This is a genomic window from Candidatus Pelagibacter sp. uisw_138 (genome assembly GCF_059512485.2).
This window is the reverse complement of sequence record NZ_CM183453.2, coordinates 1,257,401-1,370,629: the sequence shown is the minus strand read 5'-3', so window position 1 is coordinate 1,370,629 and position 113,229 is coordinate 1,257,401. Positions and strand designations below refer to the sequence as shown.

At 30.0% G+C, this 113,229-nt stretch carries 125 protein-coding genes and 1 tRNA gene (2 of these 126 only partly in view); 82 read left to right on the top strand and 44 right to left on the bottom strand.

Going from position 1 to position 113,229, the window contains the following annotated elements:
* A protein-coding gene (locus AC5YGC_RS07360; RefSeq protein ID WP_496139576.1) for a L,D-transpeptidase family protein crosses the window boundary here: on the top strand, positions 1-313 show its 3' portion. It extends 176 nt beyond the left edge of the window; the window shows 313 of its 489 coding nt (coding positions 177-489); its start codon lies off the left edge, out of view; its stop codon occupies positions 311-313.
* On the opposite strand, the gene AC5YGC_RS07355 is transcribed toward AC5YGC_RS07360, so the two are convergent.
* Positions 310-960 (bottom strand): YggS family pyridoxal phosphate-dependent enzyme, encoded by a 651-nt coding sequence (locus tag AC5YGC_RS07355; RefSeq protein WP_496139575.1) that lies wholly within the window; start codon positions 958-960, stop codon positions 310-312. The genes AC5YGC_RS07360 and AC5YGC_RS07355 overlap by 4 nt on opposite strands.
* On the opposite strand from AC5YGC_RS07355, the gene AC5YGC_RS07350 reads away from it, so the two are divergent.
* Positions 955-1,497, top strand: a complete 543-nt coding sequence (locus AC5YGC_RS07350; RefSeq protein WP_496139574.1) for a thiamine phosphate synthase — start codon at positions 955-957, stop codon at positions 1,495-1,497. The genes AC5YGC_RS07355 and AC5YGC_RS07350 overlap by 6 nt on opposite strands.
* Before the next feature lie 36 nt (positions 1,498-1,533).
* Here AC5YGC_RS07350 and AC5YGC_RS07345 read toward each other — a convergent pair whose 3' ends face one another.
* Positions 1,534-2,502, bottom strand: a complete 969-nt coding sequence (locus AC5YGC_RS07345) for a porin (RefSeq protein WP_496139573.1) — start codon at positions 2,500-2,502, stop codon at positions 1,534-1,536.
* A 217-nt stretch (positions 2,503-2,719) separates the two neighbouring features.
* Here AC5YGC_RS07345 and AC5YGC_RS07340 point away from each other — a divergent pair, with 217 nt between their 5' ends.
* The 4 genes from AC5YGC_RS07340 to holA are packed head-to-tail and all read left to right on the top strand — an operon-like array spanning position 2,720 to position 7,302.
* Positions 2,720-3,250 carry a DUF3576 domain-containing protein gene (locus AC5YGC_RS07340; RefSeq protein WP_496139572.1) on the top strand — a complete coding sequence of 177 codons (531 nt, stop codon included), beginning with the start codon at positions 2,720-2,722 and terminating at the stop codon, positions 3,248-3,250.
* Between the two features lie 58 nt (positions 3,251-3,308).
* Positions 3,309-5,843 carry a leucine--tRNA ligase gene (gene leuS, locus AC5YGC_RS07335; protein WP_496139571.1) on the top strand — a complete coding sequence of 845 codons (2,535 nt, stop codon included), beginning with the start codon at positions 3,309-3,311 and terminating at the stop codon, positions 5,841-5,843.
* A 2-nt stretch (positions 5,844-5,845) separates the two neighbouring features.
* On the top strand, positions 5,846-6,310 hold the full coding sequence (locus AC5YGC_RS07330) for a hypothetical protein (protein WP_496139570.1): 465 nt from the start codon (positions 5,846-5,848) through the stop codon (positions 6,308-6,310).
* On the top strand, positions 6,307-7,302 hold the full coding sequence (gene holA, locus AC5YGC_RS07325) for a DNA polymerase III subunit delta (RefSeq protein WP_496139569.1): 996 nt from the start codon (positions 6,307-6,309) through the stop codon (positions 7,300-7,302). Before AC5YGC_RS07330 ends, holA begins: the two co-directional genes overlap by 4 nt.
* Here the strand turns inward: holA and AC5YGC_RS07320 are convergent.
* From AC5YGC_RS07320 to hemE, 9 genes are all read right to left on the bottom strand, one after another.
* A complete protein-coding gene (locus tag AC5YGC_RS07320) occupies positions 7,292-8,140 on the bottom strand; it encodes a ParB/RepB/Spo0J family partition protein (protein WP_496139568.1) in 849 nt (282 codons plus the stop codon). The genes holA and AC5YGC_RS07320 overlap by 11 nt on opposite strands.
* The gene (locus AC5YGC_RS07315) at positions 8,140-8,934 is read right to left on the bottom strand and encodes an AAA family ATPase (protein WP_496139567.1); all 795 of its coding nucleotides are present in this window, start codon (positions 8,932-8,934) and stop codon (positions 8,140-8,142) included. Before AC5YGC_RS07315 ends, AC5YGC_RS07320 begins: the two co-directional genes overlap by 1 nt.
* Entirely contained in the window at positions 8,935-9,585 is a 651-nt protein-coding gene (locus AC5YGC_RS07310) for an RsmG family class I SAM-dependent methyltransferase (RefSeq protein WP_496139566.1), read from the bottom strand.
* Entirely contained in the window at positions 9,585-11,456 is a 1,872-nt protein-coding gene (mnmG, locus tag AC5YGC_RS07305) for a tRNA uridine-5-carboxymethylaminomethyl(34) synthesis enzyme MnmG (protein ID WP_496139565.1), read from the bottom strand. Before mnmG ends, AC5YGC_RS07310 begins: the two co-directional genes overlap by 1 nt.
* Positions 11,457-11,706: 250 nt before the next feature.
* On the bottom strand, positions 11,707-13,038 hold the full coding sequence (gene mnmE, locus AC5YGC_RS07300; RefSeq protein ID WP_496139564.1) for a tRNA uridine-5-carboxymethylaminomethyl(34) synthesis GTPase MnmE: 1,332 nt from the start codon (positions 13,036-13,038) through the stop codon (positions 11,707-11,709).
* A gap of 65 nt (positions 13,039-13,103) precedes the next feature.
* Positions 13,104-14,372, bottom strand: a complete 1,269-nt coding sequence (gene rho, locus AC5YGC_RS07295; RefSeq protein WP_496139563.1) for a transcription termination factor Rho — start codon at positions 14,370-14,372, stop codon at positions 13,104-13,106.
* A gap of 68 nt (positions 14,373-14,440) precedes the next feature.
* The gene (gene hemJ / locus AC5YGC_RS07290) at positions 14,441-14,875 is read right to left on the bottom strand and encodes a protoporphyrinogen oxidase HemJ (protein ID WP_496139562.1); all 435 of its coding nucleotides are present in this window, start codon (positions 14,873-14,875) and stop codon (positions 14,441-14,443) included.
* Positions 14,868-15,902: a ferrochelatase gene (gene hemH / locus AC5YGC_RS07285; RefSeq protein WP_496139561.1), complete on the bottom strand. Its 1,035-nt coding sequence runs from the start codon at positions 15,900-15,902 to the stop codon at positions 14,868-14,870. The genes hemJ and hemH overlap by 8 nt, the downstream gene beginning before the upstream one ends.
* Complete coding sequence (gene hemE / locus AC5YGC_RS07280) at positions 15,903-16,904, bottom strand: uroporphyrinogen decarboxylase (RefSeq protein WP_496139560.1); 1,002 nt, start codon at positions 16,902-16,904, stop codon at positions 15,903-15,905. It lies immediately after the preceding gene.
* A gap of 284 nt (positions 16,905-17,188) precedes the next feature.
* Between hemE and AC5YGC_RS07275 the strand changes: the two genes are divergently transcribed.
* The 5 genes from AC5YGC_RS07275 to dnaQ are packed head-to-tail and all read left to right on the top strand — an operon-like array spanning position 17,189 to position 20,626.
* Positions 17,189-18,013, top strand: a complete 825-nt coding sequence (locus tag AC5YGC_RS07275; RefSeq protein ID WP_496139559.1) for a pyruvate, phosphate dikinase/phosphoenolpyruvate synthase regulator — start codon at positions 17,189-17,191, stop codon at positions 18,011-18,013.
* A complete protein-coding gene (locus AC5YGC_RS07270; protein ID WP_496139558.1) occupies positions 18,006-18,593 on the top strand; it encodes a Maf family nucleotide pyrophosphatase in 588 nt (195 codons plus the stop codon). The genes AC5YGC_RS07275 and AC5YGC_RS07270 overlap by 8 nt, the downstream gene beginning before the upstream one ends.
* A complete protein-coding gene (aroE, locus tag AC5YGC_RS07265) occupies positions 18,590-19,387 on the top strand; it encodes a shikimate dehydrogenase (protein ID WP_496139557.1) in 798 nt (265 codons plus the stop codon). Before AC5YGC_RS07270 ends, aroE begins: the two co-directional genes overlap by 4 nt.
* Positions 19,384-19,953 (top strand): dephospho-CoA kinase, encoded by a 570-nt coding sequence (gene coaE, locus AC5YGC_RS07260; protein WP_502314016.1) that lies wholly within the window; start codon positions 19,384-19,386, stop codon positions 19,951-19,953. The genes aroE and coaE overlap by 4 nt, the downstream gene beginning before the upstream one ends.
* Position 19,954: 1 nt before the next feature.
* Positions 19,955-20,626, top strand: coding sequence for a DNA polymerase III subunit epsilon (gene dnaQ, locus AC5YGC_RS07255; RefSeq protein WP_496139555.1), 672 nt, complete (start codon positions 19,955-19,957; stop codon positions 20,624-20,626).
* Here dnaQ and AC5YGC_RS07250 read toward each other — a convergent pair.
* Together AC5YGC_RS07250 and AC5YGC_RS07245 are read right to left on the bottom strand one after the other, a co-directional pair.
* Entirely contained in the window at positions 20,619-21,041 is a 423-nt protein-coding gene (locus AC5YGC_RS07250; RefSeq protein ID WP_496139554.1) for a protein-export chaperone SecB, read from the bottom strand. The two genes, dnaQ and AC5YGC_RS07250, sit on opposite strands and share 8 nt — an antisense overlap.
* Positions 21,025-21,447 (bottom strand): FxsA family protein, encoded by a 423-nt coding sequence (locus AC5YGC_RS07245; RefSeq protein WP_496139553.1) that lies wholly within the window; start codon positions 21,445-21,447, stop codon positions 21,025-21,027. Before AC5YGC_RS07245 ends, AC5YGC_RS07250 begins: the two co-directional genes overlap by 17 nt.
* 58 nt (positions 21,448-21,505) lie before the next feature.
* Between AC5YGC_RS07245 and AC5YGC_RS07240 the strand changes: the two genes are divergently transcribed.
* Positions 21,506-22,099, top strand: a complete 594-nt coding sequence (locus AC5YGC_RS07240; protein WP_496139552.1) for a Tim44/TimA family putative adaptor protein — start codon at positions 21,506-21,508, stop codon at positions 22,097-22,099.
* Positions 22,100-22,621 carry a Smr/MutS family protein gene (locus tag AC5YGC_RS07235; protein WP_496139551.1) on the top strand — a complete coding sequence of 174 codons (522 nt, stop codon included), beginning with the start codon at positions 22,100-22,102 and terminating at the stop codon, positions 22,619-22,621.
* Here the strand turns inward: AC5YGC_RS07235 and hslU are convergent.
* Positions 22,611-23,978: an ATP-dependent protease ATPase subunit HslU gene (gene hslU / locus AC5YGC_RS07230; RefSeq protein ID WP_496139550.1), complete on the bottom strand. Its 1,368-nt coding sequence runs from the start codon at positions 23,976-23,978 to the stop codon at positions 22,611-22,613. The two genes, AC5YGC_RS07235 and hslU, sit on opposite strands and share 11 nt — an antisense overlap.
* Positions 23,978-24,493 carry an ATP-dependent protease subunit HslV gene (gene hslV / locus AC5YGC_RS07225; protein ID WP_011281633.1) on the bottom strand — a complete coding sequence of 172 codons (516 nt, stop codon included), beginning with the start codon at positions 24,491-24,493 and terminating at the stop codon, positions 23,978-23,980. Before hslV ends, hslU begins: the two co-directional genes overlap by 1 nt.
* A 91-nt stretch (positions 24,494-24,584) precedes the next feature.
* On the opposite strand from hslV, the gene hisB reads away from it, so the two are divergent.
* From hisB to AC5YGC_RS07190, 7 genes are read left to right on the top strand one after another with little or no spacing between them, the layout of a single operon-like run.
* Positions 24,585-25,175: an imidazoleglycerol-phosphate dehydratase HisB gene (gene hisB / locus AC5YGC_RS07220; protein WP_271520795.1), complete on the top strand. Its 591-nt coding sequence runs from the start codon at positions 24,585-24,587 to the stop codon at positions 25,173-25,175.
* A gap of 5 nt (positions 25,176-25,180) precedes the next feature.
* A complete protein-coding gene (gene hisH, locus AC5YGC_RS07215; RefSeq protein ID WP_496139549.1) occupies positions 25,181-25,807 on the top strand; it encodes an imidazole glycerol phosphate synthase subunit HisH in 627 nt (208 codons plus the stop codon).
* Positions 25,808-25,809: 2 nt separating this feature from the next.
* A complete protein-coding gene (gene hisA, locus AC5YGC_RS07210; RefSeq protein ID WP_496139548.1) occupies positions 25,810-26,529 on the top strand; it encodes a 1-(5-phosphoribosyl)-5-[(5-phosphoribosylamino)methylideneamino]imidazole-4-carboxamide isomerase in 720 nt (239 codons plus the stop codon).
* Entirely contained in the window at positions 26,522-27,277 is a 756-nt protein-coding gene (gene hisF / locus AC5YGC_RS07205; RefSeq protein WP_496139546.1) for an imidazole glycerol phosphate synthase subunit HisF, read from the top strand. The genes hisA and hisF overlap by 8 nt, the downstream gene beginning before the upstream one ends.
* Before the next feature lie 2 nt (positions 27,278-27,279).
* Positions 27,280-27,585, top strand: a complete 306-nt coding sequence (gene hisE / locus AC5YGC_RS07200) for a phosphoribosyl-ATP diphosphatase (protein ID WP_496139545.1) — start codon at positions 27,280-27,282, stop codon at positions 27,583-27,585.
* The gene (locus AC5YGC_RS07195) at positions 27,585-27,950 is read left to right on the top strand and encodes an HIT domain-containing protein (RefSeq protein WP_496139544.1); all 366 of its coding nucleotides are present in this window, start codon (positions 27,585-27,587) and stop codon (positions 27,948-27,950) included. Before hisE ends, AC5YGC_RS07195 begins: the two co-directional genes overlap by 1 nt.
* Positions 27,947-28,450 (top strand): GNAT family N-acetyltransferase, encoded by a 504-nt coding sequence (locus tag AC5YGC_RS07190; protein ID WP_496139543.1) that lies wholly within the window; start codon positions 27,947-27,949, stop codon positions 28,448-28,450. Before AC5YGC_RS07195 ends, AC5YGC_RS07190 begins: the two co-directional genes overlap by 4 nt.
* Here AC5YGC_RS07190 and AC5YGC_RS07185 read toward each other — a convergent pair whose 3' ends face one another.
* Both AC5YGC_RS07185 and AC5YGC_RS07180 read right to left on the bottom strand, forming a co-directional pair.
* A complete protein-coding gene (locus AC5YGC_RS07185) occupies positions 28,451-29,005 on the bottom strand; it encodes an outer-membrane lipoprotein carrier protein LolA (RefSeq protein WP_496139541.1) in 555 nt (184 codons plus the stop codon).
* Positions 29,005-31,095 (bottom strand): DNA translocase FtsK 4TM domain-containing protein, encoded by a 2,091-nt coding sequence (locus AC5YGC_RS07180; RefSeq protein WP_496139540.1) that lies wholly within the window; start codon positions 31,093-31,095, stop codon positions 29,005-29,007. The genes AC5YGC_RS07185 and AC5YGC_RS07180 overlap by 1 nt, the downstream gene beginning before the upstream one ends.
* Positions 31,096-31,159: 64 nt before the next feature.
* Here AC5YGC_RS07180 and AC5YGC_RS07175 point away from each other — a divergent pair, with 64 nt between their 5' ends.
* Positions 31,160-32,254 (top strand): FAD-dependent monooxygenase, encoded by a 1,095-nt coding sequence (locus AC5YGC_RS07175; RefSeq protein WP_496139539.1) that lies wholly within the window; start codon positions 31,160-31,162, stop codon positions 32,252-32,254.
* A 2-nt stretch (positions 32,255-32,256) separates the two neighbouring features.
* Here the strand turns inward: AC5YGC_RS07175 and AC5YGC_RS07170 are convergent, their stop codons facing one another.
* A complete protein-coding gene (locus tag AC5YGC_RS07170; protein ID WP_496139538.1) occupies positions 32,257-32,898 on the bottom strand; it encodes an LON peptidase substrate-binding domain-containing protein in 642 nt (213 codons plus the stop codon).
* 97 nt (positions 32,899-32,995) lie between these two features.
* On the opposite strand from AC5YGC_RS07170, the gene AC5YGC_RS07165 reads away from it, so the two are divergent.
* Positions 32,996-33,070 (top strand) — tRNA-Gly (locus tag AC5YGC_RS07165).
* A gap of 22 nt (positions 33,071-33,092) precedes the next feature.
* Complete coding sequence (locus AC5YGC_RS07160; protein ID WP_496139537.1) at positions 33,093-33,437, top strand: 4a-hydroxytetrahydrobiopterin dehydratase; 345 nt, start codon at positions 33,093-33,095, stop codon at positions 33,435-33,437.
* Here the strand turns inward: AC5YGC_RS07160 and purH are convergent.
* The 6 genes from purH to AC5YGC_RS07130 all read right to left on the bottom strand — a co-directional run bounded on the left by purH (position 33,427) and on the right by AC5YGC_RS07130 (position 39,778).
* Positions 33,427-34,983: a bifunctional phosphoribosylaminoimidazolecarboxamide formyltransferase/IMP cyclohydrolase gene (purH, locus tag AC5YGC_RS07155; RefSeq protein ID WP_496139536.1), complete on the bottom strand. Its 1,557-nt coding sequence runs from the start codon at positions 34,981-34,983 to the stop codon at positions 33,427-33,429. The two genes, AC5YGC_RS07160 and purH, sit on opposite strands and share 11 nt — an antisense overlap.
* The gene (locus tag AC5YGC_RS07150; protein ID WP_496139535.1) at positions 34,962-36,572 is read right to left on the bottom strand and encodes a heparinase II/III domain-containing protein; all 1,611 of its coding nucleotides are present in this window, start codon (positions 36,570-36,572) and stop codon (positions 34,962-34,964) included. Before AC5YGC_RS07150 ends, purH begins: the two co-directional genes overlap by 22 nt.
* A gap of 4 nt (positions 36,573-36,576) precedes the next feature.
* Positions 36,577-37,236, bottom strand: a complete 660-nt coding sequence (gene rpe, locus AC5YGC_RS07145) for a ribulose-phosphate 3-epimerase (protein WP_496139534.1) — start codon at positions 37,234-37,236, stop codon at positions 36,577-36,579.
* A gap of 47 nt (positions 37,237-37,283) precedes the next feature.
* Positions 37,284-37,628 carry a hypothetical protein gene (locus AC5YGC_RS07140; protein ID WP_496139533.1) on the bottom strand — a complete coding sequence of 115 codons (345 nt, stop codon included), beginning with the start codon at positions 37,626-37,628 and terminating at the stop codon, positions 37,284-37,286.
* A 72-nt stretch (positions 37,629-37,700) separates the two neighbouring features.
* Complete coding sequence (locus AC5YGC_RS07135) at positions 37,701-39,515, bottom strand: VC_2705 family sodium/solute symporter (RefSeq protein ID WP_496139532.1); 1,815 nt, start codon at positions 39,513-39,515, stop codon at positions 37,701-37,703.
* Positions 39,515-39,778 carry a DUF4212 domain-containing protein gene (locus AC5YGC_RS07130; RefSeq protein ID WP_415286385.1) on the bottom strand — a complete coding sequence of 88 codons (264 nt, stop codon included), beginning with the start codon at positions 39,776-39,778 and terminating at the stop codon, positions 39,515-39,517. The genes AC5YGC_RS07135 and AC5YGC_RS07130 overlap by 1 nt, the downstream gene beginning before the upstream one ends.
* 121 nt (positions 39,779-39,899) lie before the next feature.
* On the opposite strand from AC5YGC_RS07130, the gene AC5YGC_RS07125 reads away from it, so the two are divergent.
* Positions 39,900-40,523 carry an esterase gene (locus tag AC5YGC_RS07125; protein WP_496139531.1) on the top strand — a complete coding sequence of 208 codons (624 nt, stop codon included), beginning with the start codon at positions 39,900-39,902 and terminating at the stop codon, positions 40,521-40,523.
* Here AC5YGC_RS07125 and acs read toward each other — a convergent pair.
* Positions 40,520-42,565 carry an acetate--CoA ligase gene (acs, locus tag AC5YGC_RS07120; RefSeq protein WP_496139530.1) on the bottom strand — a complete coding sequence of 682 codons (2,046 nt, stop codon included), beginning with the start codon at positions 42,563-42,565 and terminating at the stop codon, positions 40,520-40,522. The genes AC5YGC_RS07125 and acs overlap by 4 nt on opposite strands.
* 11 nt (positions 42,566-42,576) lie before the next feature.
* A complete protein-coding gene (locus tag AC5YGC_RS07115; protein WP_496139529.1) occupies positions 42,577-42,990 on the bottom strand; it encodes an EVE domain-containing protein in 414 nt (137 codons plus the stop codon).
* Between the two features lie 256 nt (positions 42,991-43,246).
* Between AC5YGC_RS07115 and AC5YGC_RS07110 the strand changes: the two genes are divergently transcribed.
* Positions 43,247-43,858, top strand: coding sequence for an FkbM family methyltransferase (locus tag AC5YGC_RS07110; protein WP_496139528.1), 612 nt, complete (start codon positions 43,247-43,249; stop codon positions 43,856-43,858).
* A gap of 22 nt (positions 43,859-43,880) precedes the next feature.
* On the opposite strand, the gene tsaD is transcribed toward AC5YGC_RS07110, so the two are convergent.
* The gene (gene tsaD / locus AC5YGC_RS07105; protein ID WP_502314015.1) at positions 43,881-44,954 is read right to left on the bottom strand and encodes a tRNA (adenosine(37)-N6)-threonylcarbamoyltransferase complex transferase subunit TsaD; all 1,074 of its coding nucleotides are present in this window, start codon (positions 44,952-44,954) and stop codon (positions 43,881-43,883) included.
* Positions 44,955-45,013: 59 nt separating this feature from the next.
* Here tsaD and hemC point away from each other — a divergent pair, with 59 nt between their 5' ends.
* The 6 genes from hemC (at position 45,014) to AC5YGC_RS07075 (ending at position 50,138) form a co-directional block, all read left to right on the top strand.
* Positions 45,014-45,937: a hydroxymethylbilane synthase gene (hemC, locus tag AC5YGC_RS07100; RefSeq protein ID WP_496139527.1), complete on the top strand. Its 924-nt coding sequence runs from the start codon at positions 45,014-45,016 to the stop codon at positions 45,935-45,937.
* 1 nt (position 45,938) lies between these two features.
* On the top strand, positions 45,939-46,637 hold the full coding sequence (locus AC5YGC_RS07095) for a uroporphyrinogen-III synthase (RefSeq protein WP_415302925.1): 699 nt from the start codon (positions 45,939-45,941) through the stop codon (positions 46,635-46,637).
* Between the two features lie 2 nt (positions 46,638-46,639).
* The gene (locus tag AC5YGC_RS07090) at positions 46,640-47,725 is read left to right on the top strand and encodes a mechanosensitive ion channel domain-containing protein (RefSeq protein WP_496139526.1); all 1,086 of its coding nucleotides are present in this window, start codon (positions 46,640-46,642) and stop codon (positions 47,723-47,725) included.
* Entirely contained in the window at positions 47,722-48,012 is a 291-nt protein-coding gene (locus AC5YGC_RS07085) for a YggT family protein (protein WP_415278218.1), read from the top strand. Before AC5YGC_RS07090 ends, AC5YGC_RS07085 begins: the two co-directional genes overlap by 4 nt.
* Before the next feature lie 8 nt (positions 48,013-48,020).
* Positions 48,021-48,866, top strand: coding sequence for a tetrahydrofolate dehydrogenase/cyclohydrolase catalytic domain-containing protein (locus tag AC5YGC_RS07080; RefSeq protein WP_496139525.1), 846 nt, complete (start codon positions 48,021-48,023; stop codon positions 48,864-48,866).
* A 219-nt stretch (positions 48,867-49,085) separates the two neighbouring features.
* Positions 49,086-50,138, top strand: coding sequence for an MBL fold metallo-hydrolase (locus AC5YGC_RS07075; protein WP_496139524.1), 1,053 nt, complete (start codon positions 49,086-49,088; stop codon positions 50,136-50,138).
* 2 nt (positions 50,139-50,140) lie between these two features.
* Here the strand turns inward: AC5YGC_RS07075 and AC5YGC_RS07070 are convergent, their stop codons facing one another.
* Genes AC5YGC_RS07070 through AC5YGC_RS07055 form a run of 4 tightly spaced genes read right to left on the bottom strand, consistent with a single transcriptional unit; the run spans position 50,141 to position 52,807 of the window.
* Complete coding sequence (locus AC5YGC_RS07070) at positions 50,141-51,205, bottom strand: PQQ-dependent sugar dehydrogenase (protein ID WP_496140321.1); 1,065 nt, start codon at positions 51,203-51,205, stop codon at positions 50,141-50,143.
* 4 nt (positions 51,206-51,209) lie between these two features.
* On the bottom strand, positions 51,210-51,920 hold the full coding sequence (locus AC5YGC_RS07065) for an AMP-binding protein (protein WP_496139523.1): 711 nt from the start codon (positions 51,918-51,920) through the stop codon (positions 51,210-51,212).
* Complete coding sequence (locus AC5YGC_RS07060) at positions 51,874-52,095, bottom strand: DUF6356 family protein (RefSeq protein WP_496139522.1); 222 nt, start codon at positions 52,093-52,095, stop codon at positions 51,874-51,876. Before AC5YGC_RS07060 ends, AC5YGC_RS07065 begins: the two co-directional genes overlap by 47 nt.
* Before the next feature lies 1 nt (position 52,096).
* Complete coding sequence (locus AC5YGC_RS07055; RefSeq protein ID WP_496139521.1) at positions 52,097-52,807, bottom strand: SDR family oxidoreductase; 711 nt, start codon at positions 52,805-52,807, stop codon at positions 52,097-52,099.
* 27 nt (positions 52,808-52,834) lie between these two features.
* On the opposite strand from AC5YGC_RS07055, the gene AC5YGC_RS07050 reads away from it, so the two are divergent.
* From AC5YGC_RS07050 to AC5YGC_RS07000, 11 genes are all read left to right on the top strand, one after another.
* The gene (locus tag AC5YGC_RS07050; protein ID WP_496139520.1) at positions 52,835-54,325 is read left to right on the top strand and encodes a cryptochrome/photolyase family protein; all 1,491 of its coding nucleotides are present in this window, start codon (positions 52,835-52,837) and stop codon (positions 54,323-54,325) included.
* Position 54,326: 1 nt separating this feature from the next.
* Positions 54,327-55,730: an FAD-binding protein gene (locus AC5YGC_RS07045; protein ID WP_496139519.1), complete on the top strand. Its 1,404-nt coding sequence runs from the start codon at positions 54,327-54,329 to the stop codon at positions 55,728-55,730.
* Between the two features lie 101 nt (positions 55,731-55,831).
* Positions 55,832-56,161, top strand: coding sequence for a hypothetical protein (locus AC5YGC_RS07040; protein WP_496139518.1), 330 nt, complete (start codon positions 55,832-55,834; stop codon positions 56,159-56,161).
* Position 56,162: 1 nt separating this feature from the next.
* Positions 56,163-56,285, top strand: a complete 123-nt coding sequence (locus tag AC5YGC_RS07035; RefSeq protein WP_496139517.1) for a DUF2256 domain-containing protein — start codon at positions 56,163-56,165, stop codon at positions 56,283-56,285.
* Entirely contained in the window at positions 56,282-56,698 is a 417-nt protein-coding gene (locus tag AC5YGC_RS07030; RefSeq protein WP_496140320.1) for a VTT domain-containing protein, read from the top strand. The genes AC5YGC_RS07035 and AC5YGC_RS07030 overlap by 4 nt, the downstream gene beginning before the upstream one ends.
* A gap of 27 nt (positions 56,699-56,725) precedes the next feature.
* Positions 56,726-57,334 (top strand): MarC family protein, encoded by a 609-nt coding sequence (locus tag AC5YGC_RS07025; RefSeq protein WP_496139516.1) that lies wholly within the window; start codon positions 56,726-56,728, stop codon positions 57,332-57,334.
* A gap of 42 nt (positions 57,335-57,376) precedes the next feature.
* Positions 57,377-58,105 carry a glutamine amidotransferase-related protein gene (locus AC5YGC_RS07020; RefSeq protein ID WP_496139515.1) on the top strand — a complete coding sequence of 243 codons (729 nt, stop codon included), beginning with the start codon at positions 57,377-57,379 and terminating at the stop codon, positions 58,103-58,105.
* A 73-nt stretch (positions 58,106-58,178) separates the two neighbouring features.
* Positions 58,179-59,189: a DctP family TRAP transporter solute-binding subunit gene (locus AC5YGC_RS07015; protein WP_496139514.1), complete on the top strand. Its 1,011-nt coding sequence runs from the start codon at positions 58,179-58,181 to the stop codon at positions 59,187-59,189.
* Between the two features lie 83 nt (positions 59,190-59,272).
* Entirely contained in the window at positions 59,273-59,755 is a 483-nt protein-coding gene (locus AC5YGC_RS07010; protein WP_496139513.1) for a TRAP transporter small permease subunit, read from the top strand.
* Positions 59,755-61,056: a TRAP transporter large permease subunit gene (locus AC5YGC_RS07005; RefSeq protein ID WP_496139512.1), complete on the top strand. Its 1,302-nt coding sequence runs from the start codon at positions 59,755-59,757 to the stop codon at positions 61,054-61,056. The genes AC5YGC_RS07010 and AC5YGC_RS07005 overlap by 1 nt, the downstream gene beginning before the upstream one ends.
* Positions 61,053-63,173, top strand: coding sequence for a N,N-dimethylformamidase beta subunit family domain-containing protein (locus AC5YGC_RS07000; RefSeq protein ID WP_496139511.1), 2,121 nt, complete (start codon positions 61,053-61,055; stop codon positions 63,171-63,173). The genes AC5YGC_RS07005 and AC5YGC_RS07000 overlap by 4 nt, the downstream gene beginning before the upstream one ends.
* Before the next feature lie 36 nt (positions 63,174-63,209).
* Here the strand turns inward: AC5YGC_RS07000 and AC5YGC_RS06995 are convergent, their stop codons facing one another.
* Genes AC5YGC_RS06995 through AC5YGC_RS06965 form a run of 7 tightly spaced genes read right to left on the bottom strand, consistent with a single transcriptional unit; the run spans position 63,210 to position 68,602 of the window.
* Positions 63,210-64,352, bottom strand: a complete 1,143-nt coding sequence (locus AC5YGC_RS06995) for an FAD-binding domain-containing protein (protein WP_496139510.1) — start codon at positions 64,350-64,352, stop codon at positions 63,210-63,212.
* Positions 64,353-64,358: 6 nt separating this feature from the next.
* Entirely contained in the window at positions 64,359-64,739 is a 381-nt protein-coding gene (locus AC5YGC_RS06990) for a phosphate-starvation-inducible PsiE family protein (RefSeq protein ID WP_496139509.1), read from the bottom strand.
* Positions 64,739-65,197 carry a hypothetical protein gene (locus tag AC5YGC_RS06985; protein WP_496139508.1) on the bottom strand — a complete coding sequence of 153 codons (459 nt, stop codon included), beginning with the start codon at positions 65,195-65,197 and terminating at the stop codon, positions 64,739-64,741. The genes AC5YGC_RS06990 and AC5YGC_RS06985 overlap by 1 nt, the downstream gene beginning before the upstream one ends.
* Positions 65,198-65,253: 56 nt before the next feature.
* On the bottom strand, positions 65,254-65,871 hold the full coding sequence (locus AC5YGC_RS06980) for a DsbA family protein (protein ID WP_496139507.1): 618 nt from the start codon (positions 65,869-65,871) through the stop codon (positions 65,254-65,256).
* Positions 65,872-65,875: 4 nt separating this feature from the next.
* Entirely contained in the window at positions 65,876-67,063 is a 1,188-nt protein-coding gene (locus tag AC5YGC_RS06975; protein ID WP_496139506.1) for an argininosuccinate synthase, read from the bottom strand.
* Positions 67,064-67,067: 4 nt separating this feature from the next.
* Positions 67,068-67,574, bottom strand: coding sequence for an invasion associated locus B family protein (locus AC5YGC_RS06970; RefSeq protein WP_496139504.1), 507 nt, complete (start codon positions 67,572-67,574; stop codon positions 67,068-67,070).
* Positions 67,565-68,602: an aldo/keto reductase gene (locus AC5YGC_RS06965; protein WP_496139502.1), complete on the bottom strand. Its 1,038-nt coding sequence runs from the start codon at positions 68,600-68,602 to the stop codon at positions 67,565-67,567. The genes AC5YGC_RS06970 and AC5YGC_RS06965 overlap by 10 nt, the downstream gene beginning before the upstream one ends.
* 60 nt (positions 68,603-68,662) lie before the next feature.
* Between AC5YGC_RS06965 and AC5YGC_RS06960 the strand changes: the two genes are divergently transcribed.
* Both AC5YGC_RS06960 and AC5YGC_RS06955 read left to right on the top strand, forming a co-directional pair.
* Entirely contained in the window at positions 68,663-69,424 is a 762-nt protein-coding gene (locus AC5YGC_RS06960) for a Bax inhibitor-1 family protein (RefSeq protein WP_496139500.1), read from the top strand.
* A 132-nt stretch (positions 69,425-69,556) separates the two neighbouring features.
* Positions 69,557-70,288 (top strand): FkbM family methyltransferase, encoded by a 732-nt coding sequence (locus AC5YGC_RS06955; protein WP_496140319.1) that lies wholly within the window; start codon positions 69,557-69,559, stop codon positions 70,286-70,288.
* 18 nt (positions 70,289-70,306) lie between these two features.
* Here AC5YGC_RS06955 and AC5YGC_RS06950 read toward each other — a convergent pair whose 3' ends face one another.
* Both AC5YGC_RS06950 and AC5YGC_RS06945 read right to left on the bottom strand, forming a co-directional pair.
* Entirely contained in the window at positions 70,307-70,645 is a 339-nt protein-coding gene (locus AC5YGC_RS06950; protein ID WP_496139499.1) for a DUF2794 domain-containing protein, read from the bottom strand.
* Complete coding sequence (locus tag AC5YGC_RS06945; RefSeq protein ID WP_496139497.1) at positions 70,638-71,189, bottom strand: septation protein A; 552 nt, start codon at positions 71,187-71,189, stop codon at positions 70,638-70,640. Before AC5YGC_RS06945 ends, AC5YGC_RS06950 begins: the two co-directional genes overlap by 8 nt.
* A gap of 78 nt (positions 71,190-71,267) precedes the next feature.
* Here AC5YGC_RS06945 and hspQ point away from each other — a divergent pair, with 78 nt between their 5' ends.
* The 15 genes from hspQ to AC5YGC_RS06870 all read left to right on the top strand — a co-directional run bounded on the left by hspQ (position 71,268) and on the right by AC5YGC_RS06870 (position 85,041).
* Entirely contained in the window at positions 71,268-71,588 is a 321-nt protein-coding gene (hspQ, locus tag AC5YGC_RS06940; RefSeq protein WP_006997624.1) for a heat shock protein HspQ, read from the top strand.
* A gap of 181 nt (positions 71,589-71,769) precedes the next feature.
* Positions 71,770-72,480 (top strand): heme ABC transporter permease CcmC, encoded by a 711-nt coding sequence (gene ccmC / locus AC5YGC_RS06935; RefSeq protein WP_415278194.1) that lies wholly within the window; start codon positions 71,770-71,772, stop codon positions 72,478-72,480.
* Complete coding sequence (locus tag AC5YGC_RS06930; RefSeq protein ID WP_496139494.1) at positions 72,477-72,704, top strand: heme exporter protein CcmD; 228 nt, start codon at positions 72,477-72,479, stop codon at positions 72,702-72,704. Before ccmC ends, AC5YGC_RS06930 begins: the two co-directional genes overlap by 4 nt.
* 10 nt (positions 72,705-72,714) lie before the next feature.
* Positions 72,715-73,134, top strand: coding sequence for a cytochrome c maturation protein CcmE (ccmE, locus tag AC5YGC_RS06925; RefSeq protein WP_496139492.1), 420 nt, complete (start codon positions 72,715-72,717; stop codon positions 73,132-73,134).
* A 1-nt stretch (position 73,135) separates the two neighbouring features.
* Positions 73,136-75,013 (top strand): cytochrome c biogenesis protein CcsA, encoded by a 1,878-nt coding sequence (locus AC5YGC_RS06920; RefSeq protein ID WP_496139491.1) that lies wholly within the window; start codon positions 73,136-73,138, stop codon positions 75,011-75,013.
* Positions 75,010-75,531: a DsbE family thiol:disulfide interchange protein gene (locus AC5YGC_RS06915; RefSeq protein WP_496139489.1), complete on the top strand. Its 522-nt coding sequence runs from the start codon at positions 75,010-75,012 to the stop codon at positions 75,529-75,531. Before AC5YGC_RS06920 ends, AC5YGC_RS06915 begins: the two co-directional genes overlap by 4 nt.
* A complete protein-coding gene (locus tag AC5YGC_RS06910; protein ID WP_496139488.1) occupies positions 75,528-75,899 on the top strand; it encodes a cytochrome c-type biogenesis protein CcmH in 372 nt (123 codons plus the stop codon). Before AC5YGC_RS06915 ends, AC5YGC_RS06910 begins: the two co-directional genes overlap by 4 nt.
* Positions 75,900-75,909: 10 nt before the next feature.
* Positions 75,910-76,419 carry an acyloxyacyl hydrolase gene (locus tag AC5YGC_RS06905; protein WP_496139486.1) on the top strand — a complete coding sequence of 170 codons (510 nt, stop codon included), beginning with the start codon at positions 75,910-75,912 and terminating at the stop codon, positions 76,417-76,419.
* Between the two features lie 8 nt (positions 76,420-76,427).
* Entirely contained in the window at positions 76,428-77,579 is a 1,152-nt protein-coding gene (locus tag AC5YGC_RS06900; RefSeq protein WP_496139484.1) for an alpha-hydroxy-acid oxidizing protein, read from the top strand.
* A gap of 73 nt (positions 77,580-77,652) precedes the next feature.
* Positions 77,653-78,816 carry an aminotransferase class I/II-fold pyridoxal phosphate-dependent enzyme gene (locus AC5YGC_RS06895; RefSeq protein ID WP_496139482.1) on the top strand — a complete coding sequence of 388 codons (1,164 nt, stop codon included), beginning with the start codon at positions 77,653-77,655 and terminating at the stop codon, positions 78,814-78,816.
* Between the two features lie 5 nt (positions 78,817-78,821).
* Entirely contained in the window at positions 78,822-80,318 is a 1,497-nt protein-coding gene (locus AC5YGC_RS06890; protein WP_496139480.1) for an FAD-linked oxidase C-terminal domain-containing protein, read from the top strand.
* Complete coding sequence (locus AC5YGC_RS06885; RefSeq protein WP_496139478.1) at positions 80,284-81,552, top strand: FAD-binding protein; 1,269 nt, start codon at positions 80,284-80,286, stop codon at positions 81,550-81,552. The genes AC5YGC_RS06890 and AC5YGC_RS06885 overlap by 35 nt, the downstream gene beginning before the upstream one ends.
* Positions 81,552-82,847: a glycolate oxidase subunit GlcF gene (glcF, locus tag AC5YGC_RS06880; protein WP_496139477.1), complete on the top strand. Its 1,296-nt coding sequence runs from the start codon at positions 81,552-81,554 to the stop codon at positions 82,845-82,847. The genes AC5YGC_RS06885 and glcF overlap by 1 nt, the downstream gene beginning before the upstream one ends.
* Before the next feature lie 2 nt (positions 82,848-82,849).
* Positions 82,850-83,803 (top strand): NAD(P)-dependent oxidoreductase, encoded by a 954-nt coding sequence (locus AC5YGC_RS06875; protein WP_496139475.1) that lies wholly within the window; start codon positions 82,850-82,852, stop codon positions 83,801-83,803.
* Between the two features lie 20 nt (positions 83,804-83,823).
* The gene (locus tag AC5YGC_RS06870) at positions 83,824-85,041 is read left to right on the top strand and encodes an MFS transporter (protein WP_496139474.1); all 1,218 of its coding nucleotides are present in this window, start codon (positions 83,824-83,826) and stop codon (positions 85,039-85,041) included.
* A 2-nt stretch (positions 85,042-85,043) separates the two neighbouring features.
* Here the strand turns inward: AC5YGC_RS06870 and AC5YGC_RS06865 are convergent, their stop codons facing one another.
* The gene (locus tag AC5YGC_RS06865) at positions 85,044-86,126 is read right to left on the bottom strand and encodes a GAF domain-containing protein (protein ID WP_496139472.1); all 1,083 of its coding nucleotides are present in this window, start codon (positions 86,124-86,126) and stop codon (positions 85,044-85,046) included.
* 159 nt (positions 86,127-86,285) lie between these two features.
* Between AC5YGC_RS06865 and AC5YGC_RS06860 the strand changes: the two genes are divergently transcribed.
* The 6 genes from AC5YGC_RS06860 to AC5YGC_RS06835 all read left to right on the top strand — a co-directional run bounded on the left by AC5YGC_RS06860 (position 86,286) and on the right by AC5YGC_RS06835 (position 92,825).
* Positions 86,286-87,347: an alcohol dehydrogenase catalytic domain-containing protein gene (locus AC5YGC_RS06860; protein ID WP_496139471.1), complete on the top strand. Its 1,062-nt coding sequence runs from the start codon at positions 86,286-86,288 to the stop codon at positions 87,345-87,347.
* 22 nt (positions 87,348-87,369) lie between these two features.
* On the top strand, positions 87,370-88,905 hold the full coding sequence (locus tag AC5YGC_RS06855) for a type 2 periplasmic-binding domain-containing protein (protein ID WP_496139470.1): 1,536 nt from the start codon (positions 87,370-87,372) through the stop codon (positions 88,903-88,905).
* A gap of 63 nt (positions 88,906-88,968) precedes the next feature.
* A complete protein-coding gene (locus AC5YGC_RS06850) occupies positions 88,969-89,829 on the top strand; it encodes a carbohydrate ABC transporter permease (protein WP_415290426.1) in 861 nt (286 codons plus the stop codon).
* A 2-nt stretch (positions 89,830-89,831) separates the two neighbouring features.
* Positions 89,832-90,680 carry a carbohydrate ABC transporter permease gene (locus AC5YGC_RS06845; RefSeq protein WP_415290424.1) on the top strand — a complete coding sequence of 283 codons (849 nt, stop codon included), beginning with the start codon at positions 89,832-89,834 and terminating at the stop codon, positions 90,678-90,680.
* Complete coding sequence (locus AC5YGC_RS06840; RefSeq protein ID WP_496139469.1) at positions 90,680-91,759, top strand: ATP-binding cassette domain-containing protein; 1,080 nt, start codon at positions 90,680-90,682, stop codon at positions 91,757-91,759. Before AC5YGC_RS06845 ends, AC5YGC_RS06840 begins: the two co-directional genes overlap by 1 nt.
* A complete protein-coding gene (locus AC5YGC_RS06835; protein ID WP_496139468.1) occupies positions 91,752-92,825 on the top strand; it encodes an ABC transporter ATP-binding protein in 1,074 nt (357 codons plus the stop codon). The genes AC5YGC_RS06840 and AC5YGC_RS06835 overlap by 8 nt, the downstream gene beginning before the upstream one ends.
* 1 nt (position 92,826) lies before the next feature.
* Here AC5YGC_RS06835 and AC5YGC_RS06830 read toward each other — a convergent pair whose 3' ends face one another.
* Positions 92,827-93,945 (bottom strand): HupE/UreJ family protein, encoded by a 1,119-nt coding sequence (locus tag AC5YGC_RS06830; protein WP_496139467.1) that lies wholly within the window; start codon positions 93,943-93,945, stop codon positions 92,827-92,829.
* Between AC5YGC_RS06830 and AC5YGC_RS06825 the strand changes: the two genes are divergently transcribed.
* From AC5YGC_RS06825 to AC5YGC_RS06790, 8 genes are all read left to right on the top strand, one after another.
* Positions 93,908-94,747, top strand: a complete 840-nt coding sequence (locus AC5YGC_RS06825; protein ID WP_496139466.1) for a DUF4198 domain-containing protein — start codon at positions 93,908-93,910, stop codon at positions 94,745-94,747. The two genes, AC5YGC_RS06830 and AC5YGC_RS06825, sit on opposite strands and share 38 nt — an antisense overlap.
* Before the next feature lie 150 nt (positions 94,748-94,897).
* Positions 94,898-95,401, top strand: coding sequence for a hypothetical protein (locus tag AC5YGC_RS06820; protein ID WP_496139465.1), 504 nt, complete (start codon positions 94,898-94,900; stop codon positions 95,399-95,401).
* 252 nt (positions 95,402-95,653) lie between these two features.
* The gene (locus tag AC5YGC_RS06815) at positions 95,654-96,814 is read left to right on the top strand and encodes a TRAP transporter substrate-binding protein (protein ID WP_415294915.1); all 1,161 of its coding nucleotides are present in this window, start codon (positions 95,654-95,656) and stop codon (positions 96,812-96,814) included.
* Positions 96,815-96,907: 93 nt separating this feature from the next.
* The gene (locus tag AC5YGC_RS06810) at positions 96,908-97,492 is read left to right on the top strand and encodes a TRAP transporter small permease subunit (protein WP_415279175.1); all 585 of its coding nucleotides are present in this window, start codon (positions 96,908-96,910) and stop codon (positions 97,490-97,492) included.
* A complete protein-coding gene (locus AC5YGC_RS06805; protein ID WP_415294914.1) occupies positions 97,482-98,843 on the top strand; it encodes a TRAP transporter large permease in 1,362 nt (453 codons plus the stop codon). The genes AC5YGC_RS06810 and AC5YGC_RS06805 overlap by 11 nt, the downstream gene beginning before the upstream one ends.
* Before the next feature lie 10 nt (positions 98,844-98,853).
* The gene (locus AC5YGC_RS06800) at positions 98,854-100,191 is read left to right on the top strand and encodes an amidase family protein (protein ID WP_496140318.1); all 1,338 of its coding nucleotides are present in this window, start codon (positions 98,854-98,856) and stop codon (positions 100,189-100,191) included.
* A gap of 182 nt (positions 100,192-100,373) precedes the next feature.
* Positions 100,374-101,267 (top strand): EamA family transporter, encoded by an 894-nt coding sequence (locus AC5YGC_RS06795; RefSeq protein ID WP_496139464.1) that lies wholly within the window; start codon positions 100,374-100,376, stop codon positions 101,265-101,267.
* 54 nt (positions 101,268-101,321) lie between these two features.
* Entirely contained in the window at positions 101,322-101,885 is a 564-nt protein-coding gene (locus tag AC5YGC_RS06790; RefSeq protein ID WP_496139463.1) for a hypothetical protein, read from the top strand.
* Here the strand turns inward: AC5YGC_RS06790 and ftsY are convergent.
* Both ftsY and dapF read right to left on the bottom strand, forming a co-directional pair.
* Positions 101,878-102,795, bottom strand: coding sequence for a signal recognition particle-docking protein FtsY (ftsY, locus tag AC5YGC_RS06785; RefSeq protein ID WP_496139462.1), 918 nt, complete (start codon positions 102,793-102,795; stop codon positions 101,878-101,880). The two genes, AC5YGC_RS06790 and ftsY, sit on opposite strands and share 8 nt — an antisense overlap.
* The gene (gene dapF / locus AC5YGC_RS06780) at positions 102,795-103,619 is read right to left on the bottom strand and encodes a diaminopimelate epimerase (RefSeq protein ID WP_496139461.1); all 825 of its coding nucleotides are present in this window, start codon (positions 103,617-103,619) and stop codon (positions 102,795-102,797) included. Before dapF ends, ftsY begins: the two co-directional genes overlap by 1 nt.
* A 159-nt stretch (positions 103,620-103,778) precedes the next feature.
* Between dapF and ffh the strand changes: the two genes are divergently transcribed.
* The 9 genes in view from ffh to AC5YGC_RS06735 are tightly spaced (at most 26 nt apart) and all read left to right on the top strand, a layout consistent with a single transcriptional unit that may run on beyond the window.
* On the top strand, positions 103,779-105,137 hold the full coding sequence (ffh, locus tag AC5YGC_RS06775; protein WP_496139460.1) for a signal recognition particle protein: 1,359 nt from the start codon (positions 103,779-103,781) through the stop codon (positions 105,135-105,137).
* 14 nt (positions 105,138-105,151) lie between these two features.
* Positions 105,152-105,859 (top strand): 30S ribosomal protein S16, encoded by a 708-nt coding sequence (gene rpsP, locus AC5YGC_RS06770; RefSeq protein ID WP_496139459.1) that lies wholly within the window; start codon positions 105,152-105,154, stop codon positions 105,857-105,859.
* An 8-nt stretch (positions 105,860-105,867) separates the two neighbouring features.
* Positions 105,868-106,554, top strand: coding sequence for a tRNA (guanosine(37)-N1)-methyltransferase TrmD (gene trmD, locus AC5YGC_RS06765; RefSeq protein ID WP_496139458.1), 687 nt, complete (start codon positions 105,868-105,870; stop codon positions 106,552-106,554).
* Between the two features lie 16 nt (positions 106,555-106,570).
* Positions 106,571-107,095, top strand: coding sequence for a 50S ribosomal protein L19 (gene rplS / locus AC5YGC_RS06760; protein ID WP_496139457.1), 525 nt, complete (start codon positions 106,571-106,573; stop codon positions 107,093-107,095).
* Positions 107,096-107,106: 11 nt separating this feature from the next.
* A complete protein-coding gene (gene leuC, locus AC5YGC_RS06755; protein ID WP_496139456.1) occupies positions 107,107-108,510 on the top strand; it encodes a 3-isopropylmalate dehydratase large subunit in 1,404 nt (467 codons plus the stop codon).
* A 1-nt stretch (position 108,511) separates the two neighbouring features.
* A complete protein-coding gene (gene leuD / locus AC5YGC_RS06750; RefSeq protein ID WP_496139455.1) occupies positions 108,512-109,123 on the top strand; it encodes a 3-isopropylmalate dehydratase small subunit in 612 nt (203 codons plus the stop codon).
* Entirely contained in the window at positions 109,110-110,216 is a 1,107-nt protein-coding gene (gene leuB, locus AC5YGC_RS06745) for a 3-isopropylmalate dehydrogenase (protein WP_496139454.1), read from the top strand. Before leuD ends, leuB begins: the two co-directional genes overlap by 14 nt.
* A 26-nt stretch (positions 110,217-110,242) precedes the next feature.
* A complete protein-coding gene (locus tag AC5YGC_RS06740) occupies positions 110,243-112,006 on the top strand; it encodes an acyl-CoA dehydrogenase C-terminal domain-containing protein (protein ID WP_496139453.1) in 1,764 nt (587 codons plus the stop codon).
* 1 nt (position 112,007) lies between these two features.
* Positions 112,008-113,229, top strand: partial view of a long-chain-fatty-acid--CoA ligase gene (locus tag AC5YGC_RS06735; protein ID WP_496139451.1) — the 5' portion only. 407 nt of this gene lie beyond the right edge of the window; only the first 1,222 of its 1,629 coding nucleotides appear in the window; it begins with the start codon at positions 112,008-112,010; its stop codon lies off the right edge, out of view.

The following is a 113,229-nucleotide window of genomic DNA, read 5'->3' as shown; positions in this document are numbered from 1 at the left end:
ATGCAAAATCAATAAAAAGATCATTGAACGAGACATGGCTTGGTGTGATGACCCAAAACATAAAAAATATAATGAAGAAATCAAAACGAACAATAAAAATCTTAAAGAAAATCTACACAGAAAAGATCATAAATATGATTATATAATTTCAATTAGTCACAATGAAAAAAAAACACCCGGTAATGGGAGTGCAGTATTTATTCATTTAGCAGATAATTATAAACCAACCGCAGGATGTGTTGCTTTAAAAAAGAAAGATTTTGAAATATTATTAAAATTAATAGATAAAAAAACTAAGATTAAAATTGGTTAGGCTCTAATACCAAATATTTTTGACCCCACTCTAACATATGTTGCATTATATCTAATTGCTTCTAGATAATCTCCGGACATGCCCATACTTAATTCTTTAAAATTTAATTCTTTATTTATGTCATTCATCTCAGAAAAATATTTTTCTGTATTACCATCATTTGGAGGAATACACATTGTTCCAATAATGTCTAAATTCAATTTTTTACAAAATTTATAAAAATCATTCAAATTTCTTTTATCTATTCCAGATTTCTGGTCTTCATTTCCCACATTTACCTGTATGAAAATTTTTGGTTTTTTTTTGTGTTTTTCCTGTTCGTGAGAAATTTTATTAGCTAATTTTTCACTATCTAACGAATGAATATAATCAAATATTTTTAAAGCAAATTTAACTTTATTAGTCTGAAGTCTGCCAATTAAATGAAGTTGAATGTTATGATTTTCATTTTTTATATCACTCCACTTTTCTAAGGCTTCCTGAACCTTATTTTCTCCATAATGAAGGTGACCATGCTCTATTAGGGGTAAAATGTTTTCAATAGGAAAAGTTTTTGATACCGCTATAATTTTAGTTAATTCATCATGATTTGCTTTTGATTTGATAAGCTCTTCTATATAAATTAAATTTTTAACAGTGTTATGCATAATAAAACTTTGAACAGATATTACTTTATAAAAAAATTTGACCAAAGTCACATAGATAAACAGAGCAAAAAAACGATCATAATATTTAGAAATTATAATCAAGTCATTAATGAAAAATTAATTTTAACAATAAAAAATTATTGTAAGAAAAGAGGGAATAAATTCTTAATTTCTAATAATATGAAATTGGCTATAAAACTTAATTTAGACGGTGCTTATATTCCTTCATTTAATAAAGATAAAAAACACCTCGCTTATTCAGTAAAAAAAAAATTTATTATATTGGGTTCGGCTCATAATGTTTATGAAATAAGGATCAAAGAATTACAGAGTGTTAATGCTATATTTTTATCTTCCATATTTAAAAGAAATAAAAATTATTTAGGCATAAATAAATTTAAATCCCTTTCTCTTTTAAGTAATAAGCCTTTCATAGCTCTTGGTGGAATATCAGTTAACAATTTAAAAAAATTAGCTCTTACAAGCTGCCATGGTTTTGCCGGTATTTCTTTTTTTGAACAAAAAAAAGGCCCCTAAAAAGGGGCCCTTTATTAATTTGTGTTCTAAATTAAATTAGAATGCAAATGATAGACCTAATTCCCAAGCTTCTTCTTTAGTGTTTTCAACAAAGCCTTGGTTTTTAATATCAATCATAGCACCTGAAATAGTCATTCCACCCATAGTGTATGATGCAACAAGACCTGTAACTTCTTCAGGTTTGTTTGTTGAGCTAGAAGCTACTGAGTTTTGAGTATTCTCAGATACACCATAGTGTACAGATACATTGTCACTTACAGTGTAAGCTACAGAATATGCTGTAAACTCTCTATCAGAAGCATCTGCTTTTGAAGCAAACTCAGTTTCAGTATATGCTACTGTAACTGGACCATATGCATATTTAGCATAAAAAGTATCAACATCACCAACTGTAGCTTCTGTTGTATTTTTTTCACCTATTGCATATCCAGCAGTTAAACCTTCAACACCAGTGTAAGCTATCGCAAAATCAGTTGCGCTTGACCATTGTGCAGCTGAAGTACCTTTTGGTACGTATGAAGCTTTCACAGAAATACCATCAACCATAGATGGAAGAGTGTAAACCATAATATTGTTTCCTTGAGAAGAATCAATGTTACCTTGGTTAGTACCTTGATAATCCCAAGTTTGACCAGTAGTATCAGAAACTGCACCTTGAGCAGAAGCTCCACCATGACCATGGAAAGTAAATGATCCTAAAGCGTCAGAAGAAACAGTTACTGAATGGTTATCCCAAACTGAAGTACTAGCTGATGCACCATTAGATCCATCATCAAGTTCAAAATTAACAGCAACGTTTAATCCGTTGTCTAATTCTCCACTACCTTTAAAGTAGATATTATTTCCCATAGTAAATGATTTACCAGTATTAGCACCAGTAGCAGTTGTTACGTGAGCTGCTTTCATTGACGCTGAACCAGTCACTGCTAATTCACCAGCAAATACTGATGTAGAAACAAGTGAAGCTGCTAAAGCAGTCAAACCTATTTTTTTTAAGTTATTCATATTTTTCCTTTATTTGTTGTTATTGTTTTTATTATTAATAATAAACAATGAATGTTTATCAATTTGAACAATATTTTTTATGAAAAAAGCCTTTTTTGAGAAAAATTATTAATAGTGTTGTATTTTTACATCACTTTAAAATGGCTATTTTCTTATACTTTTGCAATTTTTTTAATATATATTGTATAAAGCTATTAAATTAACGACTAATTTTATTATGAATTTTCTTAAAAATATAAAAATAATTTTTACTATATTACTATCTATTATTCTTTTGAATTCGTGTTCTGGTGGAAAACTTCCAGGAGGAGACGCAAGAAAATATGATCCTGACCCTAAAAAAAGAGTTGCAAAAAATCTCGAAGAAGGGAGAGGGTTTCGACTAAATGATATTACTAAAGGTGGAAGTGGAACATTCGAATTTGCTAGCTCTAATGAGCTATGGAGAGCGTCTCTTGATACAATTGATTTTATGCCATTGGCTTCTGTTAATTATAGTGGAGGAATAATTATTACTGACTGGTATTCAACTGATCAGACCTCAAATGAAAGTATTAAAATTTCGATTAGATTTTTAACAAACGAAATAAGATCGGATGCTTTAGATATTAAGGTTTTTAATAGAAAATGCTTAGCTCTTAATAACTGTACCATATCTGAAACGGCAGGAAATTTAATTCCAGAATTAAAAACAAAAATTTTAAGAACGGCAGCAATTTATAAAGAAGAAGCTAAAAATAAAAAATAAAATTTAAGCTCCATAAGCAATTTGATAATAATAAAATATTCAGTAAACTTTAATTTTTATGGACAGATATAATTTTAAAATTGTAGAAGAGAAGTGGCAAAAACTTTGGGACCAAAATAAAAGTTTTTCTACTAAGGTAGATAAGAGAAAAAAAAAATTTTATTGTTTAGAAATGTTTCCCTACCCATCTGGGAAAATTCATATGGGTCATGTAAGAAATTATACAATCGGTGACGTGTTGGCTCGATTTAAAGCTTTACAAGGATACAACGTTCTTCATCCGATGGGCTGGGACTCGTTTGGTATGCCAGCAGAGAATGCAGCAAGACAAAATAACCTAGATCCTAAAACTTGGACTGAGTCAAACATCAAGACCATGAGATCTCAATTAAAAAAGCTTGGTTTATCGATTGACTGGGATAAAGAAATTTCAACTTGTTCTGAGGATTATTATAAGCACCAACAAGAATTTTTTTTAGATTTATATGACAAGGGACTAGTTTACAGAAAAGAAAATTATGTTAACTGGGATCCTGTTGACGAAACTGTTCTTGCTAATGAGCAAGTAGTAAACGGTAAAGGTTGGAGGTCAGGAGCTATAGTTGAAAGAAAGAAGTTAAATCAATGGTTTTTTAATATCTCAAGATTTTCTGAGAATTTATTGCAAGGACTAGATGCATTAGAAAATTGGCCCAACAAAGTAAAGTTGATGCAAAAGAATTGGATAGGTAAATCATTTGGTTGCGAAGTTGAATTTAAAATTGAAAGTGAAAAACCAGTTGATAATATTAAGTGTTATACAACAAGGCCTGACACTTTATTTGGTTTTTCTTTTTTAGCTCTTTCAATTGACCACCCTTTAGCTAAATATTACGAGGAAGACAAAGGGTTTCAAAAATTTAGAGAAGAATGTTCTAAAACTGGTACTACTGAAGAATCTATTGCTTCCGCAGAAAAACTTGGTTTCAAAACTGATATGATTGCAATAAATCCACTGGATAGAAATATTAAGGCTCCAGTTTATTTTGCAAACTTTGTATTGATGGATTATGGCCTAGGTGCAGTTTTTGGTTGTCCAGCACATGACCAGAGAGATTTGGAATTTGCAAAAAAATATAATTTACAAATTACACCCGTTGTTAAGCCTGAAAAGGATAAAGACTTTAAAATAAATATTGAAGCTTATACGGGTGAAGGATATCTTTATAATTCAAAATTTCTTGATGGCTTAAAGGCTCCAGGCGAATCCATTATTAAAACAATAAAATTTCTTGAAGAAAATAATTTAGGAAAGAAAAAAACTAATTATCGATTAAAAGATTGGGGTATATCAAGACAGAGATATTGGGGTTGTCCCATCCCAATTGCTTATGATGAGAATGATCAACCCATTAAAATCCCAAAGAATATGCTACCTGTTAAACTTCCAAAGATTGACAAATTAAGTAACACAGGTAACCCTCTAGATTCTGAAGATGACTGGAAATACTTTGTTTTAGATAAAAAAAAATATAGAAGAGAAACTGATACATTGGATACATTTGTAGATTCTTCGTGGTATTTTCTACGTTTTTGTTCTCCTCAGAATGTCAACCATGGTTTTACACAAGAAGAAGTGGATTACTGGATGCCCGTTGACCAATACATTGGGGGAGTTGAGCATGCCATTTTACATTTATTATATTCAAGGTTTTTTATGCAAGCTCTTTCATTTGAGAGTGCTAACTTTAAATTAAAAGAACCATTCGATGGATTATTTACACAGGGAATGGTCTGTCACGAAACATATAAAGATCAAAAAAATATTTGGCTAAACCCTGATGATGTTTTTTCCAAAGATGGAAAAGAATTTTTTAAAAAAAATAAACCTACAGAAAAAGTAATTGTTGGACCAACAGAATCCATGTCGAAATCAAAAAAAAATACCATAGACCCTGAAAATATAATCAAAAATTATGGTGCAGATTCTGTTAGATTATTCATTTTATCAGATAGCCCTCCAGAAAAAGATGTTCAATGGTCTGATCAGGGTATGATGGCCTCATTCAAGTTTATCCAAAAATTATGGATATTAAATTCTAAAATTTTAGAAAAGATTCAAAACAATGGTAAAGGAAATGAAAGTGAAAATTTAACTAAATTTACCAATCAGCTAATTTATAAAGTAACTCAAAACCTAGAAAAATTTCACTACAACGTCATAATTGCGAACCTTTATGAGATGTATAATTTTTTAATTAAAGAAATTGAAAAACCTATAAAAAAAGAAACTTTACTTGAAAGCTATAAAAAAATTTTAATATTAATGAGTCCTTTTATTCCTCACTTTAGTGCTGAGTGCCTAAACAGTATTAATGGAAAAGAATTAAAATGGCCAATAGTATCAAAAGAAGAAGTTATGGAAGATGAAATTAATTTTGTTGTGCAAATAAATGGCAAAAAAAGGGCTCTTTTAAAGGTTAAAAGAGATCTAGGTGAAATTGAAATTTTGAAAAAAATTAAATCAAATACTGAAACAGAAAAAATTTTGCAAAATCAAAAAATACTAAAAACAATTTTTGTGTCAAATAGGCTTATAAATATTATACTGTAAGAATGAAAAAAAATTTTTTTATTTTAATTCTATTTTTACTTGTATCTTCTTGTGGGTATGAAGCTATACATTCTAAAAAAAATTCTTCTACTTATGACTTCTCTATAGATAAAATAAGCTTTATTGGGGATAGAGATATTAATTTAAAAATAAAAAGATTACTCAACAATTATACTTTAACCAAAAGAAATAAAAAATTCACCCTAAAGATACTGACTAAAACTGAAAAAACAGAACTTGCGAAAGATATTAAAGGGAATTCTACAAGTTTTAAAAAAACTATAACAGTTAATGTTGAAGTTTTTGTAGAAAATCAATTAAAAAATAATCTACAAATACTTGAAAGTTTTACTTATAAAAATAATAATAATAAATTTGAATTAAAAGGCTATGAAAAAGAAATTACAAATAATTTAGCTGAGACTGTTTCAGAAAAATTAGTTTTTAAATTATCCAATATTCAATGATACTAAAATCATTTGAACTAAAAAAATTAAAGTTAAATAATTATAATTTTTTTCTTTTTTATGGAAACAATGAAGGTTTAAAAGAAGAAACTATAGAGAATTTATTTGAAAAAAAATATCTAAATAAAATTCATAGATACGAAGAAAGAGAAGTCCTGGATAATACCAATAATTTTTTTGATAGCGTTCTCACGCAATCTTTTTTTGATAATGAAAAACTCATAATCATTAATAGAGCTACTGACAAAATTAGAGAAATTTTAGAAGAATTAATAGAGAAAAATCCTGAAGATATAAAAATAATTTTAAATTCAAAAAATCTTGAAAAAAAATCTGCTTTAAGAAAATTTTTTGAAAAAGAAAAATCAATTATATGTGTTCCATTTTATGAAGATAATAACCAAACATTAAATTCAATAATTAGTCTTTTTTTTAGAAATAAAAAAATACCAATTTCTCAACAATTAATAAACATCTTGGTAGAACGAAGTAGAGGTGATAGAAAAAATTTAAATAATGAATTAAAAAAAATTTTGGCCTATTCATTGAATAAAAAAAGCTTAAATCTTAACGAAATAATAAAGTTAACTAACCTAGCTGACAACTATAGTGCTTCGGAACTAGTGGACCACTCACTTGCTAAAAACATGAGGAAAACAGTCACTATTTTGAATGAAAACAATTATTCAGATGAAGATAATATTATAATTGTTAGAACATTATTAGCTAAGCTCAAAAGGCTAGTTAAAATTCAAGAATTAGTTGATGAAAAAAAAAACATTGAACAAGCAATTTCTGCTTGTAAACCACCAATTTTTTGGAAGGACAAGCCTCTTGTTAATCAACAAATACGGTCTTGGAATAAAAATCTTTTAACAAATTTAATTTATAAAACTAATGAAATTGAGCTTTTAATTAAAAAAAATTCTACCATGGCTAAAAATATATTGTCAGATTTTATAATTAACAATTCAAAAAAAACTAATAATTAGATTTAATAATCTCAATTATTTTATTTAACTGATCTAGATTTTTATATTCTAATAATAAAGATCCTGAATTATTTTTTTTATTTTTAATCAGAACATTAAGACCAATTTTTTCTCTAATTGAAGTCTCTAAAGCTTGTAAATTTGTATCTCTAAAAGACTTAAGAGAGTGTTTTTTAGTCTTAAAAATTTTAACAAAATTTTCTGATTGTCGAACAGAAAGGTTTTTTTCAATTATTTTATTTGCAGCAAACTCTGCATTATCTAGACCTACCAAAATTTTTGCATGTCCTGCTGATAATTTTTGAGTTTCAATTAACTTTAAAACTGCTTCTGGAAGGTTGAGTAGCCTTAAAAAGTTAGAAATATGGCTTCTACTTTTTCCAATAAATTGTGCTACTTTTTCTTGATCATACGAAAACTCTTCAATAAGACGTTTATAGCCACGTGCTTCTTCGATTGCATTTAAGTCATTTCTTTGAACATTTTCAATAATTGCAAATTCTAAAGATTTTAAATCATCTACATCTGTAATAACCACTGGAACTTCGTGTAGCCCTGCTTTTTGTGCTGATAACCACCTTCTCTCTCCGGCAATTATCTCATACTTTGAACTATCGTTACTAGACTTTCTAACAATAATTGGTTGAATGATACCTCTTTCTTTTATTGAGTTTGTTAAATCTTGTAAACTTTCCTCATCAAATGTTTTCCTTGGTTGAAATTTATTGCTTACAAGATCAGATATCGAAACTTTATTAATATTTATTTCTACTTTTGTTTCACCTATTAAAGATGACAAACCTCTACCTAGACCTTTTTTTATTTTGTTTGTATCCATTATGCAGCACTCCCTATTTTTTGTTCTTGATTAATAAATTCATCTGTAAAATTAAAATATGATTTACTACCAGGACAAGATTTATCATACATTAAGACTGGCATGCCGTGTGATGGGGCCTCTGAAAGCCTGACGTTTCTTGGGATCACTGTTAGATAAACTTTTTCATTGAAATAGTCCCTTGCTTCTTTTTCAACTTGTGTGGATAGCTTATTTCTTTTATCAAACATTGTTAAAAGTATGCCTCTAATTTTTAATTCAGGATTTAAATTAACTTTTATTCGTTCTATGGTTTTCATTAGCTGGGTTAAACCCTCTAAAGCAAAAAATTCAGTCTGCAGTGGAACTAATAGTGAGTGAGAAGACACTAGCGCCATGACTGTAAGCAAGCTTAGTGATGGTGGACAGTCTATAAGTACATAATCATAGGTTGCTCTAGAATCATTTAAATAAGCGGTTAATTCGCGTTTTAAAATGAAGGCTCTCATGCTGTCATCAGCTGTCTCGACCTCAAGCCCAGATAAATCTACATTCGAAGTGATAATATCTAAATTTTTGAACACAGTTTTTCTAATCACATCAGAAATGGCCTTTGTACCATTCAATACTCCATAAATAGTGTCTGTTGAACTCTCTAAATTGGATAAACCAAGTCCTGTAGTAGCGTTCCCTTGTGGATCAAGATCAATAACTAAAACTTTTTTTTCTTGTTGGGCTAAACCTGCTGCAAGATTAATTACTGTTGTTGTTTTTCCGACCCCACCCTTTTGATTTATTACAGAAATAATTTGCATTTAGTTTTTTAATTTTTTTTTTTTAATATTTTTTATATTTAATAAAAATGAATCTTCACTTGTAATGCTTTTTTTCTTTTCAAAATCAAAATTCCAATTTATTAAAGTTTCTTCTAAAACTTTTTCTCCATTTTTTCCCATGAAGACAATTAAATTTTTGTAACTGCTAAAATTTTTATAAACTAAATCTAAAATTATTGGTAAAGGTTTAAAGGCTCTTGCCATTATTGTACCCGAGTCTAAATTTTGTGCCTCAAAAATATTTTCTTGCATGACTTCGGTATTTAATTTTAAATCTCTAGATACTTTTCTTAAAAAAGAGCTTTTATGGTGACTTTTTTCATATAAGTGAACTTTGATCAAATTTTTCTGATTTTTAATCATAATTGATATAATTATGCCTGGCATACCTCCACCTGAACCTATATCCGTTATAATACTACTATTTAAATCAACAAATTCAATAATTTGTGCTGAATCAATTATATGACGTTCCCTAATAACCTCATTTTTGGCTGTTTCTTTACTTATTATATTAATTTCATCATTCCTCTGCTGTAGCATGGATATAAATAGCTCAAACTCAATTAATGTTTCACGTGGAACATTTTGGTTTTTTAGTAGTGGATATTTTTTAAAAATTTCTTCCATTAAGCTATAAGCTTAATAGACTTTCTTTTTACATGTGACAACAAAATATATACAGCAGCTGGAGTAATTCCATCGATTCGCAGTGCTTGTCCCATAGTTTTTGGTTTTATTTGTTTAAATTTGGCTTTTACCTCATTTGACAGCCCAGAAAGATCATCATAATTAACTTTTTCAGGTATGACTAAATTTTCATCTCTTTTAAATGCTAATATATCTGCTTTTTGTTTTTTAAGATAGCCTCTATAATGAGCATTTATTTCAATTTGCTCATCTATTTTTTTATCAAAAAATGGAATTTCAGGCCAAATTTCTCTTATTTTTTTCATATCAACACCTTTTTGGGTTAATATTTCATTAGATTTCCTTATAATACCGTCTTTTGCAATTTTAATATCAAAGTTTTTAATTTTTGTTGGAGATATTGATGATTCAGACATTATTTTAGATATTATTCCTAATTTATGTTCTTTATCTCTAAAAATATCTTCTCTTTCTTTTAATATTAATCCAATTTCAATTCCTTTATTTGTTAACCTTTGGTCGGCATTATCTGCTCTCAAACTAAGTCTATATTCTGCTCTTGAGGTGAACATTCTATAAGGCTCTGCAACACCCTTTGTTACCAAATCATCTATCATAACTCCAATGTATGCATCTGATCTATCCAAAATGAATGGTTCTTCTTTCTTAAAAGATAACGCAGCATTAATTCCAGCGATTAATCCTTGGGCTGCAGCTTCTTCATATCCTGTTGTTCCATTTATTTGCCCAGCAAGGTATAAATTTTGAATTTTTTTAGTCTCAAGAGTTAAAAATAGTTCTCTAGGGTCAATATAGTCATATTCTATGGCATAACCTGGTCTAATTATCTTAACATTTTCCAAACCACTGATATTGTTACATATTTCTTGTTGAACATCCTCAGGTAGTGAGGTAGATATTCCATTTGGGTATATTGTGTGATCATTTAGTCCTTCAGGCTCTAAATATATCTGGTGACGGTCCTTATCTGCAAACTTTACTATTTTATCCTCTATTGAAGGACAATATCTTGGGCCAACCCCCTGTATGCTTCCTGAGTACATGGCACTTCTTTTTAGATTTTTTTGAATTATCTTATGAACCTTTTCGTTCGTATAAGTCATCCGACATGAAACTTGTTTGTTTAAATTTTTTTTAGTTAAGAAAGAAAAAAAATAAGGATCGTCGTCTGCAAACTGTTCTTCTAAATCATCATACTTAATTGTTCGGGCATCGAGTCTTGGTGGTGTTCCTGTCTTAAGTCTTCCTATTTTAAAATCATACTTTTCAAGTTGTTCACTTAATCCTGTTGAGGGCTTTTCATCAAACCTTCCTGCTGGTGTTCTCTTGTCACCTATATGAATCAAACCATTCAAAAAAGTGCCTGTTGTTAAGATTAGCTTACCACATAAAATTTTTTTGCCTGACTTTGTTTCAAAGCCACTTATAGTGTTTTTATTAAAAATAAACCTTATTACAGGATCAGAAAAAATGTTTAAATTACAGTAGTTTAGTAATTTTTCTTGCATATATTTACGATATAATGATCTGTCTGATTGAGTTCTGGGTCCTTGAACTGCAGGCCCTCTACTTCTATTTAATAATCTAAATTGTATACCTGATTTATCTGCAACCTCTCCCATCACACCGTCTAAGGCATCTATCTCTCTAACAAGGTGACCTTTACCAAGACCTCCTATTGCGGGGTTACAAGACATCTCACCTATTGTTTCAATTTTGTGAGTGAATAGGGCAGTGTTAACTCCAAGACGTGCAGACGCTGCAGCAGCTTCACAACCAGCATGTCCTCCTCCAATAACAACTACTTCAAATGACAGATCATTTTTCATAATTTAAATTTATAACTGATCAAATTTTTTACAAGATGAGAGTCGAAACTAATTAAATTATTTTAAATATGTTTTCGATCTTAAAAATTACTAAAAAGGTCTATAAATTTCTTAAATAAGCTATGTTTATCAACAATAAGTGACCAAAATGATTCAAAAACTCAGGTAAAAAGCAAGTTTTAAGTAAAAATGAGATGTGTTGATAGTATTAGTTTATTTGAGAAAAAAACAGTTTTAATATTGGTATTATTTATTTTCCAATACAAAAATCATTGAAGATACTGCCTAATATTTCTTCAACATCTACTTTTCCAACTATCATTCCTAAATGCCGAGTTGCTAAACGAAGATCTTCTGCAGCTTTATCAAAATCTTCTGCTTCATTTTTTTCTTCAAAGTTTTTCAAATAATTTAAGCTTTGTTCAAGATGTTGCCTATGTCTTTCACGAGTAATTAAAATATCCTCACTTGTGATGAATTTATTTTTTAATTTATTTTTAATTTTTAAAATTAAATCTTCTACGTTGAGATTGTTTTTTACTGAAATTAAAATATGTTCAAAAATTTTTATTTCAGGACTTAAATCTTCTTTTAAAAGATCTGATTTATTAACTACAAGTATTGCATTTTCATCCATCAATTCCTTAAGAATTCCTTTAAAATCAATGCTTTTAGCGTCTATAACGATCAACTTTAGATCTGCATTTTCAGCCTTATCAAGTGCTAATTTTATTCCTTTTTTTTCTATTTCATCTTTAGAATCTCTGATTCCTGCAGTGTCAGAAACAACAACTGGATAACCATCAATATTTAAATGTGTCTCGATTACATCTCTTGTTGTTCCAGCTGTTTCTGAAACGATTGCTGCATCTCGATTTGAAAGGTGATTTAGTAAACTAGATTTTCCAGCGTTGGTCGGTCCTATGATTGCAATCTTAAAACCTTCTCTAATTCTTTCACCAACTTTCTGGTCATCTAAAATTTTTTTTACATTTAAAATTACTTCATTGGAAATTTTTTTAATATTTTTCAAAATATCTTCAGGCAGGTCTTCGTCTGGAAAATCTATTTTTGCTTCAACGTGTGATAAAATTTTTAAAAGTTTTTCTCTTATGTTGTTAAATTTATCTGCAGATTTTCCATTCATAATTTTTATTGCTTGTTGTCTTTGGATTTCAGTTTCTGCCGAAATTAAATCAGCAATACTTTCTGCTTTCAGCAAATTTATTTTTCCATTTTGGAATGCAAGTTTTGTAAATTCACCTGCTTCGGCTAGACGACAATTTTCAATTTTTGAAACAGAGGAGTGAAGGGCATCAATTACTGCTTTGCTTCCGTGTATGTGGAATTCAGCCATATCTTCACCTGTGTAGCTCTCAGGGCCAGGAAACCACAATATTATCCCCTCATCAATAAGCTCGGAAGTGTTGATTTTGTTGATCTTTCTTAATGTAGCAACTCTTGGCTCTGGAAGCGCCGCATTGGTTAATAATTTTATTACTTTTTTAGTATCTTCTCCCGAAACCCTAACAATAGCTATTCCAGAAATTCCTGGGCCAGTGGAAAGAGCATAAATTGTCATGCGAATATTATAGCTTCAATTTTGTAGTTCTGTAAAACTTTAAATTAATTGGTAGGAGATTTGTACTAAGCTGGTTTATTCATTGAGCTAAAGAAATCTGCATTACTTTTTGTTTCTTTAAGTTTTGAATTAATAAATTCAATAGCATCCATTGTTCCCATTGGACTAATGATTCTTCTTAGTACGTTCATCTTTGAAAGGTCGTCTTTATCAAAAAGTAATTCTTCTCTTCTTGTTCCAGATTTAGTTATATCGATTGCTGGATAAATTCTTCTTTCAGCAATTTTTCTATCCAGAACTGTTTCACTATTTCCGGTTCCTTTAAATTCTTCAAAAATAACTTCATCCATTCTTGATCCTGTATCAATCAAAGCTGTTGAGATGATTGTTAAAGATCCACCTTCTTCAATATTTCTAGCAGCACCAAAAAATCTTTTTGGTTTTTGAAGTGCGTTCGCGTCAACACCACCTGTTAAAACTTTTCCAGAACTTGGGATCACTGCATTATAAGCTCTACCCAATCTTGTGATCGAGTCTAATAAAATTACTACATCTTTTTTATGCTCTGTTAATCTTTTTGCTTTTTCAATTACCATTTCAGCTACAGCAACGTGTCTTGAAGCAGGCTCATCAAAAGTAGAGCTGATAACCTCACCCTTAACTGTTCTTTTCATATCGGTTACTTCTTCTGGTCTTTCATCAATCAATAAAACCATCAAGTAACTTTCTGGATAGTTTTTAGCAATCGAATTTGCAATGCTTTGTAAAATCATTGTCTTACCAGCTTTGGGGGGTGAGATAATTATTGATCTTTGACCTTTTCCAATTGGACTTACAAGATCAATTAATCTTGGAGTTAAATCTGGTTTTTTTTCAATCTTGGTTGTCTCAACTTCCATCACCATTTGTTTATTTGGGTAGAGTGGAGTTAAATTATCAAACGCAATTTTGTGGCGAGCTTTTTCTGGTTCTTCAAAATTTATTTTTTCTACTTGTAATAATGCAAAATATCTTTCTCCTTCTTTGGGTGCTCTAACGGGACCCTCGACTGTATCTCCTGTTCTTAAACCAAATTTTCTAATCTGACTTGGGCTAACATAGATATCATCTGGTCCAGCTAAATAATTTGATTCCATTGCTCTTAAAAAACCAAATCCATCTTGTAATAATTGTAAAACTCCAGCTCCAGTTATCTCCTCTTTTTCTGCAACTTTTTTTAATATAGCAAATAAAATTTCTTGTTTTCTAAGTGTGCTAGCATTTTCAATGCCTAGCTTTTCTGCTTGTGCTATTAATTGTTCAGATGATTTTAATTTAAGTTCTTGTATATTCATGAGTGGGGGAGGGGGTTAAAATTTTTGTAAGTGAGATAAATATATATACTCTTTAAACTATTACAAGCTTAGATGGGCTTAAAAACAACAATAAAAACTATTAAAATAAGCAATATTGTTGGTACTTCATTGATTATTCTAAAAAACTTAGAGGATTTAGTATTTTGATCCAAATTAAAATCACTAAAAAGTTTGGATAAATAGAAATGATATAAGGTTAATAAAATCACTAACGATAATTTTAGTTTAATCCAAGTTGCAGAAAAAACTTCGAAGCCTAAAGAGGAAATTAAAATTAATCCAAACACCCAAGTTAAAATCATTGCTGGTGTCATGATGTAAAAATATAATTTTTTTTCCATTGTTTTAAATACTGAAGAAGTGTTTTTATCTTTTAAATTTTCTACGTGGTATACGAAAATTCTGGGTAAATATAAAAGTCCTGCCATCCATGAGATTACTGCTATTAAATGTAGGCTCTTAAATAATAAATAACTATTCATAATTTAAACAGGGGCATTTTTTAAAATTAGATGGACATTGTATCTTTGGTGGATAAAGATCCTCACTAATTTTATATTCATTTTTTTTAATTATTAATTCTGACATTGCTTTAATAAAATCCTCATTAATTCCAAGTGCTGGAACTCTTGTATAATTTTTACATCCATTAGCATCTGCTATTTCTTTATATTCTATATCAAGCTCAACGAGAGTTTCTGAGTGTTCGGAAACAAACGCGATAGGGACCAAAACGATATGCTTACCAATCTTGGAATTTTCAATAATTATAGTTTCTGTAGATGGTCCTATCCATTTTAGTGGACCAACTCGACTTTGATAACTTAATATCCAATCAAGGTTCTCATCATTTAAACTCTCAACTATTTTTTTAACCGATTGTTCCACTTGCCATTGATAGGGGTCTCCTTTTTTAATATTTTTTTCTGGTAGGCCGTGCGCAGAAAATATTAATTTAAAGTTTTTAAGATCTTTAATTTTTTTTATTATCTCTTTCGTATGAGCGTTAATAAAATTCTTGTCTGTTGGGTAACAGCATATTGTGCTTGTTTTTACATGGTAGTTATTTTTTTTACAAACGTCTTTCCATTCTTTAATTGAAGACCCCGATGTTGCAGCAGAGTATTGGGGATACAGGGGCATTAAAACAACTTCGTCTGGGCCATATAATTGAACATCTTTAATCACATCTTTAGCTCTTGGATTCCAGCATCTCATTATGATGAAGCATTTGTATTCGTCTTCCTCTTGCGTTTGATTTAGTTTTATTTCTAGAGCATCAGACTGTTCTTTGGTTAATTTTAATATGGGTGATGAGCCACCTAATTCTGCATAAATTTTCTTAGCAACAGGTGCTCTTCTATTAGAGATTAGTTTTGCTAATGGGTATCTTAAAAAGGTTGGTAAATTTAAAATCGCTGGGTCATTAAATAAATTAAATAAAAAGGGTTCAACATTTTCTAATTTATCTGGGCCCCCAAGATTAAATAAAATAATTGCTTTTTTCATTTAATAATCTTTTACCATCTTCACCAAATAATCCACCATATTAGGATCTGTTTGAGGCAATACGCCATGCCCTAAATTAAAAATATATGGGTGATCTTTGAATATATCTAAATATCTTCTTGTTTCTTTTTTTAAATTTTCTTTATCCGTTAATAATATCTTTGGATCAAGTCCTCCTTGGACAGGTATATTAATTTCTTTGCATATAGATATTGGGTTTACATCATAGTCGATATTGACAGCATCGGGTTTAACAATATCACAATAATTTTTATAATTTTTTATTCCTCTTGGAAAACAAATTACTGGTACGTTCAGTGATTTTACATAATCAACTAAATTTAGTGTTGGAATATAAATATAGTTTGGTAAATCTTTTTCTCCTAACAAACCAGCCCAGCTATCAAAAATCTGAATCACGCTTGCACCATTTTTTATTTGTTGGTCGATATGCAGCTTTAAAAATTTTTCTAAGATTATTAAAATTCTATTTATTAGAAATTCATCTTTAAAAAAATCTTTTATTAATTCTTTTTTTGGTGAATGTTTATTAATCATATAAACTAACAATGTCCATGGTGCTCCGACAAAGCCTATTACGTTTTTGTTTTTAATTAAGTTATTTTCGCTTACTTTTTTAATTGATTTATAAACCGGATATAATTTTTCTATAAAATCGATTTCATCAACCTTAGACATTTGATCTAAATTTAAAGAACCTAATTGTGGGCCAAAATCTTTTTTGAATTCTACCTTTTGATTTAACCCATACGGTAACATTAAAATATCTGAAAAAATTATTGCTGCATCTAATTCAAATCTTTTTAAAGGTTGTAGAGTAATCTCTGATGATAAATTTTCATTCAAACACAAATTGATAAAATCCGGATTTGATTTTCTAATTTCCCTAAACTCTGGAAGATACCTACCTGCTTGTCTCATTAACCATATTGGAGAATTAGTTGTTTTTTTGTTCATTATGGTTTCTTGGATGGGTGTCATAATAATAAGTAAATATTTAATTATAGTATTAGTTATATAGTATGTGAATATTGGTAATTAATTGTTTTACACATTTTATACATGATTTATTAACAATTAATAATTTATAGAAGGGAATTATATTTTACAAATCAGGCCTTTATTTAATTTTATTAGATAAAATGTATATTAATAGTTCACATGTTTATTAATGTTAATAAAAACGAGTTTTTACAGTGAAAAATAAAAAACATCATTATTTTAAAAAATGATAAAAATAATACTTAAATATCAACTTTTAATACATGAGTAATACATATCAAATATACCTTATTTCTGACTCCACTGGAGAGACTCTAGATAGAGTGTTTTTAGCAATTAAAGCTCAATTTAAAAACATAAAATATGATGTTAAATCTTACTTTTTTACAAGGACAGAAAATCAAGTTTCTAAAATAATGGAAGAAGCAAAAAAAAATGATAATGCAATAATTTTATATACAATTGTTGACACTTCTCTTGCAAAGTTTTTAGCAAACAAAGGAGATGAAAAAAAAATTCCATGCTTCAGCGTTTTAGGAAATTTAATAACGAATTTTTCTAAACTATTAAATCAAAAGGCATCCCACGTTCCAAGCGGACAACATGCCTTGAACAAAGAATATTATGAAAGAATCGAAGCTATCCAGTTTACCATGGCTCACGACGACGGAAACCTTGTTGAAGATATAGATAAAGCAGACTTGATATTGTTAGGAGTAAGCAGAACAAGTAAAACACCAACATCAATTTATTTAGCCAACAAAGGTTATAAAACCCTAAATATTCCTCTGGTAAACGAACAATCAATACCAGAAAACTTAAAAAAGAATCCTAAACTTTCTTGTGTAGTTGGCTTAACAACAGAACCTCAGCGACTAGTTGATATTAGAAAAAATAGGATGAGTGCTCTTAAAGAAAAAGAAAATACAAGCTATACAAATATTAGTAAAATAGAAAAAGAAATTAACGAAGCCAAAAAAACATTTACCAAGTATAAATGGCCAACAATTGATGTTACCAGAAAATCAGTAGAAGAAACTGCAGCATCAATAATTAAGATTTATGAAATAAATAAAAATAATGGTTAAAGAAATTATACTTGCATCAAAAAGTGGTGTGAGAAAAAAAATTTTAGAGGCAAATAATATTAAGTGTAAAATAGAGCCATCTAACGTGGACGAGGATAGTGTTAAAGAAAGTTTATTGAAAGAAAAGGCAACTCCAACAATTATTTCAAAAAATTTAGCAGAATTAAAGGCCAACAAAATAAGCCAAAAGTTTACAGAGGAAATGGTGCTTGGAGCAGATAGCGTAATAGATTTAGAGGGTGAAATAATATCAAAACCAAACGATAGAGCTAAGGCACTAGAAATATTAAAAAAAATGAATGGAAAAACTCATCAACTGATAAGTTCTGTTTGTATTTCAAGGGGTGGATCAATGATATGGAATTACACAGATAAAGCCTCATTAACCATGAAAAATATGACTTTTTTGGAACTAGAGAATTACTTGGAAAAGATTTCTAATGAGGATCTCTATGCTTATAATGTTTATCAAATTGAAGGAGAAGGAAGAAGTTTATTTTCAAAAATAGAAGGGGATGAAGATACGATCATGGGCCTTCCAGTCAAAAAAATTAAAGAATATCTTAATATTATAAAATGAAAAAAAAATTTTTAGTTATAGGAAATCCAATTGATCATAGCTTGTCACCAAAATTACATAATTATTGGATAGAAAAATATAAAATTGATGCAGCTTATGAAAAAAAGCTTTTAAGTTATAATGAGATAGAAAGTTTAATTTTTAATATTAGGCAAGAAAAAATTCATGGGTTAAATGTAACAGTACCATTTAAAAAGATGGTTATACCTTTTTTAGATGAGTTAAGTGAGGAAGCAGAAATTTCTCAATCAGTAAACACAATTTATAAAAATGGTAATAAAATTATAGGTGATAATACTGATATAGAGGGTTTTAAACTTGGTTTAGAAGAAACAGGGCCAGAAACTAAAAATAAAAAAGTTCTAATACTTGGGGCGGGTGGGGTTGTTCCTTCAATTATTATTGCGCTTAAGAAAATGCAAATCGAAAAAATTTATTTAAGTAATCGAACAGAATTAAAAGCAATTGAGCTAAAGAAAAACTTTCCAGAAATTGAAATTATTAAATGGGGAGAAATTTTAGATTTTGATATAATCATAAACGCAACAAGTATTGGATTAAAAGAGGAAGATGAAATTAATATTAATTATCAACAAATTAGCAAAGACAAATTTTTTTATGATCTAATTTATAATCCACCAGAAACAAACTTTTTAAAAAATGCAAAAAAGTATGGTGGAATAACAAAGAATGGTAAAATGATGTTTATTTATCAGGCTCAAAAAGCCTTTTTTATCTGGCATAAAGTTGTTCCAGAAGTAGATAATGAAACAATAAATCTTTTAAATATATGATTAAAATTGCAGTGGTAGGAGATATTGGTTCTGGAAAAAGTCATATCTCTAAACTCTTTGGTTACCCAGTTTTTAATGCCGATCAAGAGGTGGCAAGCATATATAAAAAAAACAAAAATTGTTTTAAAAAATTAAAAAAAAATTTACCTAAATATTTTTCAGTATTTCCAATAAATAAAATACAAATTATAAAAGCTATAGAGGATAGTGAAAAAAATTTAAAAAAAATTACTAAAATTATTCATCCAGAAGTTAAAAAAAAATTATCTACTTTTTTAAAAAAAAATAAAAAAAGAAAAGCCATAATTTTAGACATCCCTCTTTTATTAGAAAATAAACTAAACCAGAAAAGTGATATAATAGTTTTTATTCAATCAAAAAAAAAAGAGATTATAAAAAGACTAAAAAAAAGAGATAATTTTAATTTTAACTTATATAACCAATTTAAAAAAATACAGTTACCACTTAGTTATAAAAAGAAAAAATCTAACTATATTATTAAAAATAATTTTACCAATAAACTTGTTAAGATAAGTGTAAAAAAAATTTTAAAGAGAATTATATAAAATGAAAGAAGTAATACTAGATACTGAAACAACAGGACTATCTGTTAGAGATGGACATAGAATTGTAGAAATTGGATGTATTGAATTGGAAAATTTGATACCAACAAAAAATAGATTTCACTGTTATCTTAATCCTGAAAGAAAAGTTTCTGAAAAAGCCCTAGAAGTTCATGGTTATACGGATGAATTTTTATCTACTCACAAGAAGTTTGGAGAAATAGTGGATGAATTTTTGGACTTCATACAAAATAAGAGACTTGTAATACACAACGCTGAATTTGATTTATCTCACTTAAACAACGAATTAGCATTACTAGGCAAGAAAAAACTAAACAGCGAAAATGTTATAGACACACTTGCTTTAGCTAGGGATAAATTCCCAGGCTCCCCTATAAGTCTTGATGCATTGTGTAAAAGATACAGAGTAGATTATTCAAAAAGAACACAACATACAGCTCTTATTGACTGTGATCTTTTAGCTAAAGTTTATATTAATCTTCTTGATCAAAAAGAACCAACCTTAAATTTTAAAAATGAAGATAATGAAAAAATAATAATTAATTCAAATGATACAAATCAGTATTATAAAAAAATAGTCAAACCATCAGAGACAGAACTTAAGCTTCATAAGAAATATTTAAAAAACAATTTAAAGAAAAATTTTTTTAATTAGCTCTTTGTTTATACAATTCAGTAAAATCAACTTTTTTTTCAAATTTTATTCCAGGATACCCAGAGTCAGTTAATAAATTTAAAAATATTCTCTCTAGGTCGGGGTAAATTTTATTAGGCACATCACATAGAATAATTTTTTCCATTTCTTTTTTATCAGAAACTTTTTCATCCACTTTAACTATAGATGTGTAAGTTATTTCAAAATATGCTTTTTTTAAAATTTCAGGTTGGTCTGAAAATTTTATGATTGTATTGACTTCAATAATTCCATCTTTTACTGCCTTTGAATTAATATCAATATTTAATTTATATTTAGAAATTTTATCTCTTACGAATATGTATGTTGGTGTATCGGGTGTTTCACTTGACATATCTTTAATAAAGCTTCCAATAATTTTATAATTTTCTGTCATTTTCATCCTCTATATCTTCAAATTCACCATTAATAAAATCTTGTTTTTTATTTACAGGCTTTTTTTTAATTGATACTTTTTTAAATATCAATTTTCTTGTTGGTGGAAATATTATTAATATACCCAGAAAGTCTGTAGCAAAACCAGGTAAAATTAAAAGTAATGCTGCAAATGCTAAAGCTGCACCTGAAATAATTTCATAAACTGGAAGTTCATTTTTTACCATTTGAGACATTCCTGATTTTAGAGTGTTAAAACCTTCATATCTGGCGTAGATAATACCAAAAAAAGCTGTAATAAAGATGAGTAAAATCGTGTTAAAGGCTCCAATTTGAGAACCCAACTTGATAAACAAGTAAATCTCGATAATAGGAATGCCAGTTAGTAATAATAAAAATGTGTTCATTTGTCTTTAGTCTAAATTGCTAGTTGTAATTAATCAACATAGTAAATATTATTAAATTATGAGTTATAGTTTTGAATACATAGATATTATTCTTTTAGCAATGATTGCTGGTTTCATCTTTCTTCGTTTAAGAGGAATACTTGGTAAAAAAACTGGTTTTGAAGGAAAAATTTCACCAAAATTTGAAAAGCAATTTCAAAAAATAAATATAGCCCCAAAACCAATTAGTGAAAATTTTGATGAAGTGTCACAAAAAGAATTTTTAAAGGGTGCAAAAATTGCTTATGAAACAATTATTACAGATTTTAGTGATAGTGATAACAAGCTGATAGCAAGCAAACCCCTTTTGGGTAAAAAAATTTATGATCAGTTTAAAGAGGCGCTTGAAGATAGAGCTAATAAAGGCCATTATGCTGAAATAACTTTTATAGGGATTAAGTCAGCTGTAATTAAAACTCATAAAAAAATTGAGGATAGTTTAGAAGTTACAGTGGATTTTGTTAGTGAAATTATTACATGCATAAAAGACAAAGATAAAAAGATTGTGTCAGGAGATAGTGAGAAAATAAAAACTGTTTATGATACTTGGGTTTTCTCAAAAGACATAAAATCATCAAATCCAAACTGGCTATTAATTGATACTATTACCTAATTGATTAAGAAGATAACAGACAAAGATAAAGAAGATTGGGAAAATTTCCTAAATAACAAAAAAAAAAATCTTAATAAAAATCCTGTAAAAAAAAAAGATATAAAAAATCCAGATAAAGACAAACAGGACTGGGAAAACTTTTTAAATAATAAAGAGAAAATTCCTAATAAAGATACCGTTCATAAAAAAAATATAAGATATGAGAAGATAAAGAAAATAGATCTTCATGGTTACACTATTGAAGAAGCAAATAAGGCTATAGAACAATTTATTCAAAAGTGTTTTGAGGAAAGTGTTACTAAAATAATTGTGATTACAGGCAAAGGATTAAGGTCTAAAAATGTTGAAAATCCTTACCTTTCAAAGGACTTGAGCATACTAAAATATTCTGTTCCAGAATTTATTGAAAAAAATAAAAGTTTAACACAACTTATTATTGAAACTACAGACTCTAAGATTGAAGATGGTGGTAGTGGAGCTTTTTATATCTATCTTAAAAACAAGAATAAATTTAAAGAATAAATTTAGATAAATCTGTATCCTTAACAAGCTCATCTAGATTTTGTTTTACATATCCAGAATCTATTATAATTTTTTCACCGGCTCTATCTGTTGCTGTAAAACTAATATCATCTAAAATTCTTTCGATGATAGTGTGTAATCTTCTAGCACCAATATTTTCTACAGTATTGTTAACCTCTGAAGCCATATTTGCAATCGCATCAATACCGTCATCAGAAAATTCTAGTTCAACGTTTTCTGTTTTTAAAAGAGCAACGTACTGTTTAATTAAACTATAGTCTGGCTCTTTAAGAATTCTTTTAAAATCATCACTAGTTAAAGCTTCAAGCTCAACTCTTATTGGTAATCTACCTTGTAATTCTGGAAGTAAGTCCGAAGGTTTGGCCAGCTGGAATGCTCCAGATGCAATAAATAAAATATGATCAGTTTTAATTGTACCATACTTTGTACTAACTGTTGTTCCTTCAATTAGAGGAAGTAGATCTCTTTGCACACCTTCTCTAGAAACATCTCCACCAGATCTGTCTGTCCTTCCTGAAATTTTATCTATCTCGTCTAAAAAAACTATTCCATTATTTTCTGTTGAATCTTTTGCTGATTTTATAATTTTATCTTCCTCTATTAACTTGTCAGCTTCATCGTTAATTAAAATTTCATGAGACTCTTTAACGGTCATTTTCTTCTTTTTTTGTTTATTCCCAACAGATTTTCCAATCATCTCCCCAATATTTATCATTCCAATATTTGCTCCTGGCATTCCAGGAATTTCAAACGCAGCTTGAGAGCTACTATCATTTACTGCTATTTCAATTTCATTATTATCTAAATCACCATCTCTTAATCTTTTTCTAAAACTTTCTCTAGTAGCAAGGCTTGCTTTATTTCCAACTAGAGCATCTAAAACTTTTTCTTCTGCTAATTTTTGAGCCTTTGAATGAACTTCTTTTCTTTTCTTTACTTTCTCCATTGCAATTGCAATTTCAAGCAGATCTCTTATAATTTGTTCAACATCCCTTCCAACATATCCAACCTCAGTAAATCTTGTAGCCTCCACCTTCACAAAAGGAGCTTCAGCCAATTTAGATAGTCTTCTAGAAATTTCTGTTTTACCAACTCCAGTTGGCCCAATCATTAAAATATTTTTAGGTAAAACTTCGTCTTTCATTTCACCTTTTAAAGCTTGTCTTCTCCATCTATTTCTTAGAGCAATAGCGACTGCTTTTTTAGCTTTATTTTGTCCAACAACGTATCTATCTAATTCGGAAACTATTTCCCGTGGAGACAAAGAGCTAACTAAAGAGTTATCTCTCTTTTCATTTTTTTCTTTTGGAAAAGGTGTAACGTTTGTATCTTTCATTAAATTTTTTCAATTTTAATATTATTATTAGTAAATACACAAATTTCAGATGCAACTTGAATTGCTTTTCTTGCAACTTCTTCAGCACTCAAATCTGTATCCAATAAAACTTTAGCAGCAGCCAAAGCATAATTTCCGCCTGATCCTATACCTATGGCATCACCCTCTGGCTCTAATACATCACCAGTTCCTGAAATTATAAAGCTATTTTCTTTATCGCCAATAGCCATTAAAGCTTCTAGCCTTCTTAAATATTTGTCAGTTCGCCAATCTTTTGCTAACTCGACAGCTGCTCTTGGAAGGTTACCAGCATGTTTTTCAAGTTTTGCTTCTAGTCTTTCAAATAAAGTTAATGCATCTGCAGTTGATCCAGCAAACCCAGCTATTACATTTCTTTTTTCAATTTTTCTAACTTTTGCAGCAGTGCTTTTTATAACAGTATTGCCCATACTAACCTGGCCATCACCTGCAACCACCACTTCATTGTTTTTTCTAATAAGTACTATTGTAGTCATAGATTATAAATGGATATTAATTTTTATTCTTCAAGTAGTAGATTGCAAATATTGATATAGGCAATTAATCCCTATATACATATTATATATTATGAGCAGAATAGGAAAAGTCTCTAGAAAAACAAAAGAAACCAGCATCAGTGTTGAAGTTAATATTGATGGTAAAGGTCAATATAAAATTGATACTGGAATAGGTTTTTTAGATCACATGCTTGAACAATTATCAAAGCATTCATTGATTGATTTAAAAGTTAAAGCAAAAGGTGATACTCATATAGACCTTCATCACACAACAGAAGATACTGGAATTGCTATAGGTGAAGCTTTAAAAAAAGCACTGAAAGATTTTAAAGGAATTAAAAGATATGCTCATGCAATGATTCCAATGGACGAAACATTAACAAGAGTTGCAATTGATGTTTCAAATAGGCCTTATTTAATATGGAAAGTTAAATTAAAAGTAGAAAGACTTGGAGAGATGGACACAGAACTTTTTAAAGAATGGTTTCAAGCATTTTCTCAATCAGCAGGAATAACTCTGCACATGGAAAATATTTATGGAGATAATAGTCATCATATAATCGAGTCTTGTTTTAAGGCTTTAGCAAGGTCATTAAGAACAGCTTTAGAGATAGATCCTAGAAATAAAAAAAGTATCCCATCAACTAAAGGCTCATTATAAGTTTAATGAATGTCACAATTGTTGATTATAATTCAGGAAATATCAGCTCTGTAATAAATTCTTTTAAAGAAGTTGCTAAAGACAAAGTTAATATCGAAGTAACTTCGGATCTAAATAAGATTAAATCAAGTGATAAAGTAGTTTTACCGGGGCAGGGATCGTTTAAGAGCTGCGTTGATGCATTAAATAGCATAAATGGTCTAGTAGAGACACTCAATGAGTTTGCAATAACTAATAAAAAACCTCTTCTAGGAATTTGTGTTGGTTTACAGATGTTTGCAGATCTTGGTTATGAAGAAACTGAAACAAAAGGACTTGGTTGGATTTCAGGAAAAGTTTTAAAGATCAATAATCAAAATAATAAATTCAAACTTCCGCACATTGGTTGGAACGAAATTAGTATTATTAAAGAAAGCAAAATTTTTAAGGATATAGAAAATAAATCACACATGTATTTTGTACATAGCTATGAATTTATTCCAGATGACAAAAGTGTAATTTCAGCAACAACAGACTATTCATCAAACATTGCCTGTTCTGTTGAAAAAGAAAATATTTTTGGAACTCAATTTCACCCTGAAAAGAGTGATAAAATAGGACTTAAGATTATAGAAAATTTTTTAAATTTATAAATATGAAAATATTTCCAGCTATAGATATTAAAGACAAAAAATGTGTGAGATTAATTAAAGGGGACTTTAATAATAAAACTGAATATGAAACATCACCAGTTGATCAAGCTGGTAAATACAAAGATCATGGCTTTAAAAATTTACACATTGTTGATTTAGATGGTGCTTTAACAGGAGAGACAGTTAACCTGGATATTATTAAAGAAATAATTCATAAATTTGATTTAAAAATTGAAGTAGGTGGAGGCATTAGAACTATTGATAGTATTCAAAAATATACAGATATAGGAGTTGAAAAAGTTATTTTAGGAAGTGCAGCTATAAAAGATAAGAAGTTCTTAAAAGAAGCTTGTCAAAAATTTCCAAATAAAATTGCCTTAGGTCTAGATGCTAAAGATGGATACTTGTCTGTTTCAGGATGGCAGGAAAACTCTAATCAATTGACTTTAGATTTTTTAAAAGAAGTAAATGATTATGGTGCTAGCAGATTAATCTATACAGACATAGATAGAGATGGCACCAAACAAAGTCCTAATTTTGAAGAAACAACTAATGTTGCAAATATATCTAATTGCCCAGTAATTATTTCAGGAGGAGTGTCTTCAATTGATGACATTAAAAAAGCAAAAGGTTTAAAAAATATTGAAGGAATAATAGTTGGTAAAGCTATATATGATGGTGATATTAAATTAGACGAATTAGTGAGAGAATTAGATGCTTAAAAATAGAATTATCCCATGTCTTGATGTTAAAAATGGCAGAGTTGTTAAGGGAATTAATTTTGTAGATTTAAAAGATGCTGGCGATCCAGTTGAGCAAGCAAAAATTTACAGTGATGGTGGCGCTGATGAAATTTGTTTTTTAGATATTACTGCTTCCAATGAAAATAGAGACACAATTTATGATGTGGTTGAAAGAACATCTAAAAAATGTTTTGTACCCTTAACGGTTGGTGGTGGGGTTAGGGGAGTTGAAGATATTAATAAATTATTAAATTGTGGAGCAGATAAAGTTTCAATCAATACTGCAGCAGTTCAAAATCCTGAAATGATAATCAAAAGTTCAAAAAAATTTGGATCACAATGTATTGTTGTTGCAATAGATGCTAAAAAAAATGGCAATAAATGGGAGGTTTTTACCCATGGTGGGAGAAATAACACAAATATAGATGCAATAGAATTTGCGAAAAAAATGGAAGATAATGGAGCAGGAGAATTACTAGTTACCTCTATGGATAGAGATGGTACTCAAATTGGTTATGATAATGACTTAATGTTTAAAATATCTTCGATAGTTAACATACCCATAATTGCTTCGGGTGGAGTAGGTAACTTGGATCACCTAGTTGATGGTATAAGGCTTGGCAATGCTAGCGCTGTACTAGCAGCTTCAATTTTTCATTACGGAACACACTCAATTAATGAAGCCAAACAATATTTGAATTCAAAAGGAATTCCCGTTAGGATTTAGACATGTCAGAAAATCTATTAAATTTAGTAAATACAATTAGAGACAGAAAAAATAAGGACGAAGATAAATCTTATACTTCATCATTATTATCAGGTGGTCTGTCTAAATGTATAGATAAAATGGAAGAAGAATTTAGTGAACTTAAAGGGGCCCTAAATGATAAATCTAATATAGTTCATGAAGCAGCAGATACAATTTATCATATATTAGTTACACTTGAGGCAGCTGATATTAAGTTTGAAGATGTCCTAAAAGAGTTGGAAGACAGAAAAAAACAATCAGGTATTGAAGAAAAGAAAAATAGATAATGAGCTACGACAAAAATAATATTTTTGCAAAAATCTTGAGAAAAGAAATTTCTTGTAAAAAAATATTTGAAAATGATCATATTCTTTCCTTTCATGATATTAATCCTCAAAAAAAAATACACGCATTAGTTATTCCAAAAGGTGAGTACATTGATTTAGATGATTTTAACAATAGAGCCTCAGACCAAGAGATAGTCGCATTAAGCAAAGCTATTACAGAAGTTTCGAAAATGTTAGGTATCTCAACAGATACAGGTAAAGGCTATAGAGCTTTAACAAATTTGAGTGAAGATGGAGGTCAAGAGGTTCCACATTTACACTTCCATTTATTTGGAGGAGAAAAAATTGGAAAAATGGTTGAGTGACAGACAAAATTTATCGAAATTATTTAGAGATAAGATCTCTAGGTGAATTAAAAGAAGTTAAGAAGCCTGCAGAGAATTACTCTGTAGAGCTTGCTGACCCAAAGGATTTTCAATTAAATAGATTTTTTTACAAAACTATTGGTAAGAATTGTCAATGGATTGATAGACTTATTTGGACAGATTTAAATTGGACAGATTATATTTCTAATGATCAGCTATTTACATACATTCTTAAAGATAAAAGTGAAATAGCTGGTTATTTTGAACTGTTATTTAACAAACAAAGCAAAGAAGCTGAAATTGCTTATTTTGGAATTTTGGAAGAATATTATGGAAAAAAATTAGGAGGATATTTATTAAGTGAAGCAATTAAGAGTTCATTTAATATGGGATGTGAAAGAGTTTGGGTTCACACTTGTTCCCTAGATCATAAAAATGCTTTAAAAAATTATTTGGCTAGAGGTATGAAAAATTTTAAGTCTGAAACCTTAATCAGATGATCAATTATTTTCAGGTAATTTAAAAATCTTACTATCTATCTCTTGGTTTTTTTTAACAGAAGAAATAAACGTTATTGATAAATTTTGATAAATATCTTCAGTTTGCCATCCAATTAAATTTAAATCTTTCTTATCAAAAAAAATATTAATTTCAGTATTATTCTCAAAAATTTTAAAATTTAAGTATTTGTTCTCTATATCTCTTGGCTCCAGCTCCTCTATTTTAGAAATTAGATATTCTTTATCTAGTAAAAATTCTAAAGGAGTTCTGTTAAGTGGATAACGATAATAACTTCCTTTGTTACTGGTTTTGATAACTAAAGATTTTCCATTAGATACTAATTTTTTTTTACTAGGATTGCTATATTCACAAAAGATTTTTTTAGAATATTCAATGATACATTTTCCATCTTCACTTTTATCATTAATTGTTTGTAAAAAATTGAAACTTAAATTATTTGTAATTTTCATTTGAGAAATTATCTTATCTTTTGGCAATGAGTTGGCTGGAAGGTAAAAACTGAAAAACAATAAAATAATTATTATTCTATGCATTAAAGAACATCTCTTTTACCAACATGATTAGCTTTACTCACAACTCCGTCAGCTTCCATCATGTCAATAATTCTTGCAGCTCTATTATACCCTATTTGTAATTTTCTTTGTAAAAACGAAGTAGATGCCTTGCCCTCTGATCTAATAATATCAAGTGCCGCTTGGTACAATTCATCTTTATCACCTGAGCTAGATGCTTCTCCACTCAATTCTTTTTCATCTACAAAATTTAAGATTTCATTTATATAATTTGGCTCTGCTTGACTTCTTAAATAATTGTTAACTTTTTCAATCTCACTTTCTGATACAAATGGAGCATGAATTCTAACAATCTTATTTGCAGAAGACATATAAAGCATATCTCCTTTACCAAGTAGTTGTTCCGCACCTTGTTCACCTAAAATTGTTCTACTATCAATTTTTGAGGTTACTTGAAAAGATATTCTTGTTGGAAAATTTGCTTTAATGGTTCCTGTAATAACATCAACACTTGGTCTTTGTGTGGCCATTATAATATGAATTCCAGCAGCTCTTGCCATTTGTGATAATTTCTGAATATAATTTTCTATCTCTTTTCCAGCAACAAGCATTAGGTCAGACATTTCATCTACCACAACAACAATATAGGGCATAGCCAAAGTGTGCTTAGCATTATAGCCATCAATATTACGCACCCCTTCTTTAGTCATAAGTCGGTATCTATTTTCCATCTCTTTAACAACCCAACCTAAGACAGAGGCAGCTTTTTTTGCCTCAGTGATCACAGGACACAATAAGTGAGGTATGCCTTCATAGGTTGATAGTTCAAGCATTTTTGGATCAATTAGTATGAACTTACATTTGTCTGGCGTGTGTCTATAAAGTAGGGATAAGATAATAGTATTTATGCAAACAGATTTACCCGATCCAGTAGTTCCAGCAATTAATAAGTGAGGCATAGAAGCTAAATCTCCAACAACAGGAATACCAGAAATATTCTTACCTAACGCAATCGGTAATCTGATATCTTTTTTATTAAAATCAGAGTTAGAGAGTATTTCACTTAAATAAACATTCTCACGACTAGAATTTGGAAGTTCTATACCAATAGTGCTACGTCCTGGTATAGTAGCGATTCTAGCAGATTCAGAGCTAGTGTTTCGAGCAATATCATCTGAGAGATTAATAATTTTTGATACTTTAACACCAGCTGCTGGCTCAAATTCATTTAGTGTTACCACGGGGCCATGACTAACTTTCTTAATATCTCCACTAACTCCAAAATCTAATAAGATTTTTTCTAAAAATTCACTATCAATATAATCTTCATCTTTTAATTTTTCTCTATCTTTGTGTGTGGGGATTTTAAGCAAATCAATTGTAGGTAGTTGGAAGCGAATTTTTTTGCTAAGAGATTTATTTTCACTTTTTATAAAGGGCAAATCTTCTTGAATTAAATTTGTAATTTCTTCTTGCGGTATAAACTCACTAATTATCTCATTTTCATTAGTGTAGCTCTTTTCTTTTCTTACAAAGATTAACCTAAAAAGTTTTTTTATCATTTTATAAAAAGAACTAATTTTAAAATGGATACTAATTAAAAATAAAATTAAAATAATTAAAATTAACAAGTAATAAGAAATTTGAGAATTAACACTAATTAAAGAAGTTAAAAAAGTTGTTTCTAAATATTTTCCAATAAAACCACCATTTCCATTAATATAAAGATTGAAAGCAGCAGGGTAAAAAAAGGAAAAAAATAGAGAGCCAAAAAAAGAATAAAGAACAGAATAAAAAATACTTTCAAATATTAAAAAAATTTTTTTATTTAGAACTATATTTATGCCAGAAAATATAAGTGTAAATGGAATTAATAAAGCAATTAGCCCAAAAGTTTGAAAAAAAAGATCAGCTGTGTAACTACCGTTAAAACCAAGTAAGTTTTTAATCTCAGTATTATCTGGAAAAATAAAATTAGGATCGTCAGGAGAAAAGGTTGCAAGAGAAACGAGTAAAAGAAGGCCAATTACAACAAGAGCAATACCAGCAGCTTCGATAATTCTATTTATGCCAAAATTAATTGTATTGTTGGCTAATTTTTTAAATTCCATAAATAAATGAGTCTAATTAATCACTTTGTATCATCTAATTTTTATTGTTAAAATTAAAATTATTATGAAAGTTTGTATTATTGGTGAAGGTCTAACTGCTCTATCTTTAGCTAAAAGCCTTATAAATAAAAAAATAAATGTTCATTATTATCACAAAATTGGAAATGATAATTTTTCTTCCAATAGAACAATAGGAATATCCAAAAGTAATTTTCAATTTTTTAAAGAAAAAATTTTTCAAATTTCCAAAACTAATTATTGGAAAATAAATAAAATAGAAATTTATACAGATAAAATTGATACAGAAAATTTATTAAAATTTGAGAATGATAAAAATGATCTATTTTATATGATAAAAAATGATGAACTTTTAAAGTCATTAAAAAGTAACCTTATTAAAAGTAAGTTTTTTAAAAAAATAATATTAAAAAAAGATATTAATGAAGAGTTTTTAAATAAAAAAGAATATGATTTAATAATTAATTGTGATGCAAATAATTTTTTAGCAAAAAAATATTTCACAAAAAAAATTATTAAAAATTATCATAATCTTGCTTATACCACCATTTTAAAACATAAAAAAATAGAGAATAATACAGCAACTCAAATTTTTACAAAGCAAGGTCCAATTGCATTTTTACCAATCTCAAACATTGAAACATCTGTAGTATACTCAATAGATATTAAGAATCAAAAATTTGATAACAGCGATGTAATAGATTTAATTAATAAAAATAACCCTAAATATAAAATTAATAAAATTGATAAATTAAATAGTTTTGAACTGAGTTCTTCAAATTTAAGAAACTATCATCATAAAAATATTTTAGCTTTTGGAGATATGCTTCACAGAGTGCACCCATTAGCAGGACAAGGATTTAACATGACAATACGGGATCTTAAAATTCTAACTAAAATTATTGAAGACAAAATTGAATTGGGTATGCAATTAGATTCACTGATATTAGACGAGTTTGAAAAAAAAACGAAAGATAAAAATTTTGTTTTTTCTAAAGCCATAGATATGATTTATGAGTTCTTTAACTTAGATAAAAAAGTTCAAAATAAAAGCTTTAGTAAAATTCTCAAAAGTATTGGAAAAAATAAGAATCTAAACAATTATTTTATTAAACTAGCTGACACAGGGATAAATTTGTAAGCTTACTGAATAGTTGTATTATGAAAATCATCAAAACTATAAGTGCTTAATATTTCTGAAATTTTATCTTTTCGTGCTTTTAAATTTTTACTTTCTAATAAAATTTGTTTCTCTTCTAGCGAAAAAGGAGAAGCCATTGCTAGGGCATTTATTGTTTCGTTCAAATCTTGTTTTTCTAAAGATTTCCAATTTATGATATATCCTTTTTTTTCAAATAATAATTTTAAATCTTTAAAGATGGATTCAAGATCGGAAAATTTTAATTTCTTTTTTTCAGGAGTTAAGTCAAGTTCAAAATTATCATAATTGGTTTCACAAATACGGTAAGGTTTTGTACTTTTAATTTCTTTAGTTATTTCAAACCGCGTTATTCCATTTAGATCAATCATATATCTACCATCTGACGTATCTTTAAAATTAGTTATTTTACCTAAACAGCCAATCTTATGAAGCCCAGAGATAGAACTATCATCACTATTTTTTGGTTGAATCAAACCAATCATCTTGTTTGTTTTCATACTATCATTAATCATTTCAATATATCTTGGTTCAAATATATTTAATGGGACTGTTGTATATGGAAATATAATAAAGTTACTTAATGGAAAGACAGGTATAGTTTTTGGTAAATCTTGTTTTTTCATTCTTTCTTTTAGCAAATTTTTGAAGATCTATATACTAATCAAAAACTTTATTATTGATTGAACTTAAAAAACCATCTATTTATATTGTCTTTTATAAGCGGGTCTAGCTCATTGGTAGAGCGAATCGTTGCCAACGATTAGGTAGAGGGTTCGATTCCCTTGACCCGCTCCAAAATTTTAAAACATACTAATCAATGAGCGAACTACTTAATAAAAAATGTGTACCATGTGAGGGTGGAATTTTACCTTTCGATATCAGTGAAATTCACAAATATCAAAAAAAAGTTGATGGTTGGGGTGTTAAAAAAAATGCAAAAGAAATATATTTTTTAGAGAAAAATTTTATTTTTAAGAATTTTATTAATAGTCAAAATTTTATAAATAAAGTTGGTGAAATATCGGAAAATGAAAATCATCATCCAGATATCTCATTTGGTTGGGGATATGCTAAAATTATAATTACTACTCACGCTATTGAAGGACTGTCAGAAAATGATTTTATTTTAGCAGCTAAAATTGATCAAATTTTTAATGTCTAAAATGTCTTGTTTTAGAAAAAACTAAAATTGTACCAGTTTGGTTTGCAAATTTTATTATCTCTTTATCTCTAATTGATCCAGAAGGCTGTATTACAGCTGAAACTCCTGATTGTACTAATTTTTCAATACCATCTACAAATGGAAAAAATGCATCAGAGGCTGCCACAACATCTTCTTTTAAGTTTTGAAATTTATTCATTTTATCTATAGCAATTTGACAGCTATCGAGTCTACTGGGTTGCCCAGAACCAATACCAACGGTTGCTTCTTGACTGGCAAGCACTATTGCATTCGATTTTACGTATCTACAAACATTAAATGCAAAAATTAAATTTTTCAATTGGGATTTATTTGGTTTTTGTTTTGAAACGATTTTAAAATCTTTAAGTTTAAATACTTTTAAATCTTCAGATTGTGTTAAAATAGATTCATTCACAGAGCCAAATTTAATTAAATCTTTCATCGTAAATTCTGATGCATCAATAATTCTTATATTTTTTTTCTTTTTCAATATTTTTAAAGCATCAGTTTCAAAACCATTGGCAATGACAACCTCTAAGAAAATTTTATTAAGCTCTAATGCTAGAGTTTTATTTATTTTGAAATTACATGAAACTATTCCACCAAAAGCACTAACTGGATCAGAAGCAAGAGCTAATTTATAACTTTTTAAACTATCTTTATTGATCGAAACACCACAAGGATTGGCGTGTTTTACTATAACTGTTCCAGAGTTTTTAGGTAAAGACTTTGATATTGTTAATGCAGAAAAAATATCATTATAATTATTATAGCTTAACTGCTTACCATGAATTTGTTTAATATTAAGATTTTGAGTTTTAGAATAAATTGCAGCTTCTTGATGTGGGTTTTCTCCATATCTTAATTTTTCAATTAAATTTCCATAAATAATTTTTTTTTTGGGGAAATTGTTTTTTTTGATTTTATTAAAATAGTTAGAAATTACAGCATCATAATAAGCCGTTTCAGAGAAGGCCTCTAAAGACATCTCTTCTCTAAACTCAATAGATGTTGATCCTTTATTATTTTCTAATTCATTAATTAGAGCCTCATATTGATTTGAAGATGTAATAACCGTAACGTCGTTATAGTTTTTTGCTGCTGCCCTAACCATAGTGGGACCTCCAACATCAATATTCTCTATTATTTTTGAATGATTGGTTGTTTGCTCTAAAGTTTTTTCAAAAGGATAAAAGTTAACAATAACAAGGTCAATTTCATCATATTGATTAGCTTTTAGTTCCTTAGTGTGAGATTTGTCGTTCCTTTTACTTAATATACCGGCATGAATTTTTGGATGTAGTGTTTTAACTCTTCCACCAAGAATTTCTGGTGAACCGGTATACTCAGAAACTTCTTGGCATTTAAATTTAAGCTTCTTTATTTCTTTATAAGTGCCTCCAGAGCTAATTAACTCAATTCTGTATTTAGCTAAAACTTTTAAAAGGCTGCCTAAATTTTTTTTATCAGATATTGAAATAAGAGCTTTTTTTATTTTTTTCATTATAATTTTGTGATTTCCCATCTTATAGTTTGATTTTCCTCATTAGTCATTCCTGAAATAAATATATTTTGATTATCTGTGAAATAATTTTTTTCACCAAAATATAACCCTTTATCAATATTCATTATTGAGTTGTCTGAGCTAAACTTCCAGCCCTCTCCATCAAGATCTATAAATATTGACTTTTCATCTTTTGTTTTCATTATTTTAACGTTTGGTTCTAAGTGAAATCTAATTTCAAATTTTAAATTCTTAATACCCTTATTAGAAATAATTTTGTCGTGTCCAATAAATTTTAATTGTTCTGGGTAGAATTCTATTTCTCGATCATGAACAATACCATGTAGTTTTAAATAACCATCATGAGAAGCATTAACTTTCCAATAATTTTTTTCAAACACTATTTTTTTTTTTAATATTTTTAATCCTTGATTAATTTTAGATTTTTTACCTCTTACTTTGTTAAAATTACAAGAGGATCTGTCATTTACAATTAGTGTGCTATGAACTGCGCTTGATTTAGATATTTCATTTAGTTGATGATCAACTTTTTGAAAATAACCACAATTACTAATTAATTTTTTACCATTTGATACGATCTCAAAAGATAAAGCTCCAGCTTGATAATTTGAAGATAGTTTTGTATTTGGGCTTGATCCAACATCCATTATTAGAGAATTTTTTTTACTATTAAGGATTACATAGCCACCCAATTCATTATTTTGGTTTTTAAAGTTATAGCCAAGTCTTTTTAAATAAAGGTCAAAATTATGATTATTTGTTTTATGATTGCCATTAAAGAGAAAATCAACTTTATTGTTTTGCCAAATAAAAGCGTAAGCCCGACCTGAATAATATATATTTTCATTTATAAAATCAGGTATTTCATTTTGAGATTCTTTGAACCACTCTCTAATTAATATAAAATATTTTAAATAAAGATTTAACTGCCTAATATTTCTTGATTTTGGAAAGCCATCATTATCCAATGAATATTTTACTAATTTTTTTAGTAAACTTAACCCAGTATTTAAATAGTTATTATTTTGAGGGTAGGATAGGCCAGTTAAAATGATAGCTGAACATCCTATAATCTTATCATTGATTAATTCATAGGTTTCAATCTCATTAATAAGGTGATTGATCTGCTTCTTTATAGCGTTATTAAATTTTTTCTTATATTCAATACTTCCATCTTCATAGGTAAGCCTAGAATTTGAAATCCAAGCTATTATTCTTTTTCCAATTATATCAATTTTCCAATTTTTAGAGTTGTATCTGTCATTTGTATTAATCCATTGATAAAGGACATTTTGGGTATCTTTTTTTGAAGATCTAAGATCCAAGCTAAATAACCAAAAAAAACTGTTTAAATTCTGTTGGTCTTTTTCTTTTAAATGTGGATTATCCCAAATTTTATTTAATGAATAATTTTCTATATTAATTTTTTTTTTGTCATATTTTATAAGACCATCTAGCAAGCTAGGACCTGGTTGATATTCCATTAATCCAATAGAGGAGGGTGTAATTTTTTTATTATAGAGATTAGAATTTAAATAAAAATGACGAATTTTTTTTTTGATAAGCTTAAGTGAGTTATTTAAAATCATTATTCTAACTTGATTTTAAAAGGTCTATATTTTTTTTTATATCTCCATTATTATTTTTAAATATAGTTGTTCCAGATACTAAAATGTTTGCACCGGCTTCTATTGCTAGTTTATTATTATCAAAATTGATCCCACCATCAATCTCGATATCAAAATCTAGATTCTTTTGATCTCTTATCTTTTTCAATTCTTTTATTTTTTCTAGAACTTCTGGCATAAACTTTTGCCCTCCAAACCCTGGATTTACACTCATAATTAGAACTAAATCGATCTCATTTAATAAGTCAGTTATTAAATTAATTTTAGTTTCTGGGTTTAGAGAAACACCTACTTTTTTATTTAAACTCTTTATATGTTTTATTGAACTTTTTAAATCTTCAGTAGCCTCTGGATGTATGGTGATTATATCTGCTCCCGCATCAGCATAATCTTTAATATATTTATGCACAGGAGAAATCATTAAATGAACGTCAAATGGTAGCTTTGTGTATTGTCTTAAAGCTTTAATAATTGGAGGTCCCATTGTCAAATTTGGAACAAAATGACCATCCATTACATCCACATGGATCATATCTGCACCACCTTCTTCAAGTCTTTTTATTTCATTTCCTAACTGACTAAAATCAGCAGATAAAATTGAAGGTGATATTTTTATTTTTTTCATTGAGTACTAATATTAGTAGTATCAATTTTATTTTTAATTTGAATTAATTATTTGCCAAAAATACGATAAATTTCTGTAGCAATTTCACTTTCTAAAGGAAAAGATAACATTCCCATGACAGAATATCCCATCAGATAGGGCATAAGGTAAAATCTAATCATATAAAAGAACCAGGCCACATAAAGTGGAACAAGAGGATCTATAATAAATGAAGGAGTAATAGGTTTAAATAAACGAATTAGTGGATTTGTTAACTTTACAAAAGCCTTCATAAAAAAAAATTCTGAGTTTTCTCTTTGAAAGATATTCATCGCAACTCTTCCAATCAAAGTCCACATGACAACTCCCAAAATATAATCAATTATAAGAATAAAAGGATGAATCTCTGGCATAAATATAAAAAGGAATTTTGTTTAAAACTTTACTAAGGGGCAAAATAAATTGCCCCTTAGTAATAAATTTAATTAGTGTTGTTTTCCAAGAATTGTTTTACCACTTGGAATACGAAGCTCGTCAATCATATCTTGAGTAGCTTTGTCTGGTGCTTTTGTTAGTAAACTAACAACTACCATAGAAACTAAACTAACCAACGATCCAAAGATACCGAATGTAAGTTGAGTAATACCCCAGAATCCAGCTCCACCAGTACGTACCCAAACTAGATACCAAGTACCAGCTGCTAATCCTAGAAGCATTCCTGCAACAGCACCAGGACCATTCGCTCTTTTCCACCATACACCTAGTACAAGTGGGAAGAACAAACCTGACATCGCAAAGTCAAAAGCCCAGATTACTGAACCTAAGATACCTTGGATACCCATTGCGGCAATAGTTGCTCCAGCAAAACCAATGATTACAAGTAATACCCTTGCAACAATTAATCTTTTCGCAGCTTCTGCTTTTGGATCAATGATCTTGTAGTACAAGTCATGAGACAAAGCATTTGCGATTGCTAAGATCAAACCATCAGCAGTAGACATGGCAGCAGCCATACCTCCAGCAGCAACTAGACCTGAGATTACATAAGGTAATCCAGCAATTTCTGGAGTAGCTAATACAACAGCTTTACCACCCATGAAAAACTCATTTAATTCAAGAGTTCCATTTCCGTTAAAGTCGCTGACAAACATCAGGTTAGCTTGGTTCCAGTTTTGGTACCAATCTATCGCTTGAACCTCAGCTATTGATTTACCAATAATCCCTGTTGAAAGTGTAGGATCAATCAGTGATAGTTTTGATAATGTAGCTAACATCGGCGCAGTTGAGTATAAAATGAAGATGAAAAGTAGCGACCATGCTACAGATCTTCTAGCTGATTTTACACTTGGAGTAGTAAAGTATCTCATCATAACGTGAGGCAAAGAAGCTGTTCCTGCCATCATACAAATTGCTAGAGAAATGAATCCCCAGTTTGTTCCGTTAACCGATGAGTGTGCTTTAGTTATTCCAGCTAAACCTTTTGGTACTGTAGCTAAGTCTGCAGCTGAGTTTTTCACAAACCCAAACTGACCTTCTAGTTCAGCAATTCTAGCTACCTCATCTCCCAACATTAAATGTGGAAAGAATCCAGCACCCATTTTACTACTGATCCAGAATACAGGAAGTAAGTAAGCAATAATTAAAACTATATATTGCGCAACTTGCGTCCATGTAACCGCTCTCATTCCACCAAGCATTGAACACATCAATATACTTGCTAATCCGACGTACACAGCAATTTCAAAAGGAATATCTAATGCTACTGAAGCAATAGTTCCTGTTGCATTGATTTGTGCAGTCACATATGTGAATGAAGCTACTGTTAATACTAGTACTGCAGAAAGTCTTGCTGCATTACCACCATATCGTGTACCAACAAAATCTGGAACTGTGTAACAGCCAAATTTTCTTAAGTAAGGTGCTAGTAAAGTAGATACAAGTATATAACCACCTGTCCATCCAACTAGTAGTGCCATATATCCATAGCCCTTAAAGTAAATACCACCTGCCATCGCAACGAATGATGCACCAGACATCCAGTCTGCTGCAGTAGCCATTCCGTTAAATACAGTAGGTACTTCTCTGCCTGCTACGTAGTACGCGTCCATCTGAAGTGTACGTGATAACCAACCGATTATCGCATAGATAGCAATGGTGAATATAACAAAAGAAATTCCTATTGCTTTTGCAGACATTCCCATTTGTTCAGCAATCGCCATCAATATTATGAACCCTATAAAACCACCTGTATAGATTCCATAAACTTTTGGTAGATTGTCTATAAATTTACCTTTTATCATTAGCTATCCTCTCTTTCAGTGAAACCAAACTCTTCATCTATCTTTTCTTGTCTACCCGCAAACCAGAAATTCAAAATTACAAACGCTAATAATGAACCCTGACAAGTCATATAATATGACAGTGGATAACCAAAAGGTTTAAAGCTAGATGCTTCCATTTCAGTTCCGAAAAAAAAGATGCCAATCGAGAATACAAACCAGATTGCTAAAGTAACGAACAGTAGCCCCCTAGTTTTTTCCCAGTGTTTTGCTTTATTTGACATTTTTACTCTCCCTATATAGTTAAGAGAGAAACCATAACCATAATGAGATAGATTGAAAGCCCTTAAATAGGTCGAATTGGGGCCATTTTTGTAATACAAAGCATACAGAAGGTAGATAAAATTGCTCAAATATAAACTTAAAATAAAAGACATAAAACTTGAAGATTTTAGAGTCTATTTATTTGCTTTGTTTAAAGCAGTTCTTCCAAAGAAAAAAATTAAGAATATGGAAGACCTTACACTGTTTATTCAAACAAAATCAGCCTGGGTGTCACAGGTAACTTTATACAACTATTTAAAAACAAGAATGGGAACTAAGTGGGTATTACACTTTGATGATGAAGTGTTTTTAGCATCCATTAACAAAGCCAAATGGAATGTTTATTCTATAGCACTTCAGGATCTTACTTTTTATAGCCTATCGTATTTGAATGTTTTTTGTAATTATAAGGACATGAGTAAAGCCAATGAAATTTATGATGAAATTTTGACCAAAGAAAAAAAAAATGAAATGCCAGAAGAAATTATTTCACAAGGAAGAAAAAAATTCAAAGAAAGATCAGAAAAGATTGATTGGAATACATATTATAAATCTTGGCCATTCAATGAAAGCGCTCTAGCTTTATATAAGTGGGCGCCAGTGGCTGAAGAATTAAAAACTTTAGACAGAAAGATTGTGTTAAATTCTATGATCTTAAAATGGGAAAATATTGAAAAAGAATTTAAAGAATTAATTAAAATTTAAATATTTTTTCTATTATCAACTAAGCTTTGAACGACGCTTGGATCAGCTAAAGTAGATGTGTCACCCAATTGATTGTGTTCATTAGCAGCAATTTTTCTTAAAATTCTTCTCATAATTTTTCCAGATCTTGTTTTTGGAAGACCAGGAGAAAAATGAATAATATCAGGTGTTGCAAGCGCTCCAATTTGCTTTCTTACCCAAAGTTTTAAATCTCTTTCAAGATCTAAATCTGACCTTTCCCCAACATTTAGAGTTACATAGCAATATAGACCGTTACCCTTAATATCATGTGGATATCCAACTACAGCAGCCTCAGCAACTTTTGGATGAGCAACAAAAGCACTTTCTATTTCAGCAGTGCCGAGGTTATGACCAGAGACAATAATTACATCATCTACACGGCCAGTTATCCAGTAGTAACCATCTTTATCTCTTTTAGCTCCATCGCCTGTAAAGTATTTTCCATCAAACTGAGAAAAATAAGTATCAATAAATCTTTGATGATCACCGTAAACAGTTCTCATTTGTCCAGGCCAAGACTGAGAAATGCACAATCTTCCTTCACCAACTCCTTTAATTTCTTTTCCATTTTTATCAACTATAGAAGGCCTAATTCCATAAAAAGGTTTACTTGCAGAACCAGGTTTTAAATTCATAGCTCCTGTCTGAGGGCTAATTAAAATTCCACCTGTCTCTGTCTGCCACCATGTATCAACAATAGGACATTTAGAATTTCCAACAGTTTTGTAATACCACATCCAAGCCTCAGGATTAATAGGCTCTCCAACAGTTCCTAATAATTTTAAAGATTTTCTTGAAGTTTTCTTAACAGGTTTATCACCCTCTCTCATTAAAGCTCTAATAGCAGTGGGTGCTGTATAAAAAATATTAACTTTGTATTTATCAATAATTTGCCACCATCGTGAACTGTCAGGGTAGGTTGGAATTCCTTCAAACATTATTGTTGTTGCACCATTAGCAAGTGGTCCATAAATAATATAACTATGGCCTGTTACCCAACCAATATCAGCCGTACACCAATAAATATCTTTTGGTTTATAGTTAAAAATATATTGATGTGTCATAGATGCGTAAACCATATAACCACCTGTTGTATGCAAAACTCCTTTTGGTTTTCCAGTAGAGCCAGATGTGTAGAGAATAAATAAAGGGTCTTCCGCATTCATTTCTTCAGGTTCACATTTATTTGACACATCTTTAACTAAATCGTCATACCAAATATCTCTTCCCTTAACCCAACTAACTTTATTTCCAGTTCGTTTTACAACAATACATTTTTTAACATCTGGACATTTTTTTAATGCTTCATCAGTGATTGCTTTAAGAGGGATAGTTTTTCCACCTCTAACTCCCTCATCTGCAGTAATGATGTACTGTGACTTGCAGTCATTAACCCTACCAGAAATAGAATCTGCTGAAAACCCCCCAAAAATAATTGAGTGAACCGCACCAATTCTAGCACAAGCCAGCATTGTTACTGCCAGTTCTGGGATCATAGTTAAATAAATCGTAACTCGATCACCTTTTTTAATTCCTAGTTTTCTTAAGCCATTTGCAGCTTTAGAAACTTCATTATGTAATTGTTTGTACGAAATTTTTTTAGTATCTTTTGGATCATCACCCACCCAAATAATGGCTGTTTTATCCTTTTTATTTTTAAGGTGACGGTCTATACAATTGGCAGAAGCATTTAATGTTCCATCTTCATACCATTTAATTTTAACCTCTTTTTTGCTGTACTTTATGTCTTTAATTTTTTTGTATGGCTTAATCCAGGTAATTCTTTTCCCCTCAATCTTCCAAAAGTCATCATTTTTTTTAATCGAGTCAGAGTATTTTTTTTGGTATTTTGCTTTATTTACTAGAGCACTTTTTACCCACTCAGGTTTAGTCCTTATGATTAATTCTTTTTCTTCAATTTTTTTTAAAACTTTTTTCTTAATAGGCTTTATCTTTTTTTTAACCTTAGCTATTTTAGGAACTTTTTTTTTAACTTTTGATATTGATTTTTTTTTAGGCATGAATTTTTTTTTCAAATACTACTCATCTTATTTAAAATTTTCCAGCTTTTTGAGTCTATCGGCATAATAGATAATCTACTTTGTTTAATAAGCGATAAATGGCTAAGAGACTTGGTTTTTTTAACCTCTTCAAGAGTTACACTTTTCTTTAATTTTTCTTTAAACTTTACTTGAACAGCTACAAATCGTCCATCTTTGTCAGTTTTGTCTAAGAACGCTTCTTTAATAACTTCAACTATACCTACAATTTCTTTGCCTATATTTGAGTGATAAAAAAAACAAAGGTCACCTTTTTTCATTCCTCTTAAATTTTTAGCTGCTTGGTAATTTCTAACTCCGTCCCAGGGAGCACCTTTGGCACCAGCCTTTTTTTGCTGATCAATTGACCAAACGTCAGGTTCAGATTTCATTAACCAGTACTGCATCTAATTGTTCTTCCAATATTTACCTATCTTTTTGAGCATAGCACTTTAATTTAACAGTGCTTTTTAAAAACACTTATCACATATTTACTACATAATTTTATAAAACATGTGCAGTAAAATGTACAACAAATTTAAGTTAATTTTTAATCACTTTAATAAAAACAATCTATATTTTTTCCTAAAAATGTTTTAAATCTTTCTCAATATGTTTCTAATTTATTTAAAAAAATATTTAAAGTCATTTAAGTATATTAGAATGTTGAACTATAAACTAAATAAACAATATACTAATTTTGATAAATTAAATCTCAAAAAAAATTCTATTGTAATAGATATAGGAGCTAATACAGGATTAATTACTCAACTAATTGAAGATAAGTATGATTGTCATATTGATTGCTATGAGCCAAATCAATATGCCTTTGATGAATTGCAAAGTAAATTTAAAAATAATAAAAAAATTAATTGTTATAACGAAGCAGTTACTGAAAAAGATAGTGAAGAAAAAATATATTATCACAAAAATTCAGAAATAAACAGATTGAAGTGGTCAACAGGCACCTCTTTGTTGAAAGACAAGTCTAATGTTGATCCTTTAAATTTCAAAATAATTAAAACTAAAGCAATATCGAACATAATAAAAAAATTTGAAGTAATTGATTTAATTAAAATTGATATAGAGGGTTATGAATATAAAATTATTCCTGAATTAATTAAAAATAAAAATAAAATTAAAAAAGTAATTTGTGAATTACATGGCAATCCAATCACCAACAAAAGCAAATTTTTAAATAAAGATCATCGGGAATTGATAATAAAATTAAAAGAACAGAACCTCTATAATAATTGGTTTATAGAGCATTTTTAATTTTTTTTTTATTGTCTCTAAACTAAAACTTAACTCCAGCACCCTTGAGAAAAGCAGCATTTTCATCTAATTGCCACCTTGGTTTTGTAGGATGGTCTAAATTATTAAACTGTTTTAATTTGAATTTTTCTAGCCCAACAACTGCTATCATCGCAGCATTATCCCCACATAGCTCAATGGGAGGAAACATATTTGTGTAATTTTTTTCATTACATAAATTAATCAACATAGATCTAATTTTTTTGTTTGCAGCAACTCCACCGGCAACCACAAATATTTTTTTTTTTAAATTATTTTTTTTTTCAAACTCAGTAAATGCAATTTTAGTTTTTTTATACAAAATTTCTTCAATTGTTTTTTGAAAAGATGCTGCAAGGTCATATTTTTCTTGATCAGTTTTTATTTTTTTTGATATTTTTAAAACAGCAGTCTTTAAACCTGCAAATGATAAATTACAGCCGCCTTTATAAAAAATTGGTTTGGGTAGTTCATATTTATCAGGATTACCTTTTTTTGCATATATTTCAATTTGTGGCCCACCAGGAAACTCTATTCCTAATAATTTTGCTGTTTTATCAAATGCCTCACCCACAGCATCATCAATAGTTGTACCTAATCTCTTATAATTTCCTAAACTTTGCACACTTAAAAATTGAGTATGACCTCCTGAAATTAAAAGCAATAAGTAAGGATAGTTTAATTTAGAATTTATTTTTGGGCTTAATGCATGTCCTTCTAAATGATTAACAGCTATAAAAGGTTTATTGAGAGAAGAGGCCATTGCTTTTCCAAAACTTAAACCAACTGAAAGACAGACCATAAGACCAGGTCCTGCAGTTGCTGCTATAGCATCCACGTCTTCCATTTTTATTCCACTTTCATCAAGTGCTTTTTTTGTGATTAAATCTATTTTTTCCATATGGGACCTTGCAGCAAGTTCAGGCACAACGCCACCAAATTTTTTATGAACATCTACCTGACTTGAAACAATACTTGATAAAATTAATGGCATACCTTGCTCATTTTCAGTTATGATAGAGGCAGCTGTTTCATCACAGCTTGATTCAATTCCTAAGATTATGGGTTTTTTATTCATTAAATTAGTTTTTATTAATAATATATTCTCAATATAAGTATGAAGTATAAAGCAATTAAATGAAAAATAGAAAAATTATTATAGGCTCTAGAGGTAGCAAATTAGCACTAATCTATGCAGAAAAGGCTAAAGAAAAAATTTTCAAACATTCAAAAGATTTTGGAATTGAAGAAGTAATCATTAAAGAAATCGTAACCAAGGGTGATCAAGTTCAAGACAAAAGATTATCTGAAGTAGGTGGTAAGGGACTTTTCTCAAAAACAATAGAGATTGAATTATTAGAAAAAAAAATAGATATAGCTGTGCATGCGTTAAAAGATATGCCGACTGAAGAAACTAAAGGACTGTTAACAGATTGTTTTTTAGAAAGAAATGATCCAAGGGAAATTTTAATTAGCAAAGATAATAAACATCTAAAAGATTTAGCTCCAAATTCAATTATTGGAACATCTTCTTTTAGAAGAGAATTTCAGATTAAAAAAATAAGAAATGATCTTGATTGTAAATTAATTAGAGGAAATGTTGATACAAGAATAAGAAAACTTAACGAAAATTTATATGATGCAATTATCTTATCTTATGCTGGAATTGATTCTTTAGGATTAAATCAAAATATCTCTCAAACTTTTTCTACTTCAGAAATTATACCTTGTGCAGGACAAGGAGTTATTGCTTTGCAATGTAGAAATAGTGATGAAGAGTTAATTGAGCTATTAAAACATGTTGATCATCAATCAACACATAGTACAATAAAAGCTGAAAGAATTATTTTAAAGGTTTTAGAAGGGGACTGTGAAACAGCAGTAGGAGCATTTGCTAGTATTGAGGGCAATAAAATTACTCTCGAAGTAGAGCTTTTTTCACTAGATGGCAGTAAAAGATTTCATTTAAAATCATCTGAAAGTATAAACAAAGCAGAAGAATTGGGAATAGAAATGGGAGAAACCCTAAAAAAGATGTCTAATAATTCTTACAAAAAATAATATGCATATTTTATTCACACGACCCTTAGAAGATTGTCATGAAATGATATTAAAATTTCAATCATTGGGTCATGAAATATCTCATTTACCTTTAATTAATATTGAAGGTCTAAAACATGAAGTTCCAAACTATCCTGAGTTTAAAGGAATTATTTTTACCAGTACTAATGCTATTAAATTTTTGGATATAAAGAACATTGATAAAAAATTAAAATGCTTTTGTGTTGGAAACGCTACAGAAAAAAAAGCTAGAAGTGTTGGTTTCCAAAATGTTTTTGCAGCTGAGGGAAATGTTAATAACCTTAAGGAATTAATCTTACAAAATTTCAAATCTTCTGAAGGAAAGTTAATTTATATAAGTGGAGAAATAATCTCTAGCGATTTAGATAAGGAACTTATTTCGAGTGGGTACACAATAGAACGATTAATTAATTATAGAGCCAACGCGATCGAAAAATATGATGAAGGCTTTATCGAAAAACTGAAATTGAAAATGCCTGAAATCACTTACATTTATTCGCAAAATAGTGCTATTAATTTTTTAAAAGTAATTAAAAATTATCAGCTAGAAACCTTATGGATGAATACTAATTTGATGTGCATTGGAGAAAAAACCTCTTCAATTCTTAATGAAATTAAATGGAAAAAAATTTTTCTTTTTAACCCTGGAGAAGAAGAATTTTTGCTATATAAAATTTAATTATGGACATATTTGGTAATTTTAGTGACCTGTTTATTTCTGTTTGGTCTAAAGGAATTCGTGGAGTTGATATTTTTCAAATACTAATTGGTATTGGAATATTTTTTATTTTTTTAATTTTTAGAGGAATAATAAGTAAAGTTATTATTAAAAGATTAGAAGCAATTTCAAAAAGAACTACAAATAAATTAGATGACACATTCGTCCATGCAATGGAAGGGCCAGCTAGATTTTTACCAATTGTTCTAGGTTTTTTTATTGCAAGTTATTATATGTCTTTTGCAGATGATGGCAGAGCTATAGTTGATACAATTAATCGAACATTAATTACAATTTTAATATTCTGGGTTATCCATCAAATTATTGAACCAATTTCATATATTTTAAGTGGGCTAGATAAAATGTTAACCCGTGAGTTAGTGGGATGGATTATAAAATCCTTAAAGATTTTAATTTTTATTCTAGGGTTAGCAGCTGTTCTTGAACTTTGGGGAATAAAAATTGGACCAATTATTGCAGGACTTGGTTTATTTGGTGTTGCTGTTGCTTTAGGTGCACAAGATTTATTTAAAAATTTAATTTCAGGGATTTTAGTTTTAGTAGAAAAAAGATTTAAAATTGGAGATTGGATTTTAGTAGAAGGTATCATTGAAGGGATTGTTGAGAAAATTGGTTTTAGATCAACAGTTTTAAGAAAGTTTGATAAATCTTTAGCTATAATTCCTAATTTTCAGTTTGCTGAAAATGCAGTTATCAATATTAGTGAGACAACTAACTGGAGAATAGATTGGGCAATAACACTTCAATATGACACTACTGTTGATCAGCTAAAAAAAATAAGAGATGAAATTGAAGGCCACATTAATAAAAATGATGATTTTGATAAAGCTGTAGGAGTTGCGGTTAGAGTTGAAAAATTTTCAGATAGTTCGATTGATATGAGGGTTAGATGTTTTACTACTTCTAATAGTTTTTCAACATGGTTGGAGGTTAAAGAAAAACTTGCAATTGAAATAAAACAAATTGTTGAAGGAAACAAAGCAGCTTTTGCTTTCCCAAGTCAGTCAATTTATATTGAGAAAAAATGATAGCCATTTTTTACTTAGCTCTTCAAATATTAAAGCTTTATTCTTATGTGGTAATTGCAAATGTAGTAATTAGCTGGCTTGTTTCTTTTAATATTATAAATACTCAAAACAGGTTTGTTTATTCAATATTAGAAATGACTTACCGATTAACTGAGCCAATGCTTAATAGAATAAGACGATTTCTCCCTAACTTAGGATCATTAGATATTGCACCAGTAGTACTACTGTTGTTGATTTGGTTTATAGAAATGTGTATGAAACTCTACATTGCACCAATGATTTTTTAGGGAAATTTATGATCTTAATAGATGGAAAAAAAATAGCAGCTGAACTCAGAGAAGATCTTAGAAGAGAAGTTGTAGAGTTAAAAGCTAAACATAATAAAATTCCAGGACTTACAGTAATATTAATTGGAGATATGGCTCCTAGTCAAATTTATGTTCGTATGAAAGAAAAAGCTGCGAATGAAGTGGGGTTAAAATCTGAAGTAATTAGATATCCAGAAGCTGTGGAAGAAAAAACAGTATTAGATAAAATTGAAGAATTAAACAAAGATGAAAGTATTTCAGGAATTTTAGTTCAATTGCCTTTACCAAAACACATCGATAAGCAAAAAGTTATTGAAACTATTTTACCAGGTAAAGATGTTGATGGGTTTCATCCAATGAATGTTGGTAATCTTTCATCAGGCTATGAAAGCTCAGTACCTTGTACTCCGCTAGGATGTTATTTAATGATTAAAAAAATTGAACCAAATCTAAGTGGGAAAAAAGCAGTTATGATTGGTAGATCAAATTTAAATGGCAAGCCAATGGCACAGTTACTTTTAAAAGAAAATTGTACGGTTACGATAACCCATTCAAAAACTAAAGATTTAAAAGCAGAATGCTTGGAGGCAGATATTATTGTTGCAGCAGTGGGTATTCCAGAGCTTGTAAAAGCAGACTGGGTTAAAAAAGATGCAATCGTAATTGATGTTGGAATAAATAAAACTGAAAACGGTATAGTTGGAGATGTTGCTTTTGAAGAAGTGTCAAAAGTTGCAAGGGCTTTAACACCTGTTCCAGGTGGAGTAGGGCCAATGACTATTGCCTGCTTGCTAAAAAATACAATTGAGTGTTTTAAAAGAACTCAAAAATAAAAATTTTCCATTTCCCTCTAATAATTCCTTAACATTTGAAAAAGGAAATGTTTATTTTTTATTAATTTTTCCTATGACTATCTTGCAAACAAATAACAAAAAATGACCAGTCATTATTTAAGTAACTTTGAAGTGACTAGTAAGCTTATAATTAGTTGATAAAAGATTATTTATGTCCATATGTACCAAAACAAAAATTTAATTAAAAAAACAACATAAATGATAAAATTTTTAATTTTCTTATTCTCAATTATTATTTATAACTCTTCAATAATGGCTGTAGAAAAAAAACCTTATCATCATTTACCAGATGGAACTTTTAGAAATCCAGAAGGATCGCCAGTTAGAACTAGCCAAGCCAAGTTTTCATACACACAATTCATTAAATTGAAAAAGAAAATAGACATGAATGTTCCAAAAGAACATGTTGTAGCTAAAGAGAAAGTTTTATCTGATTTAGAAAAGTATAAAAATGAAGATTATATTGCTTGGATTGGTCATGCTACATACTTAATTAAGTTAGGAGATACAACGATTATAACAGATCCTGTATTCTCTAAAAATGCAGGACCTTTAATTTTTGGCCCAGATAGATTTACTGAGCCTGCCTTAAATTTAAATGAAATTCCAAAGACTGATTTATTATTATTAACACATAATCATTATGATCATCAAGATATGGGAACCATTAGAAAGTACCCGTTTAAAAATACAAAAGTTTTAGCACCTCTAAATCTTGGAAAGTATTTTACAAAAAATAAATTTAAAGATGTAAATGAAATGGATTGGTACGAAGAAATTAAAGTTAATGAGGATATAAAAGTAACATTACTCCCAGCTGTTCATTGGTCTAAAAGAAGCCTAACAGATATGAACAAAACACTCTGGGGTAATTTCTTAATTGAATATAAGGGTAAAAAAATCTTATTTGCTTGTGATACTGGTTACGGAAATATTTATAAAGAGTTAGGTGAAAAATATGGTCCAATTGATTTAACAATGATTAATATTGGAGCTTATGACTTTAAGCCTATGTTTGATAAATCGATTTATCACACAACGCCAGAAGAAGCTTTAAATGTAGCTAAAGATTTAAGAAGTAAAAAGGTTATGGGAACACACTGGGGAACTTTTGTTTTATCTCTAGAACCTATTATGGAACCACCTGTACGATTTAAAGCTAGTGCAGAAAAATATGGTTTTAAAAAAGAGGATGCTATTATCTTTAAAACTGGAGAGATAAACTCTTTAAAAAATATATTATCAAATTAAGATTATTTTTTTTCCATTAACCATAAAGCATTTTCACTTAAGAAAAATATTTTACCATTAGATGGATGAACTTGAATATCTCTTATTCTTCCAATATTATTTTTAAATATAAGATCTTCTTTAACATTAGTTAGATCATTAAATATTAATTTTCTTAAAGATTTATCTTTTAAAGAAGTAACTAGCGCATGCCCATTCCATTCTTTAAACTCATTTCCTTTGTAAATTGTAATAGCACTAGTAGCTATGGAAGGTACCCAATATTGAATTGCTTTAGTAAAACCTGACTTCCATTTAGGACCTATCTTTGTTCCTGAGTAATTTTTTCCTCCCCAGCCTAAAATTTTCCATCCATAATTTTCTCCTTTTTTAGACTCTCCAAACCAATCGCCACCTCTTGCTCCATGATTACTTAAATATATTTTTCCATCATAATCAGAGAGGGTTAAACCTTGTGGATTACGAACACCTATTTGATAAATTTCAGGTAACCAGTTTTTCTTCCCTTCAAATTTTGGATTATCTTTTGGAATACGACCGTCAGTATAAATTCTAATAATACTACCAGGATGTTTTGTGGGATCTTGAGCAATCATACCTTGACCTCTTTCACCAGCTGAAGCATAAAGATAGTCACCCTTAATCGCCAATCTTGAACCGAAATGATAACCAGAGTCTATAGGAGGGTTTGCTTGAAAAATATTTTTAAAATCTAATTCTTGTTTGTTTAATTGTGCTTTTGCAATTGATGTACTTGTTTTAGCGTCCCCTCTGTCTTCTGAATAAGAAATCCATAGAGTATTATCTTCGTAAATAATATCTAATAATCCACCTTGGCTGACTTCTAAAAAATTAAGATTATGTTTAATCTCTGTAACTTCTCTTGAAATAAAATTAACAATTTTAATTTTTCCACTTTTTTCAGTAATAATGATTTCTTCATTATTAATAAATGATGATCCCCAAGGATCATCTAGCTCTATTATTTTAGTGAATTTATAATCATCTGAAAAAGATAGTGTGATATTAATAAATAGTAAGAATAAAGATACAGAAATAATTTTCATTAATTTATAAAGATCTTCCTTGAATATAAAATTCTTTTTTTTCATTAAATTTCACAATGTCTTTTGTGTTAAACCAACTATTATTATAAACACTAATCTCACCTTTAACATGCAATGTATTATTCAGAATTTTTGTATCACAATAAATTCTATCTCCAATCAAAGTTCCTTTAAGTGATCTTTTTTTGTATTCAATTACTGTCTCAACATTTTTAAAAACAGTATTGATCGCGCATGGACCTATTTCAGTCATTCCCCAATTGACCATAAAATTACAACCTTTTTTTACAAAATCTATAATTAAGTCCCATTCCACTGGCTCACTACCACATGTAATCCATACACCCCTCAAGTTCATATCCTTGAATGACTTTGTTAGTCTGATTGCTTTGGCGTGATCAGGGGTTAGGTGACTGTGAGTATAATTCGTTATTTTTTTACAGAATCTATAGGCATTAAATTTTTCTATATCTACTTCAGCACCAACTTCAAATGCAGGTAGAGTTTGAGCTAAAAGACCTCCTGCATGTTCCATTTTACAAACAGTATAAACTTTACTTTTGGATGATATTTGTTGGCATTCTCGAGACACTTCATTTGCATTTTTTAATTTTTTAGGAGCTTGATATATTTTTTTTGGTAAGCCAGCAGTTCCACTAGTGCTTAGTTCAATCCCATTTTTTAATATCAGCGCTAAACTGTTTCTCTGTTTCATTTACAATTCTTTTGGCAAGTTTATAGGGTGTAAAAGCAAAGACCCATGGAAAAATACTATGAATAAAACCTGTAAAAAAAATAAGCAATGCAAGAAAATTAAAATAATTTGCATATAAAAAATGTTTAATCCAACTTGACTTAATTTTTTTTAGATGATTTAAATCAAAATCCATTTTAAGATAACTTAGATCTTCCACCATCAACTGCAATTACTTGGCCAGTAATCCAAGAGCTCTCTTCAGTAATTAAAAATTTAGCAAGCGCTGCAGAATCTTTTCCTTCACCCAATCTTTTGAGAGGATGAGCTTTAGCAATTCCTTCTGCAATTGCAGGATTTTTTAGCATTGGCTCTGCAATTTTAGATTTTGATAAACTTGGTGCAATACAATTTACCCTAATATGTGGAGCAAACTCAGCAGCCAGTGTAACAGTTAATCCTTCAACAGCAGCTTTAGCAGATGCAATAATTGTATGATTAGTAAAACCTCTTTGAGCGGCAACAGTTGAAAATAAAACTACCGAACCTTTGTTTTTTTTTAAACTTTCCTGATATCCCTTAATAGTTTCAATGGCTGAATAAAGGTTTAGTTTCATGCATTTATTCATATCAGCCTCAGTAACCATTCTTAATGGTTTTAAATCAATAGATCCTACACAGTAAGCAATACCCTTAATTTCATTAACATCTGATTTTACTTTTTCTATAAACCCATCTTCCAAAACATCAGCAACCGTATAAGAGCAGCCTAATTTTTCTGCAATAGCTTTAACTTCAATTTCATTTCTTGCTACAAGATGAATATCATTGTCTGAATTTTTTAATTGTTCTGCTAAGCTAGAGCCTACAGAACCTGTCGCACCAAAAATAAGATATTTTTCTGACATATAATTTTTATTTAGTTATATTTAACTATGAAATTGTTTTTTATACTTGGCAATCAATTATTTCCATTAAAATACGTAGACCGCTTCAAAAAGGACCACTCTTTTTACATGGCAGAAGATTACGAACTATGTACTTATGAAAAGCATCATAAGCAAAAGATACTGCTATTTCTATCTTCTATGAGATCTTATGCGGAAATGCTTAAGGTGAATAAATATAAAGTTGAATATTCTAAAATTGAGGACAAAAATTTTAAAGACACTTATTTTAAGAAATTAAAAATTATCATTGATAAAAAAAAAATTACTGAAATTGCAAGCTTTGAGGTTGAGGATAAATTTTTTGAAAAGAAAATTTCACAATTTTTAAAAAAAGAAAAAATTAATTGGAATGTTATTCAAACTCCAATGTTTCTAAATTCAAGAGACGAGTTTAAAAATTATTTAGCAAAATCAAAAAAACCTTTTATGGCAACATTTTATAAAGAGGTTCGTAAAAAATCTGGAATATTAATGGGAGCCGATGGAAATCCTATTGGAGGTAAATGGAGTTTTGATGAAGATAACAGAAATAAGCTACCGAAAGATATATTAATACCAAAATTTCCAGAAATTAATGAAACCAATCATACTAAAAAATTAAAACCTATCATTGAAAAGTTTTTTAAAGATCATCCTGGTAGCACAAGTAATTTTTGGCTTGTAACTGAATATGTTGATGTTGTTAAACTTTTAGATTTTTTTATTAAAGAAAAATCAAATTTATTTGGTGATTATGAGGATGCCGTTAATCAAAAAGACAATATTTTATTTCATAGTGCATTAAGTCCATACATTAATTTAGGATTGATAACTCCTGAGATTATCATTAAAAAAATTTTAGAATTTCATAAAAAACACAAAATTAGAATGAACTCGCTTGAAGGTTATATTCGTCAGATAATAGGCTGGAGAGAGTTCATGCGTGGAATTTATCAGGGTTATTCTGATGAAATGGAGACTAAAAATTTTTTCAAACATGAGAGAAAAATGAAAAATTCTTGGTATGAGGGCACAACAGGTTTACCCCCATTGGATCATGCAATTAAAAATGCAGTTAATCATGGGTGGTCTCATCATATAGAAAGGTTAATGATTTTATCCAACATTATGAACCTTTGTGAAGTGAAACCAATTAATGTTTATAAATGGTTTATGGAAATGTTTGTAGATTCATCTGATTGGGTAATGGTTCCTAATGTTTATGGAATGGGGCTATTTAGTGATGGAGGTATTTTTGCAACAAAACCATACATCTGTGGATCAAGTTACTTTATGAAGATGATGGATTTTAAAAAAGGGGAATGGTGTAATACGATGGATGGCCTTTATTGGAGATTTATAAATAAAAATAGAAAATTTTTTTTAAAGAACCCTAGATTATCAATGATGGTTTATGTTTTTGATAAAATGAAAGATGAAAGAAAAAAAATGATTTTATTTGAAGCAGATAAGTTTATTAAGAATAATACGATTTAAGATGCAAGATTTGAAAATTATTCAGGATTTAAAAAAGATTTGTAAGACCTCAAGTTATAAAGAGGACAAAGAATTAATCAAAAAACATAGTGCAGATTGGAGGGGTAGATTCTCTAAAAATGCTTTAGGTGTAGCATTTCCTTCTTCAACTAAGGAAGTTTCTAAAATTATAAAATATTCAAATAAAAAAAATATTAAGCTTATCCCACAAGGTGGAAACACAGGATTGGTTGGAGGAACATCACCCACTCAAAATAAAAAAGAAATAATTATAAATTTTGAAAAAATGAATAAGATAATTGAAATAGATAAAGAAAATAGATGCATAGAAGTAGAAGCTGGAACAATTATTGATAATATAATTTCTGCAATAGATAAAGAGAACTACTTATTTCCTTTAAAAATGAGCTCAACAGGTTCCAGTCAAGTCGGAGGTGCAATTGCTACAAATGCTGGGGGAATTAATGTTATCAAACATGGTTCTATAAGACAAAATATTTTAGCACTAGAGGTTGTTCTTGCTAATGGTGAATTTTTAAAATTGGGTTCAAAAGTTATTAAAGATAATACAGGATATAATTTGAAAGATCTTTTTTGTGGTTCAGAAGGGACTTTAGGCGTTGTTACCAAAGCAACCTTTAAAATATATCCAAAGCCTAAAGATCATGTTCACTGTTTTATTGCATTTAAAGACTTAAGAGATGTTTTAAATGTAAGTAATTTTTTATTAAATGAATTTGATGAAAAAATTGAAAGTTTAGAATTAATTCCAGATTTATCTTTTGAACTTTGTATCAAGCATAAACTTTTAAAAAAAAGTTTTTTTCAAAACAAAAGTAAATACTATTTACTTTTAAAGCTATCATTATTTGAAGATAAAATTATTTTTATGAATAATTTTGAAGAAATAGTATCAAATTTATCAGATAAGTTTGATGAATTTCTAATTGCTCAAAATGAAAATCAATCTAATGATTTTTGGAAGTTTAGAGAAAGCTTAACTGAAGCACAAAAACTGGATGGAAAACTTATTGGTTTTGATATTTCTATACCAATAAGTAATATGAATCTATTTTTTCAAGAGTCAAAAAAAGAATTAAATAAAATATTACCTAATATAAAATTTCATACGTTTGGACACTTGGGAGATTCAAACATTCATTTTAATCTTATTGAGCCAGATAACTTCAAAAAAAATTTTTACAGTTATGAAAAAGCATTTAAAAATGTAATCAATAAAATATTAATTAAGGTTCAAGGATCAGTTAGTGCTGAACATGGAATTGGTTTACTTAAAAAAGATGATTTAAAAGAAACAAAATCAGCATCTGAGATAAGAATTATGAAAAAAATTAAAAAATTGTTTGATCCAAACAACATTTTAAATCAAAAAAAAATTTTTTAGAAAATGTTAAAGATGGTTTATATTTTTGACAAAATGAAAGATAAAAGAAAGAAAATGATTTTATCTGAAGCAGATAAATTTATTAAATTAAATACTGCATAATGTATATTTCTATAACAGGTATAAAAGTTAAAGGCTTTTTTGGAATGTTAAAATTTATGAGATATACAACACCAAGTTTTGCAGCAGCAAGAAAAGCGAATGGGAATTTATTTTGCGACGCAAAAAAGATCAATAAGTATTATCATACTCTAACTGCTTGGGAGAATAAGAATAAGATGATGGATTATTTAAGAGACAAACATCATGCGTTGGCAATGAAGAATTTTAGATCTATTGGAACAGGTTCTGTTTATGGATATGAGGACGACCTAATGCCGAGTTGGGAAGATGCAATAAAAAAATGGAAACAAAATTTTAAAGAAATTTAAATTGAAAAAAGAAAATCTACCCTCAAAAATTTGCCTTGTTTGTAAAAGACCCTTTGTTTGGCGGAAGAAATGGAAGTTAAATTGGGATAAGGTAAAGTATTGTTCCAAGAAGTGCTCGAAGTGATTTATCTATCTTTATTTACTATATCTTTTTTAGCTGCAACTATTTTACCATTTTCATCTGAGCTCACATTGGCAGGGTTAATTGCAACATCAAATTATGATAATTTATTATTATTAATCGTTGCAAGTTTTGGAAATACTTTAGGATCTGTTGTTAACTGGGCTTTAGGATTTTATTCAAGAAACCTTACTACTAAAAAGTGGTTTCCATTTAAAGATAAGCAAATAGAAAAATCATCACAATGGTTTAGTAAATTTGGTAAATGGTCATTATTATTTGCTTGGATTCCAATTATAGGTGATCCACTGACTTTAGTTGCAGGTTTATTAAGAGTTAGATTTTTAGATTTTATTATTTTAGTAATGATTGGAAAAATTAGCAGGTATTTAGTAATCTTTTATTTACTTAGTTAATTATACTTCCATGTGTTAAATAATTGAATGATCGAAATATTTATTCAAACTTTTTTCTTATACTTTATTGTTATTGATCCACTAGGAAACACACCATTATTCTTAGCAGTAACTCAAAACATGAGCAGCCAACAAAGAATTAAAACTGCATTTAGTGCAACAATAATTGCATCAATCATATTGCTATTCTTTGCATTTCTTGGAAGCACTTTATTAAGTTATTTGAATATATCTTTTCCTGCCTTTACAATTGGTGGAGGTATCATTTTATTAATAATTTCTATGGAAATGTTGTTTGATAAAAGACAACAACGAAAAGAAGACGACATTGATTTTAATTCTGAAAATGTAAGTGTATTTCCTTTAGCGACACCCATTATAGCAGGACCAGCTGCAATTACATCGGTTATTGTATCAGTTTCAGATATGGGAAGTAATTTTACAAACCAATCTGTTGGAATGATTGCTTTAGCTTCAGTTTTAATTTTAACTTTTATATTTTTTTTTACTGCTTCAAAATTTTCTCAGATAATAAACAAAAAAGTTATTAGTGTAATTTCAAGAGTAATAGCAATTATTTTAGTTGGGTTAAGTGTTCAATATATTTTAGACGGAATAAAAATTTTTTTAGCTTAAAACATTGTCCTTGAGGGTATTTTAAAATACTATAAAATTTTAATGAATATAATTGTCTTACAGCACATTAAGATTGAAGACCCAGGTTTTATTAAGGATTTAATGTTGGCTGACAATGTTAATTTAACTACCATAGAATTAGATGAAGGTGAAAAAATACCAAATGATCTGACAAAGTTTGATGGAATGTTTTGTATGGGTGGTCCAATGGATACCTACATGGAAAGTGAACACCCCTGGTTAGTTGATGAAAAAAAAAAAATTAAAGAATTTGTCGTAGACCTTAAAAAACCATATTTAGGTTTCTGTCTAGGTTGTCAATTATTAGGTGAAGTTGTAGGGGGTAAGGTTATAAAATCTAAACTTGCAGAAATAGGAATAATGGATATTAATTTTTCTAAAGAAAAAAATAATGATATTTTATTCTCTTCTTTTCCCGAAAAAATAAAAAGTTTGCAATGGCATTCTTATGAAGTTGATGGGCTTGATAACAATAAAGATATAACGGTTCTAGCCTCATCTCCAATTACCAAATATCAAATTTTTAAATATCAAAACCATGCTTATGGAATTCAATTTCATATAGAAATTAAAGATACAACGGTTAATGAATGGGGATGTGTTCCTGAATATAAGCGGGCTCTAGAAGAGCAATTAGGTGAGGGTGCTCTAGATAAATTTGATCAAGCAGCAAAAGAAAATATGAAAAAAATGAACAACTACTCTAAAATCTTATATTCTAATTTTAAAGCAATAATTCCCGTAAAATAATGCTGTTTTTGTTTGTTTCGTGGTTAGATTTATGTTTGAATATCAATATTAAATAACAAGAGAGAGGAAAATTATGTCTATAATAAAAAAACTAAGTCTTACATTTGCAGCAGTCATTTTATCAATGACTTTTGCAGTGCAGAGTGCTTATGCGGGAAACGTAGTAATTAACTTAGGTCATGGAAACACTGAAGGTAGTGCTTATGATCCTTTAGCTAAAAAATTTGCAGAATTAGCAGAAAAATATTCTAATGGTAGTATAAAAGTAAAAGTTAGATGTTGTGCTTCATTGGTAAAAGAAGATGAAGCTTTTAAAGCAATGCAACTAGGTACAGTTGATATGGCGATTATTACAGGTAATAACTTATCACCACACTTTGGTTTAACAGACGCTTTTGTTTTACCTTACATTTTTAAAGATAAAGCTCATGCTTATAAAGTTTTAGAAGGACCGGTTGGAGATAGTTATAAGAAAAAATTACTTGATGCTACTGGAATAACTATTTTAGCTTTTGGCTTTGTTGGTGATCGCGATTTTTACAATTCAAGAAAACCTATTAAATCAATGGCTGATATGAAGGGCTTAAAAGTTAGAGTTCCAAAAAATCAAGTAATGATAGATACATTTAAAGAGTTTGGTGCTGCACCAATAGCTTTACCGTGGGCAGATACACCAACTGCATTACAAACAGGAACAGTCCAAGGTGCTGATAATGGGACTTCTTTCATCAAATCTGCAAAGTTTTATGAAATAATGCCTTACTTTACTGCTCTTGAACACTTCACATATTTTTCACCTCTAATGGCAAGTCCAAAATTGATGAAAAAACTTGACGCTGATCAGAAGAAAGCAGTTATCAGAGCTGGTAAAGAAGCTAATGATTATCAAAAAGCCGTAATGTCAAAAAGAGTTGGAGAAATTCGTAAGTTTCTTACAACTGAAGGTCAAGGTGGAATGAAAACTACTGAGTTTGATAGAACGGACTTTATCGCTGCTGGACAACGTGTTCAGGATCGTTATGCCACTTCAAAAGGAGCGGAGTTTACAGCGTTTGTTAATGCAATAAGAGCTGCAGCAAACTAAGTTTTACTTTTAATTAAATTTTAAGGGGCGCACAGTATTTAAAGTGCTGGTGCCCTTTTTTAATTTTTAATAGAATTCAAATAATGCTCAAAAAATTAAATCAATACTTTGAAGAAGTGCTTTGTACATTTTTTTTAAGTGTTGTATTTATTTCAGTTATAACTCAAGTAGTTTTAAGGTTTGGATTTTCATCTGCAGCAGTTTGGGCAGAAGAGACAGCAGTATATGGTTTAATTTTTGCTACTTATCTTGGGGCCTCTTTAGGAATAAAGAGACGAGAACATGTTAGAATTACTTTTATAGTATTATCTTTTCCAAAAAAATTGAAAGTTGTCTCAATCATTTTAGCAGACATTCTGTGGTTAGGGTTTTTAGCTTTAATGATTGTTCAAACTATAGTTTATACAAAGCTTTTATTTGATGTCAGTTATGTTCTTCCAGGTTTAAAAATTGAATTAAGATGGCTACAAATGTTTATGCCACTTACTTTTTGTTTAATGGTCTATAGAGTTTTTGAAGTGTACTGGGAGTGGAAAAAAACTGGTTGGAAAGGTTTACCTTTATAATGGAGTTTTTTAATGGTCCAATAGTGATGGCGCTTGTCTTTGTTTTTACAATGATAATTGGAGTGCCAATTCCATTTGCAGCCGGTATAGCAACTGTCGCAGGTCTAATCATAGCTGATATTCCATTATCACTTATGGCGTTGAGTGCTTGGACCGCATTTGAGCCTTTTCCATTAGTTACAATACCTTTGTTCATTTTAGCAGGACAACTCATGGAACATGGGGGCATGTCTGAAAAATTAGTTACAATTTCAAAAAAATTAGTTGGAGCCTACAAAGGAGGGATGGGATTAGTAACAGTTGTAGCTTGTATGTTCTTTGCTGCTTTATCAGGATCAGGTCCAGCGACTACAGCTGCTATAGGTTCTATTACTATCCCTGCAATGAAAAAAGAAGGATACGATTCAGGCTTTGCAGGTGGAATTGCAGCTGCTGCAGGTGCGCTAGGAAGCATGATACCACCTTCAAATTTAATAATTATATTTGCTCTTGTAAGTGATGTTTCTATTCCGAGGCTTTTTTTAGCAGGAATTTTACCAGGTATAGCACTTGGTTTAATGCTTATGGTAGTTGTTTTTATTATTTCATTAAAAAATAATTATGGTGGAGCTGATGCAAAATTTCAGTTTAGACCTTTGCTTTGTGCATTATGGGATGGAAAATGGGCAATGTTTGCACCAATAATTATACTAGGAGGAATTTATGCTGGTATATTTACACCATCAGAAGCGGCAGCAGTAGCTGTTGCATACGGATTATTTGTAGGTTTGTTTATTTATAAAGGACTAACAGTAAAAAAATTAATAGAATCATTTAAATTTACTGCTGTTGTGATTGGTACGGTTATGTTTATTTTAGGTTCTACAAAAGCGTTTGGTCAACTAGTAACAATTTATGATATTCCAGAATCAATATTAAATTTATTTCAAGGACTAGCAAACCATCCTGAGTTAGTTTTATTGTTGATAGGAATATTTTATATATTTATTGGTATGTGGTTAGAAAGTGTTGCACAGATTATTATTTTTACAGCAGTATTTTTACCGTTGGTCACAAAACTTGGAATAGACCCTGTGGTGTTTGGTATTTTTACAGTTCTTACATGTGAAATAGGCTTTCTAACACCGCCAATTGGAATTAATCTTTTCGTTGCAGCCCGCATTACTGGAGATTCAATTGAAAAAATATCCATCGGAGTATTACCTCTTCTAGTACCTTATATTTTAATGGTTCTAATTTTAGTTTACTTTTCAGATTGGGTAACTTATTTGCCAGATTTAGTTTATGGAGTCAGTAAATGACGAGTATTCCTTTAGTGGGATACTCTGATAAACTTTCATTACGACCAAATGAAACTATCTCATTTAAAATATCCTCAAACTTAAAAAAATCTTTTTCTGCATCTTTAAAAAGATCTATTAGTGCCGACCCGAATCCCAAGGGTCTGGGCATAATAGAAGAGGATGCATCAAAGTATTTTAAAACAACCTCCTATAAATCTAGAGAACAAACCTTTAACCCTGGTTCTTATGCGGTTAGCAAAAAACCAATAAAGATTGCTATTAAGAAAAATTTAACTTTATCGGTAATAATTTTTCCAACAATCTCTTCTTCTAGAGACCAATCAATTATTGCAATCGATAATATTGAAATTTACATTAATTCTAAAGGGTTGTCTTCTATCAGGGTTGGTAAAAAATCTATTTCTATTAAAGAACCACTGGAATTAAGATCTTGGTATAAAATTAAAGTTAAAATTTCTATTAATGGAAATGCAAGCATTTCACAGAAAATGCTAAAATATAAAGATAAAAAAGAAATAACAAATAAAGGTAAACTGATTACAAATAAAGATGTTTCAAGTAAAGTATCTTTAGCAGCAATCATATCTAAAGGAGTGGCTTCTAATTATTTTAATGGAAAAATTGAGTCTCCTCAAATAAAAACAGATAATAAGATTATCGGAGATTGGGATTTATCCAGTAATACATCTTCTACAATTGTAGAATCAATTGTTGGGCCTATGTTAAAATTAAAAAACTTTCCAACTCGAGCTGTTACTGGGTCTAAGTGGGATAGCTCTGAAATGAACTGGCAACATAAACCTAAGCATTATGCTGCGATCCATTTTCATGAAGATGACATATATGATTTTGAGTGGGACACCGACTTTAAATTCACAGTTCCAAAGAATATGCCATCAGGAATATATATAATGAAAATTAAATGTGAAGAGCACGAGGATTCAATGCCTTTTTTTGTTGCCCCAACTATAAATAAATCAAAAGCTAAAATCTGTGTTTTAATTTCTACATTCACTTATTCTATTTATGGGAACCACGCTCGTGTTGATTATGATAGCAGCTGGTTAAATAGAATTAAGGAGTGGAATGCTTACCCACACAATCCTGCAAATCATAAAGAATATGGTTTATCTACATACAATTACCACTCAGATGGTGCTGGGATTTGTCATGCTTCACATCGAAGACCACTTTTTAATATACGCCCAGGCTATATAACATTTGGAGGATCAGAATCCCCCTGTTCTGGATTAAGGCATTTTCAAGCAGATAGTCATTTAATTAGTTGGTTGCATGCTAAAAGTTTTGAATATGAAATAATTACAGATGAACAACTTCATCAAGATGGGTTTAAAGCTATAAAAAAATATAAAGCAGTCATAACAGGAACGCACCCAGAATATCATACAAAAGAAACATTAGATGCGCTACGTGACTATCGTGATAACGGAGGATCACTTAATTATCTAGGGGGCAATGGCTTTTATTGGCGTATTGCTATTCACAAAGAGAATAAAAGTTTACTTGAAATTAGACGACCAGAAGGTGGAATACGTGCGTGGGCATCAGAGCCAGGAGAAGCTTATAACGCTTTTGATGGAACTTATGGAGGTCTATGGAGAAGAAATGGAAGAGCACCCCAAGAACTTGTTGGAGTAGGATTTACAGCTCAAGGTAATTTTTATGGCCATCCTTATAAACGTAAATGCCATGACCCCAAACTTGATTGGGTTTTTGAAGGTATAAAAGATGATCAGATAGGAGATTTTGGTTTTAGTGGTAATGGAGCTGCCGGATTTGAATTAGATCATATAGATACACGTCTTGGCTCTAACAAAGATATAACTTTACTAGCACAATCAAAAGCGTCGAAAGATCCAAAGGAAAATTTTATACTTACTCCAGAAGAAAGATTAACTCATTTATCAACTTTAAGTGGACACACAGAAGAAGAGGTTTTGCAAGCAGACATGGTTTATTTTGAAGTACCAGGGGGTGGTTCAGTTTTTTCAACCGGCTCAATAACTTTTTGTGGTAGCTTACCTTGGAATAATTATCAAAATAATATTTCAAAACTTTTAGAAAATGTTATTAAAAAATCTTTACAAAAATAGTAAAAGATTAAATTATTTTAAATGAATAATGAGCTTTTAAATAAATTCGGCTATTATTTTTGGAATATAATTTTTAAAATTAAAAAAACCTTTATTGCAATACTGCCAAGAAAATTGATCTAATTTTCTGTATAAAAATTTAATATTCTTTAATTGATTATTTTGAATAAAATCCAAGTTTTCACCAACAGTTGGATAGATTGCATAAACATCTTCAGTAATATCTTTTAGATCATTAATGCTAACAGTTTCACAATTAATTGATTTCTCTTCTAATCTTATTTTTTGATCTTTTAAAAGATTAGCCTTAAATTTCAATACTTTTTCACTTAATTTAATAGTTCTATTTGTATCATTTGAGACTAACAAAATTTTTTTAAATTCATGTTCTTTAAAATCAGAAAATTCAAATGTCATATTATTTTCAAATATTAATAAAGTTTTATCCTTGGAAATCTCAGAATTTTCAAAGCCCTTATTGGTAACAGAATATACTTTATCGTTGAAAATAGACTTGGCATTTTCATTAAGTTTTATGTTTTTAAATCTATTATTTGTAAATTTATTTATATTCCATTCACTTGCAAGGTAATGCTTGCCTTGAGTTTGAACTCCAGCTACCCATCTCCAACCAAGGGTATTTGATGCAGAATCCCCATCATATAGATGTTGCATAAAAAACTCAGCACCCAATTGCCATGGTAATTCTAGTGTAAAAATCCAAATACTTGCAAACCACATTCTCGTGTGGTTATGAAGATAATTGTTTTCTTTAAGTTCAATTACCCATTGATTAAAACAATCTACACTTGTCTTTCCTTCAATTGCATCCAAATAATTTTGATTGTTTTTGAATTCATTTTTAATTTTACCTAGTTCATTCAAGTAATCAGACCAAACATTAGGTCTTAATTCTAGCCAACCTTTCCAATAAACACGCCACAGAACTTCCTGAATAAATTTTTCATTTTTTGCAAATGAAAACTTTTTAAGGGATTTATCAATTACTTCTAATTCATTAATTGTTCCGTGAGTTATATAGGGGGATAAACAAGAAATATTAGATCTATTATCAGGTCCAAAATCAAAATTTCTTAGTTTTGAATAATCTGTAAGATTTTGTTCTATAAAATTATTTAATTGATCAACGGCTTTAGCCCTTGAAGCTTCAAATATCATTTTAAATTATTTAGATTTTCTTTTCTTTAGGCCTAATTTATCACTATGCCTCAATCTAAGAATAACTATTGCAGATGCAATTAGAACTATAGCTATAGCTTCATAGACTAATGCTGATGGATCCATTTCTTTTCCTTGTAGTATAATAAATCGTGCGAGAGCCGTGATGGCAATTAAAAGAGGCAAAGTTATACTGATTGATTGCTGATTCCAAAAAACACGAACCATTGCTAAGACTTCTAAATAAAGAAACATTAAAAGTAAATCTGCTAGCATTACAGATTGATTTAGAAACATATTATTAATTTCCATACCAACTGCAATTACAGTACTTATTAAAATAATGCACATTAGTGCTAGCTGTAAATTTTTTGCTATTTTATCCATTACTTATCTTTACTAAATGGTAGCCATTTTTCAAACACTGATTTTGATGGACCATCATATGGGATTGAGTAAGAGCTAGGGTTGGGACTTGTTAAAACCTCTATTCCCTTAGAAAATACAAAAATAAATACAATGACAAAAACAATAACCATGATTTTAAAAGGATCAAAGTTTTTGGTTTTGAAAACACTACCAGATTGTGCCTCTGCTTTATGAAAATGTTTGAATGTCATATAGACTGCAAAAATAAGTCCAACGTGCGCTATATAAAGACCAGCCCAACCAAAGGCAAAAGTTGTATAAGAAAAAATATATAAACTAAAAACAGTTGTCCAAACGAAGCTTAGAACTAATAAAATTTGTAATCTCACAGATCTTGGCAAAGCTCTTAGATCATTTTTACTATCATCAAATAAAATGTTAGCAGCATCTATCATCCAATTTTTTAATGATTCCATATTACTAGAATAGATATTTATACGTTAAAGGCAAAGGTTAAAGTGTCCTTCAATTTTTAGCTTAAATTCGATTTTATTGCACTTTCCAAATTTGCAGAGCTTTGGGCACCTGAAATAAAATCTGCCCCTATCTCGAAGAAAGGCACTCCATTAATTTTTTTTTCTCTCGCAACTGAAATATATGAATTAACTTCTTTAATATTTTTTAAATTAAAAAAATTATTAATTACATCTGCATTAATATTAAATTCTTTTCCAATATTAATTAAGATTTCTTTATCTCCAATATCAAGACCTTCAATAAAATATGATTGATATATTTTTTCTTTAATTTCGTTGTGCACATTAGATTGTTCGGCTAATTTTATTAATAAGTGAGAAAATACTGTATTAGGTGTTTTTTTTATCTTATCTAGATTAAAATTAAGATCTTCCTTTTTAGCCTCATTAGTCATTTGATCATACATTGGTTGAGCAAACTTTTTTCCACCAAACTTTATTTCTAGATATCTATCTCTTTCAATTCCCTCTTTAGGCATGTCGGTATTTAGTTGAAATGGAACATGCTCTATTTCAAACTTAGTTTCAGGAAAGGCCTTTAAAGCTTTATTTAATCTTGTCTGACCAATAAAACACCACCCACAAATTGTGTCAGCAAATACTTTTATTTCCATTAATTTATGAACGAAGTTTTTGTTTATGAAAGTTAATAAATTTTTCTACGTTTGATTTATTAAAGGTTTTATTTTCTTCAAATGAAACTTTTTTCATTGAGTAAGCATTACTTTTTGTCTGTCTAGACATTATGGTGATATTACCTTTGTATAATTTAAGTTTTACGGAGCCATTAACTTTATTCTTTTTAAGGTCGACAATTTTTTGAAGTTTAAACCTTGCTTTTGAGTACCAATAACCATTGTAAATAAGCTCAGCATATTTAGGCATAATCTCATCTTTTTTATGCATAGTTTCTTTATCCAAAGTAACAGACTCAATTGCTCTATGAGCAGACATTAACAGTGTTCCACCAGGTGTTTCATAAACACCTCTAGATTTAATCCCAATAAATCTGTTCTCAACTAGATCAACTCTACCTATTCCATTTTTACCAGCAACATAGTTAAGTTTTTCTAATAAGTTTCCAGGTGACAATTTTTTGCCATTAACAGTTATTGGATCTCCATTTTTAAATCCTATAGTTACAAATGAAGCTTTGTCAGGTGCTTTTTCAGGTGACACCGTTCTTTGAAAAAGAAACTCAGGAGCTGAATTTTTTGGGTTTTCTAAAACCTTACCTTCAGTTGATGTATGATATAAATTATCATCAATAGAAAAAGGAGGAGCACCTTTTTTATCCGTAGGAATTGGAATATTATTTTTTTTTGCATATTTAATTAAACCTGTTCTAGAGTTTAATTTCCATATTCTCCACGGGGCAATAATTTTTACCTTTGGCCCAAAGTAATGATAGCCTAATTCAAATCTTACCTGATCATTTCCTTTGCCAGTTGACCCATGTGAAACGGCATAAGCTCCAAATTTTTTAGCAGCAGCAATTTGTTGTTTTGCAATTAGGGGTCTTGCAATTGAAGTACCCAATAAATAAACACCTTCATAAATTGCATGTCCTCTAAGCATTGGAAAGACATAATCTTTTACAAACGTATCTTTTAAATCTTCAATAATAATATTTTTAACACCTAATCTTTTTGCATTCTTTATAATTTTTTTTCTATCAATTTCTTGACCTACATCAGCTGTGTAACAAATAACTTCTGCATCATAATTTTCCTGAAGCCATTTTAAAATAATAGAAGTATCTAGACCACCAGAATAAGCGAGTACAATTTTTTTCTTAGGCTTCATTTAATTAACTGCAGCTAGTTTTTGCAGCATTATAAGCTTTAGTAAAACCTAACAATGAATAGTGATCTTTAGTTTGAGAGCCTTTTTGATTATAACCAGTGACCATTATTCTTGATCCTCTCTTCATGGTCTTAATCATTTTGTTTTCAAGTTTGTTGTCAGCAATCCAAGCAAATCCTTCTTGGGCAATATCAAATTTATATTTAGATTTTCCTGATGTAGCTGTAATAGAATTTTTTTTATTAAATTCATAGCCACTAGTAATGCTTATTTCATTACTAACTTTTTCACTTGGTCTAAAAGAAACAAACATCCTTGCTTCTCTCAAGTTAGATTTTGGAGACTGTAATACAGGGACTGATTGAGCAAAACAAACTTTACCAGTTTGTTCAGTTATAACCATTGTTTCCCAGTCTTTAAATTTACCAACTTTTTTTACCTCTTGTGAGTTTGCACTAACTGAAAACAAGCTTATAAAAATTATGATTATAAAATTTCTAATTATGGACATGGGTTAGGATAAATTTTTTGTACATCATTTATTTCTTTAATTACATCTTTACTTAAATCTATGTTTACACTTTCTATATTTGTTTTCAACTGCTCCATTGTAGTAGCACCAATGATAACAGAAGTTACAAATGGCTGAATCTCTAAAAATTTCAAAGACATTTGTGCTAAATCCAAACTGTGTTTCTTTGATATTTCATAATATATCTCAACAGCTTTTTCAGCATTTTTATTATTGTATCTAGACCAAAAGTCACCATCTCTTTCCATTCTAGAGTTTTTTGGCAATTGTTTGTTTCTATACTTTCCTGATAAATATCCACACGCTAGAGGAGAGTAGGCTAACAACCCAGCTTGTTCCCTAATAGAAATTTCTGCAAGTCCAATCTCATAAGTCCTATTTAATAAATTATAAGGATTTTGAACCGAAAGCATTCTTGGAAGATTTTTTTCTTTTGAAAGTTCTAAATATTTAGACAGTCCCCAAGGAGTTTCATTCGATACACCAATATGTTTAACTTTACCCTGATCTATAAATTTTTTTAAATTTCCTAAAATATCTTCAAATTGAGTCCACTCATTACTGTCATCATGTTCATAACCTAATTTTCCAAAAAAATTAGTTTTTCTTTCTGGCCAATGTAATTGATATAAATCGATATAATCAGTTTTTAACCTTTTTAAACTTCCCTCAAGTGCCTCAGTAATATTTTTTTCTCCAAAATGATTTCCACCACCTCTGACATATTCTCTTGCTGGACCACAAACTTTTGAAGCTAATATTACTTGGTCTCTTTTTTTCATTTTTTCAAACCAGTTACCAATAATTACTTCTGTATCACCATAAGTTTCTTCTCTTGGTGGTACTGAATAAATTTCGGCAGTATCCCAAAAATTTACACCTTGATCTAAAGCATAATCCATTTGTTCAAAACCCTCATTTTGGGTATTTTGTTCACCCCAAGTCATTGTACCAAGACAAATAGTGCTTACTTTTAGATCTGTATTTCCTAATTTCTTATAATTCATAATTGTTAAGTCTTATTAAGACATCTTGAAATAATAGTAAAAGGCTATTATATTAATCTCATGGAATTCAATAAACAAAATATACTAAATAAAGTTAAAGAAGCTCAACAATCAACAGTAGTAATGGATGAGGGCTTAAGAGCCTACATGTTAAAAGTCTATAACTACATGGCTTCTGGTATTTTACTAACAGGACTTATATCTTTAATATTTTTTAAACTATCTGTAGTTACAGATGCCAATGGATCAATTACATCATTAACAAGCTTAGGAAACACAATATTTCTATCAGGTTTCAAATGGATTGTAATGCTTGCTCCACTTGGAATAGTTTTTTATATGAGTGCTAGGATTAATAAAATGACAGCTTCAGCTGCTCAAACAACTTTTTGGGTTTTTGCGTCTTTAATGGGGCTATCTTTATCTTCAATATTCTTAGTTTATACTGGAGCGAGTATCACTAGAGTGTTCTTTATTACTTCTATTACTTTTGGTGCAATGAGTATTTATGGCTACACAACTAAAAGAGATCTTACAAAATTAGGATCATTTTTAATGATGGGCTTAATTGGTATTATTGTTGCATCAGTTGTTAACATGTTCTTAAAATCTTCAATGATGGATTTTGTAATCTCAATTCTAGGTGTTTTAATTTTTGTAGGTCTTACTGCTTATGACACTCAAAAAATTAAAAACATGTATGTATCTAGTGATACGGGTGAGTTGATGGGTAAAAAAGCTGTAATGGGTGCTTTAACTCTTTACCTAGACTTTATAAATTTATTTATAATGCTGTTAAGATTATTTGGTCAAAGAAGGTGATCAAAAATTTATAATCATGGGTATACTTTCACTTTTTGGAAGGTATCTGAATAATGATAATAAAAGCAAAAGCCCATTTCATTTTTTTATATTAGTCGTTTGTAGGATTTTCTATGATAAAAAAAAAGGGGTATAGCTGAATTATTTATTAAATATTCTAGATTTTTTGTAAGAGATAATAAAAATAAAAAATTATTTTCACTTAGAAATCTTGGTGGAAACAGCAAATCAAGGGGAGTAAATTTTTATATCAAAGAGCCAGATACTGTAGAGTGGATTTCTAATTTTGATGCTAATTCAAATTTTTTAGATGTTGGTGCAAATGTTGGTATATTTTCTTTATTTGCTGGCGTACATAATCATAATGTAATTTCAATTGAGCCAGAATCCTTAAACTTTGCTATTCTAAACTTAAATATTAATGATAACATATTAAATAAAGAAGTAGTCGCTTACCCTATATGCTTCAATGATGTAAATAAATTTGATGTATTAAAACTTTCTGAACTAAATTGGGGCAAATCAGGACACACATTCCAAGGTCAAAATAAAATTCTACAACCTTCAGATTTTATTAACCAAGGATCCTATGGAGTTACTCTAGATGAATTTGTGAAGCAAATAGATTTTAAGCCAAAATACATTAAAATTGATGTCGATGGAAATGAGTTATTGATTTTAAGAGGGATGAGAGAAACTTTGAAAAATCGAATATGCAAATCATTACTTGTTGAAATTGATGAAAGCAATGAAACAGAAAAAAAAGAATGTCTTGATATACTTAATAGCTATAATTATAAAATTATATCTAAAAAAAGAATTTATAAAAATTCTAGTTCAGTAAATTATATTTTTGAACATTAAAATATAATTTTTAGATATTTAAAGTTTTTTCCAATTAGTATTTTTAAGTAGAATTTCTAGATCAAAAGAATTTTTTAAAACCTTACCATTAGAATCTGTAATTAAATATTTTAGATTTTTATTGTTAGGTTTAAAGTTTTTACAAATTTTATACAAAGCATTCTCTGCTGCATTTCTAAAGACATTAAAACTAACCTGTCTGTTAGAAATATTTAGACCATAGTCTTTCCATGATCCTTCTGAAACCATTTTTGCATATAGATCTAAAATGATTTTAAGTTCATTTTTTTCAAAAAATTGTCTTTCCTCTATTTGTTTGTGAGGATTATTTACGACTAACTTTAAGTTTCTATTCATCAAGTTTGTGTTTATTAATCAATGATATTTGAAATGCTGTAAAGACAAGAGTTATTGGTAACATTCCCCATACCTTAAAATTAACCCAAAATTCTTCTGTTTGCGTTCTCCAGACGCATTCATTAAGGATTGCAAGGCAGAAGAAAAAATACATCCATCTTTTGTTTAGTAATTCCCAACCCATGTCAGTTAGGGCAATTGATTTACCCATAATCTTTTTAAGAACAGGCTCATTTGTAAAATATTTTCCAAAATATAAAGCAAGGGCAAATAAAATATTAATAATTGTTGGTTTCACATAAAGAAAAACTGGATCATTAAAATAAATTGTTAGACCACCAAAAAATGTAATTAAGACACCACTTATTAAAGGCATCATAGGTATTTTTTTTTCAAAAAACCAAACAACTATTAGTGCAATTAATGTTGCAACTATAAGTGGAGGAATTGCAACTGCTAGGTTCTTATCATTGTTATAATAATAATAAAAAAATATAGCTAAAGGCCCAAAGTCTGTGGCAAACTTAAGAAAAGATTTATTCACTTGACAGATATTAACATATTAAAAAAAATATAAATGTTTTTTATTGATTTTTATTTTTAAACCCCCATATTAATAGCTATGGCAATTCAAAAAGCAAAATTTTCAATAGGCGACATTGTAAAACATAAACACTTTGAGTTTAGAGGTGTAATTTATGATGTGGATTTTGAATTTAATAATTCTGAAGAATGGTATCAATCCATTCCAAAGAATGTTCGTCCTAGAAAAGATCAGCCCTTTTATCATCTGTTAGCTGAAAATGATGAAATTACTTATGAGGCATACGTTTCAGAGCAAAATCTATTAATGGACGATTCTGAAGATCCAATTAAACACCCTTTAATTGAAGAGATTTTTTCTGGCAAAAGAGGCTCTAGCTACTTTAAGCCCTCTAATTAATTCTTTTTTTAAACACAATTAATTCAAATCTTCGACATATACAGTTGTTAAATATAATTATGTTCTGATCAAGAGTGTTAAATAACGTTTTTATCATTATTGACTCCCTCTGCATTCTTGATCAGGATGAATTTCCATAATAAAAATTAAATTACCTTTTTTTAATATATATAATTTAAAAATGTTTAAATATTTTGAGCCTAATAAAATTTTTGCAGTAACCTCTAAAGCTCCAAAGTATGTTTTGTTTTTATTTATTATTGTCTTAACAATTGGTTTAACCGAGGCGCTCATACTCTCACCTGAAGATTATAAACAAAGTGATGCAGTAAGAATTATGTATGTTCATGTACCGGCTGCTTGGATATCACTTGGAATATTTTCAAGTTTAGCTTTGTTGTCTGTTGGAAGTTTTGTTTTTAAAAATAAAAATTTTGCACTAATTGCTAAAAGTTTAGCACCTTCAGGATTTATTTTTAATATTATTGCATTAGTTACAGGTTCAATTTGGGGAAAACCAACCTGGGGTACCTGGTGGGCTTGGGATGCAAGAATAACCTCTATGCTAATTTTAGCATTATTTTATGGAATGTATTTATTGGCTTGGAGAATTTATGAGGACAAAGAACAAGTAATAAAGGTCACTTCCTTGATTGCAATTTTAGGAGTGGTAAATGTTCCCATCATTAAATTTTCTGTAGATTGGTGGAATACGTTACATCAACCAGCTTCAATTAATATTTTATCAACCAACACAGCAATTCATCCATCAATGTTAGTACCATTGGGTATTATGACTGCGGCATTTGCCCTTTTTTCATTACTCATTTTTTTGATGAAATATAATACCGAACTGATAAAAGTTAAAAATAAAGGATTAGATAGATTATGATAAATGAAATAATTTCAATGAATGGATATGGAGCTTACGTATGGTCAGCTTTTTCGTTCACATTGATCAGTTTTACAGCCTTGTACTTTGTAACTAAATTACAGCTTTCAAAAGAGAAAAAAAAATTTGTTTCTAAATTTGGTTCTCTAAATGTTGAGAAAGCTAAAGCTGCGAGATCACAGAATATTAATAGAGAAATATTATCTAATACATCAAATATTTAACTAATAAACCATGTATGGTAAAAAGGTTAAATTACGACTTGTATTCTTAGTTTTAATCTTAGCCTCAGTAATTTTAACAGTTTTTTTAGTTTTACAATCATTAAAAGAAAACGTTGTATATTTTCAGTCTCCTTCAGAAATAAAGTCTTTAATAGAGTTAAATAAAAAGAAAATAAGAGTGGGTGGGATGGTTAAAGAACAGTCAGTTTTTATAAATTCTGAAGAAGTTAATTTTATTATTACTGACTTTAAAAATGAAATTAATGTTGTTTATTCAGGGGCAGTTCCCAATTTATTTGCAGAAGGAAAAGGAGTGGTTGCTGAAGGTTTTTTAAAAGATAAGAATTATTTTACTGCTACTAAAATATTGGCAAAACATGATGAAAATTATATGCCCCCAGAAGTTAAAGAAGCCATAGGAGATAAATAAATTGCTAGCTAATCAGATAGGTTATTATTCTTTAATTTTAGGGTTGTTACTTTCAGTGTTACTTTGTGGAGTTTCAATTAAAGACTTTAATAATACTCATAAGCAGATTAACCAAAATGTATTATCTTTATCATTTCTACAACTAGTTTTTGTAATCATAAGTTTTTTGAGTTTAATTATATCTTTTATAAACTCAGATTTTAGTAATGAAACAGTCTTTAATAACTCCCACACAACCAAACCATTATTCTATAAAATCTCAGGAACTTGGGGAAATCATGAGGGAAGCTTATTACTATGGTTATTAGTATTAACTTTATTTATTTTTCTATTTTTAATTAAATCAAGAGAGCAACCTAAAAAATATAGAATTTTAACTTTATTATTTCAGCAAATAATAATTATCGGATTTTTCTTATTTGTATTAATGACATCTAATCCTTTTAATTATTTATTTCCAATTCCCAACGAAGGCCTTGGCCTTAATCCAATTTTACAAGATCCAGCTTTAGCAATCCACCCTCCAATTTTATATTTAGGTTATGTTGGAACCTCTATAATATTTTCGTCATCCCTTGCCGCTGTTACGCAAAACTATGTTTCAAAACAATGGGGACAACATATTAAAAAATGGGTTTTAGTTTCCTGGATTTTTTTAACTATAGGAATTATGCTTGGATCAATTTGGGCATATTATGAACTAGGATGGGGAGGTTTTTGGTTTTGGGACCCGGTTGAAAATGTTTCTTTAATGCCATGGCTAACATTAACTGCATTGTTACATTGCATTGTAGTGTTAGAAACAAGAGCTGCACTAACATCTTGGGTAGTTATATTATCTATTACAACGTTTACCCTAAGCATGTGTGGAACTTTTTTAGTAAGGTCTGGAATATTAAATTCTGTACATACATTTGCTAATGATCCCGCAAGAGGTATTTTTATATTAATATTTTTATTTGCATTAATTGTTTTATCTTTAGGTATATTTTTTATATTTCACAAAGAAAATAACAAAAGCTCAAATAATTTCTTTTGGCTTAGTAAAGAAACCTCCATCTTAATAAACAATTGGTTTATGATGTATTTTCTATCGGTTGTTCTAATCGGTACGGTATACCCAATTTTTCTAGACGTAATATCTAGTGAAAAAATATCAGTAGGACCTCCCTTTTATCAAAAATTAATCGTACCTTTTTTAATACCATTTTTATTATTCATGTCACTTGGACCACGACTTAAATGGATTAAATCAAAAATTGAAAATAAGAAATCACTTATTATCACATTTATAATTTCAGTAATATTAACTTTTTTTATTATTAAAAATTTAACTACAGACTTACTTTTTTATACAGTTTTAATTTCTGCTGCTTTTTTTCTATTCTTTACAACTTTAAAAGAATTATTTATTAAAAGATTTAATAATGTCTCTCAAACTGTCTCACACTTTGGTTTTAGTTTATTAATATTAAGCATTCTATTTAATAGTATTTTATCTTCAGAAATTATAACCAACATAAAAATTGGCGAAAGATACGATTATAATAAAGGAGAAATTTTTTTTAAAAAAACAGAAGAGAAAAAAGAAAGTAATTTTAACTCGATCATTGCCTTTTTTGAAATAAAAGACAAAAATGGAAAGACTATTGAATTAAACCCTGAGATTAGAATTTATAATCAGCCTGTAATTATTACTAGTGAGGCAGATATAAAAACAACACTATTAGAAGATAAGTTTTTAGTAATGAACCTTGTAAAAGGTAATGAATATTTTAATATTAGATATCAAGTAAAGCCATTTATGGTTTGGATATGGATTTCAGTTTTATTATTAAGTCTTGGTGGGTTAATGAGTTTATTTAAAAGAAAGATATGAAAAATAAGTTTAGCTTATTTATTGTAATTATATTCTTAAGTTTTTGTTTTGTTATTTTTTATAAAGGATTAAATACTCCAAATAATTACACTCCCAAGGTTAATGAAAAAAAAAATATCCCAACCTTTAGAGCTAAGGACTTTTATTCAGATAACTATATTAATTCTGATAAAATTTTTGAAGAGAGCACTTTTTATATTGTAAATATTTGGGCGTCGTGGTGTGTACCTTGTAGAGCAGAACACCCATTATTAATGCAACTAAGTAAAAATCAATTAATTAAACTAATTGGATTAAATTATAGAGACAATTTTAATAATGCAAAAAAATTTATTGATGACTTTGGCAATCCTTATTCTAGAATTTTAATTGATAAAGATGGAACTTTAGGAGTTGAATTTGGAGCTTATGGAGTTCCAGAAACTTTCTTAATAGATAAAAATAAAGATATAATTAAAAAATTTGTTGGTCCAATCAATCAAGAAATTGTTAATGAAATTAAATTAATTATTAAATGAAAATTTTAAAAATATTAATAATCCTATTTTTAGTCACAAGCTTTTCTGAATTAAAATCAGATGAAGTAAACGATGTTTTAAAAAATAAAATTTTAAAAAATATTCGTTGTTTAATTTGTCAAGGTCAGTCAGTATATGATTCAGAATCTGAGTTTGCTTCTAGTGTTAAATTAATTGTTGATAGAAAAATTAATGAAGGATTAAAAGAAAAACAAATATACCAATTTTTAAGAGAAAAGTATGGTGATTGGGTGATTTTTGACCCCCAATTAAATAAAAACACTTATGTTTTGTGGTTATTACCATTATTGTTATTTTTGTTTGGTGGTGCAATAATATACAAAAAAATTATATTAAATAAAAGATAACAAAACTTAAATGAAGCATTACAAATTAATATCAAGATTTATTTTTATTATTTTTTTTAGCCTACTTTCTTCAACGGTATATTCTGAAGAAAATAGTTCTAAATTTAATGTTTATTCTGGAATGTTTGACTTCAGCGATACTGGTAAAAAATCAACATTAATTGGATTTCAACATCAGAATGAAGATTTAAATAGAGATACTTTTTTAGGTAATCTTTCTCCAATAACTGGTGCGTTAGTGACCGCAGACTCTGCTGCGTATATTTATACAGGTGTTCAAGCTCAATATAAGTTAGGTAGGATTAATTTTATTCCAAGCTTTGCACCAGGATTGTATAGCAAAGGAGATGGTAAAGATCTGGGCCATATCCTAGAATTTAAAAGTGAGCTACAAATTTCAGTAGATTTTGTTAGTAACAGCCAACTTGGTTTTTCTTACAATCACCTTTCTAATGCTAGCTTAGGAACAAAAAATCCTGGGGCAAATAGCTACATGTTTAATTTCTTTAAGTCATTTTAAGTTAATTAATGAACTTAAAAGATTGTTACAATTTTAGAGACTTTAGAAAGTTAGCAAAAAAAAGATTACCTTCTCCAATTTTTCATTACATAGATGGTGGTGCAGACGATGAAAAAACTTTAAAAAGAAATACAGATTCTTTTGACGATTGTGATTTAATTCCAAACATCCTTGCTAGTGTCGGTAAACCAGATCTTTCAACCACTGTTTTTGGAAAAAAAATTGATATGCCAATCTTTCTTTCGCCAACTGCCATGCAAAGACTTTACCATCATGAAGGTGATAAGGCTTCAGCTAGAGCTGCTGAAAAATTTGGAACTTTTTATAGCATGTCCACTATGGCCAACAATACGATTGAAGAGGTTGCTACTATTTCAAATGGACCAAAATTATTTCAATTATATGTTCATAAAGATCAATCAATTACTGATGACTTAATAGACAGATGCAGAGCGTCTGGTTTTAATGGTATGTGTTTAACGGTTGATACATTGGTTGCTGGAAATAGAGAAAGAGATCACAGAACTGGCTTTACCACTCCTCCAAAATTGACACTTCAAAGCTTAATGAGTTTTGCTATGAGACCTGAATGGGTATTTAATTATTTTACTCATAAAAAATTTGAATTATCCAATGTTAAAAATAAAACAGATAAAGGAACCAATATTTCAAAATCAGTTATCGAATATATTAATGAGCAATATGATCCAGCTATGAATTGGAAGGATGCAGAATATTGTGTAAAAAAATGGAATGGCCCATTTGCTCTTAAAGGCGTAATGTCTGTTGAAGACGCAAAAAGAGCGATAGATATAGGCTGTACAGCAATAATGATTTCAAATCATGGAGGTAGACAATTAGATGGTTCAAGATCACCTTTTGACCAAGTTAATGCAATTAGAGAGGCTGTTGGAGACAAATTGGAAATTATTTTAGACGGTGGAGTAAGACGTGGAACTCATGTTTTAAAAGCTTTAGCAGCTGGTGCAACAGCTTGCAGCTTTGGAAAAATGTTTTTATTTGCTTTAAGTGCTGGGGGTCAACCTGGTGTTGAACGTCTATTGCAAAACATGCATGATGAAATTAATAGAAATATGGTATTAATGGGTTGTAAGACTTTAAAAGAATTAGATGCGTCAAAATTAATTTATAGAAAATAGTTTTTACTTATCAAAATTATATATAAAAAAAATAAATTAAATTATAAAATATTAATATTAGAATTAAATTATTATGAAATTAGCAAAAAATTTACAAAGACTAGGAACTGAATCTGCATTTAGTGTTTTAGCTGAAGCAAAAAAATTAGAAGCACAAGGCAAACCAATGATCCACTTAGGTCTAGGTCAGCCTGATTTTAAGACACCCCAACACGTAGTAGATGCTGCAAAAAAAGCATTAGATGAGGGTCATCATGGATATGTTTTATCAAATGGAATTTTAGAGTGCAGACAAGCTGTTACTAGAAAAATTAAAAAACTTTACAATAAGGATATTGACCCTGAAAGAGTACTAATAATGCCAGGTGGAAAACCAACAATGTATTATGCAATACAATGTTTTGGTGAACCAGGTGCAGAAATTATACACCCAACACCAGCATTCCCAATATATGAATCAATGATTAATTATACAGGCTCAACAGCAGTACCATATGACTTAACGGAAGATAAAGATTTAAAACTTGATCCAGAAAAAATTCTATCTTTAATTACTGATAAAACTAGATTGTTAATATTAATTAACCCGAATAATCCAACAGGAAGTTTTGTTGAAAAATCTGTAATAGATGTTTTAGCAGAAGGGTTAAAAAAACACCCTCATGTAGCAATCCTTAGTGATGAAATTTATAGTAGACAAATTTATGATGGAAAAGAAATGCCGACATTTTTTAATTATCCTGATCTGCAAGATAGATTAATTGTTTTAGATGGTTGGAGTAAGGCTTACGCCATGACCGGTTGGAGAATGGGGTGGAGTGTGTGGCCAGAAGAATTAATACCACATGTAAACAAACTAATTATTAATAGTGTTTCATGCGTTAATGCTCCGTCACAATTTGCGGGAATTGCAGCTTTAGACGGACCAGATGATGCAATCCATGAAATGATGGTAAAATTTGACCAAAGAAGGAAATTGATTCATGAAGGTCTAAATAGTTTACCAGGTATAGAATGTAGTTTGCCAGGAGGAGCTTTTTATGCATTTCCCAAAGTTAGTGGAACAGGAATGAACGGTTCAGAATTTGCAAAAAAATGCATGCATGAAGCAGGAGTGGCAATAGTTCCAGGTACAGCTTTTGGTAAAACTTGCCAAGATTACGTAAGATTTAGCTTTGCAGCGTCACAAGACAACATATCTAACGCATTGGAAAATATTAAAAAAATGCTAGGTTAAAACTAATGAGTGAATTAGTTCTACCAAAGATTAATAAAGAAACAATTTCTAAAAAAGAATATATTTTTAAGAATCTTGCAAAAATAATAAATCCAGAAAATGTTTTAAGTCATGTGGATGAGATTAAGCCGTATGAAACTGATGGACTGTCAGCTTACACGCAAACACCGTTAGCAGTTGTGATGCCAGAAAATACAGAAGAAGTAAGTAATATCTTAAAATTTTGCCATAAAGAAAATATAAAAGTTGTGCCAAGAGGCGCGGGTACAGGTCTTTCAGGTGGAGCATTACCATTAAACGATGCAATTCTATTGAGCCTCGGAAAATTTAATAAAATTATAGAAATTGATTTTGAGAATAAATGTGTAGTAACCCAACCAGGTGTCACAAATTTAGGAATAACTCATGCCGTACAACATAAAAATTTTTATTATGCCCCTGACCCATCAAGCCAAATTGCATGTTCGATAGGAGGCAATGTTGCAGAAAATTCTGGTGGTGTTCATTCTTTAAAATATGGAACAACTACTAACAATATCTTAGGTGTTGAAATTGTTATGATGGATGGAACTATTTGTAGAATTGGTGGAAAAACTCTTGATCAAGAAGGATATGATCTAATGGGATTAATTTGTGGCTCAGAAGGTTTACTAGGAGTAATTACTGAAGTGACAGTTAAAATTTTAAAAAACCCACAAATAGTTAAAGCAGCATTAATAGGCTTTCCAACAATCGAAGAAGGGGGAAATGCAACTTCAGAAATTATTGCTAGCGGAATTGTTCCAGCAGGTATGGAGATAATGGATAAAGTTTTAATAGAGGCAACAGATAATTTTAGTAAAGCAGGCTACCCAAGAGATGCTGAGCTTTTATTAATTGTTGAATTAGATGGAACAGAATCTGAGGTAGATGAATTATTGAAGCAAGTTAGTAGCATTTGTAAAAAAAATAATTGCTCAAGTTTAAAATTAAGCAAAAATGAAAAAGAAAGATTATCATTTTGGGCTGGCAGAAAAGCAGCATTTCCAGCATGTGGAGCTATGGCACCAGACTATTATTGCATGGATGGTTCTATACCAAGAGGAAAACTAACAGAAGCTTTACTAGAAATAAAAAGACTATCTGAAAAGTATGAATTACCAGTAGCAAATTGTTTTCATGCTGGTGATGGAAATTTACACCCACTAATAATGTTTGATGGAAGTGATAAAGAGCAACTAAGAAAAACAGAAGAATTTGGTGCTGAAATTTTAAAAGCTTGTGTAAGATTAGGAGGAGTTATTACTGGAGAGCACGGTGTGGGAATAGAAAAAAGAGAACTAATGTGTGAAATGTTTAATAATGATGATATTCAACAACAATTAGATATCAAATCATCACTAGACGAAAAAAATTTATTAAATCCTGGAAAAGTTTATCCAATATTGAGAAAATGTGCAGAGGAAGGAAGGGTACATGTCCACAGAAATGAAGAAAAATTCCCAGATCTTCCAAGATTCTAATAATACTTATTATCCCGAAGATGAACTGCAAGTTTCAAGTATAGTTAAAGAGCTCTATAAAAAAAACGAACCAACAGAACTAATAGGCACTAATTCAAAAAGTTTTATTGGCAATAAAATTCAGTCAGCAAAAAAATTATCTCTTTCTAAATTATCGGGAATAATAGAATATTTACCAGAAGAACTTTATATTAAAGTTAAAGCAAATACTCCATTAGAGCTGGTTGAAAAAGAATTAGAAAAAAATAATCAAGAGTTAGCCTTTGAGCCTATTGATTTTGGATTTATTGAAGGTGGAAAATCAAACAAAGGAACTATAGCAGGTCATTTAGCCTGTAATTTTGCTGGCTCCAGAAGATTTAAAGTAGGCAGTATAAGAGACCACATTTTAGGCTTTAGAGGTGTGAATGGCAAAGGTGATATAATCAAATCAGGTGGAACAGTCGTAAAAAATGTTACGGGTTATGATTTGTCAAAACTTGTTACAGGATCTTTTGGAACGTTAGTTGCATTAACTGAAATTACATTAAAAGTTTTACCTAAAAAAAAATTATCTAATACAATTATAATTAATACTGATGATAAAAAATTAGTTAATGAATTATTTGAAAAAATTTCAAGTTCTAGCAGTGAAGTTTCCGGAGCAGTTTATGTTCCAGAGGAGCCAAAAGATGAAAGTTACGATCATAACAAAGAAATGGTTTTTAAATTTAATGATTTAGAAAATAAAGGATCATTTGTAGCATTAAGAATAGATGGAGATAAAATATCAATAGATGAAAAAATAAAAGCTTTAACTGATGAATTAGAACTTAATAAATTAAATACAACTATTTTAGATGTTCATCAATCAACCCCATTTTGGATAAAAATAAATAACCTTGAATTATTTACACAAACAAAAAATAACCTACTGAGAGTAGTAATACCTCCTTCTCAAGGTAAAAAGCTAATGCAATACTTAGGCAATAAGTATAAATATTATATTGATTGGTGTGGTTCATTATACTGGATAGAAGTTCAGTCTAAGAAAAATACCAAGGTTGGAGAGATTAAAAATTTGATTAAAGAACTTGGTGGATATTTAACAGTCATAAAGACATCAAATGAGTATGATTATGAAGAGACGATCTTTACTGTAGATGATACAAGACTTTTAATATCAGAAAAAATTAAAAAAAGTTTTGACCCCAAGAGAATTTTTAATCCCGGCAAAATGTATAGAGGAATTTAATGCAAACTGATTTTACAAAGAAACAATTACAAGATAACGACAACGCATCTACTGAAAAAATATTTAAAAAATGTGTTCATTGTGGTTTTTGTAATGCTACCTGTCCTACTCATCAAATATTTGGTGATGAATTAGATGGACCAAGGGGTAGAATTTATTTAATCAAAGACATGTTGGAAAATCAAAAAAAACCAACAGCAAAGACAGTAAAACATATAGATAGATGCTTATCTTGTTATAGCTGCATGACCACTTGCCCTTCTGGGGTAAACTACATGCATATTATTGACCATGGTAAAAAATACATTGAAAAAAACTACAAAAGATCTTTTTTTGATAGAACAATTAGGAGTTTTTTATCAGTAGTATTACCAAATACAGGATATTTTAGACTGGCTAGCTATATGGTAAAATTAGCAAAACCCTTTCAATTTCTAATGCCATTAAAAATAAAAGACATGATGAGTTTAATGCCTACAAGTTTTCCTAAAAAAACTTTAAAACAAAAAGAAATTTATTCTGTGACTGGTCAAAAGAAGATTGCAAGAGTTGCACTTTTAACTGGATGTGTCCAAAAAGAAATCTCTCCTCAAATAAATGAGTCAACTATCCGTCTTTTGAACAGACACGGTGTTGAAGTAATTGTGCCTAAAAAAATAAGATGCTGTGGATCTTTAAATCATCATTTAGGAAAAGAAGATGATGCACATCAAGATTTTAGAAACAATATTAACACTTGGTATGATGAACATCAAAAAGGTAATTTAGATGCAATTTTATCTAACACATCTGGCTGTGGTACTACAATTAAAGACTATGGGTTTATCTTTAAAGATGATGAGGAAATGAAAAAAAAAGCTAAAGTAATATCTGAATTAACAAAAGATGTTTCAGAATATTTAAGCGAAAGTATAAAATTAAATTTTATAGCAAAAGATAAGAAGTATAAGATTGCCTATCATTCAGCTTGTTCAATGCAGCACGGACAAAAGGTACACGACCAACCTGTGTCCTTATTAAACAAAACAGAAAATGAAATCATGGAAATTCCAGAGGGACATATTTGTTGTGGATCAGCTGGTACATATAATATTTTACAAACTGAAATTGCCAAAGAATTACTAAGCAAAAAAGTAAAAAATATTGAAAGTTTGAAGCCAGATTTTATTTCAACAGGGAACATAGGTTGTATTACTCAAATTTCTAATGGAACCAAAACTCCAATTTTACATACTATTGAAGTATTAGATTGGTATACTGGTGGTCCAAAACCAAAAATATTACAAAAGAATTAATTATGAAAAAAATTATAATTACGAGAAGATTATTAAAGGCATCTGAAGAAAAAGCGTCAAAAATATTTGATGCAAAACTTAATAGTAATGATGAGTTATATTCTCAGTCAAAACTTATTGAATTAAGTGAAGGCCATGATGCAATATTAACTTCTTTAACTGATAAGATGAATGAAGATACTATAAACAAACTACCAGATAGTATTAAAATAATTTCTAATTTTGCAGTTGGTTTTGGAAATATTGATTCAGAAGCAGCTAAAAAAAGAGGAATAGCAGTAACTAATACACCAGAAGTTTTATCAGATGCTACAGCAGAGATTGGAATTTTATTAATTCTTGGAGCATGCAGAAGGGTTCCAGAGGGTATTCAAGCTGCAAAAGAAAGTAACTGGAAATGGTCAGCAGATTATTTGATAGGAAAACAGTTAACAGGCTCAAGACTTGGAATTTTAGGAATGGGAAGAATAGGACAAAAGATTGCAAAAATAGCAAAATCTTTAGGTATGATTATTCATTATCATAATAGATCAAAACTAACTGAAGAAAAAGAGCAGGGAGCTATATATCACGATAGTATCAAGAGTCTTTTCGGAGTTTCAGATGTATTGTCAATTTGTTGCCCTGCAACAAAAGAAACAGAAAATTTAATTAATAAAGAAACATTAGAATATTTTCCAACAGGTGCTGTTATAACAAATGTAGCTCGTGGAGATATTGTTGATGATGAAGCCTTAATTGATGCACTAAATAGAAGAAAAATTTATGCAGTAGGATTAGATGTTTATAAGGGTGAGCCAAACTTAAATCATGGTTATCTTAAAATAAAAAGTGCATTTATATTACCCCATCTTGGAAGCTCGACTAAACACACAAGAACAGCAATGGGTAATTTGGCCATAGACAATATTGATGAGTTTTTCAAAACAGGTAATTGTACAAATAAAGTAAACTAGTTTCTTTGTAAGTTTCAATTATGAATAAAGTTATTCTGCCAAAAAAAAAAGCGATAACTATATTTTTAGTATTTGCCCTTGGTTATTATATCTCTAATTTATTAAGAGCAATTACAGCAACCATTTCGCCTAATCTTATATCTGAATTTAATTTATCAGCTGGTGATTTGGGACTTTTAGGAGGTGGATATTTTTTAGGTTTTGCTGCAGTCCAAATTCCACTAGGCTATCTATTAGACAACAAAGGTCCAAAAAAAATAGTTTCATATTTTTTACTTATAGCAGTATTGGGCATGATCTCATTTTCTTTATCAGAAAATTTTATCACTCTTTTATTATCAAGAATTTTAATTGGAATAGGTGTGGGTGCTTGTTTGATGGGGCCGTTAACTGCTTACAGAATTTGGTATCAAGACGAAACACAACAAAGAGCAAACTCATGGATGTTAATGGTAGGAGCAATTGGAATGCTCTCTTCTAGTTTACCTGTACAATTTTTTTTACCAATAATTGGATGGAGAATGATATTTATTATTTTAGCTCTGTTAACTATATTTTGTATTATCTTAATTATTTTTTTTATACCTAATTGGAATAAAACAAACACCCAAAATAACTCAAAGGATAATGGTTCTTTAAGAGAAATTTGGAATAATAATTTTTTTAAAAGTTTAGTTCCAATGGGATTTTTTAACTATGGAGGATTATTTGCTATTCAGACACTTTGGGCAGGACCATGGATGGTTAAAGTTTCAGGATATACACCTGAGCAAAGTGCAAATGGTCTTTTCATAATTTATTTTTCTCTTTTAATATCTTTCCTATTTTGGGGTTATTTGGTTCCTAAAATTTCAAAAAATGTTTCAGACGCGATAAGATTATTGAAATTTGGTGCGCCGTTAAATTTAATTGTACTAGCTTTTATAATTTATCTTGGACCTAAAGCAGGGGCATATCATTGGGCTTTTTTTGCAGTAAGCTCTATTTTTTTATCCTTAACCCAACCAGCGGTAGGTATGGCTTTTTCACTTTCAAATGCAGGAAAAGCACTGACTTCGTTTAATTTACTTCTTTTTATTGGGGCATTCGCACTTCAATGGATTATTGGGGTTATTATTGATTTAACAATGAACTTAGGTTTTTCAGAAATTTCAGGCTTTAGATTTGCTATGATATTTTTTTTATTAACTTCTTTTTTTTCTTACTTATTTTTCTTAATAAAAAATTCTAAAAATTAATTTTAATTTAAGTGTTTGTAAATTGTAGTACGTGAAACACCAAGCTTTCGGGAAACTGCACTAATATTTCTAGTTTCTAAAAAAGCAGATTTAATTAAAATACATCTGTCTTCCTTAAACCTTGATCCTTTGCAGTTATTACATGCATAATTTTTTATCTTTGTTTCTTTAGATATTTTTTTCTTAAAATTTTGACTTTTTATTATAAAAACAGATGAACCTAAATGATCAGAAATTTTCATTATTTTGTTTTGTAAAAGTTCATTCGCAATTGAAGAAAATGAAGTTGTAAAAATATTATTAAAACTTTCATTCTTTAATGTTACTAGTCCATGCAGCATTATTCTTGCATTTGAATTTGAACCCACAACAAATCCATCACCATTAATTGCAAGTAGACCAACACTGTTAGTGCTCAGGTATTCTTGACGTGGATGGAATGATAAAATTAATTCATTATCAAACTGATTTAAAAATAATTTTGTTTCAATACTTTTTGTAGCAAGCTTAACTAGCGCTAGAGTGTGCTGCTCTCTTGAATGTACATCGGTAGAAGCATCTATTATACCAATAGTTTTTCCCTCATAATTTAGTATTGGACTCGCAAAACAAGATAACTTTCCATGTGACTCAAAAAAATGTTCCTTACCTGAAACTATAGAATCTTTATTGAGAGTAACAACTTGTCCTAATCCATTTGTACCTCCAATTTCTTCTCTCCAAATTGAACCTGGTATTACAATTTTTCCAACATCAGTCTTTAGGCAGGTTTTATCATAAATAGTATCCATAACTGATCCAGTGCTGTCAGAATAAGCCACCATAAAGTTTGTCCCAGCTATTTGTGAATATAGAAGTTCAAGTTCAGGGTTTACCAGTCTTCTGATATAATCATTTTTTTCTTTAAGCTCATCAAGCTCTTTAGAAGTAAGAATTGTTCTCTTTGGGTTTTTAAGTGGATCTAGTCCAGTTGAAATACATCTTTTCCAGCTGTCAGATATATCTTTATCAATTAAAGAAGGTAAAAAGCCTCTTCTCTTGGTGAGGTCAGAGAATTCTTTTTCAACAGAAACTAAATTTGACATATCTTATATTACGATTTTATTAAAAATGAACAACCAACCATAAGTTGTATTTTGTTAACTTTATGAACACTTTTTTGCGCAGTTGACTCTCTGTTGACCTCAATATTGGATAGGGTTTGTTATTAAAAAAATTAACAAACTAAAGAATAGAGATAAATTATGAAGGCACAAGTTTTACATAAGTATAATCCAAAAATGGATGAAAAAGTTTGGGTTACTGAGCAAGAAATGCCAGATCCAAAATTAGAAAAATCATCAGACGTTATTGTTAAAATTGGTGCTGCGGGAGTTTGTAGAACTGACCTACATATTATTGAAGGTGTTTGGGAACATATTCAAGATCCTAAAGGAGATTTGTTACCTATGGTTATGGGTCATGAAAATGCTGGATGGGTTGAAGAAGTAGGAAAGGATGTTGTAGGATTTAAAAAAGGTGATCCAGTAATTTTGCACCCAATTATTTCAGGAACTGATGGAACTTGTTTGAGCTGTCGTAGAGGTTTAGATCAACATGCAGAAGATGGAGCATTTCCAGGTTTGAATATTAAAGAAGGTGGATATGCGGAATTACTTAAAACAAGTGTTCGTAACTTAATTAAACTGCCTACTATATTGGCACCAAAAGATGTTGCACCCTTTTCTGATGCAGGACTTACTGCTTATAGAGTTGTTAAAAAAGCTACTAGACATTTATTACCAGGTCAGACCTGTGTAATTATTGGAGCTGGTGGACTTGGCCATATTGCAATTCAATGTTTAAAAGCAATGTGTGCTGCAAATATTATTATTGTTGAAAAATCTGCTGAAGCATTAAAACATGCAATGTCACTTGGTGGCGATGAGGGAGTTTTAATTGATGGCAATGAAGTTGAAAGAGTTCTAGAGCTTACCAAAGGTAAAGGTGGTGAGGCTGTAATTGATTTTGTAGGTGAAAAAGGATCAACTGCAATGGGCATCAAAATGACAGCAGGTAGTGGATATTATTATATCGTTGGTTATGGTGAGGAAATCAGAGTTCTAGCTGTCGATGTAATTATTTCAGAAAAAACAATAGTTGGAAATTTAGTAGGAACGTGGTCTGAGTTATATGAGCTGATGGAGTTAGCTAACAAAGGGTTAGTTACACTATCTATGCAAGAGTATAAATTAGGCGATGCTAATAAAGCGCTTCATGATCTTAACGAAGGTAAAGTTAAGGGAAGAGCCGTTTTAGTTCCATAATAATAAATAACGAGAGGGATAAATGAAAATAATAAAAACTTGCTTAAGTGCTATGATATCAGGAATTCTGATATTTAGCCCAGCTTATGCAGATAAGTGGAGTGATCAATTTCCACATATCAAAGCAACAGGAGATATTTCTGGTGACTGTTCTTATGAAGAAATTTCAAAAAAGAACTACAAAGGAAAAACTCTAAAAATAAATACGCATGCAGTTCCAGTAATTGGACAACCTACAGCTCTTCATGCTGAACAGTTTGCTAAATTAACAGGAGCAACAGTAGATGTAACACATACACCAGCAGGTGATTTGTATGCAAAAGCTATGGTTCCTTTTAAAGCTGGTCAATCTCCGTACGATATCGTATTTGGATTTTCTAACTTTATAAATGACTGGAGACAATATTTAGCACCAGTTCCAAAAAAATACATGAACACAAAAGAGATGAAAGATGTAACAAAATCTCATGTGGGCGTTTCTTCTTGGGATGGAACTATGTATCAATATCCAGTTGATGGTGACAGACATTATCTAAAATACAGAAAAGATGTAATTGATAATCCTAAATACCAGAAAGAGTATAAAGAGGCTACTGGCAAAGAGTTAAGAGTTCCTACAACTTGGAAAGAATACGGCGAAATGGCCAAATACTTTAACGGTTGGGATTGGGATGGAGATGGAGAAAAAGAATACGGTTCAGCTGAAGTTATGAAAAAAGACGACTTAATGTTTGCAGCTTTTTTCAGTAGATCGGTAGCGTATGCTAAAAATCCAAGAACTCCAGGTGGTTTCTTTTTTGATTTAGAAACTATGAAACCAAATATTAATAATCCAGGATTTGTTGAAGCTTTAACTGATTGGGTAGAAGCTACTAATTATGTTCCTCCAGGAGGAATTAACTTTGGACTAGGTGATGAAATTGGATCATTTGGTGGTGGCCAAACTTTATTTAGTTTTTCATGGGATGATGCTTTTATTGCAGCGATGCAAGACGACAGTCCTATTAAAAATAAAGTAGGTACAGCTCCTCTTCCAGGTGCAGATAAAGTTTGGAATAGAGTATCTGGCAAATGGGATAACAAATACAACCAAGCACCATACATTGTATGGGGTTGGGCAGTAGGTGTTGCTAAGCAAAGTAAAGTACAAGAGATGGCGTTTGACTATCTATGTTTCTTTTCTAACGGAGCAAACCACCAAGCTGACTTAGCTATTGGTAACTTTGGTGTTAATCCATTTAAAAACTCTGATTTCGATCCAAATCTTTACATAGATACAATGGGTTGGGATGTAGATATTGCAAAATCATATACTAAGACGCTTAAAGATATGGAAAAAAGTAAGAATAGAGTTTTCCCTTTAAGAGTTCGTGGTGTGTTTGAATTCACTAGTGCAGTTGCAACTGGAACTTCTAAGGCTTTAGCTGGTCAGCTATCTCCTCAAGAAGCTTTGGATGAAGTTGCTAAAGAGTGGGAAGCAATTGTCAAAAGAGTTGGTAAATCAGCAGTACAAGAAGACTATGCTGTTGGTGTCAAAATGGAAGACAACAAGTTATAAAAATAACTTTATGTGGCCGCTTTTAATTAGTGGCCACATACATTACATTCAAAATTCAAATACATGAACTTTAAACATAAATACGTTTTTTTATTTCCAGGTTTATTTGTTCTTATAGGTATCTTAATTTTTCCAATAATATTTGTAGTTCGTTTAAGTTTATCAGGTTGGAATAGTTACAATGGTTTAAACTTTATAGGTCTCGAAAATTATGTCAGATTATTTACTGATGATCCACGATTCTGGGAGTCGTTTATTAGATTAAGTTTTTTGTCAGTTACAACTGTTGTTCTGCAATATGTAATTGGCTTTACACTGGCTCATATGGTTTGGAAGGAAATCAAGTTTCAAAGATTTTTTAGAGTATTATTTTTAATACCTATGATGACCACCCCAGTTATTATGACCGTTATTTGGAGAACTTTTTTTCATGAGTCACTAGGTCCTGTTAATGATCTTTTACAAATTTTTGATATTGCACCAAAATGGCTTACCGATCCTACTTTAGCTAAAGTTACAGTTATTATTGTTGAAGTTTGGCAGTGGACACCTTTTATGTTTTTACTATTGTTAGCTGGTCTTTTATCACTTCCTAAAGAACCTTTTTTAGCAGCTGCAATTGATGGAGCAAGTCCAATTAGAAAATTTATTTACGTAACATTTCCATTAATGGCACCAATATCTATTGGAGCAATTATCATAAGACTAATTGAAGCTTCAAAAATAATGGATACTGTTTATGTCTTAACCTCGGGTGGTCCAGGAACTTCAACTGAGACATCAAGTTTTTATATCTTTATTAAAGGATTGAGAGAATTTCAAATGGGCTATGCTGCTTCAATGTCATTCACTTATTTAATAATAATGATCATAAGTTTAACAGTTATTGCAAAAGTATTAACCAAACTATTACTCAAAGATTAAATATGGGAAAATTATACACATTCTTAAAATATTTTTTTATTACAGTTTGGACTGTTTTTGTTGTGGCACCTTTTCTTTGGGCACTTACAACTTCTTTTAAAGATTTTAATTCAGTAAATGGAGGTGTTACGTACATCCCGTGGGTTGATTTTGAACCAAACTTAGAGGGTTGGAGAGTTTTAATTAAATCTCCAGCACAAGGAGGAGTAGACATTGTTGAACCTTATTTTAATAGTTTGTTTGTAACATGCACTGCAAGTTTAGTTAGTATTATACTTGGAACCTTATCTGCTTATGCTCTTTCTAGATATACATTCAAAGCTGGTCCTATAAAGAATAATGACATTACATTTTTCTTTATTTCTCAAAGAATTATGCCACCAATTGTTTTATCCATACCTTTCTTTTTATTTCTTGGTGCGGTTAATTTATTGGACAGTCTATTTGGACTAATAGTTGTTTATATTGTTTTGTTAATGCCAATAGCAGTTTGGATTATGGTTGATTTTTTTAATAAAGTTCCAAGAGAGATAGATGAAACGGCATTGATAGATGGATGTAATCCTTACCAGGCATTTTATAAAGTTGTATTACCAAATTCAATACCAGGGTTAATTGTTGCTGGAATGTTTTGTATTATATTTGGATGGATTGATTTCTTTTTTGCTTTTATTTTAACCTTTACTGAAGTGCAGTTACTTCCTGTAAAAATTGTAGCTTTAAACTCTTCAATAACACCATGGTGGAGTTTATCAGCCTCAGCACTAGTTTCTGTTGCACCATTAATTGTTGTTGCATTTATTGTTGAGAGATATTTATCAAAAGGAAATCTATCAGGAGCAATTAAATAATGAATTTAGTTGGTGAAAACTTATCGTATAAATTAACCGAAGAACTTCAGTTAAGAAAAATCTCTTTTAATTTTGAAAAAGGTAAATTGTATACAATTTTGGGAAGAACACTTTCTGGGAAAACTACCTTATTAAAAACAATAGCAGGGCTACTCATGCCAGATAGTGGATCGATTAGATTTGAAGATAAGAATTTTTTAGAGATACCCGTGTGGAAAAGAAATATTGCCATGGTTTATCAGCAATTCATTAACTACCCTCACTTAAATGTTTTTGAAAATATAGCTTTTCCTCTCAAACAAAGAGGTTTAGACCCTCAAAAAATTAATGATGAGGTTTTTAAATCTTTAAAATTAGTAGGACTAGAAGGTTATGAAAAAAGAAAAATCCAAGAATTATCAGGTGGCCAACAGCAAAGGGTTTCAGTTGCAAGATCACTTGTAAAGAATGCAAAGATTTTACTACTTGATGAGCCACTAGTTAATTTGGACTACAAGTTAAGAGAGCAATTAAGAGAAGAGTTTAAAAATATCTTTGTTAATGGTTTATCAAAGGAAAGTATTGTAGTTTTTTCGACAACTGATCCCAGGGAAGCAATGGAGCTTAATGGTGAAGTCATTGTTCTTGATGAAGGTAGAGTGCTGCAAGTAGGAGCAGCAAAAGAAATATTTGAAAATCCCAAAGATTTAAAGGTTGCTGCTATTTCAAATGACCCACCAATGAATATTTTAAAAGCTGACTTAGGTTCTAATAAAATAAAATTTGAAGATATTGAAATAGATATTCCAAATCATTTATCTAAATTAACAAATAAGAATTTTAATTTTGGTATAAGAGCATCTGATATTGAATTAAATGATAATGGTTTTGAGTTTGAAGTAGAACTTGCAGAAATTAGTGGCTCAGAAACCTTACTACACCTTACAAGAGGAAATTTAAAAATTATAACCAGTATAGAGGAAGTGATGGATTTTAAAATTCGTGATAAAGTTAAAATTAATTTTAAATCAAATAGAGCTTATGCATTCGATGAAGTTGGAAATTTAGCTTCATCACCATTTAGAGGTATTAATGTCTAAAATTAATTTAAATAAAATATCTCACTCATATAATCCCAACGATGCTAACCCCACTTATGCACTAAACCCATTTTCGATGGTTTGGGAAGATGGAAAAAGATATGCAATTCTAGGGCCATCAGGATGTGGAAAAACAACAATGTTAAATATTGTATCAGGGCTCGTAAGGCCTTCATCAGGAAAAATATTATTTGATGAAAAAGATGTTACAGATCTTAAAACTGAAAATAGAAATATTGCTCAAGTTTTCCAATTCCCAGTGATTTACAGCACCATGTCAGTATATGATAATTTGGCTTTCCCTTTGAGATGTAGAGATTTTTCTAAAGAAATAGTAGAAGAAAGAGTTAATTCTGTTGCAGAAACATTAAATTTAAAATCTTTCTTAAATTTGCCTGCTAGAAAACTCACAGCAGATCAAAAGCAGTTAATTTCACTTGGTAGAGGGCTTGTAAGAGAGGATGTAGCAGCAGTTCTAATGGATGAGCCATTAACAGTTATAGATCCTGATCTAAAATTTAAATTAAGAAGAAATCTTAAAGAAATAAACGAGCAATACAAAACAACTCTTGTATACGTTACGCACGATCAAAACGAAGCTATGACTTTTGCTGACAATATAATTGTTATGAGTGAAGGCGAGGTGGTTCAAACAGGGACACCCAAAGAATTATTTGAAAGACCAAACACTACTTTTGTTGGATATTTTATAGGCTCTCCTGCAATGAATTTATTTGAAACTGAAGCATCATCTGACAATAGTGTTAAGATTAATGATACTTTAATTAAAACAAGTACAGATTTATCAAGATTAAAAGATAAGAAAATTAAATTAGGTATAAGGTCAGAATTTATCAAGATAGCTGAAAATCAAAAAGAAAATATAATTAGTGCCAATGTAGAAAAAGTTGAAGATCTTGGAAACTATAAACTGCTTACGGCAAAGATTGGAAGCCTTACAATAAAATCTAAAATAAGTAGAGAAACAGAAGTTCCATTAGATAAAGTAGACTTGCATATACCTGAAGATAAGTGCTGCATTTATGAAAATGAAAAACTAATCTAAATTAAACAAATATTCTTTCAAAAAACCAATAAAGGCCAATTAATGCTATTACTAGTGAAAGAGGTTTGGTAATTCTATTATAGTACCAAGGTTTATTTTGAAATAGTAATGAGATAAAAATATAAGATAAAAATATCACACTAATTTGACCAAGCTCAACGCCAATATTAAAAGAAATTAGACTTGAGATAAATAAACCATCTGAAATTCCAATTTCATTTAAAACTCCAGCAAATCCTAAACCATGGAGTAATCCAAAAATAAAGATTATATAGGGTCTCGTTTTTTTTAAATTTTTAGTAAATAGATTCTCAATAGCAATAAAACAAATTGATAGAGCAATGGTAGGCTCAACAATTATTGAGGGTATTTTTATTACATCTAGTACGCCAAGAAATAATGTTATTGTATGTGCTAAAGTAAAAATTGAAATTTGTAGTATCAAGATCTTTAACCTTGATGAGAGTAGAAATAAAGCAAGAACAAATAGAATATGGTCTAAACCTTTTGGTATTATGTGCTTAAAACCAAGTTGTGTATATGACTTAATATTATCAATGAGTTTTTCTTCTCTTTTGTTTGTTACACTAAACCAGCCAGACTTATCACCACTTTCGACTAGTTTTGAATATAGATCCTCATTATTTTTAGAATTAACACGCAGAATAATTGATCCTAAATTTTTATCCCAAGAAAATTTTAAATCTTCATCTTTTATATTTTTAATATCAAAATTAATAATTGTGTCTCTAATTATGTCGGTATTACCGACTTCAGGTATATCTATATTCAATAGAGTTAAGCTATAATTAGAGCTAACAGAAGTTAAATAAATTTTTTTTTGAAGATTTATTATTTTAGAATTAAATTGTTTAAGCAAATCAACAGCACTCATATTTCTTAAGCTTTCATATTGATCTGATTCTTTAGATACTTTTGTATTAGAGTGACTCATATCTAGCTCAGCAATAATAGCTTCAAGATTTAATCTGATAGTTAGAGAAGCATTTATGATATTATCTTTTTCATAAATGTTAAGATTTGCAATTGCTGGACGTAGTTCATGAGAATAGGATGATTTAATGAAAACTAGTAAAAATATAAATATCTTAAAAAACATTAACTTGTTAAATCAGATTTTTTATTTTTTTGTAATCTTATTATTAACTACTTTTTTAAGATTTAATGTACAAGCACATGAATTATGGCTTGAGCCAATTAATTTTAAATTTAATAATAAAGAAATATCAAAAATACATATTAATATTGGCCAAAATCTCATGGGAGCTTCGTTTGGTTACTATGATCCTCATAAAAAAAGTTTATATCTAGAAAACAAAAACAAAGTAATTAATTTACCACAGAGAAATGGCAATTTTCCAGCTATACAAACATTAATTTTAGACAAAGGTTTTCACATAATAAATTATGAAACAAATTTTGAATTTTTGAAGTATGAATCTTTAGAAAAGTTTGAAGATTTTTTAAACAATCAAAATTTTCAGAGTGTCCTAGGTAAATTAGATAAAAATAATTTGCCAACAGAGAATTACAAAAGATTTGCTAAAGCATTAATGACAGATGGAAATAAAGGTTTTTTTATTCAAAAACCAAAATTAGATTTTGAAATTATTGCTTTAAACTCTCCTTATAACTTAAATGATAATTTATTTGAGTTTCAATTATTTGAAAAAGGTAATTCTCTAAAAAATTGGCAAATTACTGTTTTCAGTAGAGATAAGGAAAATAGTTATAAAGAAATTGTAAAAACCAACATAAATGGAATAGGAATAATAAGAGTTTTTAAAAATAGAACCTATTTATTGAGTTCGGTTAAATTAGAAAAAGCCAACTATATAGAAAAACTAAAACATAAATCTGATTGGTTTAGTTTTTGGGCAAGTCTAACTTTTAAAAATTAATACAGAGCATTTTTTTTATAAAAGATAACAACCACAGCACTTTTGAGATACTTTTTCCCGTATCTTTTAGTAATTAATCTCAAGTATAGTTAATTTATGAATTTTCGATTAAATAAACTTATGGAAAAATTATTTCCATTAGATTGATATATGCCCTTTAAGCTTAATAAAAATCTACCGTTAAGTGAACAAGATACTAAAAGAACAAAAAGAATAATCTCAAAACTAAACCTAAAAAAACTTCCTTTTAAAATAACAGAAGAACAATTTTGCTCTAGTTACACAGAAATGTTTAGGGAGTTAACTCCTCTTTTTAGATATAAACCACATGAATATGCGATGAAGTGGTGTCTATCTACAGAAAAAAGAATGAGAGTTTTTTTATTAATTTTTGAAGCAAACGAATTAGGAGAAGAAATTTATAAAGAAAGTATTTCTAGTAAATTATCAGAGTATTCTTACAAAACTATTGCACAAATTATTGATGATGGACTAAAAAAAGGATATTTTATAAAATTAGCACCAAGGAAAAAAATATCTACTGATGCAAAAATTAGAAATATCAGACCTTCAGAAGAGCTGGTTATAGAATTTGTGAACTGGAATATAGATTTACTTTCTACTTTTTCAAATTTTTTAAAAAAGTTTAGTTAATTAAGACCAACTTAATTGTTGGCCCTAATTTAGGGGTTCTTAGAATTATATTTATATTTAATAAAATATTTACAAAGAGGAAATATTGACGGTAAAAACTGTTGTATTTAAAAGCCAAAAAAAAAGTTTTTAAAAAACATTCTACTTGTGATTGTATTAAAGAATTGGTGGGTCATTTTCACTATAGACACCAATCTTTTTTTATAATTAAATCTTCCATGTTAATTAACAAATACTAATAGAGGAGAAATAATGATTAAAGATAAAAAATCTCTGAAGGCTACAACACCTTCAAGACGTAAGTTCTTTAAAGCGGCAGCAGTCACAGGTGCAGCAGCAGCAACAGCTGTAGCAATGCCTAATATTGCAACTGCAGGATCTCACGCTACTGTATTAAAGATGCAAGCTGCTTGGCCATCAGGTGCAAACATCTTTTTTGAAATGGCGCAAGACTACTGTAACATGGTTAGTGACATGTCTGGTGGATCACTTAAGATTGATCTTCAACCTGTTAACTCAATCGTTAAAACTTCAGAAATTGGAGCAGCGGTAAGTGATGGAATAGTTGATATGGGTCACTGGGTGACAGCATATTGGTATGGTAAAAACGCTGCAGCTTCACTTTTTGGAACTGGTCCTTCATACGGAATGTCATCTCAAGAAGTTATGGGATGGATGGAACGTGGTGGTGGAAGAAAACTATATGAAGAAGCAGTAGCTAGTGTTGGATATAACTACACTGGATTCTTTCATATGCCTATGCCAGCACAACCTTTTGGTTGGTTTAAAAAGAATGTAACTAAAGTATCTGATGTTAAAGGTATGAAGTATAGAACAGTTGGTCTAGCGACTAACGTTTTAACTGCTATGGGAATGGTCGTAAGACAATTACCAGGTGGTGAGATCCAACCAGCAATGAAAACTGGTTTGATTGATGCTGCTGAGTTTAACAACCCAACATCAGACTCACAGTTTGGAATGCAAGATGTCTCTAAACACTATCACTTAGGAAGTTTTCACCAATCTCAAGAGATGTTTGAAATTCCTATGAACACGAAGAGACTAAAAAGCCTTTCACCTGCTCATCAAGCTATCTTAAAAAACGCTGCTTATGCTGCGAATACAGATAACTACTTCAAAGCACTTGTTAGATATTCTGACAGTTTAGCTATGTTGATGAACGAGCATAAGGTTAATGTTTACCAAACGTCTGATGCTATTTTAGCTGAGCAGTTAAAAGGTTGGGATAAAATTGTTGGAGAGTTCTCTGCAAAAGATGCATTCTTCAAGAAGGTTATCGATTCTCAAAAAGCATATGCTAAGAAAGTAATGAAGTACTTGCTGATGAATCAGCCTAATTACAAACTAGCTTATGAAAATGAGTTTGGCCCAATTGGAAAAGTTAAAATCTAATTAGCTTTTAAATAATTTAAAAGAGGGGAGTTTTGGCTCCCCTTTTTTTATAGTACAGTTTTTAAAAAATTAGGGTATTCTATTTAAATCATGATGAGAGCTTACATAAAATTTGCTGACACATTAAGCACTTCAATAGGTAAAGCTTTTTCTTGGTGTATTGTCATTTTAATGGGTGGAACTTGCTATGAAGTAACAATGGCATATATATTTAACAAACCAACACTTTGGAATTTTGACTTTAGTATGCAGATGTATGGTGCAATATTGATGATGTCAGGAGCTTATTGTTTGGCAACGGAATCTCATGTCAGAGGAGATGTGATTTACAGATTATTCAAACCAAGAACACAAGGTTGGATTGATTTAATACTTTATTTTATTTTCTTTTTTCCTGGCGTAATAGCTTTAGCATTTTATGGATTTGAATATGCGGCACTTGCTTGGAAGATAAAAGAAACTAGCTGGAGTAGCCCAGCACAGATTAATATTTATATGGCAAAATCTTTGATACCAGCAGCAGGAGTATTCTTGACCATACAAGGAGTTGCTGAAGTATTTAGATCAATTATTTGTATTCAAACGGGACATTGGCCTGCAAGAATGGTTGTTGCAGAAGAAACAGAACAAATTTTAATGAGAACAGCTCAGGACGAGGATCAAAAAGATGTTATTTAGTCTAACAAATCCGGAAGTAGCTATCTTCATGATGGGGATATTTTTATTTGCAGTACTATTAGGTTTTCCAATTGCATTTACTCTAATGGCGATGGGAATAGGCTTTGGATATTATGCTTATTATGATCCTGTTTTAATGGATCATATTTTTGATAATAGAATATTTTCATTATTTGTAAAAAATACCTACACAGTTATGGATAATAATGTCCTCACTGCAGTCCCCCTCTTTTTATTTATGGGGTATTTAGTTGAAAGAGCTGGAATTGTATCAAAATTATTTTTCGCAATAAGACTTGCAGCTCATAGATTGCCAGCTTCAATGGCAGTAGCTGCATTAATAACTTGTACTTTATTTTCTACAGCAACTGGAATTATTGGTGCTGTTGTAACCTTAATGGGCTTACTTGCTTGGCCCGCAATGGTTAAAGCGGGATATGATAAAAAATTTGCATCAGGAGTAATTTGTGCTGGGGGATGTCTGGGTATTTTAATACCACCAAGTATTATGTTAATTGTATATTCAGTGATTGCGCAATTATCACCTTTAAGATTATTTGCTGCAGCAATTTTCCCAGGACTTTTACTTGCAAGTTTATATATAGCTTATGTTGTAATCAGAGCTTGGATAAATCCATCAATTGCACCCAAGCCAGATGCAGCGGACATTCCACCAAGAGCAGAGATTTTAAAAGAAGTACTAGTTTCTTTTGTCCCTCTTTTTGGGTTAATAATGTTAGTACTTGGAACAATTTTAGCAGGCATAGCTACGCCAGCTGAGGCTGCAGCAGCAGGAGCATTTGGAGCAATACTCTTATCCTGGTTTTACAAAACTCTTAAGTGGCAAAGTTTTAAAGAATCTGTCTTTCTAACAGCAAAAACCACAGCAATGATTATGTGGTTATTTATTGGTTCATGGACTTTCTCTTCAGTCTTTTCTTATTTAGGTGGTCATGAAATTTTTGAGCATTTTTTCAAATCAATAGAAATAACAACTTGGCAATTCTTAATTATTACACAAATAATAATTTTTCTTTTAGGATGGCCGTTAGAATGGACTGAAATCTTAATTATATTTGTACCAATATTTTTGCCGTTACTTGAGGTATTTGATGTTAATCCATATTTCTTTGCAATGTTGATTGCTCTTAATTTACAAACATCTTTTTTGACACCACCCATGGCCATGTCTGCCTATTATTTAAAAGGTGTACAAAAAAACAATGTTGAGCTGATGGAAATATTTGCAGGAATTATGCCATTCTTGGCCATAGTAATATTTGCAATGTTCCTTATGTATATGTTTCCAGGTATTGCTTTGTGGCTACCAGAAACATTATTTGCAAACTAGGTAATTTAAAATTATGAACATATTTTCTCTTACAACTAATAAGTTAGTAGAACATTTAAAAACAGGCCAAATTTCCTCTGTAGAAGTTTGTACACAATATATTGAAAGAATTGAAAAATTTGAAAAAGATATCAAGGCTTGGGAATATTTTGATAAAAAAAAACTTTTAGAAAAAGCAGAAGAAGCGGATGAATACAGAAAATCAGGAAAGCCTCTAGGTTCTTTACACGGCCTACCAATTGCAGTTAAGGATATAATAGGTACTTTTGAAATGCCTACTGAATGTGGAACTCCATTAAGAAAAAAAATGCCAAGTTCTCAAGATTCTGAAGTTGTCAATTTACTTAAAATTGCAGGAGCAATAGTTATGGGAAAAACTGTAACCACAGAACTTGCATATTTTCACCCAGGCAAAACTACTAACCCTCACGATAATTCAAGAACACCTGGTGGATCTTCAAGTGGTTCTGCAGCTGCAGTTGCAGCTCATATGGCACCACTATCAATTGGATCACAAACTAATGGATCAATTATTAGACCAGCTTCTTATTGTGGGGTTGTTGGGTACAAACCATCTTATGGACTAATCTCTCGAAGTGGAGTTTTAAAACAGTCAGACAAGTTAGATCACATTGGTGTTTTTGGAAAAACAGTTGAAGATGTTGCCTTATTAACAAAAACATTAATTAAAAAAGATTTATACGATAGTTCAACTATCCATTACTCATCTGATGAAATGTTAAAAGTTTGTAAAAAAGGACCATTATATGAACCAAAATTTATCTTTTATAAAACCAAAAATTGGAAAAATGTAGATAAAGAATCTCAAAAGTCTTTTGAGTTTTTTATAAAAACATTCAAAAACAATATTGAAGTATTTGATACACCATCATATTTTGAAGATATTCCAAAATATCATAAAATAATTCATGAAACAGATATGGCTAATAATTTCCAAGGTTATTACAAAAAATCTAAGAAAAAACTTTCTAAAGAAATGGTTGGTGCTATTGAAAGAGGTTTAAAATACTCGGCAAAAGATTATGTTGAAGCATTGGACTTTATGAAAAGAAGTTACGAATCTTTTAAAGAAGTGTTTGAGGACTATCACGGTGTGTTAAGTCCATCTACAACTGGGGTTGCACCTAAGGGTTTAAAGAGTACAGGTAGCCCAGAATTCTGCACTACTTGGACCTATATGGGCTTACCTTCTATTTCATTACCTTTACTTACAGGTGCTAATAATTTACCATTAGGAGTTCAGTTAATTGGAGACAAGCTAGATGATTTAAGATTTTTAGGTGTAGCCAATTGGTTAGAAAAAAATTGTAAAAAATATGCTAAATAATATAACAAAATTTCTAGGTACTTTTCTTGCTGCAATTTTTCTTATCGGCTTAGCGACTACATTGACAAGATCATCAATGATAGGTTTTTGGGATGTATTGCCAGTATTTATTTTAATGGCTGTTGCAATTTTTATGATGGTCTACGAAGCCTTTTTCGACAAAAACTAATTTTCTACTTGTAGTGAATAATTCTAAAAATAATTATTTACCTTTTCTGTTATTATTTATCCAACCAATTTTTATGGCTAGCAATTTGATAGTTGCAAGAGGAGGAGTTGAGTATGTACCACCAATTTCTTTAGCTTTTTGGAGGTGGGCAGCCGTCTTCTTAATGTTGCTCCCTTTTACTTTTATCTCATTAAAAAAAAATTTTAAATTTGTAAAAAAAGAATACAAAAGGATATTTTTTATTGGATCAATGGGTTGTGGTGTTTGTGGAGCTTTTCCTTTTTTAGCAGGACAAACGACTACTGTTACTAACATGGGAATTATATATTCATCTTCTCCAATATTCATAATTCTTATTTCTAGTATTTTTTTTAAAGAAAAAATAAACCTTCTTAGGATTGTAGGACTTATTTCTTGTTTAGTAGGTGTTTTTGCCATCATCATTAAGGGTGATTTATCTTTGTTAATTAGCCTTAAATTTACAATTGGAGATTTATGGATGTTAGCTTCTGCAATAGGATGGGCTCTTTATTCTATTTATCTATTTTATTGGAAAACCGATCTTAAAATTTTTGATAGATTTACTTTGATTGCGTTTTTTGGTGTAGTCAGTTTGCTACCATTTTATTTAATAGAAGAAGCTTTCTTTGTAAGAACTGTCTTTAATTCAGACTTTTTTATGTGGGTTTTATTTGCAGCTATCTCACCAGGAATTATAGCATTCACCTTATATACAATGGCACAAAAGAAACTTGGTGCATCAATTACTGGTTTCACACTTTATATTTTTACTGTTTATAGTGCTATTTATGGTTTTTTATTTTTTAATGAACAGCTTGAATATTACCATTATATTGGAACAATATTAGTTTTTGGTGGTGTTTATATTGTTAAAAGAAAAGTTTAAATTAAGCCACAATCTGACCAAATAATTTACAAATTTCATTTCTATAAATAGACAGTGAAAAAATTTATTATAACATCATTTTACTTAATATTTATTTCAAGTTCAGTAATTGCAGAAAATATAGAATCTTCAGTAAATACTCTTTTTCATATAGGGCAAATGAACTCTCATAATAAAAGTTTTGCTCTTTTTTTTAAAACTAGAGATAAAGCTATTTTAGCAAGAGGTGAAGATTATAATTATGTTACAGATTTTCCTCAAGATTTATATATCTATAATTATAAAACAAAAATTTCATCACCATTAATTTCATATGAATGGTTTCCTTCACAGGCAAAACACCTCTTAGAAGGTTATGACTATCCAGTTTTTCCAGAAGACTTTGCTTATTATCTGTTAAAAGATAACAATACTTTAGTCATGATTAGTGCAATTAAAAATATAAGAAAAAATTTTAAATTTGATATTGCTAATAAAAAATTAAACTCATATCCATTAAATGGTAAGTTTGATTTTATAATTTCATCAATAGCAAAAAATTGTGGGCATTCAAATCTTAAAGAAAATTATAAATGTAGCTACTACAAACCTTTAATTTCTAATAATCTAATTAATTAATTTGAGTAAATGCTTCAGCAAATTTTTCTGCATTAAAGATTTGTAAATCATCTTCTTTTTCACCAAGCCCAAGAGCAATTATTGGAAGCTTATATTTTTTAGCAAGTGCTAATAAAATTCCTCCTTTTGCAGTGCCATCTAATTTTGTCATTATCAAACCAGTAAGAGGTATAATTTTATTAAACTCTTCCACTTGACTGATAACATTTTGGCCAGAGGTTGCGTCAAGTACTAGGATTACATCGTGAGGAGCATCTGGATCTATTTTTTTAGTCACATGGGCAATTTTTTTGTATTCTTCCATTAAATTTTTTTTATTTTGCAATCTCCCTGCTGTATCAATTAAAACATGACTAAAATCGCCCTTTAATGCTTCTTCAATTGCTTTGTAGGCAACTGATGCGGGGTCTGACCCTTGAGTAGATTTTGTAATTTGTACATCAATTTTATTAGCCCAGCTTTCTAATTGTTCTATAGCAGCTGCTCTAAACGTATCACAGGCAGAAAACATAACTTTGTTACCGTTAGATTTTAAAATTTTACCAATTTTTCCAATAGTTGTTGTTTTTCCAACCCCATTAACTCCCGATACTAGAACTGCGTTGAGCTTTTCTTTTTTATTAAAAAAATTCTCATTTTCCAAAGGTTTCATTAAAGTGACTATATAGCTTCTAAGAATTAAATTTACCTCATTCATAATATCTTTTTTTGGGTCAATTTTTTCTTTAGCAATAATTTTCTTAATTTCTTCAGCTGCAACAAGACCAACATCTGATTGAATCAAATATTCTTCAATTTGATCTAATGTTTTGTCATCTATTTCTTTTTTTACAATTATATCTCTTAAACCAGATGTAAATGCAGAAGCGCTTTTTTTAAAACCAATTTTAAATTTATCAAAAATTCCCATTATAATTTAATGTCAATATTTTTGATATCAGACACAGGTCCTTTCATGTGAATGCTATTTCTCTCATCAATAGAAATTGTTAAATTACCTAATGCAAATTCTATATCTGTAGTTTTTTCTACTAGATTATTAATATTAGCTGCAACAACCGTTGCACAAGCTGCCGTACCACAAGCTTTAGTAAGCCCAGCTCCCCTTTCCCAAACTTTTACTTTTATTAAATTTTTATTCACAACTTTAGCCAGGGTTACATTACATTTTTCTGGAAATAGTTGATGATTTTCAATTTTTGGACCAATACTTTGTAAGTCAAATGCTTCAATATCGTTTACAAAAAAAATTATATGTGGATTGCCAACATTTACAGCTGTTCCACCAATATGTTTAGTGTTATTTTTATCTACAATTTCAATTTTTAAGTCTTGTGTATTTAGCTGCTTACTTAAGGGAATCTCCTCCCAATTAACTTTTGGTATACCTATTTCGGTTTCAACTAAATTACTTCCTAAGATTTTTGATTTTAGAGAGCCAGAAGCTGTTAAAAGCGTTATTTCTTTTTTACCACTTTCTTTTGATAGAAGGTCTGCCACACACCTAGTGCCATTTCCACAGGCACCAGATGTACTTCCATCTGAATTATAGAATTCTACATCTGCATCTATTTCTTTATTTTTCTTAATTAGAATGAGTTGATCACATCCAATGAAACTACGATCACATACTTTAATTATTTGATCTTTGTTTAAATTGAAGTTCTGGCTTCTTTGATCAATAATTACAAAATCATTACCCAAACCATCCATTTTAAATGCTTTAATATCCATATGTAGATATTTAACTTATTTATTGACTTTTTGAACCTCTATTATAGGTTGTCTTCGTTTCCACAAAAACGTTAAATTTGTGGTGTCTTTGGAGACAAAGAGATCAACACTAGTCAGCGATATTCGCCCACTAGTGCTAAACTGCTGTGCGTAATAAATATGTTTGAAAACCTAACAAATAAATTCGAAGAAATTTTTTCTTCTTTAAAAAAAGCTGCTTCACTTGATGAGAATCAAGTAGATGAAGGCCTAAGAAGTATTAGACAGGCTTTATTAGAAGCCGATGTGTCTCTAGATGTAACTAAAGATTTTATAGAAAAAGTTAAGCCAAAGGTTATGGGTCAAGAAATAATTCGATCAACCTCCCCAGGAGATATGGTTGTTAAAATTGTTTATGACGAACTAGTAAGCCTTTTAGGTGAAAGTAACACAGATATTAATTTAAATGCAGTTCCGCCAGTTCCTATGATGCTGGTAGGTCTTCAAGGTTCTGGTAAAACCACTACAACAGCAAAATTAGCCAAATATTTAGAAAAAAATAAAAAGAAAAAAATAATGATGGTCAGTCTTGATGTGTATAGGCCAGCTGCACAAGAACAACTAAGATCATTAGGAGAGCAAAATGATATTTTAACACTACCTATTATTGAAGGGCAGCTACCAGCAGACATTTGTAGAAGAGCAGTTAGTGCTGCAAACCTAAATGGTGCAGAAATTATATTATTTGATACAGCAGGTAGAACACAAATAGACCTTCAGATGATGAGTGAGATTAAACAAATAGAAAGTATAATTAACCCAACAGAAGTATTTTTAGTTGCAGATTCTTTAACAGGACAAGTTGCTGCAGAAGTTGCAAAAGAATTTAAGAATACAGTAAATGTAACAGGTATTGTTTTAACAAGAGCTGATGGTGATGCGAGAGGTGGTGCGGCCCTTAGTATGAAATATGTTTCTCAAGTGCCAATTAAGTTTTTAGGGGTAGGAGAAAAAATAGAAAATTTAGAGGTTTTTCACCCAGATAGAATAGCTAATAGAATATTAGGTATGGGAGACATCGTTTCTCTTGTCGAAAAAGCTGCAGAAGATCTTGGTGAAGAGAATATAAAAAAAGCAGAAGAGAATTTAAAAAAAGGACAATTCTCTATGGAAGATTATTTAACACAGCTTAGACAAATGAAAAAAATGGGAGGCATAGAAGGAATTATGTCGTTTATGCCAGGTGTTTCTAAAATGAAATCACAAATGGATGCTTCAGGAATTGATGAAAGCGTTATTACTAAAAATGAAGCAATCATTTTATCTATGACAAAAAAAGAAAGAGGAAACCCTAAAATCATTGATGGTTCTAGGAAAAAAAGAATTGCTAATGGCTCTGGAACAGATGCAGCCACTATCAATAAATTGCTTAAGCAATTTAAAATGATGTCTGAAATGATGAAGAAGATGTCAAAAGGAAACCTGAAGGGTATGTCTGATAAAGGAATACCTCCAGAGCTACTAAATCAACTTAAATAAAAAAAGGAAAAAAAATGATAAAAATAAGACTATCAAGAGGTGGAACAAAGAAAAGACCAGTATACAAAGTAGTTATAGCCGACAGTCGTCGTGCAAGAGATGGAAGATTTATTGAGAAGGTAGGATTCTTTAATCCTCTTTTACCAAAAGATAAAAAAGAAAGAGTAGGACTAGAAGCAGAAAGAATTAAATATTGGTTAGGTCAAGGTGCTCAACCAACTACTAGAGTTGCAAGAATTTTAGGTGAAAATGGTATTATAGCAATGCCTGCAAACGGTAGTAATCCAAATAAAGCTATTCCTAAAAAAGAAAGAAAAAAAGAAGGAGACGAAGCAGCTCCAGCAGCAGCTCCAACTCCAGCAGCAGAAGCTCCTAAGGTAGAAGCAGCTCCAGCAGCAGAAGCTCCTAAGGTAGAAGCAGCTCCAGCAGCAGAAGCTCCTAAGGTAGAAGCAGCTCCAGCAGCAGAAGCTCCTAAGGTAGAAGCAGCTCCAGCAGCAGAAGCTCCTAAGGTAGAAGCAGCTCCAGCAGCAGAAGCTCCTAAGGTAGAAGCAGCTCCAGCAGCAGAAGCTCCTAAGGTAGAAGCAGCTCCAGCAGCAGAAGCTCCTAAGGTAGAAGCAGCTCCAGCAGCAGAAGCTCCTAAGGTAGAAGCAGCTCCAGCAGCAGAAGCTCCTAAGGTAGAAGCAGCTCCAGCAGCAGAAGCTCCTAAAGTAGAAGCTAAATAGTTGGATTCATGTGGCAAGCTCAGATATTCACACTCTATCCTGATTTTTTTCCTGGCCCTTTAAATAAAGGGCTATATGGAAAAGCTTTAACAAATAAAATTTGGGATTTAAAAGTTGTAAATATTAGAGAGGCCACTGAGGATAAACACAAAACAGTAGATGATACTCCTTTTGGAGGTGGATCTGGAATGTTATTGAAAGCTGACATCTTAGCAAAATCTCTTGATGAAAATAAAAAAGAAGGTGAAAGAATTTTTTATTTATCACCAAAAGGAAAAAAGCTTGATCAGAAATTGGCACTAGAACTATCTAAAGAAAAATCCATTAGTTTAATTTGTGGTCATTTTGAAGGTGTTGATGAAAGATTATTATCTACAAGGAATATAGAAGAACTTAGCATAGGAGATTTTATTTTATCTGGAGGTGAAACCGCAGCATTTGTTGTGTTGGATAGTGTTCTTAGGTTGCTTCCAGGTGTCTTAGGAAATGAACGTTCAAAGACTGACGAGAGTTTTGAGAACGGGCTTTTGGAGTACCCCCAATACACAAAACCTCAAATTTGGGAGGAAAAAAGCGTTCCAGAGGTACTATTATCAGGAGATCACAACAAAATTAAAGACTGGCGTTTATCACAATCAGAGGCTATAACACGCGTCCGAAGACCAGATTTGTGGGAAAAATATAAGAAAAACTAACCTAATAAATACTACTATGAAAACAATTGAAGAAATAAACCAACATAACGTTAAAAAAATACTAGCTGAGAAGAAAATTCCAGATTTTTTTCCAGGAGATATAGTAAAAGTTGGTGTTAGAATTACAGAAGGTAAAAAAGATAGAATTCAATATTTTGAAGGTGTGTGTATTGCTAGAAAAAATAGAGATTTAAACTCTTCGTTTACAGTTAGAAAAATATCATTTGGTGAAGGTGTTGAGAGAACATTCCCACTATATGGAACAGTAATTGATTCAATTACTGTTATTAGACATGGAAAAGTTAGAAGAGCAAAATTATATTACTTAAGAGATAGAACCGGTAAATCAGCTAGAATTGCTGAAAGGATTAGAAAAAAAATTGGTATAGAAGTTGATGTTAAACCAGAAACGGTAACTGAAGAAACTATAGCACCAGTAGCAGTAGAAGCAGAAAAACAAGTGGAGGTTCAAGCAGAACCTGGAAAACAACCAGAAGTTCAAGTAGAACCTAAAACAGAAAAATCAGAAGAAAAAAAATAATTTTTTTTTCAATGCCTTTAACTCTTTACGATAAAATTTGGAACGATCACTTAGTAGATCAGCTAGATGATGGCACGGCATTATTATTTGTTGATCGACATTTAGTACATGAAGTTACAAGTCCACAAGCTTTTGAAGGATTAAGAAACTCTAATAGAAAAGTTAGACAACCTGGTTTAACGCTAGCAGTTGCAGATCATAATGTTCCAACTACCGATAGATCTAAAGGAATAGCAGATGTGGAATCTAAAATTCAAGTAGATACCTTAGAAAGTAATTGTAAAGAATTTGGAGTTCAGTATTTAGGAATGAATGACAAGAGACAGGGAATTGTTCATATCATTGGTCCAGAACAAGGTTTTACACAACCTGGAACAGTAATTGTTTGTGGAGACAGTCACACAGCAACACATGGTGCATTTGGTGCTTTGGCATTTGGAATTGGTACTTCCGAAGTAGAACATGTCCTAGCAACACAAACATTGGTTCAAAAAAAAGCAAAGAATTTTAGAATTAATGTTAATGGAAAACTTCCAATTGGTGTTACCTCTAAAGATGTAATCTTACAAATTATAGGAAACATTGGAACTGCAGGAGGAACAGGGTCGGTTATTGAGTATGCTGGCAGTCTAATTTCATCTTTAAGTGTAGAACAACGAATGACAATTTGTAATATGACTATTGAGGGAGGAGCAAGAGCAGGATTAATTGCTCCAGATGAAAAAATATTTGAATATTTAAAAGGTAAACCGATGTCTCCAAAAAATGAAAATTGGGATAAGGCTATGAAATATTGGGAAAGTTTAAAAACTGATGATGGAGCTAAATTTGATAAAGAAATAGATTTAGTAGCAGAAGACATTTTACCCATGATTACCTGGGGAACTTCCCCACAAGATGTAATTACTATAGATGGCAAAGTTCCAAATCCTAAAAATGAACAAGATGAAGACAAAAGGAACTCTTTAGAAAGGTCATTAAATTACATGGGTTTAGAGGCCGATACACTAGCTACAGACATTAAGATTGATAAGGTTTTTATAGGAAGTTGTACGAATGGAAGAATTGAAGATTTAAGGGAAGCAGCGAAAATTTTAAAAGATAAGAAGAAAGCGTCCCATGTTCATGCAATGGTTGTTCCAGGCTCAGGCTTAGTTAAAGAGCAGGCAGAGCAGGAAGGCCTAGATAAAATATTTATAGCTTCAGGTTTTGAATGGAGAGAGCCCGGTTGCTCAATGTGTCTTGCAATGAATGCGGATAAATTAAAACAAGGAGAAAGATGTGCTTCAACTTCAAACAGAAATTTTGAAGGAAGACAGGGTAGAGGTGGAAGAACACATTTAGTCAGTCCTGGAATGGCAGCAGCAGCTGCAATTTCTGGAAACTTAGATGATGTTAGAAAGTATCAAAACTAAAATGCAAAAATTCAACTCACTTACAAGTATCCCAGTTTATTTACCAATAGTAAATATTGATACAGATATGATTATTCCAAAACAATTTCTTAAAACAATTAAAAGAACAGGGTTAGGAAAAAACTTATTTTTTGAAATGAGGTATGATGATAATGGAAATGAAATAAAAGATTTTATTCTAAATCAAGAACCTCACAATCAATCAAAAATATTAATTGCAGGAAAAAACTTTGGCTGCGGTTCATCAAGAGAGCACGCGCCATGGGCACTTTTAGATTTTGGAATTACATGCGTGATAAGCTCTAGTTATGCTGATATTTTTTACAGTAACTGTTTCAAAAATGGAATTTTACCAATTACTTTACCAGAAGAAAAAATAAAAGAATTATCAGAATATTCAAAAAGAAAAGAAGAAATTTCAATAGACTTAAATGAAGAAAAGATAATTTTTGGAAATAATGAAATCAAGTTTGACATTGATCCTTTTAAAAAAAAATGTTTATTAGAAGGGCTTGATGATATTGCGCTGTCATTAGCCAAAAAAGAAAAAATCACAACCTTTGAAGAAAACTTAAAAAATAGTAAACCATGGATATTTAATGATAAAAATTAAAAAAAGAAAAATTTTACTTCTACCTGGGGATGGCATTGGGCCTGAGGTTATTCAAGAAGTTAAAAAAGTTATTTTATGGCTGAATTCAAATAAATCTCTAGATTTTGAAATTGATCAAGATTTAGCCGGTGGTTGTTCTTATGATAAGCATGGAACACCAATTACGGATGAAGTTTTTTATAAAGCTTTAGAAAGTGAATTTGTTATGTTGGGCGCAGTTGGTGGACCAAAATGGGATAACTTAGATTTTTCAAAAAAACCAGAAAGAGCCTTATTGAAATTAAGAAAAGAATTAAAATTATTTGCAAATTTAAGACCTGCAATTTGTTTTGAGCAATTAGTTGATGCCTCAACCCTAAAACCAGAAATTGTATCTGGATTAGACATTATGATAGTTAGAGAATTAACAGGTGGAATTTATTTTGGCGAGCCAAGAGGAATTAAGCCAATAGAAAATGGTGAAAGAAAAGGGATTAATACCCACTCATATACAACTAGTGAAATAGTTAGAGTAGCAAAAGTAGCTTTTGATCTAGCAAGAAAGAGATCAAATAAGGTTACTTCATGTGAAAAGTCGAATGTAATGGAAGCTGGACAACTTTGGAAAGAAGAAGTTCAAGAACTACACGATAAAGAATATAAAGATGTAGAATTAAGTCATATGCTTGCTGATAATTGTGCAATGCAATTATTGAAAAACCCAAAGCAATTTGATGTGATAGTTACTGACAATTTATTTGGAGATATGCTTTCTGATCAAGCCTCAATGTTAACTGGGTCTCTAGGTTTATTACCATCAGCTTCTTTAGGTGCAAAAAATAAAGATGGAGAAATGAGAGCTATGTATGAGCCTATTCATGGTTCTGCACCAGATATTGCTGGAAAAGAAATTGCAAACCCAATAGCCTCAATTTTAAGTTTTGCAATGGCCTTAAGGTACTCATTGGATTTAGATAGTGAAGCTGATGCTTTAGAAAAAGCGGTGCAAGATGTCTTAAATGATGGTCTTAGAACAAAAGATATTCTTTCTAAGGGAAAAAAAGAAGTATCAACATCAGCTATGGGTGATGCGATAATTTCAAAATTGCAATAATTAAATAATTATTCTAAAGTTCCGGGATGCCAAATTATACTGCACCAGTGGAAGATATGATGTTTCTTTTTGATAAATTAAGAAATAATAAAAATTATAATGATCTTGAAAAGTATAAAGAAGTTAATTCAGAATTAGTAAAAAATATTTTAGATGAAGCAGCTAAGATTAATCAAAACTTAATATTACCATTAGCAAAATCAGGTGATGAAAACCCAACAGTTCTAGAGAATGGTGTGGTTAGAACACCGCCTGGCTATAAAGAAGCTTATTCTAAATATATAGAAGATGGTTGGACTTCACTTTCTTGTGATCCAAAATATGGAGGACAAGGAATGCCAAAAACTGTAAGTGCTTTTTTTGACGAAATGTTATCATCTGCCAGTTTATCATTTAAACTTTATAGTGAGTTAAGTATTGGTGCATATAATTGTATTTCTCATCATGCTACAGATGAAATAAAAGAAAAATATCTTCCAAAAATGGTTGAAGGAAAATGGAGTGGTACGATGTGCCTTACTGAACCAGTATGTGGAACTGATTTGGGACTTTTAAAAACTAAAGCTATTGAGCAATCTGATGGAACTTTTAAGTTAAGTGGGCAGAAAATTTTCATTACTTCGGGTGATCAAGACTTAACAGAGAATATTATCCATTTAGTTATTGCAAGAGTAGCCGACTCTCCAGCGGGAACAAAAGGAATAAGTTTATTCTTAGTACCCAAGTTTGCAGTAAATGAAGATGGATCTATTGGGGCAAGAAATGGAGTTTCTACAGGGTCTATAGAAAGTAAAATGGGAATTAAAGGTTCTGCTACATGTGTATTAAACTTTGATGATGCAACTGGTTATATGATTGGATTAAAGAATAAAGGGTTAAATGCAATGTTTACCATGATGAATTTAGAGAGAATTGTTGTAGGAATTCAGGGCTTAGGAATTTCTGAAATTGCCTATCAAAATTCTTTAAGTTACGCGAAAGAAAGGAAACAAGGAAAAACAAATAATACAAAATCAACTAATGGAGCAGATTTTATAATTGAACATGCTGATATTAGAAAATCTTTGCTTAATATGAAATCTATTATTGAAGGTGAAAGAGCTTTATGTTTTTGGTTATCTCAACAAACAGAAGTTAGTCTTTATCATCCAGACGAAAAAATAAAGCAGGAAGCATCAGATATTGTGTCGTTAATGACACCAGTGGTTAAAACGATGTTTAGTGATATGGGAATGGAAATAACAAGTGAGGCTATGCAGGTTCATGGCGGTTATGGGTACACAAAAGACCAAGGAATAGAACAACTATATAGGGATAATAGAATCACCCCAATTTATGAAGGAACAAATTCAATTCAAGCAGCAGATTTGGTTTTTAGAAAATTGGTAAATAAAAATGGTGATATAATTAACAAGTATTTAGAGCTGATCAAGAATGATTGCAGTACTGAAAATGAAAAATTAAAACCTTTCATAAAAGAATTAAAAACACACCTAGAAATTTTATCTACTTTTACTGACTGGATTAAAGAAAAAGTTCAAAACTCAAAAGATGATGCAAGTGCAGCATGCAATGACTATTTAAAAGCATTGGGGTTCGTGTCTATAGCACATGCGTGGATAAAAGTTTTAGAAGTAAGCTTTAAAGATTATGAACAAAACAAAGACTTTTATGAAGATAAAATACAAACTGCAAATTTTTATTTTAAAAGAGTTTTACCAAGAGCGGAAAGTCATTTTAAAACTGCTACATCAGGAAGTGATTATATAATGAATTTTAAATTCAGTTAATATGAGTAATTACGATACAAATTTAGATAAAAATGAGGCTAATTTTGTTCCTCTTTCCCCTTTAACATTTTTAGAAAGAACTAAAGATATATATCCAAATTATGAAGCATTAGTTTATGAAAGTAGGTCTTATACTTGGGGAGAGGTTTATAAAAGATGCGTTAAGTTTGCTAGCGCACTAGATAAATTGGGCGTAAAAACTGGAGATACAGTTTCTATAATGGCTTTCAATACACCAGAAATTTTTGAAGCACATTATTCAATACCAATGGTGGGAGCAGTGATTAATGCAATCAATACAAGACTAGACCCTAATACAGTAAGTTATATTTTACAGCATAGTGATGCAAAGGTTTTAATTGTAGATAGACAATTTCACGATGTAATTGAAAAGGCTTTAAAGAATGTTAAAAATAAAATTACAATTATTGATATTGATGACCAAGATATAGATACAAGTTCTTTCAAAAAAATAGGAGAGCTTGAATATGAAAGTTTTTTAAATACAGGTGATGAAAATTATGAATGGAAAAAACCAAAAGATGAATGGGAAGCAATTTCATTAAGTTACACGTCTGGAACCACTGGAAGCCCTAAAGGAGTAGTTTATCATCATAGAGGCTCATATTTAATGTCAACCGGCAGTGCCACAGCGTGGAATATACCTAACAAAATAAATTTTTTATGTGTTGTGCCAATGTTTCATTGTAATGGCTGGTGCTATCCTTGGACACTAGCAATGTTACATGCAAGAGTAATTTGTTTAAGAAACATCGATGTAAAAAAGATGTTTGAATTAATTGATAAATATGAAGTAACTCATTTTGGTGGAGCCCCAATAGTATTAAATATGATTGTTAATGCTCCAAAAGAAGATCAAAAAGCTTTAAAAAGAAAAGTAAATGTTTTGACTGCAGGTGCACCGCCACCAAGCATCATCTTTGAAAAAATGGAAAACCTTGGCTTTGAAGTGATGCATGTTTATGGATTAACTGAAACTTATGGTCATATGTTGCAGTGTGCATGGAATGAAGATTGGAATTCTTTAGAAAAAGAAAAAAAGAATGAAATCAAAGCAAGGCAAGGTGTAAGGTACCCAAACACAGAGGGTGCTATTGTAATGGATCCAGAAACAATGAAGCCAGTGCCCAAAGATGGAAAGACTATGGGTGAAATTATGATTAGAGGAAATATCGTAATGAAAGGTTACTACAAAGATAAAG

Excerpts from the sequence above, each read along its gene's own strand:
- AC5YGC_RS07090 (WP_496139526.1), top strand. The coding sequence starts at position 46,640 with ATGGACATATTTGGTAATTTTAGTGACCTGTTTATTTCTGTTTGGTCT.
- AC5YGC_RS07135 (WP_496139532.1), bottom strand. The coding sequence starts at position 39,515 with ATGATAAAAGGTAAATTTATAGACAATCTACCAAAAGTTTATGGAATC.
- AC5YGC_RS06960 (WP_496139500.1), top strand. The coding sequence starts at position 68,663 with ATGGAATTCAATAAACAAAATATACTAAATAAAGTTAAAGAAGCTCAA.
- AC5YGC_RS07050 (WP_496139520.1), top strand. The coding sequence starts at position 52,835 with ATGAAATTGTTTTTTATACTTGGCAATCAATTATTTCCATTAAAATAC.
- AC5YGC_RS07355 (WP_496139575.1), bottom strand. The coding sequence starts at position 960 with ATGCATAACACTGTTAAAAATTTAATTTATATAGAAGAGCTTATCAAA.
- AC5YGC_RS07240 (WP_496139552.1), top strand. The coding sequence starts at position 21,506 with ATGAGTTATAGTTTTGAATACATAGATATTATTCTTTTAGCAATGATT.
- AC5YGC_RS06840 (WP_496139469.1), top strand. The coding sequence starts at position 90,680 with ATGAATTTAGTTGGTGAAAACTTATCGTATAAATTAACCGAAGAACTT.
- dnaQ (WP_496139555.1), top strand. The coding sequence starts at position 19,955 with ATGAAAGAAGTAATACTAGATACTGAAACAACAGGACTATCTGTTAGA.
- hemE (WP_496139560.1), bottom strand. The coding sequence starts at position 16,904 with ATGACACCCATCCAAGAAACCATAATGAACAAAAAAACAACTAATTCT.
- AC5YGC_RS07185 (WP_496139541.1), bottom strand. The coding sequence starts at position 29,005 with ATGCATAGAATAATAATTATTTTATTGTTTTTCAGTTTTTACCTTCCA.
- acs (WP_496139530.1), bottom strand. The coding sequence starts at position 42,565 with ATGCCTAAAAAAAAATCAATATCAAAAGTTAAAAAAAAAGTTCCTAAA.
- AC5YGC_RS07180 (WP_496139540.1), bottom strand. The coding sequence starts at position 31,095 with ATGGAATTTAAAAAATTAGCCAACAATACAATTAATTTTGGCATAAAT.
- AC5YGC_RS07140 (WP_496139533.1), bottom strand. The coding sequence starts at position 37,628 with ATGCCAGAGATTCATCCTTTTATTCTTATAATTGATTATATTTTGGGA.
- AC5YGC_RS06860 (WP_496139471.1), top strand. The coding sequence starts at position 86,286 with ATGAAGGCACAAGTTTTACATAAGTATAATCCAAAAATGGATGAAAAA.
- rho (WP_496139563.1), bottom strand. The coding sequence starts at position 14,372 with ATGAATATACAAGAACTTAAATTAAAATCATCTGAACAATTAATAGCA.
- dapF (WP_496139461.1), bottom strand. The coding sequence starts at position 103,619 with ATGGATATTAAAGCATTTAAAATGGATGGTTTGGGTAATGATTTTGTA.
- trmD (WP_496139458.1), top strand. The coding sequence starts at position 105,868 with ATGTGGCAAGCTCAGATATTCACACTCTATCCTGATTTTTTTCCTGGC.
- AC5YGC_RS06830 (WP_496139467.1), bottom strand. The coding sequence starts at position 93,945 with ATGTTTTTTAAGATATTTATATTTTTACTAGTTTTCATTAAATCATCC.
- AC5YGC_RS06845 (WP_415290424.1), top strand. The coding sequence starts at position 89,832 with ATGGGAAAATTATACACATTCTTAAAATATTTTTTTATTACAGTTTGG.
- tsaD (WP_502314015.1), bottom strand. The coding sequence starts at position 44,954 with ATGAATAAAAAACCCATAATCTTAGGAATTGAATCAAGCTGTGATGAA.
- AC5YGC_RS06950 (WP_496139499.1), bottom strand. The coding sequence starts at position 70,645 with ATGAATAGAAACTTAAAGTTAGTCGTAAATAATCCTCACAAACAAATA.
- AC5YGC_RS07270 (WP_496139558.1), top strand. The coding sequence starts at position 18,006 with ATGGTTAAAGAAATTATACTTGCATCAAAAAGTGGTGTGAGAAAAAAA.
- ccmE (WP_496139492.1), top strand. The coding sequence starts at position 72,715 with ATGTATGGTAAAAAGGTTAAATTACGACTTGTATTCTTAGTTTTAATC.
- AC5YGC_RS06975 (WP_496139506.1), bottom strand. The coding sequence starts at position 67,063 with ATGAAGCCTAAGAAAAAAATTGTACTCGCTTATTCTGGTGGTCTAGAT.
- AC5YGC_RS07130 (WP_415286385.1), bottom strand. The coding sequence starts at position 39,778 with ATGTCAAATAAAGCAAAACACTGGGAAAAAACTAGGGGGCTACTGTTC.
- AC5YGC_RS07315 (WP_496139567.1), bottom strand. The coding sequence starts at position 8,934 with ATGCAAATTATTTCTGTAATAAATCAAAAGGGTGGGGTCGGAAAAACA.
- AC5YGC_RS07115 (WP_496139529.1), bottom strand. The coding sequence starts at position 42,990 with ATGCAGTACTGGTTAATGAAATCTGAACCTGACGTTTGGTCAATTGAT.
- mnmG (WP_496139565.1), bottom strand. The coding sequence starts at position 11,456 with ATGAAAAATGATCTGTCATTTGAAGTAGTTGTTATTGGAGGAGGACAT.
- ffh (WP_496139460.1), top strand. The coding sequence starts at position 103,779 with ATGTTTGAAAACCTAACAAATAAATTCGAAGAAATTTTTTCTTCTTTA.
- hemH (WP_496139561.1), bottom strand. The coding sequence starts at position 15,902 with ATGAAAAAAGCAATTATTTTATTTAATCTTGGGGGCCCAGATAAATTA.
- AC5YGC_RS06825 (WP_496139466.1), top strand. The coding sequence starts at position 93,908 with ATGAAAACTAGTAAAAATATAAATATCTTAAAAAACATTAACTTGTTA.
- AC5YGC_RS07245 (WP_496139553.1), bottom strand. The coding sequence starts at position 21,447 with ATGAACACATTTTTATTATTACTAACTGGCATTCCTATTATCGAGATT.
- AC5YGC_RS07015 (WP_496139514.1), top strand. The coding sequence starts at position 58,179 with ATGTCTATAATAAAAAAACTAAGTCTTACATTTGCAGCAGTCATTTTA.
- aroE (WP_496139557.1), top strand. The coding sequence starts at position 18,590 with ATGAAAAAAAAATTTTTAGTTATAGGAAATCCAATTGATCATAGCTTG.
- AC5YGC_RS06820 (WP_496139465.1), top strand. The coding sequence starts at position 94,898 with ATGCCCTTTAAGCTTAATAAAAATCTACCGTTAAGTGAACAAGATACT.
- rpe (WP_496139534.1), bottom strand. The coding sequence starts at position 37,236 with ATGAAAAAAATAAAAATATCACCTTCAATTTTATCTGCTGATTTTAGT.
- AC5YGC_RS07070 (WP_496140321.1), bottom strand. The coding sequence starts at position 51,205 with ATGAAAATTATTTCTGTATCTTTATTCTTACTATTTATTAATATCACA.
- AC5YGC_RS07175 (WP_496139539.1), top strand. The coding sequence starts at position 31,160 with ATGAAAGTTTGTATTATTGGTGAAGGTCTAACTGCTCTATCTTTAGCT.
- hisH (WP_496139549.1), top strand. The coding sequence starts at position 25,181 with ATGAATGTCACAATTGTTGATTATAATTCAGGAAATATCAGCTCTGTA.
- AC5YGC_RS07080 (WP_496139525.1), top strand. The coding sequence starts at position 48,021 with ATGATCTTAATAGATGGAAAAAAAATAGCAGCTGAACTCAGAGAAGAT.
- AC5YGC_RS07045 (WP_496139519.1), top strand. The coding sequence starts at position 54,327 with ATGCAAGATTTGAAAATTATTCAGGATTTAAAAAAGATTTGTAAGACC.
- purH (WP_496139536.1), bottom strand. The coding sequence starts at position 34,983 with ATGGGAAATCACAAAATTATAATGAAAAAAATAAAAAAAGCTCTTATT.
- AC5YGC_RS07345 (WP_496139573.1), bottom strand. The coding sequence starts at position 2,502 with ATGAATAACTTAAAAAAAATAGGTTTGACTGCTTTAGCAGCTTCACTT.
- AC5YGC_RS07340 (WP_496139572.1), top strand. The coding sequence starts at position 2,720 with ATGAATTTTCTTAAAAATATAAAAATAATTTTTACTATATTACTATCT.
- hspQ (WP_006997624.1), top strand. The coding sequence starts at position 71,268 with ATGGCAATTCAAAAAGCAAAATTTTCAATAGGCGACATTGTAAAACAT.
- AC5YGC_RS07150 (WP_496139535.1), bottom strand. The coding sequence starts at position 36,572 with ATGATTTTAAATAACTCACTTAAGCTTATCAAAAAAAAAATTCGTCAT.
- mnmE (WP_496139564.1), bottom strand. The coding sequence starts at position 13,038 with ATGACAATTTATGCTCTTTCCACTGGCCCAGGAATTTCTGGAATAGCT.
- AC5YGC_RS06740 (WP_496139453.1), top strand. The coding sequence starts at position 110,243 with ATGCCAAATTATACTGCACCAGTGGAAGATATGATGTTTCTTTTTGAT.
- ccmC (WP_415278194.1), top strand. The coding sequence starts at position 71,770 with ATGTTTAAATATTTTGAGCCTAATAAAATTTTTGCAGTAACCTCTAAA.
- AC5YGC_RS07170 (WP_496139538.1), bottom strand. The coding sequence starts at position 32,898 with ATGAAAAAACAAGATTTACCAAAAACTATACCTGTCTTTCCATTAAGT.
- AC5YGC_RS06990 (WP_496139509.1), bottom strand. The coding sequence starts at position 64,739 with ATGGATAAAATAGCAAAAAATTTACAGCTAGCACTAATGTGCATTATT.
- hisE (WP_496139545.1), top strand. The coding sequence starts at position 27,280 with ATGTCAGAAAATCTATTAAATTTAGTAAATACAATTAGAGACAGAAAA.
- AC5YGC_RS07005 (WP_496139512.1), top strand. The coding sequence starts at position 59,755 with ATGGAGTTTTTTAATGGTCCAATAGTGATGGCGCTTGTCTTTGTTTTT.
- AC5YGC_RS07020 (WP_496139515.1), top strand. The coding sequence starts at position 57,377 with ATGAATATAATTGTCTTACAGCACATTAAGATTGAAGACCCAGGTTTT.
- coaE (WP_502314016.1), top strand. The coding sequence starts at position 19,384 with ATGATTAAAATTGCAGTGGTAGGAGATATTGGTTCTGGAAAAAGTCAT.
- AC5YGC_RS06895 (WP_496139482.1), top strand. The coding sequence starts at position 77,653 with ATGAAATTAGCAAAAAATTTACAAAGACTAGGAACTGAATCTGCATTT.
- AC5YGC_RS06885 (WP_496139478.1), top strand. The coding sequence starts at position 80,284 with ATGAAGAAAAATTCCCAGATCTTCCAAGATTCTAATAATACTTATTAT.
- AC5YGC_RS06865 (WP_496139472.1), bottom strand. The coding sequence starts at position 86,126 with ATGTCAAATTTAGTTTCTGTTGAAAAAGAATTCTCTGACCTCACCAAG.
- AC5YGC_RS07330 (WP_496139570.1), top strand. The coding sequence starts at position 5,846 with ATGAAAAAAAATTTTTTTATTTTAATTCTATTTTTACTTGTATCTTCT.
- hemC (WP_496139527.1), top strand. The coding sequence starts at position 45,014 with ATGAAAAATAGAAAAATTATTATAGGCTCTAGAGGTAGCAAATTAGCA.
- hemJ (WP_496139562.1), bottom strand. The coding sequence starts at position 14,875 with ATGAATAGTTATTTATTATTTAAGAGCCTACATTTAATAGCAGTAATC.
- rpsP (WP_496139459.1), top strand. The coding sequence starts at position 105,152 with ATGATAAAAATAAGACTATCAAGAGGTGGAACAAAGAAAAGACCAGTA.
- AC5YGC_RS07195 (WP_496139544.1), top strand. The coding sequence starts at position 27,585 with ATGAGCTACGACAAAAATAATATTTTTGCAAAAATCTTGAGAAAAGAA.
- AC5YGC_RS06875 (WP_496139475.1), top strand. The coding sequence starts at position 82,850 with ATGAAAAAAATTATAATTACGAGAAGATTATTAAAGGCATCTGAAGAA.
- AC5YGC_RS07095 (WP_415302925.1), top strand. The coding sequence starts at position 45,939 with ATGCATATTTTATTCACACGACCCTTAGAAGATTGTCATGAAATGATA.
- hisB (WP_271520795.1), top strand. The coding sequence starts at position 24,585 with ATGAGCAGAATAGGAAAAGTCTCTAGAAAAACAAAAGAAACCAGCATC.
- AC5YGC_RS06910 (WP_496139488.1), top strand. The coding sequence starts at position 75,528 with ATGAAAATTTTAAAAATATTAATAATCCTATTTTTAGTCACAAGCTTT.
- AC5YGC_RS07085 (WP_415278218.1), top strand. The coding sequence starts at position 47,722 with ATGATAGCCATTTTTTACTTAGCTCTTCAAATATTAAAGCTTTATTCT.
- AC5YGC_RS07310 (WP_496139566.1), bottom strand. The coding sequence starts at position 9,585 with ATGGAAGAAATTTTTAAAAAATATCCACTACTAAAAAACCAAAATGTT.
- leuB (WP_496139454.1), top strand. The coding sequence starts at position 109,110 with ATGATAAAAATTAAAAAAAGAAAAATTTTACTTCTACCTGGGGATGGC.
- AC5YGC_RS06850 (WP_415290426.1), top strand. The coding sequence starts at position 88,969 with ATGAACTTTAAACATAAATACGTTTTTTTATTTCCAGGTTTATTTGTT.
- AC5YGC_RS07275 (WP_496139559.1), top strand. The coding sequence starts at position 17,189 with ATGAGTAATACATATCAAATATACCTTATTTCTGACTCCACTGGAGAG.
- rplS (WP_496139457.1), top strand. The coding sequence starts at position 106,571 with ATGAAAACAATTGAAGAAATAAACCAACATAACGTTAAAAAAATACTA.
- AC5YGC_RS06855 (WP_496139470.1), top strand. The coding sequence starts at position 87,370 with ATGAAAATAATAAAAACTTGCTTAAGTGCTATGATATCAGGAATTCTG.
- glcF (WP_496139477.1), top strand. The coding sequence starts at position 81,552 with ATGCAAACTGATTTTACAAAGAAACAATTACAAGATAACGACAACGCA.
- AC5YGC_RS06805 (WP_415294914.1), top strand. The coding sequence starts at position 97,482 with ATGTTATTTAGTCTAACAAATCCGGAAGTAGCTATCTTCATGATGGGG.
- hisA (WP_496139548.1), top strand. The coding sequence starts at position 25,810 with ATGAAAATATTTCCAGCTATAGATATTAAAGACAAAAAATGTGTGAGA.
- AC5YGC_RS07110 (WP_496139528.1), top strand. The coding sequence starts at position 43,247 with ATGTTGAACTATAAACTAAATAAACAATATACTAATTTTGATAAATTA.
- AC5YGC_RS07350 (WP_496139574.1), top strand. The coding sequence starts at position 955 with ATGCATAATAAAACTTTGAACAGATATTACTTTATAAAAAAATTTGAC.
- AC5YGC_RS07160 (WP_496139537.1), top strand. The coding sequence starts at position 33,093 with ATGAGCGAACTACTTAATAAAAAATGTGTACCATGTGAGGGTGGAATT.
- AC5YGC_RS07065 (WP_496139523.1), bottom strand. The coding sequence starts at position 51,920 with ATGAAACAGAGAAACAGTTTAGCGCTGATATTAAAAAATGGGATTGAA.
- AC5YGC_RS07060 (WP_496139522.1), bottom strand. The coding sequence starts at position 52,095 with ATGGATTTTGATTTAAATCATCTAAAAAAAATTAAGTCAAGTTGGATT.
- AC5YGC_RS06980 (WP_496139507.1), bottom strand. The coding sequence starts at position 65,871 with ATGGAAATAAAAGTATTTGCTGACACAATTTGTGGGTGGTGTTTTATT.
- AC5YGC_RS07000 (WP_496139511.1), top strand. The coding sequence starts at position 61,053 with ATGACGAGTATTCCTTTAGTGGGATACTCTGATAAACTTTCATTACGA.
- AC5YGC_RS06985 (WP_496139508.1), bottom strand. The coding sequence starts at position 65,197 with ATGGAATCATTAAAAAATTGGATGATAGATGCTGCTAACATTTTATTT.
- AC5YGC_RS07010 (WP_496139513.1), top strand. The coding sequence starts at position 59,273 with ATGCTCAAAAAATTAAATCAATACTTTGAAGAAGTGCTTTGTACATTT.
- AC5YGC_RS06815 (WP_415294915.1), top strand. The coding sequence starts at position 95,654 with ATGATTAAAGATAAAAAATCTCTGAAGGCTACAACACCTTCAAGACGT.
- AC5YGC_RS06890 (WP_496139480.1), top strand. The coding sequence starts at position 78,822 with ATGAGTGAATTAGTTCTACCAAAGATTAATAAAGAAACAATTTCTAAA.
- leuD (WP_496139455.1), top strand. The coding sequence starts at position 108,512 with ATGCAAAAATTCAACTCACTTACAAGTATCCCAGTTTATTTACCAATA.
- AC5YGC_RS07025 (WP_496139516.1), top strand. The coding sequence starts at position 56,726 with ATGATCGAAATATTTATTCAAACTTTTTTCTTATACTTTATTGTTATT.
- AC5YGC_RS06995 (WP_496139510.1), bottom strand. The coding sequence starts at position 64,352 with ATGATATTTGAAGCTTCAAGGGCTAAAGCCGTTGATCAATTAAATAAT.
- leuC (WP_496139456.1), top strand. The coding sequence starts at position 107,107 with ATGCCTTTAACTCTTTACGATAAAATTTGGAACGATCACTTAGTAGAT.
- AC5YGC_RS07040 (WP_496139518.1), top strand. The coding sequence starts at position 55,832 with ATGTATATTTCTATAACAGGTATAAAAGTTAAAGGCTTTTTTGGAATG.
- AC5YGC_RS06905 (WP_496139486.1), top strand. The coding sequence starts at position 75,910 with ATGAAGCATTACAAATTAATATCAAGATTTATTTTTATTATTTTTTTT.
- hisF (WP_496139546.1), top strand. The coding sequence starts at position 26,522 with ATGCTTAAAAATAGAATTATCCCATGTCTTGATGTTAAAAATGGCAGA.
- hslU (WP_496139550.1), bottom strand. The coding sequence starts at position 23,978 with ATGAAAGATACAAACGTTACACCTTTTCCAAAAGAAAAAAATGAAAAG.
- AC5YGC_RS06930 (WP_496139494.1), top strand. The coding sequence starts at position 72,477 with ATGATAAATGAAATAATTTCAATGAATGGATATGGAGCTTACGTATGG.
- AC5YGC_RS07055 (WP_496139521.1), bottom strand. The coding sequence starts at position 52,807 with ATGTCAGAAAAATATCTTATTTTTGGTGCGACAGGTTCTGTAGGCTCT.
- AC5YGC_RS07320 (WP_496139568.1), bottom strand. The coding sequence starts at position 8,140 with ATGGATACAAACAAAATAAAAAAAGGTCTAGGTAGAGGTTTGTCATCT.
- AC5YGC_RS06965 (WP_496139502.1), bottom strand. The coding sequence starts at position 68,602 with ATGAATTATAAGAAATTAGGAAATACAGATCTAAAAGTAAGCACTATT.
- AC5YGC_RS06870 (WP_496139474.1), top strand. The coding sequence starts at position 83,824 with ATGAATAAAGTTATTCTGCCAAAAAAAAAAGCGATAACTATATTTTTA.
- AC5YGC_RS06915 (WP_496139489.1), top strand. The coding sequence starts at position 75,010 with ATGAAAAATAAGTTTAGCTTATTTATTGTAATTATATTCTTAAGTTTT.
- holA (WP_496139569.1), top strand. The coding sequence starts at position 6,307 with ATGATACTAAAATCATTTGAACTAAAAAAATTAAAGTTAAATAATTAT.
- AC5YGC_RS06900 (WP_496139484.1), top strand. The coding sequence starts at position 76,428 with ATGAACTTAAAAGATTGTTACAATTTTAGAGACTTTAGAAAGTTAGCA.
- hslV (WP_011281633.1), bottom strand. The coding sequence starts at position 24,493 with ATGACTACAATAGTACTTATTAGAAAAAACAATGAAGTGGTGGTTGCA.
- AC5YGC_RS07250 (WP_496139554.1), bottom strand. The coding sequence starts at position 21,041 with ATGACAGAAAATTATAAAATTATTGGAAGCTTTATTAAAGATATGTCA.
- leuS (WP_496139571.1), top strand. The coding sequence starts at position 3,309 with ATGGACAGATATAATTTTAAAATTGTAGAAGAGAAGTGGCAAAAACTT.
- AC5YGC_RS06835 (WP_496139468.1), top strand. The coding sequence starts at position 91,752 with ATGTCTAAAATTAATTTAAATAAAATATCTCACTCATATAATCCCAAC.
- AC5YGC_RS06810 (WP_415279175.1), top strand. The coding sequence starts at position 96,908 with ATGAGAGCTTACATAAAATTTGCTGACACATTAAGCACTTCAATAGGT.
- AC5YGC_RS06970 (WP_496139504.1), bottom strand. The coding sequence starts at position 67,574 with ATGTCCATAATTAGAAATTTTATAATCATAATTTTTATAAGCTTGTTT.
- AC5YGC_RS07075 (WP_496139524.1), top strand. The coding sequence starts at position 49,086 with ATGATAAAATTTTTAATTTTCTTATTCTCAATTATTATTTATAACTCT.
- ftsY (WP_496139462.1), bottom strand. The coding sequence starts at position 102,795 with ATGGGAATTTTTGATAAATTTAAAATTGGTTTTAAAAAAAGCGCTTCT.